The organism is Arthrobacter sp. W4I7, from assembly GCF_030816215.1.
GTDB lineage: Bacteria > Actinomycetota > Actinomycetes > Actinomycetales > Micrococcaceae > Arthrobacter > Arthrobacter siccitolerans_A.
In genome coordinates this window covers 631,061-743,735 of record NZ_JAUSXU010000001.1, presented here as the reverse complement: position 1 = coordinate 743,735, position 112,675 = coordinate 631,061, and the positions used below count along the sequence as shown (strand labels likewise).

Here is a 112,675-nt window from a genome sequence, read left to right as displayed (position 1 = left end):
GAACCGGGCGGTTTCCGGCAGCGAGTGGTAGGCGTGGAAGGCGTCCAGGTCGCTGCCTTCAAAGCGGCGCAGGATCAGCCGCTCGGTTCGAATGGGAAGGGTGATTTCCGGCATGGATGAGAGGCTACGCCATGCCGACGGCGGCAGTCGCCTCCGCGGTGGTGCGCTCGCCGTTGCTCTGGCAACCTCCCCGGAGTAGGGTTCGCGTACGGGCTGCTGGTGCCTGGTTTCTTGGCGTTTCCCGTTGTCCCTTCTCCTCAAGGTTGTGGCTATGTTGAAGCCAGCGACGCCCTGGGCCGCTTCCCTCGCCTTCAGCATGTTGCTGACCCTCGCGGCGTGCACTTACGAGGAGAGCACGGAGGGCCCTACTCAGGCCGTGACGACTGCGGTGGCCAACGCCAAAGTCCTTCGCATCGGCACGCAGGATGACGGGAATGTACCCACCCGCGGCCAGATCGAGGAATTTGCCCGGCAGGTCCAGGAACGCTCCGGCGGGAGCCTGGTTATCGAGCCGGTCTTCAGGGCCGGCGGCGAGCAGGTCAGGGGCTGGGACCAGCTCGTCGCGCAAAGAGTAATGACTGGAGACCTCGAAATGGCAGTCATCCCGGCGCGGACCTGGGACACCGAGGGAGTGCTGTCCTTCCGGGCGCTCTCCGCCCCCTTCCTGGTGACATCCAGCGCCGTCATCAAGGAAGCGGTGAAACCGGAGTACGCGCAGGGGATGCTGGCCGGCCTCAAGGACGTGGGCGTTACCGGTCTGGCCATGTTCCCGGACGGCCCGCGGGTCCTGTTCTCGTTCACCACGCCAATCCTCTCGCCGGACGACATCCGGGGAATGGCAGTCAGGGCACCCCTTTCCACCACTACCTACGCTGTCCTGGAATCCCTCGGCGCCCTGCCACAGGATCTCGCTGACCAGGAATTCGGTGAAGGAGTTGAGGGCGGAAAGGTGGGCGGCGCTGAATCCTCGCTCGGCTACGCTTCCAATTTGCCCGGAGCCCTGAATAAAACAGGGCATGCAATCGCTACCGGCAACCTGGTGGTCCACTCGAAGATCAACACGATCGTGATCAATGAAAAAGCAAGAGCTGCTCTCAATGCGGACGAGCAGCAGATTCTCCAGGACGCGGCGGACTACACCAGGGAATGGGCCTCGTCCCTGCTCGCAACCGTCTCGGCGGAGGCGCGGAAGTACTGCCAGGACGGCGGCAAAGTGGTGATGGCAACCGAAGAGCAGCTGGCCGGCTTCCGCAATGCCGCAGCCCCGGTATACACCACCCTCGATCAGGATGCCGGCACCCGTAACCTCATTGCAAAGCTCCGCGATCTCGCCGCGAACACTCCGGCCGACCCTGCCGTCGAACCCTGCGACTACGACACCTACTGATGCCTGTTGACCAATCCGTTGTTCCCCACAGGCCCCCCTGGCAGCGTAGGGCCCAGGATCGTTTGGAACGCCCGCAAGGACCGTTACGCAGCAGTCGAGGAGGAGACGACGGCGGCCGTCGCCTCCGCGATGGCCCGTTCCTCGTCCGTGGGAATGACCAGCACCGGAATGGCGGAGCCCAAGGTGGAAATGACGCGGGGTTCCCTGGACCGTTCAGCATTCAGGCCGCGGTGGAGCTCTACCCCCAGCGCTCCCAGCTTATCCACCACGAGCGCACGGAACTGGTGCGAATTTTCGCCGATGCCCGCGGTGAACACGATGGCTTTGGCCCCGCCCACGGCCACGTGGTAACCGCCGATGTACTTCGCGAGCCGGTAGGAGGTGACCGCGAGCGCGGTGGCCGCCTTCTCGTTCCCGGCCTCGGCCGCCTCCACGACCGAGCGCATGTCATTGTTGCCGGCCAGGCCCTTCAGCCCGGACTCGCGGTTCAGCATGGAGTCGATGTCCTCAGGGCTCCAGCCGGCCCTGGCGAGGAACACGAGGATGGACGGGTCCAGATCGCCCGAGCGCGTCCCCATCACCAGGCCTTCCAGCGGTGTGAAACCCATGGACGTGTCCACCGAGCGTCCGCCCTGGACAGCTGTGACCGAGGCACCGTTGCCCAGGTGGGCGATGACGCCGTCGAAGTCGCTGACCGGAAGGTCCAGCAGCGTGGCGGCGCGGCGGGTGACGTACTCGTGCGACGTCCCGTGGAACCCGTAGCGGCGGATGCCGTGGTTGGTGTACAGCTCGTCCGGGACGGCGTAGCGCCAGGCGTGTTCGGGAAGGGTGCGGTGGAACGCGGTATCGAACACGGCCACCTGCGGCATGTCCGGCCACTTCCGGGTGATGGCCCGGATACCCAGCACATTGGCGGGGTTGTGCAGGGGCGCCAGCGGGTTGAGCCGTTCGATGGCGCGGGTGATTTCGTTGTTGATCAGGACCGGCTCGGCGAACCGCTCGCCGCCGTGCACCACGCGATGCCCGACGGCTGCCAGCTCCAGGCCGCCCAGCTCCTGGTGGATGGCGGCGTCCACCTGCTCGAGCGCCTCTGCATGATCCCGCGGGCCCTCTATTTCGCCGTCCCCGTCGCCGCCGTTGCCCATACCGATCTTCTCGATCAGCCCCTCGGTGAGGACGCTCCCGGCAGCAACTTCGCGCACTTGGTATTTGAGCGAGGACGAGCCGGAATTGATGACGAGCACGAGCATGCGGGCCTCCTGAGCCTGGCTTCTGCAGTTCAAACCCCACTATAGGCTGGGCAGCCGCACGGTTTCCTTGCGGATGGGCGCGGGCTGTGCCTAGAGTCGGCAGACAGGCTGGACCACGCCCGAAAGGACATTCCATGACGAACGAGCCCGCTTCGATCGACGAGAACGATCCCACCAACACGGGATCCAGCAGCACGGCACCCCTCAATCCACAAGCAGACACCGACGCCGGCTCAGGCTCCGGCACCAAGGACCCCACCGGCGTCGAAGGATCCAACCCGGCCCTGGACGATACGGGCAACCTCAAGGCAGCCGAGACCGGCGACGCTCCGGAGGCGCCGGAAAACACCGGTGACCTCGACCTCACGCCGCAGGGCCTCTCAGACGAGCCGGCCAAGCAGGAGGACGACCAAAGCCTGGTAAAGCCGGACAACAGCTGACCTGCTTCGTCCGCGGCGAAGCGCGACGCGGCGGACCGGGCCAGACTCCCCACGCGGACCGCGCGGGCTGGTATTTCGGTGTCGGCGCTTAGGCGGCATGCCCCCGCAGGGACCCCGGCGATCCGGCGATCCGGCGCCTGGAGCCGGCGCGGGCAAGGCCAATAGCGGCCAGGACGGCTCCCGCACCTTCGGCGACGGCGCTGAGTGCCTTTTCGAAGAACCACAACGGGTTCGTACATCGCCGGCATGGGACCGATCGCCGGAATGTCGATGTAGCGGTACAGCATCACGGCTGCGAAAGCGCTCAATGCGACAGCCAGTGCCATGGCGTAGGAGAGCCTGCTGCCCCGGATCAGGACGTAGAAGCCCACCAGCACCGCCGCGGCCGATTCGAGCAGGAACAGGTTGCCCTGCCCGATCCCGCCGGGGTTGGCGGCCTGATAACCGGGGGCCAGATGGATGTGCACTCCGGCGTCGATGAACAGCGCCACTGCCGTCAGAATTCTCAGGGCCATGTTCATTTGACTGTCAGCGTGCCTTTCATGTTGGGGTGGTACGTGCAGAAGTACGGATACGAGCCCGGCTTTGAGGGGGCGGTGAACGTGGCCGTGGCCCCGCCTCCGCCGACTTCAACGTCAAATGCCTTGCCCTCCTGAGCCGTGACGGTATGGGGCGCGGAGTCCATGTTGGTGACCGCCACAACGGCGCCAGGCGCCACCGTTAACGGCTCGCCGTACTTGAAATCCTTGATGGTGATGCTTGCCGCCGCGTTCGACGCTCCGGCCGATGAACCGGCTCCCCCGGACGGCGCTGTTCCGGTTCCGGGACTTCCGCCGCCAGGGGCGCAGCCGCCCAGTAAGAGCGCTGCCATCAGCAGCAGTGCCGCCCTGCCTCGAACCTCTTTCATCCTGTACCGTCCTCGACGCCCGGAACCAGGGCCGGCCCCTGTTTGTCCCCTTATTGTGCGCCCGCCCGGCCGAATTGTCCCCTGTCTGGAGGAATCAAGCGGTGTTCCTGGCCGCGGCGCAACCCTGGCCCGCCGCAAAGCATCAGGCGGGGGCCGTCGTCGTCGGTGGTTAAGCCCATCGAGACCCCGCGCCTAGGAGGCCGGCGCCTGCGCCTGGATGGCCGTAATGGCCACGGTGTTCACGATGTCCTCCACCGTGCAGCCGCGGGAGAGGTCATTGACCGGCTTCCGCAAGCCCTGCAGGACAGGCCCGACGGCGACCGCTCCCGAGCTCTGCTGCACCGCCTTGTACGTGTTGTTGCCGGTGTTCAGGTCTGGAAAGATGAACACGCTCGCCTGCCCGGCCACTGAAGAGCCCGGCATCTTGGATTCGGCGATGGAGGCGTCAACGGCGGCGTCGTACTGGATGGGGCCTTCGACGGCGAGGTCCGGGCGGCGCTGGCGCACCAGTTCGGTGGCCTGCCGCACCTGTTCCACGGCCTCGCCCGAACCGGAACCGCCCGTGGAATAGGACAGCATGGCCACCCGCGGCTCCACGCCAAACTGGGCCGCGGTCTCGGCTGAAGCCAGCGCGATGTCCGCCAGCTGCTCCACGTTCGGATCCGGATTCACCGCGCAGTCGCCGTACACCAGCACCCGGTCCGGCATCAGCATCAGGAACACCGAGGACACGATCTTCACGCCCGGGCGGGTCTTCACGAACTCCAGCGCGGGCCGGATGGTGTGCGCCGTGGTGTGCGCAGCCCCGGACACCATTCCGTCCACAACGCCGAGCTGGACCATCATGGTGCCGAAGTAGCTGACGTCCTGCATGATCTCCAAGGCTTTGGGCAGGTCAACGCCCTTGTGCGCCCGCAGTTCCGAATACTTCTCCGCGAACTTCTGCCGCAGGTCCGACGTTGCGGGGTCCACGATGTTGATCCCGGACAGGTCGATGCCACGGGCGGCCGCCAGTTCACGGACATCCGATTCCGGGCCCAGCACGGTGAGGTCGCAGACGTCGCGCCGGTGCAGGATTTCCGCCGCCCGCAGGATCCTTACATCGGTCCCTTCGGGGAGGACCACGTGCCGGCGCTGGGCCCGGGCGCGTTCGATGAGGTCGTGCAGGAAGCGGAGCGGGGTCATGCGTTGGGCCCGTGGCAGGTGCAGCCTTTCCACCAGCTCCGCCTCATCCACGGTGCGGGACCAGAGCCCCAGGGCCGAGGCCACCTTCCGCCGGTGCCCGGACCAGATCTCGCTCCGGACCTCCGAAACGCGGCGGGCCGTGGTGTACGTGTCGTCCGTGGCTGCGAACACCGGGAACGGCGCCTGCGCCAGGAGCGGGTAGATGTTCGCGTCCGGCGCCAGGCCCCCTGTGAGGATCAGCGCCGACGCCACCGGAAACTCGGGCGAGAAGGACGACGCCAGGCACGCCACCATCACGTCCGCGCGGTCGCCGGGCACAATCACCAGGGCGCCCTCGTCCAGAACGTTCAGGAAGTTGCCCACGTTCATGGCCGCCACCTTGATGTCCCGGACGTCGCGTTCCATGTCCGCCCTGCCGGCAATCTGCCGCACACCCAGCGCGGCAGCCACCTCACCGGTGGTGGGGCGCGCAATCGCCTCCAGCTCGGGCAGCACATACACCGGCCGCTTGGAGGCCCCGGGCTTCACGGCGGCGGCGATCGCCTCGACGTCGTCCGGGTCCGCGCGGTTCACCATGATGGCCAGGAGTGCACACTTCTCCGCGGCCAGCTCCTTGCGCGCAACCTCGACGGCGGCCGCCGCCTCCGCCACGGTCCGCCCCTTCGCGCCCACTACCGCCACCACCGGTGCAGAGAGGTTGTTGGCCAGCCGGGCGTTGAGGTCGAATTCGACGGCGGCGTCCTGGCCGGTAAGGTCAGTCCCCTCGATGATCACCACGTCGCAGTGGCGGGACATTTCGGCGAAGATCTCCACGCAGCGGGAGTCGATGTCCGCCCGTTTTCCTTCGGCGAGCAGCGACCGGACCTCCTCGTGCGTGAGGCCGCCGCGGCACCGCTCATCCTCCAGCTCGAACCGGGACTTCATCAGCGCAACCATGGGATCGTCCGCCGGGTCCGGGCCGTGGACCACGGGTTTGAAGAAGCCGATCCTGTCCGCGTGGCGGTGCAGGGTGTCCGCCAGGCCCAGGGCCACGAGGGACTTGCCCGATCCGGGGGTGGTTGCGCTGACGTAGATGCTTGTGGCCATGGTCCGCCCTTTGCAGGTCTGTTGGTGCCGGTACTCCATCCTTGCACTTACCGTCCCGGGCCGCCTGCCATCCATTCCAGCCCAGCTTTGGGGTGATCCGCTGGCGGGCGCCCCGGAAGTTGCGCTGGGCAAGGCCAAAACCGGGCTGGTTTGGACGTGCCCGCCGCTCCCTCTCCCCTTGACACCGGCCCCCCTCATGGGATTACCTAATGAACATTCGGTAAATAAAGCTGGAGGCAATGACGCATGGCTGAAACAACAGTTTCCGGGGCTATCCACCCCATCCTGGAGAACGACTACGCCTCAATCTGGATGGGAATCGAGGTCCTCGCCATCAGCGACGGGCATGCCACCATCCGGATGACCCTCCGCCAGGAGATGCTTAACGGCTTCGGCATGGCCCACGGCGGAATGATCTTCGCCTTCGCGGACTCCGCCTTCGCCCTGGCCTGCAACCCGGCCACCCCGGCACCCGGCGAGGAGAACAACATCACTGTAGCCGCCGGCGTCGACATCAACTTCCTCAAGCCGGCCTACCGCGGCCAGGTGATCACCGCCGTCGCCGACCGCCGTTCCAGCGCGGGCCGCAGCGGGCTGTATGACATCCAGATTTTCGCTGCCGACGCCGATGCCCAACCCGATCCCGAAAAGCCAGGTGAACTCATCGCCGAGTTCCGCGGACGCAGCCGGACCATCCCCAAGAAGTAGGAAACCATGACCCTCCATGCCCCCGAAACCCCCGTGTCCCCGGCCGCGACCGATGCCGTGCTTGACCGCGAGGAAACCATCTCCCGCGACGAGCTCGAGGCCCTCCAGCTCGCCCGCCTGCAGCACACCGTGGCCTACGCCTATGATCGCGTGCCCCTGTACAAGCGCAAGTTCGACGACGCCGGAGTCCACCCTGCCGACCTGCGTGAACTCAGCGACCTGGGCAACTTTCCGTTCACCACCAAGGAGGACCTGCGTGCCGAATACCCGTTCGGGATGTTCGCGGTTCCGCAGAGCGAAGTAGCCCGCATCCACGCCAGCTCAGGCACCACGGGCCGGCCCACCGTCGTCGGCTACACCAAGCAGGACTTGGCGGACTGGGCCAAACTCGTGGCCCGCAGCTTCCGCGCCTCCGGCATCCGTCCCGGCATGAAGGTCCACAACGCCTACGGCTACGGCCTGTTCACCGGCGGCCTCGGCGCCCACGCCGGCGCCGAAGCACTGGGCTGCACCGTCATCCCGATGTCCGGCGGCCAGACCGAACGCCAGATCCAGCTGATCCAAGATTTCAAGCCGGACGCGATCCTGGCCACCCCCACCTACCTGCTGACCATCGCCGATGCCATGGCCCACATGGGCATCGACCCGGCCTCCACGTCGCTGAAGTTCGCAGTACTGGGCGCGGAGCCGTGGACGCAGGAGATGCGGCACGAGCTCGAAGTGATGATGAACATCAAGGCCTGCGACATTTACGGGCTCTCCGAGGTGATGGGGCCGGGCGTCGCCGGCGAGTCCGTGGAGACCCAGGACGGCAGCCACATCTGGGAGGACCACTTCCGCCCCGAAATCATCGACCCGTTCAACCCGCTGGCGGGCAAGGAAAACGTGCTGCGCGACGGCGAACACGGCGAACTCGTCTTCACGTCCCTCACCAAGGAAGCCCTGCCGATCATCCGCTACCGCACCAAGGACCTCACCCGGCTCCTGCCCGGCACCGCCCGCCCCGCGCACCGGCGCATGGGCCGCATCACCGGCCGCAGCGACGACATGATCATCCTGCGCGGCGTGAACCTCTTCCCGTCCCAGATTGAGGAAATCGCGCTCCGGATCCCCGAGCTCAGCCCGCACTTCCAGCTCGAACTCACCCGCCCCGAAGGCCAGCGGATGGACCAGCTGACGGTCCGCATTGAACGGCGGGACGCCGTCACCCCCGAGCAGAGCACGACGGCGGCACGCGCCTTGAAGGAGCAGATCAAGATCCACGTGGGTTCTTCGTGCCTGGTGGACGTGGTGGAGCCGGGCTCGCTGGAGCGGTCCAACGGCAAGCTGCGCCGGATCTACGACCTTCGGCCGAAGGGGTAGTCGGGCCTGCGCCGGACTGACTTGCGCCGACCGACTTGCGCCGACTGACCGACCGTTCATGAGAAACTAGCCACTATGCCCAGCACCACTGATACAGCCGGCACCGCCGGCACCAAGCGCGGCCGCCCCGGATACGACCAGCAATCGGTGCTGCGCATCGCCGTCGACGTCTTCAACCGGCACGGTTACGACGCGACGTCCATGGGCATCCTGGCGGACAACCTGGGCATTTCGAAGTCGGCGATCTACCACCACGTGCCGTCCAAGGGCGACCTGCTCAAGCTCGCCCTGGACCACGCTCTCGGCGGGCTCGAGGCGATCCTGAAGGAGCCGCAGGCCACGTCCGGTGCGGCAGATGCCCGGCTCGAGTTTGTGCTCCGGCAAACCGTGGCAGTCCTCGTGGAGCGGCTGCCGTTCGTCACGCTGCTCCTGCGGCTCCGCGGGAACACCGAGATTGAACGTGACGCCCTGGAGCGGCGCCGCAGCTTTGACCACAAGGTGGCCGGGCTGATCTCCGCCGCCCGGGACGAAGGATCGCTGCGCCAGGACATCGACCCCCGGACAGTCACCCGGCTGCTGTTCGGCATGATCAACTCGATCGTGGAATGGTACAAACCGGGCGGTTCCCTCTCGCCGAAACGGCTCGCCGACGACGTCATCACCATGGCCTTCGACGGGCTCCACTCCCAGCCTTAGCCCCCGGGGAGACCGGCCCGGAGATTCCAACCCCTAAAAATACTAAGTGTGCTTGGTATTTCTGTTGTTGCCCGGCTACGGTGGTAGGACCAGCCAGCATCCGCAGGAGGCAGTCCATGAGCATCAGCGCCCGCCGGGGATTACGCCGTCCCGCCCGCTTCGGCACATTGGCCGGAGCGGGAGTGTTGGCAGCTTCCCTGACCCTGACCGCCTGCACAGGATCCCAGGCTCCGCCGGCCCCGAGCGAAACGTCCGGCGCCGCTACGGCCGGCAGCAGCACCTCGCCGTCGGCCGGCACGTCCCCCGGCCCCAGCGGTTCAGCCAGCGCTTCCGCGGGCAACCCCGCGCCGGCACCCGATGTGGCCGGCGGCATCCCGGAGCTGGTGGAGAATCTGGCCCCGTCGGTGGTGACCATCTTCACCGAAGGCGGGCTCGGCAGCGGCGTGGTGTATTCCGCGGACGGCCTCATCCTCACCAACGAGCACGTGGTCAAGGGCAACACCAGCGTGGAGGTCGGTTTCGCTGACGGCCAGCGGGTGCAGGGAACGGTCAGGGCCAGCGACGCCGTCACGGACCTGGCCCTGGTCCAGGCGGACCGGAAGGCCCTGCCCAAGCCCACCTACCAGAGCACACTGCCGCGGGTGGGTGAAGGCGCCGTGGTGCTGGGGTCCCCGCTGGGCTTCGAGAACACGGCGACGGCCGGGATCATCTCCGGGCTGCACCGGTCCATTCCGGGCTCGGCCTCCAACAGCCTGTCCCTGGTGGACCTGATCCAGACGGACGCACCTATCAGCCCGGGCAACTCCGGCGGCGCCGTGATCAACATGCGGGGCGAAATCATTGGTATCAGCGAGGCCTACATCCCGCCGTCGGCCGGAGCGGTTTCCCTGGGCTTTGCCATCCCGGCGGCCACCGCCGTGCAGGTTGCGGAGGAACTGCTGGCCGACGGCACCGCCGAGCACGCCTACCTCGGCCTGACCCCGGGCGAACTGACGCCCCAGATCGCGGACCAGCTGGGCATCGAGGCGAATACCGGCGTCGTGGTGTTGTCCGTGGATGAGGACGGCCCCGCGGGACGGGCAGGAATCCGGCCGGGAGACGTGCTGGAGTCCATGGAGGGAGTGGAGCTGAAGGCACCCGAGAAGCTCTTGGCGGAACTGCGCAACCGCAATCCCGGCGATACCGTGAGTTTCAAGGTCAAGCGCGGCGACCAGAGCCTTGACCTCAAAGCGGACCTGATTGACCGGCCAACCCAGTAGTACAACCGAGAGGAAGGTTACACAATGAGCCCCAAGGAAGAACCGGACGCCGGATTCATCATTCCGGACCCGTCAAAAGTCCGCGAGGACATCCCGCAGGATTCCGCGGACGAAGCCAACGCAATCCGCTTCAGCGAAGAACAGGCGCTGATCGAGGAACAGTCCCACGGCATCCGCCCGGACACGTACAGCGTGCCCTCCGGCGGGCCCACTATGGACGAGGCCCGCGGCAACATGGACCTGTCGGACCAGACCGGGGCGGCGCCGTCGGACGACAGCAGCGACGACGGCCTGCACAGCGGCGCGGAATCCTGACACTTTCCGCGTCGTAAACGAGCGGCAGGCGCGTCCCGGTCTCCGGGGCGCGCCTGCCGCTTTCTGCGGGTCTTGAGTCAGAGCTCGTACTCGGCCTGCACGCCAAGCGATTCGTGGACGCACAGGATGTTCTGCTCGGTATCCATAAACCAGGCGCACTTCTCCGAGTTCGTGGTGCAGATATGGTCCTTGGTCCGAAGGTTCGGCAGGTCGTAGTCCTGGAACTGCACCCCACTGGCCTCCATGTCCCGGACCGTCCGCTCGATGTCCGCAACCTCGAAGCTCAGTGCGGTGTGATCGGAATGCCTGCCATCCGATACGGGCATCAGCTGCAGCATCGGGCCGCCGTTGGTGCCGAAGAGTTCGCTTCCGTCGTCCGTCATGCCACGGTGCGGGAGTCCGAGTTTTTCCGTATAGAACCGGCGGGCGCGCTGTGGATCATCGACTGGCAGGACGGTAGTGACTGTGTTCAATCTAAGGCTCATCTAGCCACCTCCTACGGGGAGAATCTTACGCTCGGCCAGCCCGAAAAGCCCTTGCCCGTTTCCCCCGATTCAGACCCTCTCTCACTTAATGCGGCCCAACCCGGAACCCTCTCTCACTTTCCTCAGGAGAGTGAGAGAGGGTCCGGGAAAAAGGCGCGTTAAGTGAGAGAGCGTCCGGGGGTGGGGCTATTTTTCGACCAGGGTGAGGACGTCGTAGGTGGCCACGATCTCGTCGTTCTGGTTGGTCAGCACTGCGTCCCAGGCCACCTCGCCGTACTCGTCGGTTTCGCGCGGGGTGATCTTCTTGGCGGTGAGGGTCACCCGGATGGAGTCGCCCGCGGCCACCGGCGTGATGAAGCGCAGGTTTTCCAGGCCGTAGTTGGCCAGGACCGGGCCCGGGGCGGGTTCCACGAACAGTCCGGCACCCCAGGCCAGCAGGAGGTAGCCGTGCGCAACGATGCCCGGGAAGAAGGGGTTGGCTTCCGCGGCTTCCTGGTTGGTGTGCGCGTAGAACGTGTCGCCGGTGGAGTTGGCGAAGGCGGTGATGTCCTCCAGGGTGACCTGGCGCAGGTCGGAGCGGACGGCGTCGCCAATCTGAAGCGTCTTCAGCGGCTTCCGGAAGGGGTGGGTTCCTTCGGTTTCAACCGTGAAGTTGCGGTCCGCCCCCGAGTGCCAAATGCCGGTGACGGCGGTGAGCATGTTGGGCGAGCCCTGGATGGCCGTGCGCTGCATGTGGTGCATCACCGAGCGGATGCCGCCCAGTTCCTCGCCGCCGCCGGCGCGGCCGGGACCGCCGTGGACCAGGTGCGGCACGGGTGAGCCATGGCCCGTTGACGAACGTGCATCCTCGCGGTTGAGCATCAGGACGCGGCCGTGGTGGGCCGCGATTCCGGTCACGAGTTCGCGGGCAACCGCGGGATCGTTGGTGCAGACCGAGGCGACCAGGGAGCCGTTGCCGCGGGCGGCGAGGCGGACGGCGTCGGGAATGTCCTTGTACCCGATCACCGACGAAACCGGACCGAACGCCTCCAGCGAGTGCACTTCCTCCGCCTCGGGGTCCTGCCAGGTCAGCAGGACGGGCGCCATAAACGCGCCGCCGTCAACCACGCCGGTGGACCCGTCGGCAGAGGTGACCGACGGCGAATCGAGGGTTCCGTACGCAAGCTCACCGCCGGCGTCGAGCATGGACTGCACTGCCGCGCGAACGTCCTCAAGCTGTTCCACGGAGGCGAGCGCGCCCATGGTGACGCCGTCTGCCCGCGGATCACCAAGGACAATGCGTTCGTTAATGCGCTTGCCGATGGCGGCGGAAACGGCCGGCACCAGCTCCTGAGGGACGATGGCACGGCGGATGGCGGTGCACTTCTGGCCGGCCTTGGCCGTCATTTCGGTGACCACAGACTTCACGAAGGCATCGAATTCCGGCGTGCCCTCCACCGCGTCCGGGCCGAGGATGGCGGCGTTGAGCGAATCGGTTTCGGACGTGAAGCGGACGCCGCCCTGCACCACATTGGGGTGGGACTTCAGGGACAGTGCGGTGGAGGCGGAACCGGTAAAGGCCACCAGGTCGCGGTAATCGAGCACATCCAGCAGCCCGCGGACCGAACCGGAAATCAGCTGCAGCGAGCCCTTGGGCAGGATGTTGGATTCGACAATCGCCTTGACCACGGCTGCCGCCACGTACCCGGTGGGGGTGGCGGGCTTGACGATGGTGGGGACGCCGGCGATGAAGGCGGGCGCGAACTTCTCCAGCATGCCCCAGACGGGGAAGTTGAACGCGTTGATCTGTACGGCCACGCCTGGGATGCGGGTGTAGATGTGTTCGCCGGCGAAGGAACCGTCCTTGGACAGCACCTCCATGGGCCCGTCCACCACCACCTGCGAGTTGGGCAGCTCCCGCCGGCCCTTGGAGCCGAAGGTGAAGAGGACGCCGATGCCGCCGTCGATGTCGATCATGGAATCGACTTTGGTGGCGCCGGTCTGGGCGGAGAAGGTGTAAAAGTGTTCGCGCCGGGTGTTCAGGTACTGCGCCAGTTCCTTGAGTTTGAGGGCGCGCTGGTGGAAGGTCAGCCGGCCGAGTTCGGCCTGTCCGGTGGTGCGGCCGTGCTCAACCACGGCGCCCAGGTCCAGCCCCTCGGTGCTCACTTTGGCCAGGATCTCCCCGGTGCTCGCGTCGCGGACGGGGACAGCGGAACCTGCGGAGCCGTCGTCGGGCGTCCACCACCGGTCCATGATGAAGCTGGGCACTGTCTCCACGGTGTCGACCGTGGCCTGGGGAGCTGTGGCGGTGGTGGTCATCGTTGACGGGTCCTTCCAACAAGGGGGCAGACAACGGCAGCCATGATTACTGACCGTCCGTTCGGTAATATATTCACCATACATGAAGTGCCGTGGTGCAGACTAGAAGGCCGGGACTGAAATGGCCAACCAGGAGGAGAAGATATGGGCGCCCCATCACAGAAGGATGCCTCTTCAGAGCACGAGCATGCCCACGAGCTGTGGAAGATCACCCTCGGCGAGCTGGACGAGAAGATGGGCGTGAAGATCCTGGAAGAGTCAGTGGAGCGGGTGGTGGCCACCATGCCCGTGGAGGGGAACCGGCAGTCCTTCGGGTTGCTGCACGGCGGCGCCTCCCTGGCCGTGGGCGAGGCCGTGGGGTCCTGGGCGGCGGTGATCCACGCGAGCACCATGGGCAAGACGGCGGTGGGCGTGGACGTTTCAGCCACCCACCACCGCTCGGGGCGCGAGGGCCAGGTGACCATCACCGCCACCCCCATTCATCTGGGCGGCACACTTACCACGCACGAGGTGGTCATCACCAACGAGGCCGGCCAGCGGCTCTGCACCCTGCGCATCACCAACCTGCTGATGAGGCGCCACAAATAACTGCGTCTTCCGGTGGTTGAGCCTGTCTGTTCCGGTGGTTGAGCCTGTCGAAACCTCATCCGCGGGCGCGGCGCCTCCGACGGCGGACCAGCATCATCAGCACGCCCCCGACCACGATCGCAGCCGCGGCAGCGCCTGCCGCCGGGACGAGTGCGGAGGCCCCGGTGTTGGCCAGATCAGCCGGGGTGCTCACGGCCGGGAGCACGACGACGGCGGGCGGGCTGTCCGCAGGACCCGGCGGTACGGACGGGGCCGGATCAGCCGGGGCCGGCGGCGGAGCAGGGTCCAAGACGAACGATGCGCTGGCCGTTGCCGAGACGAGTCCGTCCAGTGCCTGGGATACGGAAACAGTGTGGATTCCGGCGGCCAGTCCGTCAGGGAAGGGGACCCTCCAGGTTCCGCCAGCTACCAGCTCCAGCGGAACCAGGGCAGGTGCGGCCGATCGGGATCCGGCCGGGCCGCCCGACGTGGGGCTGGAAAGGGGCTTGCCATCGATCGACACCGTCACCTCGGCCCCCTCGGTGCCGCTGCCGGAAATTGATTGCGGCAGGTCGTCCTGGCGGAAGTGCTGCCCGTCATCAATGCTTGCGATGACAGGATCTGGAGGCGTTACCTGAACCGTTGCTGTGGCGGCAGGGCTGTTGGCAGTTCCCGGCGAGGACAGTACAGCTTTGACCATCACATTCCCGAAAGCTGCCGGGCCTGCCACGCGGGCCGTCCATTGCCCGTCCAGGCCTACTGTTCCGGAGCCTGCCACATCGCCTGACAGGGACACCGTTGCACCGGGAGCGCCCGTGCCGGAAAGGGCTGTCAACTCCGTCAAGGGCTGGCTGGCAGGCGCGGTGATGGTCGGGGCGGCCAGGGGTGCCGGCGCAACATCCGCCGTCAGCGACGCGGCCCCGGAGCGGCTGGAACCGTTCATCGTTTCAGCCTGGAAGGTCAACTGGCCAGCAGGCCACGGGGCTTTAAAGCTCCAGTAGCCCGCTTCGTCGACGGGCACGTCGAAGGTTTCATAGCCGGGCAGGGTGATGCGGACGGCGGTTCCTGCCGCGGAGGCCGGCTCCGCGGGCACCACCCCTGAGATGCTCTGGCCTGCCTGCACGCTTTCCCCAGGCGCAGGCGAGCTCAGCACCGGCTTATTCAGGAAGACTTCCAACTGATACCCGGGCAACACCTCGAGGGCATCCTGCAAGGTGGCTGCCAGGGCGAAGTTCTGAGCGCCTCCACTTTCCCCGGCGGAATGGATGCCCACTGCGAAGTTCCCGCTGATCCAGGGGCCGCCCGAGTCACCGCCGGCCGATTGGACATCCAGGGACACGAAGCCTCTGATAGCTCTGAGATCCGTGTCGTCTTTTGCGTAGTTAGTCCCCTCAATGAGGTAAATCCCAACCTCGCTGATGGTGCCGCACGACCACCCCGACCGCCAGCCGGAACGGCACACGTCCATGCCGATCACCGGGGCAGCCGCACCGATGATTTTGACGTCCTGGCCCGACACGGACTTGTCGCCCCAGGTGGTAGCGGCGGGCAGCGGGTCCAGATCCGCACGGAGGGCACCAATGACCGAGACGTCCGTTCCCACGTTCCCGGGGTCGGTGCCATTGTTGGGCCGCAGTACCGGGGAGTTGCCGGGTCCGCCGAATTGACTGAATTCGAAGTTTCCCAGAAACCCTGCCCGCGCTCCTTGAAGTAGCAGGTCAGCGGTCTTGGACGCGCCGTCCTCGCCACAGTGTCCGGCGGTCAGGACCGCTGGCAGGCCCGCCGGGGTGAACGCGGAGAACCCTGTCGAACAAATCCATCCACTGTCCGCTGCATAGCCCACTCCGCCCGGGACGTCTGCTTCCGGCTTCAGCGGGGTTCCCTGTGCCAGTTCAACGTTGGCGTATCTGGACACGAATTCCGACGGCGACATCTTCCCGGTGCCTGCTTCCGTCACCGATGAAACTGTGGCGGACTGCACCGCCGCGCCTGCTGCTTCCGGCATATTGACGCCACCGGTCTTGATGACAAACTTGGTACCAGTGCTGACCACCGCCTGCAGGCCCGTGATACCTACGTCGCGCACGTAGGCCTGGAAAAGCTGCTCGGTGCTGGCGGCAAGCTCGGACCCGGGTGCCGTGGATGTGGGCGCTGCTGATTCAGGCGCAGCTGCCGCTTCGAGCTCCAGTGGAAGGCCTGGAGCGCCGGCGACGAGCGCGTGCACGGCTGCCTGCAGTCCGGCTCCGAAACCCGCCACGATGATCCTGCTGCCTGCCACCCGGATTCCCGTGTAACCGGGGACGGCGCTGAGCTTGGCTGCGGCCGCCTCTGCCCGGACGCTTAGCTCCCCTGCCGCGTCGAACTGCTCCGGCGTCAGGCCGAGGTCGCGCTGGACCGCACCCGCGAGACCCGTCGAGGAAATGCCGCCGGAAGCTGCGGGCGCCGGGGTCTCCGCGGCAAGACTTACGGCCGGACCGGCAGCGGGACTCGTGGCTGGCATGGTTGCCGGAGCTGTGCTGTCGTCCCCCGTTGCCCAAGCCGGAACAGCGACGTAGGCGGACGCAGCCAGCATCCCCGTGGCAGCGCCCAGCGAGAGTGCCCGGCGCAGTTTTCCCCTGTTCACCGAACCACCCCAGCTCCACAGAGGGACAGCACTGCATTGATCTCGGCCTCGGCGAGCCCATTTGCCAGCAGGAACTTCCTGGTATCCAGGCCCCGCACAAACTCTACGACGGCGTCGCCGCGCTCCTCCAGCAGTGGCGCCAGCTCGTGCTCCTCAAGATAGCGCTCGCGGTCATGGGGAGGACCGAGGGTGCGGTAGCGTTCGTTGATTCCGCGGGCTGCCCGCCGGTATCCCTCGGCGATGTCCTGGTCGGAGTCCCCCGTCAGGTCCTGCAGCATGGCTGCAACCATGCCGCTACGGTCCCGGCCGGCGGCGCAGTGCAGCACCACATCGCCGTGGCGGGACGCTGTTGCGAGGGCCTTGAAGACGGCCGCCAGCTTTCCAGGGAAGAGCCGCGCGTTGTCTGCGTAGTAGGCGGGATCGTTGAGGTAGGGGCCGGCAAGTCCGGTGAAGCGCGGATCGCCCGGTTCTTCGGTGGGCGCGGAGACCAGTGAGATGCCGGACCATGCCGAGTCGGCCACCGACGGGTCGCTGTCCCGGCGCTGCACCTCGGCACCGTTGCGGAGATCGATCACCGTACGTATGCCGTCGTCGTACGCCTGCCGCCAGCCCGCCTCCGTCAGCCATTCGCGCCGCCCCATGCGGTAAACACCGCCGGAGACATGCCACGCGTTGACAGCACCATCCCAGTCCATGGGCCCGCCCGCACTCTTCATCCGGACAGCTAATCACAGGAGTCACAGGAGTCGCACGTCATCTGCAGGCGCATGTGAAGCAAAAACGAGTACTCAAGGTCAGTGACCGGCGCCGCAGGCAAGCGTACGGTGGCATGTACATGCCTTCTGCCGACAGTTTGTTCAAAGGAGAACGCCCATGGGAAAAGCATTAGTACGACGGCGGCACTCGGCTTTCGCAGCCGGTCTCGCCACACTTGCGATGGCACTCGGCTTCACGGCCATCCCAGCCGATGCGGCCCCGCGACCGGTACTCGACTACGTGGCCCTTGGAGACTCCTATGCCGCTGGTCAAGGCGCGACGCCTTACACCGATCGCAGCTGCTTCATAAGTCGCAAGGGGTATCCAGCGATAGCTGACAACCTTGGAAATGTGCGATTGGACGTGAACGCAGCGTGCTCGGGTCAGGTTGTGAGGGATGTGCTCCTCGACGTGCCCGAAGCGGTTGACGGGAACACGGACATAGTCACGGTTACGGTCGGCGGAAATGACCTCGGTACAACAAACGTCCTCCTCGCCTGTATTCCCGCTCCGCAATCTGCTGCATGTTTGGAGGCGGTGGGGACTGCGCGGGCGAAGCTAACAGACGGGACATTGGCTACAGAACTGGCCGCAGTGGTGGCAGCGATCCACTATGAATCGCCGTCCGCCAAGATCGTGTTGACGGGCTACCCATTGCTCTTCGATCCAACCCACCCCTTCGCCGGCATCGCGAACCCCACAACAGAGGTACTGAACGCGCTCATCGCAAATGTCGCCGTGGGGACGGGTGCACAGTACGTCGATGTAACAGCAGCCTTCGCGGACCACGGCGTAGGGTCAGCCGAGCCGTGGATCAACTTCAACCAAGCTGACCTCCTCGATCCAGCCAATTTCCACCCGACCGGAGAAGGTTACCGGCATGGGTACTTTGCTTCGCTGGTAAGCCAGAAGGCGTTTGATCGCAACTAAAAAGCAGCACGCGGAGCCCTATCCGCGCCGGGCGAGCCGGTATTCGAGCCCGGCGCGGACCATGGGCCATTCGTGTTCGAGGATGGAGAACACCACGGTGTCGCGGAGGATGCCGTCGCTGGTCCTGGAATGATTGCGGAGCACGCCGTCCTGCTTCGCTCCGAGCCGGGCAATGGCCTCACGCGACTGGTGGTTGAGCCAGTGCGTCCGGAACTCCACCGCCGGGCAGCCAAGCACCTCAAACGCATGGCGCAGGAGCAGAAGCTTCGAATCGGGATTCGTTCCTGTCCCCTGCACGGAAGCGGCATTCCAGGTGGAGCCGATCTCCACGCGGGGAGTGCCGGCGTCGACATTCATATAGGTGGTCATCCCGATGATCCTGCCCGGGCCGCCGGTAGCCGGGTCCATCAACCGGGTAGTGAAGGGCAGCATGGAGCCCTGCTCCTGCAGAGCGAGCCGCCGCTCAATCTCGGCTGCCATTCCCTCCGGCGAGGGCACCGAGGTGTACCAGAGCCGCCACAGCTCACCGTCCCTGGCCGCCTCGACCAGGCCGTCGTGGTGCTCCACGGACAGCGGCTCGAGGGTTACATACCGTCCGGTCAGGGTAAGGGGTTTAAGGAAAGCCACTGCACCAGCCTAGGTCCAACCTCCGCAGCCCGTTACGCTGGGGAACGACCCACGGACAGCAAACGAGGGAGATGACGTGTCAGGACACAATCCGGACCCGGAAGAGGACAAGCTGACTGGCCTGGAGCCTGGCGGCGGAGTGCCCCCGGGCGAAACGCCGCCGGGTGAAGCCTCCACCAACACCACCCAGGGCCATGACGAGCACGGCACGAAGAAGGGCACGCAGATCATCGTGATCGCTGCGATCGCGGTGGTGGTCCTGCTGGCGCTGCTCTACTTCGTCGGCTACATCGTGAGCATGCTCGACTGATATGTAGGTTCTGGTGTCAAGAGGGCATAGATGAGCGGCTCCTGGGTTTGTTCCGGGGGGCCGCTCATCGTGTGCCGGTCGGGTGTGGCGGGGGTAGTGCTGGCGAGTCGTTGTCGACGGCAGTGTCAGACTGATATGCGCGGGTTGGCTACCGCATGACGATGTTCGGCTGGAGCGTTGATCGGTGTCTAAGGTCGAGCGTCGACGGGGGTGATCCGTCTGCTCATAGTCGAGTCCCGGGTTAGCTCCGCGTGCTGCCACGTCACTTCCCACCACGTTCGAGGGGCACGTTCGGGGGTTAGGCCGCGGTCATGCTTTCTCCTCGCTGGAGCGGTGCGGCCAGTGACCAGCACCAGCCCGCGAGCTCGCGGGCGATCGCGGTGTTGGCTTTGACGGACGTTTTGTGGCGTTCATCGAAAACTTCCCATTTGTGGTGGAGGCGGTGGTTTCCTTCCAGGGCGCGGATCCGGGTTGCCGGCGCGACGAGATCGAGTTGGCGCAGCAGCCGTTCCCCGGGCCGGGAGTAGGGGCGCCGGTGTTGCCAAGCGGCCTCGATGAGGAGCTTGCGGGCGTAGGTGTTCCCGGCCTTCGTGATCGCGCCCAAGTGCCGGGACTGGCCCGAGGAGTTCTCGCTGGGCACGAGCCCGAGGTAAGAGCCGATGGACGAGCCGGTGAAGCGCGTCCAGTCCCCGATTTCCACGGCCAGCCCGAACGCGGTCGTGATCTGGATTCCGCGCATGCACATCAATGCGTCGATGACCGGGCCGTAGCGGCATGCCCTTGCGGTGGCTGCGACGTGTTTGTCGATCCGGGCAAGGTGCCCGGCGAGCAGTTCGGCCTGCTCCACATCTGCTTCGTAGGTGAACTGCAGTGCCGGTTGCTCAAAGCGTTGGCGATGCAGCCATAGGCTGTGTTCCTTCGTCCATCGGGTGTCGTTGGGGTAGCGGATGCCGTGACGCAGCAGGATGGCGTTGACGTGCTGACGGGCGTGCGCGAGGTCCTTAGCCGTGCCCGAGCGCAGCCGGGACAGATCCCGGAGCGCTTCTTCGTCCGGGTCCGGAATCCGCACCTCGGTAATGGAGCCGACCGCGAGCATCTCGGCCAACACCCTGGCGTCCCGCCGGTCGGTTTTGACCCGGTCGCCGGGAGCCCGCAACAGTTTCGAGGCCGCCGCGACTACACAGTTGATGCCTGCTGCGCGAAGGTACCGGGCAAGGACGAACCCGGTCGGGCCCGATTCGTAAACGACCTTGACGGGCGGCTCGAACCGGTGGACCCATTCCAAAACCATAGGCGGCTCAGAGGCCATGGTGTGGGTGCTGATTTCGCCGGTGGCCGGGCTCAGTGCATGGCCCACGATGTTTACCGCGTGAACATCCAGCCCGATGAAAGTATGCTCAAACATAGCCGGGACCTCCCAAGCTTCACATGTGGCACTACCATTGCACCCCCGATGAGCCGTCAGGCCCAAAGGGCGCCGTTAGTGGTAACCCACGGGACCTGTGACACAGAAGGCCCCGGCCCGTCCGGACAAAGGACATTCCGCCAGGGTTGCAGGCCCGGCAGCGCCGCCGCTCCACCAGAGGCAACTGATCCGGTCAAGCCGGCGCTGGCCGGACCGCCCCGGCGACAATGGCCGGGCCCGGACGGGCAGTCATCCAAGCAACGCGCCCCACTTCATATCGTCTAACCCGCTTTCCCGGCTGGGCCAGTCAATCTAGCTGGGCCAGTCAAAAAAGCCCTTCCCGGTTTTGCGCCCCAATTCGCCGCGGGCCACCTTGTCCTTGAGGATCTGCGGCGGCGCGAAGCGTTCACCCAGGGTGGAGTGGAGGTATTCGGCGATGCCCAGCCGGACGTCCAGCCCCACGATGTCAGTTGTTTTCAGCGGTCCCGTGGGGTGCTTGTAACCCAGGACCATGGCAGCGTCGATGTCCTCGGCGGACGCGACGCCCTCCTCCACCATGCGCATCGCCTCCAGGGCGATCGCTACGCCCAGCCTTGAGGACGCGAACCCGGGAGCGTCGTTTACGACGACGGCGGTCTTGCCGAGTGCCTCCACCCACCCTTTCGCGGCGGCAGCGAGGCCGGGAGACGTGCGCTTGCCGAGCACCACCTCGATGAGCGTTGACGCCGGCACCGGGTTGAAGAAATGCAGCCCCAGGAAATTTTCCGGCCGCTTCAGTTCACCGGCCAGGCCGTCCACGGACAGGGACGAGGTATTGGACGCCAGGTACGCATCGTAGGCCAGCCGTTCCTCGATCCCGCGCAGTGCCGTCACTTTTAAGTCCCAGTCCTCGGGCACTGCCTCGACCACCAGCTGCCGGTCTTTGAAAGTGTCGTAGTCCACGTCCACTGTCAGCCGGGATACGAGTTCGTCCAGGTTGGCGTCAACGGCGCCGCGCTCAATGCTCTTGGCCGCGGCCGATTCAACCCGCTCCCGGGCAGCCTCTGCGGACTGTTCGTCGCGCTCGATGACCAGTACGTCGGCTCCCTTAACCAGGAAGGCATGGGCGATGCCCGCACCCATGCGCCCGCCGCCCAGGACACCCACGCGCGAAGGCAGGCCAGGTGAAAGCTGCGATTTGCTCATGAATTCTTCTCTCCGGTTTCGGCGTCGGTTTTCACGCCGGTGTTCTTTTCGGCCTTCTTATCTGCGTTCCTGTCGAGGAACTTCTGCATCCGGTGGAACTTGGCCTCGGACTCAAAAAGGATGCCCTGGGCCAACTGGTCAATGAGCGGATGAGCTTCTGCGGGGGCGTGGAACACCGACTTGGTGATCCGCACCGCCAGCGGGTCCTGCCGGACGATCCGGTCCGCCAGTTCATGCGCCGCGTCCAGCAGCAGTTCCGGCTCGTGGATCCCGGTGATGAGGTTTACCGCCAAAGCTTCGTCGGCGCCAAGGACTTTGCCGGCCAAAAGGATCTGCTTGGCCACCGGTTCCCCCACCAGTTCCTTAAGCCGCCAGCTCGCACCTGCCGCGGCGAGGATGCCCAGCCCGGTTTCCGGGTTTCCGATGCGCACGTTCGGCGTACCGATCCGGAAGTCAGCCGAATAAGCCAGTTCCGCGCCGCCGCCCAGGCAGTACCCGTCCAGGGCCGCAATCACCGGCATGGGCAGCTTGGCGATCCGGACGAAAATCGTGGAATTGATGCCCTGCAGGGCATCGTCCCGGCGCCGCTCGCGCAGCTGGGCGATGTCCGCTCCCGAGGCAAACACACCGTCAACCCCTGCGATGATCAGCACCTTCGGGTTCTGCTCCAGGGCCGTGCAGACCACATGGAGTTCATCCACCATCTGCTGGTCGATGGCGTTCCGCACCTCGGGACGGTTGAGGAGCACCACCACACGGTCCGTGCGCTCCTCCACCATCAGCGCATGGAATTTCTCCGCCGCCAAGTCCACAGCCCCCGCCATCAGACCTTCTCCAGCAGCATCGCCGTACCCTGACCCACACCAATGCACATCGTCGCCAGCCCCACCTTGGCGTCCTCACGCTCCATCCGCCCCAGCAGCGTGATGGCGATCCTGGCCCCGCTGGAACCCAGCGGGTGGCCCAAAGCGATGGCGCCGCCGTCGTTATTCACGATGTCCGGTTCCAGGCCCAGCCGCCGGATGCACGCCAGGGACTGGGTGGCGAAGGCCTCGTTGAGTTCGACGGCGTCAAGGTCACCGACGCTGAGGCCGCTCCGCTTCAGGATTTTCTGCGTGGCCGGCACGGGACCGATGCCCATGATTTCCGGCTCGCAGCCGGCCGAGGCGCCATCGATGATCCGCGCCCGCGGCATCAGGCCCAGCCGCTCGATGGCCGCCTCCGAGGCGACGATGATGGCGGAAGCGCCGTCATTGAGGGACGAGGAGTTGCCGGCGGTGACCACGGTCCCGCCGTGCGTTACCGGCTTCAGCCCGGCAAGGACGTCCAGGGTGGTGCCCTCGCGGGGGCCTTCATCGGTGTCCACCACGTGCTCGGACTTGCGGGTCTTGACGGTGACGGGGACGATCTCGTCCTTGAAGCGGCCGGCAGCGATGGCGTCCAAGGCCCGCTGGTGGGAGCGGACGGCGAAGGCGTCGGCGTCCTCGCGGGAAATGCCGTCAACGCGGGCTACTTCCTCCGCGGTTTCCGGCATGGCGTAGGTCATCTTGCCGTCGCGGGCCAGTTCACCCTTGTGGAACCGGGGATTCGTGAAGCGCCAGCCAATGGATGTATCGAAGATCTGGCCCGGCTTGGCGAAAGCCGCGGTGGGCTTCTCCTGGACCCAGGGAGCCCGGCTCATGGATTCAACACCGCCGGCAATCACGATGTCCGCGGCGCCGGCCTTGATCATGTGGCTCGCCTGGATGATGGCGCTCAGACCGGAGGCGCAGAGCCTGTTGACGGTAATGCCCGGGATGTGGAGGGGCAGCCCGGCGAGCAGGGTGGCCATCCGCGCCACGTTCCGGTTTTCCTCCCCGGCCCCGTTGGCATTGCCCAGGATGACTTCGTCGATGCTGTCCGGATCCAGGCCCGCCCGGTGCACCGCTTCCCGGATCACCAGGGCTGCAAGGTCATCAGGGCGGATGGACGACAGCGCGCCGCCGTATTTGCCCACCGGCGTTCGGACCCCGCCAACAAGGAAAGCCTGCGGACCTGCGGTTGCAGCCATGGAAACACCCTTCACGCGATAAACAGCACTGTCATCTGCGGCCGGCAGCTCCCCCACTTACCGACCGTTCGTTCTGTAAATAGTACACGGAGGAGTCAGCTGTGAATACCAGGGTTTTAGAGGACCGTGACGCCCAGATGCGCTGCCAGCAGGGGCGCCAACAGGCCCAGCTGGAATTCATCGATCACCACGCCGGCCAGGCTGCCGAGTCCGCTGATACTGCGGAATTCGGTGCCGCGGAGGTCGAAGTCCTTGAGTCTCGCCCCACTAAGGTCCAGCGACCCGACGGTGCAGTTCTTCAACGCCACCCGGGTCCCTGCTGCTGAACCGAGGTCCAGTTCGTTGATGATGCAGTCAGTGATCAGCACATCCGTGAGCTTGGCGCCCCGCAGGTTGAGGAAATCCAGCTTGCCGCCGTCGATGCGCACGGACTGCCAGCCGCTCTCATACAGTTCGGCCGAGCCCAGCCGCGGGTTACGCAGCTCAACGTCCCGCCACGTGGTCCGGGCAGCCCGGAAAACGGGGGAATACAACTCGCCCAGGATGCAGTCGCGAAAGGAAGAGCCGCGGAGCTGGGTGTCGTTGAAGGAGATGCCCTGGAACTCACACTCGGCGAAGTCCGTGCCGGCCAGTTCCAGGCCGTCGGCCTCCACGCGGCTGTACCGGCCGCCGTCGTGCCTTTCCCCGCGCCGGAAACCCTGCGCGGGATCCTCGGCCAGGTCTTCCAGCACAACAGGCGAGACCCTGGGGGCAGCAACTTTAGATGCGGCGGCCTTGGCGGCGCCGCTCCGGCCAGTTGAAGCCGCCACTACGCGAGCGATTCCGCTTTGGCGGCGATCTCCGCGAGGTCCTTGGTGAGGGCCTTGCGGGTGGCGGCCATGCCCATCCGGCCGAACAGCAGCATCAGGATTTTGCTGGCAACAGTGGGCTTGATGACCTCGGCAGCGAACGTGAGGGTGAGGTCCGTGCCGGCGTCCCGCGGGGACAGGCTGAACCGGGTGGTGTAGTCCGCTCCGCCCTGCCCGGCCCTGACGGTGGTGCTGCGGTTCGGCTCAGTCTCGGCCACCCACATCTCCACGGTTTCAGCCCTGCCGAACATCTTCCGGGTCTCCTTCCAGCGCGTCCCCTCGCCATACGGGCCATCGGTGAGGAGTTGAACGGACTCCACTCCGGAAAGGGTGGCCGCCGAGCCGGGGATATCCGTAATGACGGACCAGACTTTTTCCGGTGGCGCCTGGATGTGCTGGGTGAGGCTGGTGCTGTGCTCCATGTTTCGAGCCTAGCCGCGGGCACCGACAATCAACAGGCGGCCCGTCCGCCCGAAACAGAGAAGGCCCGAAATAGTAAGCAAGCTTCGTGTTAGGGTGAAAATGCACTGTTTTTGATCAAAGGAAACGAAAGGAGGCCACCACCATGGGCCTCGGAGACAAGATCAGTAACGCAGCAGAAGATCTCGGCGGCAAGGCCAAGGAAGCAACGGGCAACGCGACCGATAACGACCGCCTGAAGGCCGAAGGCCAGGCCGACCAGGTCAAGGCTGACGCCAAGAAGGTGGGCGAAAGCGTCAAGGACGAGTTCAAGCGCGACTAGCCTCTCCTGCGGCAGCCAGGCTTCACCAGGCCGGCTGTAACAGAGCGAAACGGCGGCGGATCCCCACGATCCGCCGCCGTTCTGTTTGTCCAGGGAATCAGTTTCCGGGATCCATCACCATCCGCTGCGGGTTGGCGTATGCCCCTGCCGGGAGTCATCCGGCATCGTCATTTCGGCCCGCAAACCGAGGAGCCGGATGGGGCGCTCCGGCTCGATTTTCGCCACCAGGTCGAGGGTGCGGGCGAGTACTTCCGCGGGGTCCGATGTCTCGGGGATCTTCCTGGCGTACGTCTTGGTGATGAACGGGGCGTAGCGGACCTTGAGCGTCAGCCCCACCACCGGCCGCCCCTCGGCCGCGACATCCTCCAGGACGTGCGCCGCCAACTCCCTGACGGCGTCCTCAATCTGCCCGGATTCCGTCAGATCATGCTGGAAGGTGGTTTCGCGGCTGTGCCCGCGGGCCACCCAGGGCGTGTCATCCACCGTCCGCGAACCGTCGCCCCGCCCCAGCTGCGCATACCAGGGGCCCATCCTCGGCCCGAACTCGGGGACCAGGTCCTCCGGATTGGACCCCGCGAGCCCGGCGACCGTCTTGATGCCGAGCGTGGCAAGGCGGCGGGAAATCTTCGTTCCCACGCCCCACAGCTCGGTGGTGGGCCGGCTCCCCATGACCTCGAGCCAGTTCGCTTCTGTGAGCCGGAAGACGCCGGCGGGTTTGCCGAACGACGTCGCCACCTTTGCCCGGACCAGGGTGTCGCCGATGCCCACACTGCAGTGCAGCCGCGTCTCCTCAAGGACGGCACGCTGCACCTGCCGGGCGTACGCCTCGGGATTATCCGTCTGCACGCCGATAAACGCTTCATCCCAGCCGAGCACCTGGACTGTAGCGCCGGGTTGTGAACGCAGCACCGCCATGACTTTTTCGGACGCTTCCAGGTAGGCCTCGTGGTCCACGGGCAGGATCACAGCCTCGGGCACTTTCCGCGCGGCGATGCGCAGCGGCATGCCGGAGCCCACGCCGAACACCCTGGCTTCGTAGGACGCCGTCGAGACGACGGCCCGCTCGGTGGGATCGCCGCGGCCGCCAACGATCACCGCCTTGCCCGCGAGCTCGGGCCGGCGGAGCACCTCGACGGCGGCGATGAACTGGTCGAGGTCCACGTGCAGCACCCACGGTTCGCCTACAAGCCCCGGTTCACTCACAAGCCCCAGTTTGCCCCGGCGCGGCGCCCGGCACCACCGTTTCCACCGCTTTCCGTCAAATTCGCCGGAACGCTGCCTTGACGCTGAACCGTTTCGGCGAACCTGCACGGTTCCAGCGTCCATGGACATTTTCCACATAGCGACGACGGCGCCTGGCCCAAGGCGTTACCCACTCCTGAAGCTGGGTGCATGACAAAACGTTCCGCACCTTTGCCGCAATTGCCGGCCACGGGAAACCTCTGGCGAACCGACCAGCTTCATGCCAAGGGGCTCAACTCCCGGACCATCCGGCATCTGGTCAATCAGGGAAGCCTCGTCCGCTTGCGGTATGGCTGTTACATCCGCGGCTCGGTGTGGGAAAAGCAGTCTGCAAAAGTCCGCAGCCTGCAGTTGATCCATGCCCATGCCCATGGGACACTCACCACCTCAACGGGAAACCTTGTCTACAGCCATACTTCCGCGGCACGCCTTCACCGCCTCTTCCTCTGGGATGTGGATGACCTGATCCATATCCTGCTCCGGGTTCGGCCATCCGGCGAGCGCCTCGGGAAGGATGTCCGCGGCCATACCCGGCCCTATACGGATTCGGAAGTGACAATGATCGGAAACCTCAGGGTGACGACCCTTGAACGGACAGTTGTGGACTGCGGGATGATGCTTGAATACCGCCAGGCACTGATCCTCGTGGACCATGCGCTTAGGTTCGGTGCCAGCCCCGATCTTATGAATGCCATGGCCGGCAACCTGTCAGGCTGCGGTGGAATAAGAACCCTTCGCCCCGCACTGGCCAATGCGGATGCCCGCGCCGAATCGGCCGGAGAAACGCTGACCCGGGAGCTCCTCGCACGGCTAAACCTGCCCATGCCCGAAGCACAGGTGGAGGTCCGGAGCCGCTTGGGCTGGCACCGCTTCGACTTCGCGTGGCGGGAGAAGAAAGTCGCTCTTGAATTCGACGGGAGGATCAAATATTTCGACTACGCACCAACCGCTGAGGTCCTGTACCAGGAGCGGCGCCGGGAGAAAGCACTTACTGAAGAGGGGTGGCTCTTCGTCCGCGTCGAGTGGAAGGATCTGTTCCGCGAACACGAATTCAAGAACCGCATCCTCGCTGCCCTCTCTAACCGTGCCGGCGTCCAAATCGCCGGAACCGTTCCGGGACGCTGAAGCGTTTCAGCGACCAGGCACTGTTCCGGCGATTCAGGTCATCCGGCACGCTGGAACGGGCGGGAGGACGCCAAACGGCGGGCCGCCCCCGAAAGGGTGACCCGCCGTGGGTTTCGGCAGGCTCAACCACCCGCCTGCCGCAAGAGGTGCTAGCTGTACAGCTCGCTCTTGGGCTCGTTGTTCTTGACCTTCTGCCAGCCCAGCCACAGGACCACCGCGAAGAACGGGATGGTGGCCAGGGTCCAGAGGCCCAGGTAGAACACCTCGCCGCTCTTGCTGGTCATCGTGTCGAAGCCGATGAGCACCGTGATGGCCAGCAGGCCAATTAGGCCGGCCCAGCTGGTCCACGGCGAACCGGGCATCGGCAGGCTGGAGGTGACACCCTTGCGGTGGCGCAGCACAATCTGGCTGGCGAAGATGGCGCCCCAGCAGAAGATCACGCCGATGGAGGCCGAGTTCAGTGCCAGGTCGAACGCGTAGGAACCGCCCAGCCAGATGTTGAGGAGGATGCCCACCAGGTAGAACACCGCGATGGCGAGGATGGCCGCGTACGGGACGTGCCGCTTGGACATCTTGGTGAGCCACTGGGGTGCGTGGCCGTTGTTGGCCATGGTGCGGAACACGCGGCCGATGGAGTACAGGCCGGAGTTGCAGGAGGAAAGTGCGGCGGTGATGACGATCATGTTCATCACGTCACCCACCCAGGCCAGGCCCATCTGGCCGAAGACGGTGACGAACGGTGAGGTGCCCGCTACGTACTGGTCGGACGGCAGCAGCATGGCCAGCAGGGTCACGGAGCCAACGTAGAACACCACGATGCGCAGGACGACGGCGCGCACGGCCTTGGGCACTTCGCGTTCCGGGTCCTGCATCTCCCCGGCGGTGATGCCCACCAGTTCGATGCCGTTGTAGGCAAAGATCACGGCATTGAGGACCAGGACCATCACCACTGCGCCCTTGGGGAACATGCCGCCGTCACCGGCGAAGAGGTTGGCGACCGACGCATGGCCGTCGCCCACCTGGGCGTTGGTGACCACCATGAAGGTGCCCACTGCCAGGAAGATCAGGATGGCGCCCACCTTGAGGCAGGAGGCCCAGAATTCGAACTCGCCGAACGCCTTGACGCTTAGCAGGTTGACTGCCACCAGCAGCGCCAGTGCGGCGATGGCGGAGGCTTCCACCGGGACGTTGGGGAAGAAGAACTGGAAGTACAGTCCGATCGCGATCAATTCCGCGATGCCGGTCATGCCCCAGTTGATGAAATACATCCAGCCGGAGAGGTAGGCGCCCTTTTTGCCGAACATCTCGCCGGCGTAGCTGACGAATGAGCCGGAGGTCTGGCGGTACATGATGAGTTCGCCCAGCGCCCGCATCAGCAGGTAGGCGATGACGCCGGCAATGGCGTAGGAGAAAATCAGGGCCGGGCCAGTGGAGGCCAGCCGGCCGCCGGCACCCATGAACAGGCCGACGCCGATGGCGCCGCCCATGGCGATCATGGTGACGTGGCGCCGGCCCAGCGTCTTGCTGTAACCCTCGGCGCTGAGGGAGGGGTCGACGGCGGTGGATGGTGCCGTGGGGTTCTGGAGATCTGTGGGGGTACTTTGAGGCACAACGGTTCCTTGTGGGTTGGGGGTTGGCCGCATCCGGAACACGAATGATCCCGCTCACATAATTCGGGGAAATGCCTGTTGGGCAACCCAATGTGATGGGAATCTCTCGTGGCGCCGAAGCTTCGCGCGGCTCGTCTATCTTACAAGACGCAACGGGGTGCTACGTGACGCGCGCTACACCGGGAGCTGCAGGACCAGATTCTGCTGCGCGTCCGTTGACACGGTGTAAGGGCGGAGATTGTCCACGCCGGTGGTGGAGCAGCCCGTGGCCAGGTCAAACGCATGCTGGTGCAACGGACACACCACCACGTTGAGGTCAAGGGTGCCGTCGGCCAGCGGGCCTCCCCGGTGCGGACAAACCGCCGGGAGCGCCCGGAGCGAGCCGTCCCGAAGCCGGAAAACGGCCACCTGCCCGCCGTCCACGGCGAAGGCCCTGCCCTCGCCGAGCGGAATCTGCTCCACCGGCCCCAGGACGAACGCCTTTCCTTCCATCGGAATGTCGGTGGTGCTCATTGGACGGGTACCTGCGGGAGCACCGTCAGCGGCAGGGAGGTGCGGAACTGTCCGGGGGTCATTGCGTCCCCACGCTCTGTCCAGGGGTCCTCGTAGCTGTCGACGGAGGCCTGCATGGCGGTGTCCAACCGGGCCGCAAGGCCCTCCGAGTCGGCCACAATCACATTCCGCAGATGCTCGATGCCAACCCGGGGGACAAACGAGTACGTCCGTTCCAGCCAGTTGGCGCGTTCCCGGTAGTACTGCATGAACCTGCCGGCGAGGACCTTGACCTCTTCAGGATCATCTACGGTGGCGAGGAGATCGCCCTTGCGGATGTGGGCGCCGGCAGCACCACCCACATAGATCTCCCACCGGCCGCCTTCCACCGCCACAACTCCCACGTCCTTGACTAACGACTCCGCGCAGTTCCGGGGACATCCGGACACCGCCAGCTTCAGCTTGGCCGGCGCTTCGATCCCCTGGAAGCGGGATTCGAGCTCAATGCCAAGCCTGGTGGAATCCCCGGTCCCGTAGCGGCAGAAGTCCTTGCCCACACAGGTCTTCACTGTGCGGAAGCTCTTCCCGTACGCATAACCCGAGGGCATGTCCAGGTCCGCCCACACCTGCGGCAGGTCCTCCTTGCGGATCCCCAGCAGGTCGATCCGCTGCCCGCCGGTCAGCTTGATCAGCGGGACATTGTGCTTCTCGGCAACGTCGGCGATCCGGCGCAGCTGCTGGACCGACGTCACCCCGCCCTTCATCTGGGGCACCACCGAGAACGTGCCGTCCCGCTGGATGTTGGCGTGCACGCGGTCATTGATGAACCGGGCGTCGCGTTCGTCAATGTACTGGTCCGCCAGCATCATCTTCAGCAGCGAGGCAAGCCCCATCTTGGACCTGGCGTCTTCACCGCCCGGAGCCAGTGCCTGGAACACGGCCGAGACCGAACGCAGCCCGCGCTTCCGGATCTCCTCCATCAAAGCCGTCTTGTCCAGGGGAATGGCGGGGACGTAGTAACTGGCCGCGGGGTCCTCTTCCACGGCTCCATCCGCCGCCCATTCCACCACCTGCCGCACCAGCAGCTTGCACGAGCCGCACCCCTTGCCGGCGCGGGTAGCCTCCATGGCTCCGGCAACGGTGGCGCAACCGCCCTGCACCGCGTCCACCAAGGTCTTCTTGCTGACGCCATTGCAGTTGCACACCTGCGCGTCACCGCTGAGCTCGGCCACTCCAGTGTCCCCGTCCGGCGTGCCAAGGTCGAACATCAGCCCGATCCGCTCCTCGGGCAGGGGCAGTCCCCGGTCGTAGGCCTGGGTCAGGTAGGCCACCTTGCGGCTGTCGCCAAGGAGCGTGGCGCCCACCATCTTGTTGTCCCGGACCACGATGGATTTGAAGACGCCGCGGCTGGGCTCGGAGAAAACGATATGTTCATCCGTGTCGAGTTCGGGTCCGTGCAGGCCCATGGAGGCCACTTCGACGCCGGCCACCTTCAGCTTGGTGGCCGTGCGGGAGCCCAGGTATATGGCGGAGGTGTCCGCCCCTGTCACATGGTTGGCCAGCACCACGGCCTGCTCCCAGAGCGGTGCCACCAGGCCGTACACCTCACCGCGGTGCTGGACGCACTCCCCCACCGCGTAAATGTCGTCCTCGTCCTGGACCCGCAACCTGTCATCCACCACGATGGCCCGTTCCACGGGCAGGCCGCTGAGGACGGCGAGGTCCACGTTGGGGCGGATTCCTGCGGCCACCACCACCATGTCGCACGCGATGTCGGTGCCGTCGCGGAGGCTGACCCCGGTGACCCGGTCGCGTCCCAGCAGAGCCGTGGTGCGGCTGCCGGTAAGTACCCCGATGCCCAGGGCCTCCACGCTGCGGCGGAGCACCGCACCGCCGTCGGGCCCCATCTGCGCGCTCATCAGGTGACCAGCAGAATGGACCACGACCACCTCGATCCCGTTGCTGCGCAGGCCGTAGGCTGCCTCAAGCCCCAGTAGTCCCCCGCCGATCACCACAGCGCGGCGGTGGTGCTCGTCCTGCCCATACGCCACCATTTTGCGGGTGTCGTCGATGGTGCGGAACCCGAACACGCCCGGCTTCACGGACCCCGCGGGCGTGTAAAGGCCGTCCATCGGCGGCATGTGCGAGCGGCTGCCGGTGGCGATGACCAGGGTGTCGTAGGGTGTCACCCTGCCGTCGCTGGAGAAGACGTGCTTCGTGAAACGGTCGATCCGGTCCACCCTGACGCCGGCATGCAGCGTGATGCCGTTGTCCTGGTACCAGGAAAGGGAGTTCAGGAAAATATCGGCGTCGTTTTCCTCGCCGGAGAGGACGTGGCTGAGCATGATCCGGTTGTAGTTTCCATAGGGTTCATCGCCAAACATGGTGATGGTGAACTGTCCGGCACTGCCCCGGGCGAGGATTTCCTCCACCGCCCGGGCGCCAGCCATGCCGTTGCCGATCACCACCAGCCGGCGGCGCGGGCCCGGCGCGGAGGGACCTTGCCCAGATGGCCGGGTCCGCGGAGCGTCCAGGACGCTGGTCATCAGTGTTCCACCATGCCCAGGTCGATCACCACGGACCCGCTGACGCCCTCCGGGGCGGCCAGGTACAGCTCGATGGCCGACCCGCCCTCGATGTCCTCCACCACCCGCAGCGGAACATGGACGTCGCTTTTGGCACCGATGGGAAAGTACCGCATGGGCACCCCGTTACGCAGGAGGGCCACCGTGATCAGTTCCGGGCTCGAATTGCCGCCGCGGAAGTAGAGCGTCTGATTAATGACCCCGTCCGGGACGTAATGCGAGAGCTCGCTGTGAATGGGCACCGGTTTTTCCATGCCCGCGCCCTGGAAGGGGAAGATGCCCTGGAGGAAAAGGTTCTTGGTCAGCATGGGCGTGCCCTTTCGGCCGGCAACAACTGTTACAGCCCATCCTGCGACGCCCATGTTTCGGGCTGCCGGTTCCCCGGTAACGATCCCTTAACGCAAAACTCACTGTTTTTCGGGAGCACTCAACCGCCGGCCTCTAGCCGCCCGACCTAACTACCTGACGTCCCTCAGGCGGAGCCAGCGGTTGTTGAGTCAAGCGCCCATCCAGGCCGCATTGAACGTCCCCATTCACGCTGTCGGTGCGTTATCTGCCAGCCAGTTCGGTGGGGATAGGCTGGCAACATGGCCATCGCACACCGCCGACCACCCGCACCGCAGCCGCAGCTCTACCGCTTTTCGCCCCTCGACTTCACAGCGGTGGGCCTGTACGTGGCTATTGCCGGATTGTTCGCGGTGGCCAGGGAATTGGTGGCGCCCTTCCTCCGGCAGGTCGCTCCCACGCCGGCCGCGGCCTCCTACGCCATGAACCTGCTCTTTTATGCCTCGGTGGGAATCCTGGCGCTCCTGGCCGCCCGCCAGGTGGTGGGCCGTGACCTGCGGGTGCTGGCAACCCGGCCGTGGTTCACCCTGATGATGGTTCCGGCCGCCGTGATTGTGATGATGATCCTCACGGCCGTGGTGGTGGCGGCCAGCGGTAATGTGGCAACCTCCGAGAACCAGGCTGGACTCCAGGCACTGATGCAGCAGGTCCCGGCGTGGCTGATGGTCCCGCTGCTGGTGGTGGTGGGCCCGTTCGTGGAGGAATACATCTTCCGCCACCTGCTGATCGGCAAGCTGAGCCGGCGTATCAACCTCTGGGTGTGCTGCGGGTTGTCTGTCCTTCTGTTCGCCGCCCTGCACATCGTGGGCCGGGAGGCGCTGACGCTCACCGTCCTGCTGCCGTACCTGGCCATGGGGGCAACGCTGGTGTTCGTCTATGTCTGGACCGGCAGGAACTTGATGTTCTCCTACTTTGTCCATGCCGCCAAGAACCTGCTGGCAGTGGTGTTCATCTACGCCATCCCGCCGGAGGTCTACGAACAGCTCCAGCAGGTCCCGGCCTAGCCAGGCGGGCTGCGGCTACGCCGAATGGCTGGACCCTTGGACCGTGAACACCGGAAGATGCCCGTGCCGGCCCTGTCGCACCGGCCCTGGCCCACGTAGCTTGGTGGCATGGGACTGAATATCCAGATTGTCATTGACTGCCGTGATCCGCACCATCTGGCCGAGTGGTGGGCGGAGTCCCTGGACTGGGCCGTGGAGCCCCAGGACGAAGGTTTCATCCGGTCCATGATCGAGCAGGGGTACGCCAGCGATGATCAGACAACCATCCACAACGGGGTGCTCGTGTGGCGTGATGCGTGCGCCATCCGGCCGCCCGAGGAACTCGAGGTGAAGGCACCCACGCGGCGCCTCCTGTTCCAGACGGCGCCGGAGGACAAAAGAGTCAAGAACCGCGTGCACTGGGACATCAACCTGGCGGGCCGGGACAAGGACGAGGTGCGCCGGGAACTTGAGGCCCGGGGTGCCACGTTCCTTTGGACAGCCAATGAGGGACCGCATTCATGGCACACGATGGCGGACCCTGAGGGCAACGAGTTCTGCATCAACTGACCCCGATTACTAGACTTGGACGGTGAGCAACCAAATCCCCGCCTCGGTGTCCGACGTCTTCGATCCCACCCGCTGGCGTGTTGTGTCCGGCTTTGACGACTTCCAGGACATGACCTACCACCGGCAGGTGGAAAGGGATTCCGACGGCGGGTGGGTGCGTGACCTGCCCACGGTCCGGATCGCTTTCAACCGGCCCGAGGTCCGCAACGCATTCCGCCCCGGCACGGTGGATGAGCTGTACCGGGCGATGGACCACGCACGGATGTCACCGGACGTCGCCACCGTCCTGCTCACCGGCAACGGCCCCTCCCCGAGGGACGGCGGCCACTCCTTCTGCTCCGGCGGAGACCAGCGGATCAGGGGCAGGGACGGGTATCGGTATGCAGACGGCGAGACCCAGGAGAGCATCGACCCCGCCCGGGCCGGCAGGCTGCACATCCTGGAAGTCCAGCGGCTGATGCGGACCATGCCCAAGGTGGTCATCGCCGTCGTCAATGGCTGGGCTGCCGGCGGCGGGCACTCCCTGCATGTGGTGGCCGACCTCACCATCGCCTCCCGGCAGCACGGCAAGTTCAAGCAGACGGACGCCACGGTGGGAAGCTTCGACGCCGGCTACGGCTCGGCCCTGCTGGCGCGCCAGATCGGGCAGAAGGCCGCCCGGGAAATTTTCTTCCTGGCCCGCGAATATTCCGCGGAGGACATGGTCCGGATGGGCGCCGTGAATGAGGCCGTGGACCACGGGCGCCTCGAAGAGGTTGCCCTGGAATATGCGGCGGACATTGCGCGGCAGTCGCCGCAGGCCATCCGCATGCTCAAGTTCGCCTTCAACCTTGCCGACGACGGACTCGCGGGCCAGCAGGTTTTCGCCGGCGAAGCCACGCGGCTGGCCTACATGACGGACGAGGCGGTGGAGGGCAAGGAGGCCTTCCTGCAAAAACGCGATCCGGACTGGTCCAACTTCCCGCACTACTTCTAAGGCAGGACCCGGCAAATGAGCAGCGAACCAACAGGCTCCACCAGCAGCAACACACAAATCACCGGCGCCCCCAACATCGAACCGGCCCTGAAGGCCCTGGCCGCCGCACTCCACGGCGAGGGCCCCGCCGTCGAACTTTCCGTCGATGGGGACGGACACCTGGTGGTAGGCCATGTGGACACGCCTGGCTGCGACGACGCCGTGGCCGTGGTCCGCACCTCCGGTTCCACCGGGACCCCCAAGGCCACCGTCCTGACGGTCGAATCCCTGGCCGCATCCTCGATGTCCACGGCCCTGGCGCTCAAGGGTGAAGGTCAGTGGCTCCTCGCGCTGCCCGTCCAGTACGTGGCGGGCATCCAGGTCCTGGTGCGTTCGCTGTTCGCCGGCACCCGCCCCTGGGTGATGGACATGTCCGGCGGGTTCACCCCCGAAGCCTTCACGGCTGCGGCCCTGGAACTGACCGACAAAATCCGGTTCACGTCGCTGGTCCCCACCCAGTTGCAGCGGCTCCTGGATGCGCCCTCCCCGGACACCCTGGCAGTACTCCGCCGGTTCAACGCCATCCTGCTGGGCGGCGCCCCCGCCCCCGCGCCGCTGCTGGCCGCCGCCGCGGAGGCCGGCGTCCGCGTCGTCACCACCTACGGCTCTGCCGAGTCCTGCGGCGGCTGCGTCTATAACGGCTTCCCGCTGGAAGGGGTGTCCGTCCGGGTTGAGCCTGACGGCCGGATCCTGCTGGGCGGCGACACCATCGCGGCGGGCTACCTCGAAGCGCCGGATGAGGCCAACGCCACCTTCTTCGAGGAGGACGGCGTCCGCTGGTACCGCACCAGTGATCTGGGCAGCATCGACCACGACGGCCGGCTCACCGTCCTGGGCCGGGCCGATGATGTCATCATCACCGGCGGCATCAAAGTTTCGGCGGCGCATGTGCAGAAAGAGCTGGAAAAGTCCGACGCCGTCGCCGCAGCCTTTGTGACCGGTGTCCCGTCCGCGGAGTGGGGCCAGGCGGTGGCCGCCTACGTGGCACTGGCCGAAAAAGGCTCAGGGACAGGGGCCGGGACCGCCGCCGAAGCCGTCGGCTTCGCGTCAGGCCGGGACCACGCCGTCGTCCTTGAACAGGAATGGCACCGGACGCTGGGCATCCTGGCGCCCAAAACAGTACTCGCCGCCAAGGCACTGCTGATGCTGCCGAACGGTAAGCCCGACCGGCTGGCAATGGCCGCCGAACTCAACGCCCTGCACCAGGGAAAGTAAAGTAGACCTGCACCACCGGGCAGGACCCCACCCTGCCGCCTTCCCAAACCAACGCGAGGTACTGACCGTGGCCACAGCCGCACAATGGATCCAAGGCGCCCGACTCCGGACGCTGCCCGCTGCGATTGCGCCGGTGCTGATCGGCTCCGCCGCCGCCTATGAGATGGATTCGTTCCTCCTGTTCAACGCCATCCTTGCGGCGCTCGTGGCACTTCTGCTCCAAGTGGGTGTGAACTTCGCCAATGACTACTCAGACGGTATCCGCGGCACCGACGACGACCGGGTGGGTCCGCTCCGCCTGGTAGGTTCAGGCGCCGCCAAGCCCGCGCACGTCAAATATGCTGCGTTCGGTACGTTTGGTGCCGCCATGATTTTCGGGCTGGTCCTGGTGATCATCACGCAGAGCTGGTGGCTGATCCTGGTGGGGCTGGGGTGCGTCATGGCGGCCTGGGGCTATACCGGCGGCAAAAACCCCTATGGCTACATGGGCCTGGGCGACGTGTTTGTGTTTGTTTTCTTCGGGCTGGTGGCCACACTGGGCACCACGTATACGCAGGCGGGACAGATCAACCTGCCGGCCATCATCGGCGCGATCGGCACCGGGCTGATTGCCACGGCGCTGCTGATGGCCAACAACGTCCGCGACATCCCCACCGATATCCAGGCGGGAAAGAAAACCCTCGCCGTACGGTTGGGTGACAAGCATGCCCGCGAGAGCTACGTCCTGATGCTCGCCGTGGCCATCATGCTGGTGGTGATCCTGGCCCCCGGACGGCCGTGGATGCTGATCGTTCTGCTGCTTATTCCGGCGTGCCTGATGCCTGCCTGGCTGATGATCAACGGGCGCAAGCGCAAGAGCCTCATCCCGGTCCTGAAGCAGACCGGGCTGATCAATCTCGGGTACAGCCTGCTGTTCTCACTGGGCCTGGTGCTCAGCCACGGCTTCTAGGACCGGATCTTCCAGGCCTGGGCTAAGGCGCTGCTAGGACTGTTTGGGATGCTTGGCGTCGTTTCTGATGGCGATATCCGGGTTGGCATCCAGGAGGGCGTCCTCGGCGTTGGCGTCCTGGACTTCATTGGCGGAGCGGAGCGGCTTGGCCTGGCCGGAAAAACGCTGGTGCAGGGCCGCTGCCGCCTCATCCCGCTGCTTCTGGAAGAACAGGTAGCTCACGGCGAAGGCGATCAGTGCCGCGCAGATGACGGACATCAGCACGCCCAGCTGCAGGAACATAAAAACTACGAACAGGGGCGCAAAGAGAGCCAGGCGGATCAGGGAATATTTCAAAAAGGCCACATTCAAGTTTAGCCGCCTCCGGCCGAAGGCCCCCGCGCCTCCTGACGATAGACTTAATGGCATGCTCCTCCGTGTGGCTTTGGCCGTGGCAGTCCTCGTCATCTTTGTGTATGGCCTCGTGGACGTGATCCGCACTGATGGGCGACTCACCCGGGGGATCTCCAAACCGGCCTGGATCGTGGTCATGATTGTTTTGCCCGTCATCGGCGCTATTCTCTGGCTCCTGATCGGCCGGCCGCGAGGAGCCTCTCCCCAACAGAGCCAGCGCCATCCCACCGCTCCGGACGATGATCCGGACTTCCTCCGCAACCTTGAAGCCCGCCGGCGCAACCAGGCGGAAGCCGAGCGCCTGAAGAGGCTGAAGGCTGAACTGGATGCCAAGGCGAAGAACCGAGGCGATGGCACGGCCGGCGGCAAGGACAAACACGAATCCGACGAACACGATACCGACGGGCTGAAGTAGGGGCTACGCCTGGCTGAAATCCGGCCGTTGAAATCGGCCCCTTGATCCAGCGGCTAAGCGGGCTGGCCCGCCGCCTGGGTACAGATGGCCACAATGCCCTCACAGCTGCGGATGACCACCCTGCACACCTCGACAGCGGATCGGTCGGTCAACGGGTTTTCAGCTACGGCCCGCCAGCGTTCCAATCGGCTGCGTGCCTCGGCAGCGAGCTGGTCCGGGCCGGCGCCGGCCTCCAGTCCGAGCCGCACGTGCGAGGCGGCACCCCAGCCACCAATGAGGCCCTCGGCTTCGTTGGCGAGCCCAGCGGGCAGCGTAACCCCGGTGGTCCGGAGGGCTGCCAGGAGCCGCAGTTCACGGAACTCGTGGGCGTTGACCTGCAGCCGTTCCAGTGCCACTGCCAGCTTGCCGGTCCCCTCGCGGGGTGAAGTCCGCAGCAGGGTTTCCACCCCCACCAGGGCGGTCCTGGCCTTAAGCGCCTCGGCCCGGGCCTGGAACTGGCGCGCCAGCAGTTCAAGAAGGGGATGCAGCCCGCTGCGCCGGGCGAGTTCGGTCGCCAGGGGCGTCGGTTCGGCAAACCCGTTGCGGATGAGGACGGCTGAAAGGCGGATGCCGAACACACCGTACCTTTCCAGCAGCGCGGCGCGGGCCGCCGTCGTCAATCCTTCCGGGCCTGCAGCACGCAGGAAGCGGTCCGCGGACAAGAGGAGCTTTTCCCGGTCTGCCCGTTCCATCCCGGCCAGCAACTGCAGGGCCTCGAAATCGGACTGGCGCATGGTGCGGGCGCTCTGGGCCAGAAGTCCCGCCACCGGGACCACCCCCAACGCCAGCTTCCGCAGGTTGTGGTCCCGCCGGTATCTTTCGGCGATTTCCCCGGCGGCAAGGAGGGAATCGATCCTTCCTCCACCCACCTCATCGGCCCGGGAGAGGACAGCAAGGGCGTTGACCGTACCGGACTTCCCTGCTTCGGTGTCCTTGAACGCTTCCAGGAACCGCAGGTCCGATGCATGCATGTGGCGCATCAGGTAAATGACGGCGTCCGCTTCCGACGGCGTGTCCTCCGGTGTGAGGAACCTGGTGGACCGTGCCGCCACGTCTTCCGAGAGGGAAGCGATACCCGGGGTGTCGATCAGGGTCATGTCCCGCAGGGCCGGTGACGGCCACTCGACGTCAAGGCGGCCGACGTCGTCCGCCTTGACGTTGCCAAGGACAAACACCAATCGGCCATTCACGCGCTTGACGGGAAGGCGGCGTGGTGGGCCCTCAACCGGGTACAGCGTGATCCGCGGCGTGTAGCCGTAGCGGTACCAGGTGACGATCCGGGTGCACTCCGCAGTGTCCGTGGGGGCTATCTCCTCACCGAGGATGGCGTTCAGGAGCGTGGACTTCCCTGCCTTCACCATGCCGGCAAGGGCAATCCGCAGCGGTTCTTCCAGCCTCCTGGCATAACCCTGGAGTACTGCCACGGCTGCCGGATCATCCCGGTAGGCGTGCAGCGCCTCCCGGACGAGGTCCGCTGCTCCCGCAATCGTTGACGCGGTCATACCACCCCCGCCGCAGCCGGCGGCGCTCCCACCACAGGGGCCGGACCGGCCGTCGGTTCCGGATTCTGCGCGGCGGACTTGCGGGCCCGGGGTGCGCCGGCTGCCACTTCGGCCGCCACCGCCTCGGCAGCACGTGTCAACGCCTCAACCTTTTTGAGCTCAACCTTGATTTCGCGGATCCGTGCCACCTTTTCCAGGGCGTAAGTGGCTGCTGCCTTCTGGGCTGCGGCCACGGAATCAGCCAGGGAACGGTGATGCTGGTCTGCGATCTCCGTGAAATGGTCCCGGGTGGAGCGCTGGACAAGCCGCAGCCGGTCCTTCAACTGCTTGCCCACCTGGAAGGTGACGTCGTCCAGTTGGCGCCGTACCAGGGCCTTGGCCTCGGCCTGGCGCCGCTTCAGCCTTGCTTCCCTGTCTTCCCGGTATGCCTTGCGGCCAAGCAGGAGCCCGGCACCCACGGAGAGGGGGTTGATGAGGGCCATGCCGAAGATCCCGGTCAGCAGGCCGAACATCAGCACACCGCCGTAGGACCCGCGCATACCGATCAGCACCTTTTGGATCGGGTTGATGCGGCCGCTGTCCAGCACGGGCATGTCATCCACGGGGTCCAGGACGTCTCCGGTATCTGAAACGTGAAGGACGGGCAGGGCAACCTCGTCCTCGGCGAAATGCTCCGCCACCTGAGCGGCGAGCCACTGCGCCCGCTCGCTGGTCCAGACGAACGTGTCCGAGATCGCCGCAGCGACGCAATCCTCGAGCCAGGTGGAGAATTGGGGCCAGATAGGCCCGGGATCACCGGCGTCGATGGCGCCCTCGGCTTCCCGCTGGATCCGGCGCAGCCGGTCCCTGAGGTCATATTCCATGTCCGCCATGAGGTCGCTGATGCCGTCATTGAGGGTGGTCTGCCAGCGGGCGGACCGCCTGCGCAGCTCGTCGGCTTCCGCCCTGGCTGCTTCCAGGCCGGCAATCATCTGCGGCGTTTTTTCCGGGTTTTCGAATGCTTCCAGTTCCGACTGCAGGGACAGCCGAAGATTCTCGGCGACCGACAGCAGGTCCTGGCTGACGGAACGCCGCTGGAGGCGCTGGGCCTTCCCCACGATCTCGTTCCGGATGTAGGTGATCAGGCCCGGGAAACCTGACTCTGCGTTCAGTTCGGTGTCCTCCAGGCGCGCGGCTTCCAGGCGGAGGTCGGAGGAGACGCTGAACAGCGGGATGTCCTGCGCCACCCGGGCAAGGTGTCCGCGGTCGATCTCCTCAACACGCCGCCAGTCCGGATAGAGGTCCGTCTTGGACAGGACGCCCACAACGCTGGGAGTGAGCCGCATGGCCTGGCGGAGGAAACGAAGTTCCGGTTCCGTGTACTCCTGCGAAGCATCAGATACCAGCACCATGGCATCAGCGGTGGGAAGCGCGGTGAGGGTGGTAAGGGTGTGGGACGAATTAAGCCCGCCCACGCCAGGGGTGTCGATGACCGTGAGGCCGCCCGTGAGCAGCTTTCGCGGCAGGTACACCTCGGCCGCCACAAGTTTTTTACTGTTTCCGGGGTTGCCCCGCTCGGAAACATAGGACGGCAGGTCAGCGATCGGGACGGGCTGGCGTTCAACGTCGGTGTCGTCGTCGGCGTCTGCCGCGGGAACCAGGATGGCGGCGGAGGCGGTGTCGCCATAGCGGACTACGGTGGGGACGGAGGTGGCGATGTCGTCATCGACAGGGCACACCGGAGCGTTCACGAGGGCGTTGATGAGCTTGCTTTTGCCTTGCTTGAATTCGCCCACAACGATGACGCGGATGCTGGGGTCCTGCAACCTTCTTAGCGCCTGGTCGAGGCGTTTCCGGAGATCCAGGCGGTCTCCGGTGCCCACCAGTTCCAGGCCCTGCTCCACCAGGCTAACGAGTTGGACCTGGGTCAGGGGTGTTGATGGTCTTGCCGGCCCTGCATCTGCCACAGCGCCTCCTTTACTTATGAGTCATCGATAGCGGCGTCATCCCCGGCTGCGGCGAAGTTATTGTCCTCAAGGTCCCCACCAATGAGCGGCGCATCATGGGAGTTCCCGTTGCCAAAGTCCTCCAGTTCAGTGTCCTCGTGGCCAACGTTATCGAGAATGGTGGTTTCATTCCCCACATCGTCCAAGGTGACGTCGGAATAGTCCGGGTTGCCGGCATTGGTCAGCTCAGCATCGATATCCGTCTCATTGAACGCGTCGTCGATGGAATTGTCATTACCGGAGGCCAGGACGTCGATATTCGTCGGGTTGTCCTCAGTGTTGCCCACGGCGTCCAGATCGGCATCAATGTCAACGTCGGTGTTGAAGGAGTCATCGATGACTGTCTCCCCGGTGCCGATGTTGACGTCGCTGCCGGCGTGGATGGAGTTGTCGGTTGAGTCGTCCTGGTTGTAGGAGTCCTCAACGTCGATGGAATGATCAGCGTCAACGTCAATGTCGATGTCAACGTCGTCGCCGGCGGCGATGGCATGCTCGCCGGAAGCCACTACGGAATCGTTGTCGAACCATTGCTCGATGTCGCCATCCGCCCAGATGTTCTGGTTGACGGAATGGTCGGTGATGGTATCCCGGTCGTCCACGGTTGAAGTATAGGAGTAGTTGTTTACAATGCGTTGGAGCTGCTGGATGGCGTGTGCATTGTCCTCGTGCTCGGGGTCTCCGCCCCCGTCCCCGCCGCCCGCTGGAGGCGGGGTGTAGGCGATTCCGCCGCTGCCGCCGGGCCCCGTGGCTGCGCCGTTGCCGCCGGTGTTGTAGTCCCGGTCCAACCGGGAAGCATTGACCGTAACGGGCGCATAGTCCAGGACAACCGGCATGGCTGCGTCAACGTCGGCCGAGCAGACAGCACCCAGGCCATGGTCCTCGAGGACGCGCTCCGGATTTGCCAGGAATTCCTGTGTGGCCTCGCGGTCGCCCAAGAGTTGCATCAGGAACCGGACCAGATCGCTTGCGACTGTCATTGGTGGTCCTCAATCTCTCTGGGGTGCGGATCGCCCTGCACACCCGGCTTGAGTCAAACCTACGGTTCCCCTTCCGGTGCGGGCATCGGGCCATTTCCCCCTGCCGGCCGCCACCGCCCCTGGGGAACTGAAGCCCCTCCCGCTACGGGTCTTAGGGGTTTTCGGTTCAATCCTGTTCATGGTTTTCCGAAGCCAGGACCAGCCGCAGCCTTGCCAGCAGGTCGGAGCGGTTTTCGGCACCGAGGCGGCGGCGCATGCGGGCAATATGGTGTTCGGCAGTCCTCGGCGAGATGTAGATTGCCTCCCCGATCTCCCGGTACGTCTTGCCCTCAAGTACCAGCTTGGCAACTTCCTTTTCCCGTTCGCTCAGGCCCGAGCCCTCCGGATGCATGCCGTTGGCACCTTCGGCAGAAGTATCGCGGGACTCATGACCCCTGGAGGTTCCGTTCCCTCCCGGGCCTGACTGCGGGTGAAGGTCCCTCGCACACGAGAGCAGGCGCACCATATCCTTGCGTTCGTCGGCCCGCGCAGCGGCATGGCCGGCCAGCCTGGCGCCTTCCCAGGACATTCCGACCCTGGCCAGTCCCCGAGCCGCGGACTCAACGTCCACAGGGCGGAACTTTCCTGCCAGAACCGAAACCCAGGCCTTACCAGCGCCGGCAAACACTGCAGCAAGGTGGCTGTGGTTCGCGGCCCGGGCCAGGGCGGCGGCATGGGGAGCCAGGTCAGCCGGGCTGTCGCCCAGCAGGGCTGCCTGGACGGCTGCCCAGTGGAACGGCACCGCCCACAGGGGCGGATCACCGAGGCGGCCCAGCAATTGATTCGCCGCCTCCAGATAATGTGCCACCCGGCGGGTCTCCCGCAGCCGCGCGGCCGCGATCATCAGCTCGGCCCACGGCAGCAGGCTGTAAAGGTCCACCGAGGTGTGGAGCATGGCTTCATGGGCCCGCTCCCACGCCGTCAGAAGTTCCGGGATCTCGCCGTTGCGCCGGGCGAGCCCCACTTCCAGCGCCGCACACAGGAATTCATCCCGCGGGACCAACGGCCAATGGTTCACCTTTGAGGCCTCATTGATGGCAAGCCGGGCGTCGTCAAGCCTGTCCTGCTGCATGGCCGACCACGCTTGAAGCAGGAAGAGCCGTGGCTTGGCGGCGTTTCCGCCCTGGCCCGCTGCCGCAGCGGACCGGCAGACGGTTTCTGCCAAATGGGGCTCCCCCGTGTGCAGGGCAAGAAGCGCTGCCAGGGCCGCAGGGGTGTCCGGGAGGGGAAGTGCAGTACCGGTGGCGTTAAGCATGTCCGAGGCGTGGATCAGCACCGGGAGCGCCCGGTGGGGATCCATTGCCAGCGACTCCAGGATGCCCCTGCCGGTCTCCGTGAGCGAGGCCGACAGCAAGGTGGGAGCTGCCGGCGGCGCATCTGCCTGGAACAATGCTGTGGCGCCGGGAAGGTTGCCACATCCGATCATGGCGACCGCGGCGAGGGGTGCCGAAGGCCCCACCCTTGAGGCACCCAGCCAGCTGTAAGTGTCCCCGCCCTGTGCCAGCATGCCCCGCTGCGCCCACACCGCCGCAGCCACGTCCACCCCGCGGCGCACGTCGGGCGGATCAGCACGCACCAGGAGGGTGTCGAGGATTTGGGTGGCCCTGTCCAGGCCCCCATCAGCGGCTGCAGCCTGGGCACGGCGTGCCGCGGTTGCTATTTCGTCGGCTCCAGCCAGCAGGGCTTCATCGTAGAGCTGGGAGGCCAGCCCCGGATTATGTTCCAGCGCCTTGTCACCTGCGCGTTCCAGCTCGGAGGCAACACGGGAATCCGCCAGGCCGCCGCGTGCCATTTCGCGGGCAAGGTCCCCGAGCGGCTGGCCCACCGACGCGTGCGCGGACACGAGCTCGCGCTGGAGCGCGTGCACCCTGGTGGTCGGCGCCACCGCCAGCAGGGCGTGCTGGGCTGGTCCCACCACAGTTCCGTCAGGAGTCAGCAGGCCGGCGGCTTCTGCGCGCCCCACCAGGGCGTCCAGGCTTTCCACCTGGCCCAGGTCAATCTTCCGCTGCAGGTCCGCGGACAACGGGCCGGGCAGCACAAAACCGACGGACAGCGCCAGCAGGAGTTCACGGACCGCCGCGTTCTCGCCGTTGAGCTGCCGGGCCATCTGCTCGGCAGCGTGGGCCGATCGGCTGGGGTTCAGCTCCGGCGTCAGGAAACCATACTCTTCGACGCGTGTGTCCTGGCCAGCCATCCTAGGCCACCATTCCTATGACGATGGGGGCAGCCGGGTCCGTCACGGCAGGATCGGTGGCGGGTGGCGGCGCTACCGCCGGTCCAGGCGACGGCGGCGCTACCGCCGGTCCAGGCGACGGCGACGTTACCGTCGGTTCGGGCGACGGTGACGTTACCGTCGGTTCCGACGACGGCGCCGGCGTTACCGTCGGTTCCGACGACGGGGCCGGCGTTACCGTCGGTTCCGACGACGGCTCCGGCGCGCCCGTCGGCTCGGACGACGGCTCCGGCGTTACCGCAGGTTCGGACGACGGCTCCGGCGTTACCGCAGGTTCGGACGACGGCTCCGGGGTTACCGCCGGTTCGGACGACGGTACAGGCGTGGGGGTGCCGGAATCAGTGGGCGGCACCGGCTCGCCCGTCACAGGATCAACCGGCACCGGCTCACCCGTCACAGGATCAACCGCAACCACGGGTGTGCCGGCGGGATCAGTGGTCCCGGCACCACTACCGGCGTCAGCGATGACGGCGCCTCCCCCGGCTGCAACTCCTGGACCGCCAAGTGCCAGGGCTCCCCCAGCAGCCAACCAATTCCCGGCTGCCGCGCTCCATGCCGGCTGGCTGGCGGGTGAGGCGTCCACAGTAAGGCCCGGCCCGCCAGTTGCTGGGGAAACATCGTTCACCCGGGCCTCAATGGTGGCCAATGGCGTGCCGGCCGCCGCAGCTACCGCCCCGCTTCCACCCCCGGAACCCCCTGAATCGCCAAGACCACCCGGAGCCGCAACCTCCTCAGGAGCCGCCCCCGCCTCCGGCACAAAAACGGATGCCAGGTTACTGAAGCCCGCCGGGCCCTGCGCGGCCGTGGCGGTGAGGACACTCACCAAGGCCGCAGCGGCTGCGATGGCGGTCAGCCTGACCGTGGGCTTCGGGGCGTGCGCGCCGCCGTGGATGCCGCCGTGGCCGTGGACCGAGGCGGCGGCTCCTGGCGGCGCGCCGGCCGCCGTCGTACTCTTGCGTGACCAACTGGCAAGGCGGGCAACGTGCGCGCCCCCGTCCGGAGCCAGTCCGATAGCGGCGGCGGCCTCCGCAAGCAGCTCCGCGGCCGCTGCCCGGGCCTCGGCCTCCGCGCGTGCCAGCACGGCGGACAACGCGGCGCCCAGGCAGATGGATGATTTGGGGTCGGCATCGACGGCGATGGGCCGGTCGAGCTGTTCCGAGATCAGCTGCGCCACGAGCGGGATCCGCGATGATCCGCCAATCAGCAGCACCGCGGAAAGGTCCGCAGGTTCCAGCTCCAATTGGGCAAGCGACTGTTCCAGCGCTTCGACAGTATCGCGGACGGAATCCTCGATCAGCGCTTCAAATTCCGAACGCACCAGGCGGATCTGCTGCTGGAAGCCGGGAAGGAGCACCGAAATGTTGGCCTCGCTGTCCGAGGAGAGCGCTTCCTTGGCTTCCACGCATTCACGCCTCAGCCTGCCCAGGGCGGCGCGCACCCCGGCGTCTGCAGGGTTGAGCGTGGACAGGACGTCACCGGTGTGCCCGGCGACGTAGCGGAAGACCTCCGCGTCAAAGTCGGCACCGCCCAGGTTCTCGATGCCCTCCGGGCGCCCCACCAGCTGGAACCGGTTGCTGGCGGCCTTCCGGAGGACAGCGGTATCAAAGGTTCCGCCGCCGAGGTCGTAGACGCCGATGGTGCTGCCCACCTCCACCCGGACCTGCGAGGCGTAGTAGAGCGCCGCCGCTTCCGGTTCGGGGACGAGCGTGACGTTGTCCAGGCTTTTGGCGGCCAGTGCCGCCAGGATCAGGGAGGTGCGGTGGCTGCCCCAGGCAGCGGGGTGGGTGAGGATGACTTCCGACGGCGGGGCCCCCTCGCGCTCGGTTGCCCGGTCCACCACCCAGCGCGTCATCGTGGCAAAGACATCCTCTGGGTCCACGGACAGCCCGCCCACGGAGATAGGAACGGCGTCGCCCACCCGGCGCTTGAATTCCCGCACTGCGCGGCCAGGGTAATCGAGGCTGCGGCGTTCTGCGGCCTCCCCCACCAGCAGGGGACCCTCCTCGGGGTAATACACCACTGAGGGCACGGCTGTGCCCCGGAGTCCCAGCGGGAGGCACTCCGGGGCAGGGGAACCCTGGCCAAAACGGGCCACGGCGGCCGCGGTGAAACTGGTCCCGACATCTATGCCAAGTACATAGTCCATGGGTACCTCGGGAAAAACTGGTGTTTCGCCTGCAAACTTCATCACAGGCGAACGTCACCAAGGTAGCATCACGGCAGGACGGGGAACACCCCTATTGCTACACCGATTGGTTTTTACCCCGCATTTCCCTCAGGGCGGGGACGAAACCTGTGTTCAGAGCCCGGAGTACGAGTGAAGCCCGTTGAAGAATTGGTTCACGATGGTGAAGTTGAAGATCACGCACAAGTAGCCCACGATCGAGAGCCAGGCGGCGCGTGTTCCGGTCCAGCCACGGGTTGCGCGCGCGTGGAGGTAGCCGGCGTACACCACCCAGATCACGAAGGTCCAGACTTCCTTGGTGTCCCAGCCCCAGAACCTGCCCCACGCCTTTTCGGCCCAAATGGCACCGAACATCAGGGTGAAGGTCCAGCCGATGAAGGCGATGGCGTTGATCCGGTAGGACAGGTTTTCCAGGCTCAGCGCGGACGGCACCAGGCGCATGAAGCCGAGCTTGTCCGCACCGCCCGCTGCCACGGTTTTTTGCCGGTGGGACTGGACCAGCTGGAGCGCAGACATGGCGAACGTCAGGGTGAACAGTGCGGAGGAGAGCACCGCGATGGAGACGTGGATGATCAACCAGTAGCTCTGCAGGGCGGGGACCAGGTGCCCCACCGGGGTCCAGTACGCCACGGAGGCCGCCACCAGCATAATGATGCCCAGGCCCACCACGAACGTTCCCAGGAACCGCAGGTCGCGCCGGATCAGCACCAGCAGGAACACGGCGATGGCCACGAAGGCGCCGGTGGTGAGGAATTCATACATGTTGCCCCACGGCACGCGGCCGGCCCCGAGGGCGCGGGTCAGCACGCCGGCGCCGTGGATCACTGCGCCCAGGACGGTCAGGGCCACGGCAACCCGGGCGGGAGCACGCCGTTCGGCGGCGTACCGCATGTCGCCGTCGGCGGTGATGATTCCCCCGCCTCCTGCGCCGGCCGGCCGGGCAGTGGACGACGACGGCCGCTCCGCCCTGCCCGCAGGCCCGGCAAGGTGGGACTCACTGCGGGCCCCCGCAGCCGCGCCAACCGGCACCCGGACCGGGTCTTCAGCCTGCGCAGCTTTGAGGTCGATGGCGCGCAGGGCTTTGCTGCTTTTGGCCAGGTCCCACGCGAACGCGATGAAGGCCACCGTGTACGTGCCGGCCGCCAGCAGCATAAAAAGCTCGCTGTACTGGCCCATGGTTTCGTTGATTCCAAACAGCATTACTGGTCCTTTTCGGGCCCTGAGGGGCCGGCAGTGGTGATGTAGCCTGCGCCATTATCGCTTGGGCTGCTGGGAGCTTGCTGGGACTCATTGGGGTCCGCCCCGGCGGGATCGGCGGCAAGCTGCCATTCCTCGGACAGCAGCTTCCGTACGGCCTGGGCTTCCGCCGCGAGCCGGTGGTCTTCGCCACGGGCCAACAGCCCGTATTCCACCATGGTGCGGCCGTCCTCGTGGGTGCCGGTGCGGATCCAGACGCGGCGGCGGTTGATGTACAAGGAGAGGATCAGGCCGGCCACGGCCAGGAGCGCGAAAACCAGGGCGTAGAGCTGGCCGGGGTTGTGGTGGATGTCAACGCCGATGTAGCGTTTTACGCCGTCGAAGCTGATGGTGCCTTTACCGTCCGGGAGCGTGTAACTGTTTCCCGGGACCAGGGTGATTCCGCCGGCGTCGAGGTTCCGGGCGTTCAGCGGCGTCAATTTCTTGACGTCCAGTTCGAAGACGTTTTGCGGTGCGCCGTTACCCAGGCCCAGGTCACCGTAAAACGAGTTCAGTGACAGCTGCGGGTTGAACAGCTCGGGGTCCCCGCTGAAGGAAACCCCCTCGTTTGAAACGAACGCGGTGGGCAGGAAGAAGCCGGCGAAGCCCAGCTGCTCCGGCTTGGCGTCCGGGACCTTGATCACCACGGAGGAGTAGTAGTTGTCGCCCTGCAGCTTGGCCACCACGGGACCCTGCATGGCCACGTTTCCTTCACCGTCCCGGATGGTCACCACGGGGGCGTAGCCGTTGCCGGTGAGGTAGATGCTGGTGCCGCCCAGGGTGATGGGATCGTTGACCTTCAGGATTTCCTTCTGCGCCGGCGCGTCCGGGTTTTCCTTGGTGGTCACGGCGGCGGAGAAGTCGATGGGCTGGCCGAACTTGCCCTCGGATTCGCGGTCGAACGTGATGTCGAACTTGTCCAGCTGGAGCGAGTACGGCTGGAGCTGGCTCGACTGGAAGTTGGTGCCCGGCGTGAACTGGTCGTAGCCCACCAGGGTGTTGACGAACGTGTCGCCCTCCACCAGGATGCGCTGGCCGCTGTAGCCGAACAGGCCGCCGATGGCCACGGACACCAGCACGCCGATCAGGGACGTGTGGAACACCAGGTTCCCCACTTCTTTGGCGAAGCCCCGCTCGGCACCCAGGGACGGCCGTTCGCCGGCGGCATCGCGGACCTCCACGCGGTAGCCGCGCTTCTTCAGCAGCCCGGCGGCACTGTTGATGGCATCCGACGCCGGGATCCCGGCGTCGGCCGGTATCACCAGGGTGCCGTACTCGGGAAGGCGGGAAAGACGCTTGGGGGTCCGCGGCGGCTGGGAGCGCATCGCCTTGTAGTGGGCGATGGCCCGGGGCACCACGCAGCCGATCAGGGAGATGAACAGCAGCAGGTAGATGGCCGAGAACCAGGCCGAGGAGTAAACGTCGTACAGCTGCAGGGTGTCCAGCAGTTTGCCGTAGTCCGGGTTGTCCTTGATGTACTGGGTGACCACCGACGGGTTGGCCGGGCGCTGCGGGAACAGCGAGCCCGGAACTGCCGCGACGGCGAGGAGCAGCAGCAGGAACAGGGCGGTGCGCATGCTGGTCAGCTGGGTCCAGGCCCAGCGGAGCATGCCCGCCGGCCCCAACGCCGGCAGCGCGGCGTCGGCCTTGGCCTCCGACACCTTGGCGCCGGTCACCGGGGCCGAAGATTTCTTCTTTACGTTCACACGCTCGCTCATCAGATCGGCAACTTCACATCGGTTTGGAACCAGTACTGCAGCCCGGTGACCCAGGTGCCCCAGACGCCGCTGGCCATCAGCAGCCCAAGGACCACCAAAATGCCGCCGCCGATGCGCTGGATGGCCAGGCGGTGCTTGCGGAAGAAGGCCATCACTCCCATCCCCCGGCGCAGCGCCAGGGCGATCAGCAGGAACGGGATCCCCAGCCCCAGGCTGTAGACGAACGCCAGGAAGGCACCCTTCGCCGCGGACGAACCGCCGGAGAGGCTCAGGAGCTGGACCGCAGAGTAGGTGGGGCCGATGCACGGCGCCCAGCCCAGTCCGAACGTCAGGCCCAGCAACGGTGCGCCCCACAGCCCTGCCGGCGGCTTGGCATGGATCTTGGCGTCCCGCTGAAGCCAGCTGAATCCGCCCATAAACACGATGCCCATCACAATCACCAGGACGCCCAGGAGCTGGGTGATCCAGGCGTTCTGCGATCCGGTGATCAGGCTGCCCAGCTGGCCAAAAGCGCCGCCCAAAAGGACGAAGATCACGGAGAAACCCAGCACGAACAGGCCAATCCCCGCCAGCATCCGGCCGCGCTTCTGCTTCTGCAGGTCCACCCCGGACAACCCCGTGACGTAGCCCAGGTAGCCCGGCACCAGGGGCAGGACGCAGGGGGAAAGGAAGGAGACCAGTCCGGCCAGCAGTGCCACCGGAATGGCAAGGAGGAGCGAACCGTTAAGGATGGCTTCGGCGAAGGGGCTGTTCACGGCTACTCAGCCACGGCGGCAGCGATGAGGGCCTTCAGCGTGCCCCGCTCGATTTCGCCCAGCACGCGGGAGGCCACCCGCCCCTGCTTGTCCAGCACCAGGGTGGTGGGGACTGCCCCGGGGGGAACCAGCCCGGAGACCGCCAGGAGGACGCCGCCGTCCTTGTCATCAAAACTGGGGTAGGTCAGGTTGAAGGACTTATCGAAAGCCTCGGCAGTTGCCTTCTCATCGCGCAGGTTGACGCCGAAGAACTGCGCGCCCTGGGGCTTGAACTCCTGGTGGAGCTCTTCGAGGACAGGCGCTTCGACGCGGCATGGGGCGCAGGCGGCGAACCAGAAGTTCAGGACCGTCACCTTCCCCTGGAAGTCTGCCGGCGCAACAACAGTGCCGTCGAACAGCGTCCCGTTGATCTGGACGGCTGACTTGCGGTCCGCCGGGGCGAATTCCGTGACGGAGCCATCGCCGGCAACGTAGTTCTTGTTGTCCCCCGCCCGGGCCTGCTCGGCGAGGGCATCCTGCTGGGCGCAGGCCGAGAGGCCGAGGGTGAGGGCGGCCAGGGCGACGCCGCCGGCAGCAAGGACGCTGCGGCGGGAGGCCGAAGGCCCCGCCTGATTAATACTGTCGGTCACTACTAGGCTCCAGGGGTGCTGGCTGCACCGGGAAGAAGGGACGCCGCGGGTTCGCTGTACATGACGCGCACAAGTGCGCCGTCGTCGTCGAACACCAGCGACGTAATGGAGGTCAGGGTGCACTCACGCTTGCGCGGATCGTGCCACAGGGGCTTGCCTTCGGCGCTGAGCCGGGTTGCCCAGATGGGGAGCTGGTGGCTGACCATGATCGCCTCGGGCCCGTCGGTTCCGAAGTCGCCGCCGGCCAGCTCGATGGCGCGGAGGCGCGCCTCCTGCACCGCAGCCATGACCCTTGCGGCCTGCTGCTTGTAAGGCTCGCCCCACGATGGCCGCAGGGGATTAACCAGCCGGGGCCAGTGCCGGGGCCGGCGGAGTTCGGCCTTGGTGACCTTCATCCCCTCGAAGTAGTTTTCTGCTTCGATGATCCGCTCGTCCGTGTGGATCTGCAGGTGCAGGGCTTCCGATGTCGGCCGGGCAGTTTCCTGCGCGCGGTCCAGTGGTGAGGCGGCCAGGTAGGTGATGCGGGCACCGCTGGCGGCACGCTGCCGGAAGTGCTCTGCCAGCAGGCGCGCCATCTCCTGCCCCAGCCCGGAGAGGTGGAATTCGGGCAGCCTTCCGTACAAAACGCCGTCAGGGTTGTGGACCTCGCCGTGGCGGAGCAGATGGACAGTGGCTTGGGGCATGTTTACCAGTTTCTCAAAGATGGCCTGTGATCCGAAATCTTCTACATCCAGTAGAACTGAAGTTTTTGAAGAAATGTTCCGAAGGCGGGAACAAAACATGCAAATGCATGTTTATACTGGATGCAGCAGTTAGTTGAGGCTTCAACAGATGTAGCTTCAACACCCAGATCAGTCAACAGGCACCACCCTCTAAGGAGCAACATCATGGCACTTCCCGCAGACGTCACCACCGGCACCTGGACCTTGGACAACTCGCACAGCGAGATCGGCTTCACCGTCCGCCACGCAGGCATCAGCAAGGTCCGCGGCCAGTTCAAGGAAGCAGAAGCAACCCTGGAACTCGGCCAGGATGTGGCCGAGTCCAGGATCAACGCCACCATCAACACGGCCAGCTTCGATTCCGGCGACGCCAACCGCGACGGCCACGTCAAGGGTGAGGACTTCTTTGACGTGGAGAAGTTCCCCGAGATCTCCTTCGTCTCCAACGGGCTGGTGGCCAACGGCAACAGCTACGAACTGACCGGCGACCTCACCATCAAGGGCGTCACCCGCCCCGTCACCCTCGAAACCGAGTTCAACGGCGTGGCCGTGGACCCGTTCGGCAACACCCGCGCCGGCGTTTCCGCCGAGACCACCATCAGCCGCAAGGACTTCGGCCTGACCTGGAACGCAGTCCTCGAGGCCGGCGGCGTCCTGGTCAGCGACAAGGTTGCCATCAACCTCGAACTGGCCTTCATCGCTCCCGCAGCCTAGTCAACGATCCCGCCGGGACCCCGGCACCGGTTTCTCCAGCCGGTGCCGGGGTTTCCGTCTTTAAGCCGTATCGCCCGCCTTCATATCGCCCTGCCTTCGTACCGCCCTGCGCAGTGAAGCCCGGGTTCGTTGCGCAGGGGCAGTCCCTGCGCAACGAAGCCCGCCGTCAACGCCAATCGCGGACCTGCCGCAAGGGTGGAGGAACCGGCGCCCGACTACAGTGAGGCCCATGAGCAACTTTGAGGACGCCAGGGCCCGCACCGGTTTCTCCGGGATATTCTCAGTGGCCGGCCTTCCCGCCGAACTCAAGGTCTCGTTCTGGATCTGGTTCCTCGGCGGCATCCTCGGCCTGCTCGGCGGACTGCTCGGGATGCTCGCCTCACTGACCCTCTTCGCCGCAGCGCCCGGCCCGGCCCTTGGGGTCCTGTTGCTGATGCTGTTGGCCGCCACCGTAGGCACCGCGCAGATCATCTTTGCGTTGAGGATGAAGGAGGGCAAGCAGTGGGCGCGGCTGGCCCTCACGGTCCTGACCGCCGTCACCCTGGTCCTTGCCATGGTGAACCTGGCGATGCGCGTTGGGCAGGGCGGGAATTGGGCAGGCTTCCTCATCAGCCTTGCGGCAACAGTCCTGCTGTGGCTTCCCCGGTCACAGGCCTGGTTCGCGGGTGCGCGCGCCGGGAGAGGTAACGGTACGGGCACCAGCTAATCCATGGGACGGGCAAGCCTCTGCAGCAGGCACACCCGCGGAACGGCGGGCGGAATACCTCCTTGGAATGACCCCCAAGCGGCCGGTCCGGGGGTACGGTGGACTTAAGCCATGCTGGGGGTAGGGCGCAGGACCGAAACCCGGCAGCCCACCTGGATCCCGACATGAAGAAGGACAGCTCATGAGTAATCCTCCCGTCCCGCCTCCCGTGCCCAACGACCCCGAGCAGGGCAACCAGCAGCCGCGCTACGGCGAGAACGCTCCCCAATACGGCCAGCAGTCCGGACAGAACGCGCCCCAGTTCGGGCAGAACCCGCCCCAGTACGGCCAGTCCGGCGCACCGCAGTACGGGCAGAACGCTCCCCAGTATGGCCAGAACCCGCCGCAGGCGCCGGCCTATGGACAGCAGCCGTACGGTCAGCAGCCCTACGGCCAGTCCCCGTACGCCCAGTACCCGTCGGAGCAGCCGCAGGCCGCAGGCAGCACGGGCGTGCCGCAGTTGGTCAACATTTCGTTCTGGCTTCTGATCGCCTCCGCCGCGATTTTCGTCATCTCGATGCTCACCGGCCTCACCCAGCTGGATGATCCGGTGTTCCGCCAGACTTTTGAGCAGCAAGTGGAGGGCACGGGAGCCGGCGTGACGTACGAGGACATCAAGGGGGTCATCGCCGGAACGCTGGTGGTGTTCGCCATCATCGGCGTCGGGCTCTACCTGCTGGTGGCATTCTTCGTCCGGAAGGGCAAGAACTGGGCGCGCATCCTGGGCACCGTGTTCGCCGCGCTGTCCGTTTTCGGCCTGTTCGGCATTCCTTCGCTCGCCGCCGTCGGCACCCTCCTGGGGATTGCCGCCATCGTCCTGCTGTACCTGCCGGCGTCTGCTCCGTACTTCCGCAAGCAGCAGCCCTTTGCCAACCCGTACGGCGGCGGCCTGGGCAACCCTTACGGCCGGTAGCCACGCACTTCCCACACCTGCGGGCGTGGGTCCCGGAACTGCCGGAGCAATCAGGCAGTCTGTTCCGGGGCCTGCGCCCGTTGTGCGTGGTAGGCAAGAATCTGAAGTTCCGTAGCCATGTCCACCTTGCGGAGGTTAACCCCCTCCGGTACCTGGAGCATCACCGGGGCGAAGCTCAGGATGCTGTGCACACCAGCGGCCACAACCCGGTCGCAGACGCCCTGGGCCACCGCGGCAGGCAGCGCCAGCACCACCATGTTGGCCCCTGTCCGGTGCAGGACGGTTTCCAGGTCCGCAACGTCGCTCACCCGCAGCCAGCCCACTTCGTTGCCCACCACCATCTGGTCGGCATCAAAAATAGCCACGACGTCGAAGCCTCGGGATTCGAACCCGCCGTACCGCGCCAGGGCCTTGCCGAGGTTGCCGGCGCCGACGATTGCTACCTTCCAGTCATGGGTCAGGCCCAGGGCGGCCGCGATGTGCCGGCTCAGGTACTGGACTTCGTAGCCCACGCCGCGGGTCCCGTAGGAGCCCACATGGGACAGGTCCTTGCGCAGGGTGGCAGAGCTGACGCCGGAGGCTTCGGCGAGGGATTCGGAGGAGACGCGCTCCACTCCTTCGGCCAGCAGGGTGTTCAGGGCGCGCAGGTAGAGCGTCAGCCGGGCCACCGCAGCGGGCGGAATCTGTTTGGCCGGCGTGCCCGTGGTGTCCGGAAGATCCGGGACAGCCTGGGGGGTTGAATCCAGCGAAGCCACCAGCCCCTCCCTCGCATCGCGTTGTGACTCCACTCTAGAGCCCTCCCGCGGAAGCCAACAAAGCAGGGGGAAACAAAGCAGGGAGCACCAGGGCACGCGCCATCACCGGTACTGCTCCCCTACTGTGTCATGGCCCGCTGAAGCACGCGTTCCAGCCGGACCTCGTCGATTTTCCAGAAGTCGCGCTGCACTCCGTCCACCAGCACCACGGGGATCTCCTCGGCGTAGCGCTCCCGCAGGTCCGGCTGGTTGTCCACTGACTCTTCGGTCCACTCAAGGCCCAATGCGGCAGTGACCCGCCCTACGGCGTCGCGCGCTTCCCCGCAAAGGTAGCAGTCAGCTTTGGTGATCAGGACGACGCGGGGTGTGGCCATGGATTAACCGTAGTCCCGTTCCCCAGCGCGCGGCGACGCCGACGCCGTCCAGCCAGTGGATTGACTAGACTCGACTCCATGCCCGAGGAGAAGTACGTCGCCGTAGTCACCAAACCGGTTGCTGCGCCGCAGCCCGGCGAGGCGGCCTTCTTCGACGTGGACAACACCCTCATGCGCGGCGCAAGCCTCTTCCACGTGGCCCGGAAGATGCACCAGCGCGGGGCCTTCACCCTTACCCAGGCGGCCGGCTTCGCCTGGAAGCAGTTCAAGTTCGTGGCCCGCGGCGAAAACATGGACGACGTCCATGCGGTCCGCGACTCCGCCCTCACCCTGGCCGCCGGTATCACCGTGGATGATGTCAAGGCCTTGGGCGAGGAGGTCTACGACGAAATGATCGCGTCCAGGATCTGGCCCGGCGCCAAGGCCCTCGCCGAGCAGCACCTGCGCGTGGGCCGGCGCGTGTGGCTGGTAACGGCCACCCCCATCGAGGTGGCCACCGTCATTTCCACACGGCTGGGACTCACCGGAGCGCTCGGTACCGTGGGGGAAGTCTCGGAGGGCATGTACACCGGACGGCTGGTGGGCGACATCCTGCATGGCTCGGCCAAGGCCGTGGCAGTGCAGGAGATTGCCGATGCTGAGGAACTGGACCTCAAACGGTGCTGGGCCTACAGCGACTCCTACAACGACATCCCTTTGCTCACCCTCGTTGGACACCCGGTGGCCATCAATCCGGACGCCCGCCTCCGGCGCCACGCCCGCGACCATAACTGGCCCGTCTACGACTTCCGCGCAGGCCGCCGCGCAGCCACCCTCGGCCTCAAGGCAGCCACAGTCTGCGGCGCCGTTTACGGGCTCTGGAAAGGCTTCGCCCGGATCCGTGGCCCGCGCATCTAGGCAGCCCGACACAGAAATGCCCGCCACCTCGGAAGGGGGCGGGCATTTCCACGCTGTTCGAAGTATCTCTACTTCTTGTTGCGGCGCTGGTGACGGGTCTTGCGAAGCAACTTGCGGTGCTTCTTCTTGGCCATACGCTTGCGACGCTTCTTAATAACTGAACCCACGAAAGTTCCTTACAAACTAGATGCAGTACCTGTCTGATGGAAAATGTTCGTGGACAGAGCTACGAACTGAACAACTGACAGATTCTTACAATGACGTAAAACGTTCCTTAACAGGGTACCGCCTATCCGGGGCGGCTTCTGACCGGAGGGGCTCCGACCGGCGGAAATAGGGATTTGCGACGTAACCGGGTCAGGCGGTTTCGGTGTGGCCGTCCACCACAGCGCCCTTAAGGTACTGCTCCACGGCGTTCTCGGGAACCCGGTACGAACGGCCAAACCGCACCGCGGGCATCTCGCCGGCGTGGACCAGCCGGTAGACAGTCATTTTGGAGACGCGCATGACCTGGGCTACTTCAGCCACGGTCAGGAACTTCGCGTTGGAGAAGTTCTGTTCTGCCGACATTTCCCTATTTCCTTTGCTGACGGATGGACAACAGTGACCCCAGGTACGTGCCAATGCGGTGTTCCGATGCTGAGCCATCCACCAACCACCTAACTAGATACTCTAGATGTTCCTGTGGCAGATGTGAAAGTAGTGCGCTCCCCTATTTCGCCCCTGCTTCACCCCCGGCGCTTCCGTGCCGAAGCCGCCAGCTGGTTTAGCACCGAGACGGACACGTCCCATTCCATGCAGGCATCGGTAACGCTCTGTCCGTAGACCAGCCCGTCCCGGCCGGCCGCATGCTCGGCAACATCGAGGTTCTGGGCTCCGCCCACGAGGAAGCTTTCGAGCATAACGCCGGCGATGGCCTGCGCCGACGCGCCGCCGTCCTCGAGCTGGGCGCCGATTTCCAGCGCCACTTCGGCCTGGCGGTGGTGGCTCTTGCCGCTGTTGGCGTGGCTGGCGTCCACGATCAGGCGGGGGTTCAGCTGCTTGCCGGCGAGCCTGGTGGAGGCAGCTTCGACGTCGGCCGCGGAGTAGTTGGGTCCCTTGCGGCCGCCACGGAGTATGACGTGGGTGTCAGGGTTTCCGGCCGTGGCCACCAGCGCGGCCCGGCCCTCGCCATCAATGCCAAGGAAGGCCTGGGCTGCCGCCGCGGCACCGCAGGCATCAATGGCCACCTGAAGGTCGCCGTCGGTCCCGTTCTTGAAGCCGATGGGCATGGACAGGCCCGAGACGAGCTGCCGGTGGATCTGGCTTTCGGTGGTGCGGGCTCCGATGGCGCCCCAGGAAATCAGGTCCGCCATGTACTGCGGGCTGATGGGCTCAAGGAATTCAGTGGCAGTGGGCAGCCCCAGCGCGGTGACCTGCTGCAGGAAGTGCCGCGCAGTGCGGAGGCCGGTGACCATGTCGTGGCTGCCGTCCAGCCGGGGATCGTTGATCAGGCCCTTCCAGCCCACCGTGGTGCGGGGCTTTTCGAAGTACGTCCGCATCACGATCAGCAGGTCTTCCTTGTGCTTCTCGGCCTGGCTGACCAGCCGGCGGGCGTACTCCAGCCCCGCCTTGGGATCGTGGATGGAGCAGGGTCCCACAATCACCAGCAGGCGGTCGTCCACTCCGTCCATGATCGCGCGGACTTCATCGCGTCCGCGTTCGACGACGTCTGCCGCCTCGGCTGCCAGCGGCAGTTCCGCGATCAGTTCCTGCGGGGTGGGCAGCGCGGTGAATTCGCTGACGCGCAGGTTGGACGTGGACTTTGCCGTACGGGGGTTACCGCTGGCGGTGGTTGCGGGGGCTGTTGCGGTGCTCATGGTGGGTCCTGTTCCAGATGGGAAGCGGGCCCAGTCAGAACCCGCCGGAGAAACGGCGAAAGGCAGAGAATAATCTCTGCCCTGTTGGCTCTGAAGGAAAGTTGGATGCGTGTCAGTTAGACGCGGGCCCCTCCAGAGCCAACGAAAAATACGCATACCAACGGTTAGTCATGCCATGACCATAACCGCCAATCCGCCGCCGCTGCAAAAGTGTTACGCCGGGTCATGCGAGAGGCTGGCCACCAGTTCCGCATGCTTCTGGTCAGTCAGGCGATACCAGTACATGATGCCGACGGCGGCCAGCACCAAGGCCCCGGGCAGCAGCCCCGCCGCGGCCCGGATGGCGAGGGTGGCTGCATCGGACTGTTCGGCCGTGCCCGAAACATAGCCGCCCCAGGCCAGGGAGAAGGCCACCACCCCGCCGCCGAATCCCATGCCCAGCTTCCGCGTAGCTGCCAGAAGCGCGTAGTTGATGCCCTGGACCCGGACACCGGTTTTCCACTCCCCGTATTCCACGGTGTCGGCAATCAGCGCCCAGGTAAGGATGCTGACTGACGCCGAGGCCAGGAGCCCCAGCACGAGGCCCGCCAGGCCAAGCAGTGGCGCGGTCGCGGGCGCCAGGAAAACCAGCAAGCCGCCCAGCACCCCCAGGCCCCCGCCGGCGCTGTAGACGGCACGTTTGCCCCACCGCGCCACCGGCCGCGGCAGCAGCACGGCCAGGGTGAGGGTGATGACCACCTGGGCGCCGGCCATCACGGGAAACAGGTCCACCCGGGACAGCACGTCACGGAGATAGAAGAACTGGGCGGCACCCGTGGCCGACGTGCCGGTGACGAAAAGTATCGAACTGAGGCACAGGACCACCAGCGGCGAATTAGCCTTCAACGCTGCGATGCTTTGGCTGAGGGTGATCCTGGGGACGGCGCCGGCGACCCGCTCAACGCACACCGTCCCGGTGAAGACATACAGCGCAGAACCAACAACGGCGAACGCCAGGGTCAGCCAGGTGAAAATTTGCTGCATATCCTGGCCGGCACCGAGGAGCGGTGCGATGAAGAAGCCCAGGGTGGCGCCCACTGACAGGCCGCCGATGGTTCTGGCCCCGCCGAGCCGTGCGCGGTCCTTGGCGTCCTGGGTCATGGCTCCCACCAGGCAGCCGTAGGGCACGTTGACCATGCTGTACGTGAGGCAGACCAACCCGTAGGTGCAGTAGGCGTAGAGCAGTTTCAGTGACGGGTCCACGTCCGGAACATGGAACACCGCCACGCTCAGCAGCAGCGGAATGAAGCCGAACATCAGGAACGGCCGGAACTTTCCCCAGCGCCTGGTGTGGACGCGGTCCACAATCCGGCCGGCGGCGATGTCCGTGAAGGCATTGAAGATCCGCGCCACCAGCAACAACGTGCCGGCGGCTGCTGCCCCGATTCCGGCAACGTCCGTGTAGTAGACAAGCAGGAACATGTTCCCGGTACTGATGATCATGCTGTTGGCGGCATCGCCGGCGCCGTAGCCGAAAACGCTGAGCCTGCTGAGTTTCTTCATTGATTCCTTGGTCGCGCCGGCCGGGAAACCGTTTTCTCACAGCCGCAGAAAGGAACTTACCCCAAAATCTTGCGAAGAAACAGCAGCTGCCTGATCCAGTGGTGCTCCTGGCCGCCTTCGTGGTTGTTGAACCGGTAAACCTCGATTTCCTTGGCAGCTCCGGTTCCCGATGATTCACCGCTGCCGGAGCCGTAGGCATTGAAGCTGGCGAAGACCGTGGACGGCGGGCAGATGTCATCCATCTGGGCGGCCGAGTACAGTGCAGGCACGGTTGCCCAGCGGGCCAGGTTGACGCCGTCGAAGTAGCGCAGGACTTCCAGGATGGGTTCGTAGCGGTCCCGGTGCCGGGCCAGGAAGGCCGCAATTTCCGGGTACGGCCCGCGCGGAGTGATGTCGATCGCGCGGGGGAAGTCCTGCAGGAAGGGGACGTCCGGCAACGCGGCGATGACGCCGTCGAGCCTTCCTGCCGCCAGCCCGGCAACGGCCACCACGATGCCGCCGCCCTGGCTGACGCCGGCCAGCACCACCCGGGACGCATCCACCTCCGGGTGGGACTGCGCGGCTTCCACGGCACGGAATGCATCCACGTACACGCGCCGATAGTAATAGTCCTCGCGGCTGCCCGCTCCCCTGGTCATCAGGCCGGCATGCGCCACGTCCCCGGCGGAGGGATGCGGATCGGCCGTCTCACCCAGGGTGCCGCCGTAGCCCTGCCCGCGGGTGTCCATAATGAAATGCGCGTAGCCGGCCTGCGCCCACCGCGTCTCCTGGTTGACCAGCCCGCGGCCGCCGGAATACCCCACGTACTGGACCACCGCGGGCAGCGGTGTGCCGGCCTCCCGGTTGGCGGGAAGGTGCAGCCAGCCCTTGATTGGGGCGCCGCCGAAGCCGGAAAACGTCACGTCGAAGGTATCGATCACGGAGAGGTAGTTCTCCACCGGCTCGAAGGAGGCGTCCAACGGGAACGCCTGTGCCTCCCTGATGGAGGTGTCCCAGAATTCGCCGAAGTCCTCCGGCGGGGTCACCGTGGAGGTATAGCCGCGGAGCTGATCAAGCGGGAGGTCGAAAAGGGGCATCGTTGTCCGTCCTTTTGGTCATTGGCGGGTCTCTGGATAGCCCCGCTTGTTCTGGTTTAGCCCACGATGATGACGTCCAGGCGGCGGGGCCCGTGCACTCCCTCGACGCGTTCGAGTTCAATGTCCGAGGTTGCGCTGGGCCCGCTGATCATGGTGAGGGGACGGGTCCCGTCCAGGCGGCGGAGGGCTTCGGGCAGGATGGCGGTGACGTCGCGCAGGTGGACCACGCAGACGTGGTGGTCGGGAATCAGCGAGATCGCGCGGCGGCCCTGGTCCGGGCTGCCGTCAAGGATGATGGTTCCGGATTCGGCGACCGTCACGGCGCTGGAGGTGACGACGGCGTCAATTGCGTCGAGTTCCGCCACTGACCGAACGCCGTGCGCGCCGCCGTCGTACTTGATGCGCGTGGGATCCGTCTCCCAGGCGAGCCAGCCCGGCTCCAGTCCCGCCGGGACAACATACGTTGCGGCACCGGCCAGCAGCCCTTGGATGGTGGCCGGCACGTCCGCCGCCGCCACCACGGTGACGCCGGCTTTATAGTCCTCGAGCCGGTCCACCAGGATGTGCGTCAGCTCGTCGAAGCCCAGCTCGACGGCGGAACGGTAGCCGCGCGGAACCTCCGGCACCGCCGGGGAATCTTTCAGCGCTGTCCGGACGGCGTCCAGGATGTGCGCGCGGGCGCTCATGCGTTCTCCTCGGGTGCGTTAGGTGCCTTGCGTGCGGGTGCCCCGGTTGCCTGGTGTTCCTTGGCCCACCAGTCCCGGAAGGACTGCGACGGCGGTGCCGGGATGTCGCGGCTCTGGGTCCAGCCTGCGGCGATGCCGGGCAGTTTCTTGATCTTCTTGTCCCGGCCGGCGGCGAGGCGGCCAAGTGGGAGGAGCTTCTCGACGGCGCCGAGCCGGCGTCCGTCGGAGAGCGCCCAGGACGCTGCCTTCAGTCCGAGGTCCATCTGCGTGGGCAGGCCGCCGCGGTGGGCGTCCACGTCCTTGCCGCGCAGGTGCACCAGGATGTCCGGGATGTTGATTTTGACCGGGCAGGCGTCGTAGCAGGCCCCGCACAACGAGGATGCGTAGGGCAGTGAGCCGTTTTCCTCGGCCTGGATTCCCGTCATGAGCGGCGAAAGGATAGCGCCGATGGGCCCGGGGTAGGTGGAACCATAGGCGTGGCCGCCGGTGCGTTCATAGACCGGGCAGACGTTGATGCAGGCGCTGCAGCGGATGCAATGCAGGGCCGAGCGCCCCATCTCGTCGGCGAGGGCGTTGGTGCGTCCGTTGTCCAGCAGGATGACGTGGAACTTCGAAGGCCCATCGCCTTCGGTGACGCCCGTCCACAGTGAGGTATAGGGGTTCATCCGCTCGCCGGTGGAGGAGCGCGGCAGCAGCTGCAGGAAGACTTCGAGGTCGGAGAACGTGGGCAGGAGCTTCTCGATACCCATCACGGTGATCAAGGTCTCCGGCAGGGTCAGGCACATGCGGCCGTTACCTTCCGATTCCACCACCGCGAGCGTTCCCGAATCGGCGATACCGAAGTTCGCCCCCGAAATCGCGACCTTCGCGGAGAGGAATTTGGCGCGCAGGTGGGAGCGGGCTGCCATGGCGAGCTTGCGCGGCTCGTCGGTCAGCTCCGGGTCGACGCCGGGCATCTCCTTGAGGAAGATGTCCCGGACTTCCGTGCGGTTCTTATGGATGGCCGGGACCAGGATATGGCTGGGCTTGTCATGGCCGAGCTGGACGATGAGCTCGGCCAAATCGGTCTCGAAAGCGGCAATGCCGTGCTCTTCCAGGTATTCGTTCATGCCGATTTCCTGGGTGGCCATAGATTTGACCTTGACCACCTCGTCCACGCCTTCGGCTTTGACGAGGTCGTGGATGATGCGGTTGGCCTCGTCAGCGTCGCGTGCCCAGTGCACCACACCCCCGCGGGCGGTGACGTTGGCTTCGAACGATTCCAGGAGTTCGGGAAGGCGGGCCATGACGGCGGTCTTCAGGGCACTGCCGGCGTCGCGCAGTTCCTCCCAGTCCGGCAGCTCGCCGGTCACGTTGAGCCGCTTGCCACGGATGGTGGAGGTGGCATGCTTCAGGTTCTTCCGCAGCTGCGCGTTGCCGAGCTCGCGGCGGGCAGCGGAGGGAAACTTCTCTTCGGCGAACAGGTTGCCGGAGCCGGGCCGCAGCCCCGGCATTCCAAGCTGGGTGCGGGACATTACTTGACCACCACTTTCACCGTTTGTCCGGCCGGTCCCTGGACGCGGGCCGGTTCCTGTGCCGTGCTGGCCAGAATCTCCGCAAGGTGCAGGGTGGCTACGCCGTCTCCCTGGCGCGACAGGCCGCCGCCGATGTGCATCAGGCAGGAGTAGTCCCCGCCGGCGCACACGGAGGCACCCGTGCTGCGGATGTTCGCCGTCTTGTCCGCCAGCATCGCCGAGGAAACGTCGGCGTTCTTGACGGAGAACGTGCCGCCGAAGCCGCAGCACTGGTCGGCCTCCGGCAGGTCCACCAGCTCCAGGCCCTTCACGCCGCGCAGCAGGCCGGCCTGCCGGTCACCCAGCTTGAGCAGGCGCATGCCGTGGCATGAGGGGTGGTAGGTCACGGTGTGCGGGAAGTAGGAGCCGAGCTGCTCCGCGGGGTTGGTGACGCCCAAAACGTCCACCAGGAGTTCGGACAGCTCGTACGTTTTCTTCCCAACGGCCACCGCCCGCTCTTCGAGGCCGGCGTCCCCCGCATGCCGGGCCACCATGGGGTGCTGGTGCTTCACCGACGCCACGCAGGAGCCCGAAGGCGCCACGGCGACGTCGTAGTCCTCGGATTCGAAGGCGCGCACGTGGTTAGCCACCACCGGCACGGCTTCCTTCAAGTAGCCGCTGTTCACGTGCATCTGCCCACAGCAGGCCTGCCCGCTGGGGAAGACCACCTCGTGGCCAAGCCGTTCCAGGACCTCCACCGTGGCCTGGGCCGCGCGGGGGTACATGCCATCCACGATGCAGGTGGCAAAAAGTGCGATTTTCATTAGTTCAGTTTCTGACGGCGTGAATGGTGTTGGCGGCCTGGTCCAAGGGCTCGAACCGGCGCAGGCTCGCTCCCGCGCCGATGATCCGGCGGAGGTCCGGCAAACCGCCGGCTACAGCCCCCGCCGCCCGTGCCTGGATGAGGACGTTGCCAAGGGCCGTTGCTTCGACCGGACCGGCGATGACCGGACGGCGGGTGGCATCGGCGGTGAGCTGGCAGAGCAGGGTGTTCTGGGAGCCCCCGCCCACCACATGCACCACGTCCACTGCGAGGTCGGCGAGCCGCTCGGCGTCGCGGATGGTCCGCGCGTAACCGGCCGCGAGGCTGTCCATGATGCAGCGCGTGATGGCTGCCGGATCGTTGGGCAGCACGTCCCCGGTGCGCCGCACGGCTGCCCGGATGCGTTCGGGCATGTTGTCGGGTGCGATGAAGTAGGGGTCGTCCGCGTTGACCTGCGGCCCGCCCGGCGGCAACGCGGCCGCCGCGCCCAGCAGTGCTGTGATATCCGGCCGGAACCCTTCCTGCGCCCAGGTCCGCTGGCATTCGCTGAGGAGCCAGAGCCCGCCGATGTTGCGGAGGTAGCGGATGGTGCCGTCCACGCCGCGTTCGTTGGTGAAGTTCGCCTCGCGGCTGGCCTCAGTGAGCACGGGGTGCTTCAGTTCCAGCCCCACCAGGGACCAGGTGCCCGACGATATATAGGCGAAGTTCTCCTCCTGCGCCGGAACTGCTGCAACGGCGGACGCTGTATCGTGCGAGCCGACAGCCACCACCTTCGTTTCCTGCGGCAGCCCCACGGCCGCGGCAATCTCCGGCAGGAGGGTGCCAACGGTTTCGCCCGGCTGGATCAGCGGCGGGAACAGGTCCTTCCGCAGGCCCAGGGCGGTGAAGAACTCGGTGGCCCACTCCCCCGCGACGGCGTCGAACAGGCCGGTGGTGGAGGCGTTCGTGGCCTCCGTGCGGCGCTGTCCGGTGAGCAGGAACGCGATCAGGTCCGGGATCAGGAGTGCCTGGAGCCCGTCCAGGTTCTTCTCGGTGGCGAGCTGGTAGACGGTGTTGAACTGCAGGAACTGCAGCCCCGTGGTCCCGTACAGGCGTGCAGCGTCCAGTTTCCGGTGCACAGGCTCGACGGCGGCACGGCTGCGGTCGTCGCGGTAACTGAACGGCTGGGCGGCCAGCTCTCCTGCGCTGTTGACCAGGCCGTAGTCCACAGCCCAGGTGTCGATCCCGATGCTGGCCACATGCTCGCCCTGCACGGCGGCAACAGTGGCAGCCGCCGAGAGCCCCTTGAGCACCTCGGCGAAGAGGGCATTGAAGTCCCAGCGGAGGCCGCCGTCGATCTCCACAACCCCGTTGGGGAAGCGGTGGACCACTTCCAGCTCCACGGCGGGCTCCCCGGCGGTTCCCGCGGCGCGGACCCGGCCCAGGATGACCCGGCCCGAGGAAGCGCCAATATCGACAGCGGCGAAGACAGTGCCGGCAAACACGTTGGCGGGGCCCGCTGCGGAAACTGCCCCGGCCTGGGCCGGGGCAGTTTCGGTGGTGCGTTCGCGGCTCATCGCAGGAAGGCTGCGGCCACTCCGGCGTCCACGGGGATGTGCAGGCCGGTGGTGTGGGACAGTTCGTTGCTGGTGAGGACGGCGGCGGCGTTGGCCACGTGCTCGGGCAGGACTTCGCGCTTGAGCAGGGTCCGCTGGGCGTAGTACTCGCCCAGTTTCTCTTCGTCCACGCCGTACACGGCGGCGCGCTTGGCGCCCCACCCGCCGGCGAAGATACCGGAGCCGCGGACCACGCCGTCGGGGTTGATGCCGTTGACGCGGATGCCGTACTCGCCCAGTTCCGCGGCGAGCAGGCGCACCTGGTGGGCCTGGTCTGCCTTTGTGGCGGAGTAGGCGATGTTGTTCGGGCCGGCGAACACAGAGTTCTTGGAGGAGATGTAGATGATGTCTCCGCCCAGGCCCTGCGCGATCATGACCTTCGCCGCGGCCTTGGCCACCAGGAAGGAGCCCTTGGCCATGACGTTGTGCTGCAGGTCCCAGTCCTTCTCGGTGGTTTCCAGCAGCGGCTTGGAGATGGAGAGACCGGCGTTGTTGACCACCAGGTCCACGCCGCCGAATGCCAGGACGGCGGCGTCGATGGCGGCCGCGACCTGTGCCTCGTCCGTCACGTCAGCCTGGACGCCGATGGCAACGTCCGGTCCGCCGAGTTCTTCGGCGACCTTCTCGGCGTTCTCAAGGTTCAGGTCCGCGATGACCACGCAGGCGCCTTCCGCTGCGAGGCGGGTGGCGATGGCCTTGCCGATGCCGGAAGCTGCGCCAGTCACCAGCGCGATGCGGGTGGCGTGCGACTTCGGCTTGGGCATGCGCGCCAGCTTGGCTTCCTCCAGCGCCCAGTACTCGATCCGGAACTTCTCGGATTCCTCGATGGGGCCGTACGTGGAGATGGCCTCGGCGCCGCGCATCACGTTGATGGCGTTGATGTAGAACTCACCGGCAACCCGGGCGGTCTGCTTGTTCGCACCGAAGGAGAACATGCCCACGCCGGGGACCAGCACGATGGCCGGGTCCGCGCCGCGCAGGGCCGGGCTGTCCTGGTCCGCGTGGCGGTCGTAGTAGGCCTGGTAGTCCTCGCGGTAGTCAGCGTGCAGCTCGTGCAACCGGGCGATGGAGTCCTCGACCGAGGCGTCGGCCGGCAGGTCCAGGATCAGCGGCTTGACCTTGGTGCGCAGGAAGTGGTCCGGGCAGGAAGTGCCCAGGGCGCCCAGGCGCGGGTGCTCGGCAGCTTCGAGGAAGTCCAGTACGACGGCGTCATCACTGAAGTGCCCCAGCTGCGGCTTGTCCGTGGAGGCCAGGCCGCGGATCACGGGTGCCAGGGCTGCGGCCTTGGCGCGGCGCTCGGCCTCCGGCAGGGCGGCGTAGCCCGGCAGCTTGGAACCGAAGGGTTCGGCTTTGCCGTTGTCCGCGATGTACTTCTCGGCCTGCTCAATAATCCACAGCGAATTCTGCTCGGCTTCTTCGCTGGTGGCGCCCCAGGCGGTGATGCCGTGTCCGCCCAGGATGGTGCCGATGGCCTGCGGGTTGGCTTCCTTAATCGCGGCGATGTCCAGGCCAAGCTGGAAGCCGGGGCGGCGCCAGGGAACCCAGACCACCTTGTTGCCGAAGATCTTCGTGGTCAGCGCTTCGCCGTCCACAGCGGTGGCAATGGCGATGCCGGAGTCCGGGTGAAGGTGGTCCACGTGCGCGGCGTCCACGAGGCCGTGCATGGCCGTGTCGATGGACGGCGCTGCGCCGCCCTTGCCGTGCAGGCAGTAATCGAACGCGGCCACCATCTCGTCTTCACGCTCAACGCCGGGGTAGACGTTCTTCAGCGCGTTCAGCCGGTCCAGGCGCAGCACGGCAAGGTTCTCCGCCTTCAGGGTGCCCAGGTCTCCGCCGGAGCCCTTGACCCAAAGCAGCTGGACGTCCTCGCCCGTGACGGGGTCCTTCCCGGTGCCCTTGGCGGAGGTGTTGCCGCCGGCGAAGTTGGTGTTCCGCTTGTCCGCACCCAGGCGGTTGGAACGGGAAATCAGGTCTTCAACAGTCTTGTTACCTGTGCTTTGCATAGCGATGTTCACGCGCCCCATCCGGCTTGCTGGCCGCCTGCGCGGTCCTCGTTGATCTTCTTCTGGTAACCGCTGGCCTTGTAGGCGGCCAGCGGGTCCGCAGGCAGGCCGCGGGATTCACGCCACTCGGCCAGGACGGGCCGGACGTCTGTGTAGAAAGCGTCGTTGAAAATGCCGTTAGCCGCCAGGACATCGCCGGCACGCTGCGCCTCGGCGAGGGCCGCGGTGTCCACCAGCAGTGCGCGGGCGGTCATCTCCTGGACGTTCAGGACGGACCGGATCTGGCCCGGGATCTTCTCTTCGAGGTTGTGGCACTGGTCCAGCATGAGGGCCACACCGGAATCCTTGCCGAAGCCGCCGCCACGGATGACCTCGTGCATGATGCGGAAGAGCTGGAAGGGATCAGCGGCACCCACGATGAGGTCGTCGTCGGCGTAGAAGCGGGAGTTGAAGTCGAAGGAACCCAGCTTGCCCAGGCGCAGCAGCTGCATCACGATGAACTCGATATTCGTGCCCGGGGCGTGGTGGCCGGTGTCCAGGCAGACGAAGGCCTTCTCCCCCAAGGCCAGGGTCTGGGCGTAGGAGGTGCCCCAGTCCGGAACATCGGTGTGGTAGAAAGCCGGCTCGAAGAACTTGTACTCCAGCACCAGGCGCTGCTCATCGCCCAGGGCGGCGTAGATCTCCTGCAATGACTCGGCCAGGCGGTCCTGGCGGCCTCGGATGTCATCCTGGCCCGGGTAGTTGGTGCCGTCCGCCAGCCAGATTTTCAGGTCATTGGAACCGGTGGCGTGCATGATGTCGATGCAGTCCAGGTGGTGGTCGATGGCCCGGCGCCGAACGCCCTCGTTGGAAGAGGTCAGGGAACCGAACTTGTACTCGTCATCCTGGAAGGTGTTGGAGTTGATGGTGCCCAGGCCCACGCCCAGGCCGGCCGCGTATTCCTTCAGGGCGGCGTAGTCATCAACCTTGTCCCACGGGATGTGCAGCGCAACGGTGGGGGCCAGTCCGGTCAACTCGTGGACCTTGGCGGCATCCGCCAGCTTCTCCTGCACGGTACGCGGGGTGCCGGGAGTGCCGAACACCTTGAACCGGGTACCGGAATTTCCATAAGCCCACGAAGGGACCTCGATGGCAAGCTCCTCGAGCCTGCCCAGCGCCGTTGCTACGTCATTCATGATGGTGGTTCTTTCCGGTGTCTTGGTGTGCGGTGTCTTGGTCTGCAGTGTCTTGGTGTGGTCTGTCGTCTGGTTGGTGTTGCTGTGATGCCGCGGCCCCGCTCCTGGAGCCTCGGGCTGTCCGTCAACCGGTGGAGGATCCTGCCGCCGCCAGCTGGCTGTCAAGGTTGAAGACTTCTTCAAGGACCTGGAACCCCTCATCGGGTGCCTGGTCCGTGTTCTCGAAGAGTTTTGCCATTTCCGCCTGCCAGCGTGCGTTCACGTCAGCGAGGGCCATGCGCGCCCTGGCTGCGTCGAAGTCGTCGCACTCCAGGTAGCCGATCAGGAGCCCGTCTTCGGCCAGGAAGAGGGAGTAGTTGTTCCAGCCGGCGTCCTTTAAGGCCCGGAGCATTTCGGGCCACACGGCGGCGTGCCGGCGGCGGTATTCGTCCATCAGCGCCGGTTGGACCGACGAACGGAAGCACACCCTCATTTGGAACTCTCCTGAACCCGCGCATCTTTGAATCGTTTCATTGTTACGATTCAAAGTACTCTTGAACCTGAGTAGGTGTCAAGCATTCCTGACCCTCTTCTTCAGCAACACCGGGACGCACCGGCACCCGGTCCATCAGCACGGAGAATCATGAACCGCACAGCCAGCATCAAGGACGTAGCCAACCATGCCAGCGTGGCGGTGGGCACTGTTTCGAATGTGCTGAACTACCCGGACAGGGTCTCGCAACGGACCAAGGAACGGGTACTGCGTGCCATCGACGAACTGGGCTTTGTCCGCAATGACGCTGCCCGCCAGCTGCGCGCCGGCCACAGCCGCACCATCGGGCTCATCGTGCTGGACGTCGGCAACCCCTTCTTCACCTCCGTGGTGCGGGCCGCCGAGGATGCGGCCGCTCTCCAAGGCAGCGCCGTACTGCTGGGCGACAGCGGGCACGACGCCGGCCGCGAGGCCAATTACATTGACCTGTTCCAGGAGCAGCGCGTCCAGGGCCTGCTCATCTCGCCAGTGGGCGACGTGACCGAGCGCCTGGACCTCCTCCGCGAGCGCGGCGTGCCCACGGTCCTGGTGGACCGGCTGGCGGACGAGGAAAAGTTCAGTTCAGTGGCAGTTGACGACGACGCCGGCGGGTACCTGGCTGCCCGGCACCTGCTGGACACCGGCCGCCGTCGGCTCGCCTTCGTGGGCGGCTCCACCTCCATCCGCCAGGTGGCAGACCGCCTGCAGGGCGCCCGGCGGGCCGTAAAGGAAGAACCGGACGCAACACTGGAGGTGCTGTTCTCCGATGGCATGACTGTTTTGGCCGGACGCAGCGTGGGCGACACGTTGGTGGAGCGGGACCGCGCGGACCTGCCGGACGGGATCTTCTGCGCGAACGATCTCCTGGCGCTGGGGATCATGCAGTCGCTCACCATGACGCACACATTCCGGATTCCGGAGGATATTGCCTTGATCGGCTATGACGATATCGACTTCGCCGTCTCCGCAGTGGTGCCGCTGTCCTCCATCCGGCAGCCCACCGAAGCCCTGGGCCGGACAGCTATCGAGCTCCTGGCCGAAGAGGTTGAGGCCCAATATCCCCGGCACCGCGCAGTCATCTTCACCCCGGAACTGGTGGTCCGGCAGAGTACCGGGGCGCCGTCCGCGGACTGATACGCGCCGAACCGGCTACTCGTTCTCCTGCTGCAGCCACTTCATCGACTCGATCCTGGACGTGAAGAAGCGGGTGGGGCAGGGCGGGATGTGGACGCCCAGGAAGAAGTTCGCCAGGATCCGGTCCACGGGGCTGGCCCCCAGGAGGGCGATCCGGTGTGCGGCGCAGGGGATGGAAAATACGGAACGTGCCGCCCTGGTGACTGATTCCGTGGTGGCCATGTCCACCAGCATGGGGTGGGTCTTATCCCCCGCTATCGCGTTGACGGCCGCCATGGCCGCCTTGGCATCCTGTTGTTCTATCCGGACCTTGGGTTCCCAGATGAGGTGGATCACGCCGTCGGAACGCAACACCACGGTGCCCTTGCCGCCATCAACCGTTACAGGCTCCATGCCCTGCTCCCCTCCCTGTGCAGACTTCCCCATTCTGCTCCTCCTTTGAGTTCCCGGATCCAACTTAGACCAGCAGCGGATTCCCTGCGCACTCACAGCCTCTCCCCAGACTTCCCGAACCGAAGCCACAAGGGCGGCCGGTATGAAGGAGACATGACACTTCGCGGAAAGCCGGTACCGGCACTTATTGTCCTGCTGGGGATCGATGGTGCCGGCAAGTCCACGGCTGCCCGGGAAGTGGAAGAGCTGCTTCCGGGCACACCAGTGCTGGTCCTGGGCAACTACTCGGGGCGGAAAACCATTTCGGCACTGGCGCAGCGCTTCGGGGTGTCTTTGCCAGTCCATGTTGCGGATGTCCTTGAAACCACAGTCCGGGTCTTCAATGTCCTGCTCAACCACCTGCGGGCGGCACGGTTCGACGGCGTGGTCATCATGGACCGGCACCTGTACTGCCAGCTGGCGCTGCGGAAAGCCCGCGGGATCCGCAGGAGCCGGGCGCTGTCAGCGCTGTTGCGGTTGCTGCCGCCCGCCCAGGCGGTGGTCTACTTCGACGTCACCGCTGAACAGGCGCACGGCCGGATCATGCTGCGGGGCGAAGACCAGGAGGACCTTGAGGACCTTCAGAAGTTCCGCTTGGGGTACAGCGCGCTGGCCTGGTATCCGGGTTTCACCAGGATTGATGCGGGCGGCACCACGGCGGACAGCACCCTGCAGTTGAAGCAGATCATCGCCGGCATGACGGCGTCCGCTGTGCCCCTTGCCCGGGGCCGATAGTCTCCGTTTCGAATCATTTGCGGCAATCCGTGTCACTGCTCTTGTGGGCCGGGGGGAGCAGAAGCAAGGATTGGTTATGGAAGACCTGCGGCACACCGCCAGAGCCCTGCTGCAGCGGAAGGATCTTGGGCTGATTGATCTCTGGGTTCTCTACTGGAACCATGGCGGGCACTGCCACCCTTTTGATTTTGATGCGTTTATCCACGACGTGATGCCCGCTGCCTGGTTCGACATGGCGGCCCTCCAGGTTGCCGTGGAGGAACTGTCCTTCGAGGCCATTGCCTAAGCAGCCCGGCACCGCCGCAGCCCCTAGCGATTTCACCGCCGGTGGGTGGACGCAGGTTAGGGCCTCCGCTTTGCTGGGTACCTATCCGGGATCAACGATTCCAGGTACGCCCGAAGCGGATTGGAGCAGCAGCACATGCATGATGAGACGAGGGGACGGCGGCTGCTGGCGGCTGCAGGAAAGGGCGCGGTGTGCGGCCTCGCCGGAGTCGCAGTGATGACTGCCGGCGAGAAAGCCGAGCAGATCTTTACGAGGCGGCCCAATTCCTATGTACCCGCAAGGACTCTACTAACGCTGTTGGGCAAGAGGCCGATGCAGGCGGAGAAACCTTTTATGTGGAACCACCTGATGCACTGGGGCACGGGAGCGGTGCTGGGATCCCTCCGTGGGATGTGGGCCGCCACCGGCATCCGCGGTCCCTTGGCCAACACCAAGCACACAGCCGTGCGGCTTGCCTTTGACCAGACCCTTGAGAATGCCACTGGGACAGGTGCACCTCCTACAACCTGGACGTCCCGGGAACAGGTGGTTGATGTCCTGCACAAAGCCGTCTACTCCATCGCAACAGGCGTTGCCGCCGACCGCTGGATTCCGCCCCTGCTCGAATCGCGAAAAGGGACCACCAGCCACTAAGGGCAGATGTGACGGGAAGATGGCTAGTCGACGCAGCTTCGTGGTTGGTGCGGGAGCGCTGGCAATGGCTGCAGCGCTCTCAGGCTGTTCTGGAGAAGAAATGGACCGTCCCAAAGAAACGACGCTGAATTTCGCTGCCCTGAGTGCCAGGCCCGGAAACGAGCCCGGGCAGGCACCTGCTCCCGGGCAGCAGGGCCTGGGCTTGGAGCCTGTACGGGACACGCTGCTCTACGTCCCGTCCGGGCTGCAGCCCGGCCAACCGGCCCCGCTTATCTTCCTGCTGCACGGCGCCGGGGGTGAAGCGGCCGGAGGTTTATCGCTGCTGTCCGCCTTCGCCGAAACGCACAAAATCGTCCTGGCGGCACCATCTTCCCGGGGCTCAACCTGGGATGGTGTCCGGGGAGCCTTCGGCCCCGACGTGCAGACGATCAACCGGGCCCTGGAACGGATCTTCACACTGGTTTTCATAGACCCCGGCCGTATCGCCGTAGGTGGCTTTTCGGACGGGGCTTCCTACGCGCTGGCCCTTGGCTTGGCCAATGGTGACCTCTTTTCGCGGGTCATTGCTTTCTCTCCGGGATTTGTCCCGCCCGTTCCGCGCAGCGGCCAGCCCCGGATCTTCGTTTCCCACGGAGACAGCGACAGCGTCCTGCCAATTGACCGCACCAGCCGCCGGCTGGTGCCAGTGCTCGAGGCAGGCGGCTACGACGTCACCTACCGCGAGTTCTCCGGACCGCACACGGTACCGGCAGGCATCGCCCAGGAAGCGGTCGACTGGCTGGGCTGGCAAAGTTAGCGGAACCGGGACCTAGACTTCTTCGACAAGAAGGTTCCGGTAGGCCCCGCGGAGCGGAGCCATCTGCCGGAATCCCAGGTAGCCTCCGCCGAGCACCTTGGCCGACGGGTCCTGCCAGTCGAACAGTGGGAGACCGTTGATGGAAAACGCTACCCGCGGTCCGTCCTTCACCACTTCCAGCCGGTAGAAGTCCATGGCGTCCTCGGCCGGCGGCAGCGGATCCGCGCCCTGGGCCACCAGCTCAAAGCCGGTGCTCTTGCGGAGGTTGCAGGTGCGGAAAGCCCGCTCGGACTCGTACTTGTGCCGGAAGAAGGACACGTGCAGGGCGTCGATGTCGCCGGAGTGGTACTGCGGGTAGTAGCCCGTCCGGCCGGCGAGCGCCGGGGAGAACAGGTCCTGTCCGCCGTGGCCGTTGGCTGCGAAGAACAGCATGGCCAGCCCGGGTTCCTCAAGCGGCAGGAACTCCCAGCTGATCCTCACCCTGTCCGGAAACTCCACCGGACACCAGAAGGTCCAGTGCGCGTGCTCCCCGAATTCCTCGTCGTCCAGGGACCCGGACAGCTCGAGAGCCCCGCAGTGGCTGCCCAGCCTCAGCGGCCCTTCGGCCACCCAGTTTGCAACGTCGTCCGGACCGGTGAGGGCATTGCGGTAAAGCACCTTCGTTCCGACGCCCGCGGCCCCCACCTAGCCGCGTCCCGCCGTCGTACCTGACATCTCCGCCAACTCCCCCGGCACCAGCCCGAGCGCCTGAAGCTGCCCGGCGACGTGCCCCGCCACCAGCGCGGCGCCCTGCTGTGAGAAGTGCGTGTTGTCAGTGAGGCCGTCGGGCCAGAAGGCGTGCGTCCCGGCGGCAAAATGGCAGAAGAGGGCTTTCGAACCGTCCCGCCCCAGCCGCAGGTACAGGCCGCGGGTCCAGGCGTTCAGGTCGATCACCGGCACCCCCAGCTCCAGCCCGATCTCCCGGACAACTTCCGGATAATCCTCCAGGCTCTCCTCCAGGACAACGCCCGACGACGACGCGTCCAGGAAGTGCCGCCGCTCCACCGACGTGCACAGTACAGGCAGCCCGCCCAGGGCCTGGACCTCCGCCACCATGGTGCGCAGGTTGGCGGCGTAGCCGGTCCGGGCCGCCAGGTGCGGCTTCTTCTGGTCGTTGTGGCCGAACTGGATCAGTACCAGGTCGCCGCTGCCCGTCTCCGCCAGCAGCCCTTCCCACAGCCCCTCGTCCCGGAACGATTCGGTGCTTGCACCGCCCTTGGCGAAGTTGTGCACGGCGGCCCGGGTGTAGACGTGCGGGGCCAACTGGGCTCCCCAGCCGCTCATGGGGTATTCGTGCGTGGGACAGTTGGCCACCGTGGAGTCTCCGGCGAGCAGGATTTTCATGCTGTGCTTTCTGTGGGGGTGGGTCAGCCCTTGACGGAGCCGATGAGCATGCCCTTGGCAAAGTGCTTTTGCAGGAACGGGTAGAAGATCAGGATGGGCAGGGTGGCCACCACAATGACGGCGAACTTGATGCCCTGTTCCGGCGGGACATAGGCGGGGTCCACGTTCCCGGTGCCCAAGAGGTCCGATGCTGCCGTGACCTGCCGCAGGTACATCTGGAGCGTCCACTTGGAGTTGTCGCTGAGGTAGAGCAGCGGTGACATGAAGTCGTTCCAGATGCCCACGGCGTAGAACAGGGCAAAGGTGGCGAGGACGGGTTTGGACAGCGGGAGCAGGATCCGCCAGAGGATCCCGATCTCGGTGGCGCCATCCATCTTGGCCGATTCCTCCAGCTCGGCGGGCAGTTCCTGGAAGAAGTTCTTGATGATGATCAGGCTGAACGGGTTGATGGCCGCCGGCAGGATCAGCGCCCAGTAGGAGTTGAGCAGGCCCAGGTCCTTGACCAGCAGGAACGTGGGGATCATCCCGCCGGAGAACACCATGGCGAAGACCACCAGGGACATAATGACGTTCCGTCCCCGGAGCGTTTTCTTGGCCAGCGGGTAGGCCATGGTCACGGTGAAGGCGAGCTGGATCAGGGTGCCCACGGCAGTGACCAGGATGGTGGTGACCAGCGCCCGGATGAAGGCAGGGGTGGAGAAGATGTATTCGTAGGAGCCCAAGGTGAACTGCTCGGGCCAGACGAAGAACGCGCGCCGGGTGATTTCCGCTTCATTGGCGAAGGACCCGGCGATCACGTAGATGAACGGCAGCAGGGTGATAATGCCGATCAGGGACAGGAAGACGTAATTGGCGGCGTCGAAGACCCGCCCGCCGGTGGTGTTGTGGATCTTCATTAGAACAGTCCGCTCTGGTTGAAGCGTTTGGCCAGGGCGTTGGTGCCGAAGATCAGCACGATCCCCACGAGGGATTTGAAGAGCCCGACGGCGGTGGAGTAGCTGTAGGCGCCCTGGGTGATGCCCACGAAGTACACATAGGTATCGAAGACGTCAGCCACTGACCTGTTCAGGGCGTTGGTCATCAGGTAGATCTGCTCGAAGCCTGTGTTCAGCATCTGCCCGATGGCCAGGATCAGCATCACGATGATGGTGGAACGGATCCCCGGCAGGGTGATGTGCCAGACCCGGCGGAACCGGCCGGCGCCGTCAATGATCGCCGCCTCGTACTGGTCCTGGTCCACGGTGGCCAGCGCGGCAAGGAAGATGATGGTGCCCCAGCCGGTGTTTTTCCAGATTTCCTGCAGCACGATCAGCGGCCGGAACCAGTTCGGATCGGACAGGAAATCGATGTTGGTCCCCATCACCGAGTTCAGGAACAGGAACAGCGGGCCGAAGTCCAGGGCGAACAGCAGGAAGCTCAGGGACGCCACGATGGTCCAGGACAGGAAGTGCGGGATGTAGACCAGCGTCTGGACGGTGCGTTTGAGGATCGACAGCCGGACCTCGTTCAGCAGCAGCGCCAGGACGATGGTCAGCGGAAACGCGATGCCCAGGTTCAGGAACGCCAGGATCAGGGTATTGCCCAGCAGCCGGGGGAAGTCCGGGTTGGAAAAGAAGTCCTGGAAATGCTCGACCCCCACCCACTTGCTGCCGTTCACACCCAGGAACGGCACATAGTCCTTGAAGGCGATGGACACCCCGTACATGGGTCCGTACCGGAAGACGGCGAAGTACACCACACCGGGCAACAGCAGCAGGTACAGCCACTTGTAATGCGCAAAGTGGACGGAGAACTTGCCCCGCTTCCGGGGAGCGGACGCGGTCTGCTCCCGCTCCCCGGCCTGGGTGTCAATGACAGGGGCTGCCATTTACTTGTTTTCCTGCCAGAGCTTGTTGATCTCTTCCTTGACCTTGTCGCCTCCGCTGGTGTTCCAGAGCTTGATGGCGTCCTTCAGGCCCTGCTCGTCGATCTGGCCGGCCAAGTACTTGATCCGGGCGTCGGCGACGATGTTGTCCAGCTGCGCGCCCTTGGCCACATAGGTGGCGGAAACGTAAGGCGCCGCGGGGTTGTAGACGGCGTCCTTAAGGTTTTCGGCCATCACGTCGGTGCGCTTGTCGAAGACCTGCTGTTCGTAGTCGCTGGGCTGCTTGACGGGGTAGAACTCGTTGCCGGCCACGTTCATGCCGAGCTGTGCATAGCTCTTGATGTCCGTGTTGACTGCCTTGCCTTCCGCGGTCTCGGGCTTGATGGTGGCGGCCTTGCCGTCCTCCACAGTGAAGTTCACGCCTTCGATGCCGTTGTTCATCAGCACCGCAACGTCCTTGCCGTTCATGGTGTTCAGGAACTCGAGCACCGTCTTCAGTTCGGCTTCGGTGCGGACGCTGGACTTGGGGATGGCAAGGAAGCCCGAGTAGCCCTCGGTGGGGTGTGCGCGGAGCTCTCCGTCCGGGCCTTCGAGGTTGCCCACAAAGCCCACTTTGTTCTGGAAGTTGTTCGGGTCAGCCTGCTTGAACAGGTTGATCAGGACGCTCACCCGGGAGTCGACGTCCACAATCATGCCGCCCTTGCCGTTAATGAAGGGTTCGTTCCACTTGGTGGGATCAAACGTGGCGAAATCGGGGTTGATGAGCTTTTCGTCCACCATCTTCTTGATAAACCGGTCAGCCTCAAGGAATTCCTCGGTTTCGAAGCTCGGGATCAGTTTCCCGTCCTTCTCAGTCCAGCGGTTTCCGGCGCCATACCAGGTCTCGATGAAGTCATAGGGGCTGTAGGTGCCCAGTGCGCCCCATTTGGGGATGGTGATGCCCCACGTGTCGTTCTGGCCGTTGCCGTCCGGATCCTGCTCCGTGAAGGCCTTGGCCACCTTGTAGAGGTCCTCGGTGGTCTTCGGCGGCTGAAGGCCCAGCTTGTCCAGCCAGTCCTGGCGGAACATCACAGCGGTACGCATCGGGGCCCGGCCGCGGTAGACCCCGTAAACCTTGCCGTTGATGCTCGCGTTTTTCTGGATGTCCGGGTAGGTGGTTTTCAGGTTCGGGTACTGATCCAGCTTGTCCGTCAGGTCCCAGAAGGCGCCCGCTTCGGCATTCTTCACGAAGCCTGGCGTCTTGCCCTGGATGACCATGACGTGCGGGATCTCAGAGGAGGCGAGGGTGATGTTGGTCTTGTCCTCGTAGGAGGCGTTGGGAGCCCACATGATGTTGATGTCCTTGCCCGTCAGCTCCTCGAGCTTCTTCTGCACGGCACCGTCTGCCGACGGCGGCTGGGCTTCAAGGAAGGGCGCCATCACGTTCACGGTGGAAATGTCAGCGGACTGCGTTTCGCCTCCGCCGCACGCCGTCAGGGTGAGCGTTGCGGCAGTAACGACGGCGGCAGCCAGGGAGAGTTTTCTGCGGATCATTTTGTTCCTTTTCCACTTCTTCGGGGTTGGTTTTGCTTTTGCGGGCAGCATTCAGCCGCAGCAAAAAGATCAATGTTGGATCAAGCTGAGCGGGCGTTGGGCGAAGGTGACCGGTTGGAGCGCCTTCTGAACGCAGCTTGGGTGGCGGACGGGTGCCGGGGCCGGGATTATCCCTTTGCGGTTTCGAGTGCGCCGTACAGTGGTCTGGCCGGAATGGCAGAGGCGGTCTCCTGGAGGCCGGCAGCCTGATGTTGTTCGCCAAGGGCGGCCATGGACTCATCATTGGCCGTGAAGAAGCGGTCGCACAGCCATCCTGTAAGGAACAGCCAGGCTCCCACGCTGAAAAACGGGATCAGGCCGGGGACTGCGCCACTGGCGTAGACCACGGCGGCGGATACGAAGAGCAGGATGACTGTCCCTGCCAGGTGCCGCACGGCGAACCGCGATGACATCAGGAAGTACTGCGCCACGGGCAGCTCGTACCGTGCGTACATCGGGAACAGGTAGCAGACAACGCCCGCCAGGAAGATGGCCCCGACGAACGTGGCTGCCGCGCCCAGCTGGGACGCAAGGTCACCGCCGCCGGAGAAGCGGTTCCAGTTCATGGTGAGGGCTACAGCTACGCCCATCACCGGTAACGCCAGCGCGTTGCCGCGGATGAAGTTACGCGCATATTCCCGGGCAAAACCGGGCAGGAGCCGGGCCGCCCCGCCGGTGGCCCTTTTCCGGACCAGGATCTGCGCCGCAGCCGTGGCAGGGCCTGCTCCGAGGACGCCAAGGCCCAGGACAGTAAAGGCAATCCACAGCAGGTTCAGGCAGGCAATCCAGAGGAGCGTGTCAAAGAACGAGTAGGCACGGGCGCTCCACGAAGACGTAGGCATGGCACGGCTCCCTTCGGTTCTCCATCGTTGCAGAAACGGGGACATCAGTGGTCCGCGTCACGTAGTAATCGGTTTCTCGAAAATCTAAACCCCGCCTCCGGGGTAGGTCAAGCCAGTTTTTGAATCGTTACATAGCTGGACGGAAAGCAAGGTGGTGCTACACACTGGGTAGTGGAAAGCGCTTGCCCTCGTGGCGGTGCCGAGGAATACCGTGCCCTGTCGGGGCAGAATGGAGCATCATGGGAACGCCAACCGGCACCGACGCCGGGATTCAGTCCCGCGACCTGAGCACCCCGGAACCCGGCCCTTATCCTGCGACGGCGGGCGCGGCCGCGCTGGACGTGGCCGAAGGCCCCGCCGCCAAGGTGGCGCTGGTAGGCGTCCACGGCTTCGGCAGCCACCACCTGCGGAACCTGGAACGCCTTCAGGCGGCCGGCGTCGTCGACCTCGTTGCCGTGGCCGATCCCAGTCCCCCTGCACCCGGCTCGGTTCCCGAAACAGCACACGTCTTTCCGGGCCTTGCCGAACTGCTGGCGGAGACCAGCGGCCTCGACCTCATCATTGTTGCCACCCCCATCCAGACCCACGCACCGCTGGGCCTGGCAGCCCTGGCCACCGCCGCGGACCTCTACCTGGAAAAGCCGCCCGTCGCCTCGCTGGCGGACTTCAACCGGCTCTGCGACGCTGCCGCCGTCTCAGGCCGGAACGTACAGATCGGGTTTCAGAGCCTAGGCTCGCACGCCCTCCAGGCCATCGAAAAGCTGCTCGCGGACGGCACTATCGGGACGCTTCAGGGCATCTCGGCGACCGGCCGCTGGGTCCGGGACCGGGCCTACTACAAGAGGTCCCGCTGGGCCGGGAAACGCACCATCGACGGTGTGGACGTGGTGGACGGCGTGGCTACCAATCCCTTGGCACACGCGGTGGCGACAGCGCTGCGGATTGCCGGGGCACGCATCACCGCAGACATCGCCTCCCTGGAAACGGAGCTTTACCGGGCCAACCAGATTGAGTCCGATGACACCTCGGTGATCCGGATCCGCACCAGCTCAGGCCTGCCCATCACGTGTGCCCTGACGCTGTGCGCCACCGAATCGGTGGAACCGTACGTAACCCTCCGGGGCTCCGCTGGCACCGCCGTCTTCCACTACACCGAGGACCGGCTGACCGTTGAGACGGCGGCCGGACGTACGGAAGAGGTCCTGGGCCGGGACGACCTGACGGAGAACCTGCTCGCCCACCGCAGCAGCGGTGTCCCGCTTCTCAGCCCGCTCCTGGACAGCGGCGCCTTTATGCTCGTGCTGGAAGCAATCCGCACGGCGCCGCTGCCCGCCCCTATCGACGGGAAGTACGTCCGGTGGGAGGGCGAGGCAGAGGCAGCGCATGCAGTGGTGGTCGACATCGAAGATGCACTGGAACGCGCCGCCGGCCAGCACGCCACCTTCAGCGAGCTGGGACTCCCCTGGGCCACGTCCGCTCCGCACGTCTTCAACCTGCCGGCCTCCTGAATGCCGCGCCCACCCGTGGCTGAGCAGCTGACGTCCGTGCTCGTTTCGGGCCAGCTCCACGCCACGCATTTCACCACAGACGGGCTTTCCCCCTGCCTGACGGCGCGGCCACGGCCGTCCTTCAGCTGGGAGCTCGGCCAGCCCGAAGGCGCCGATCCATCGCGGGCCCGGCAGACCGGCTACGAACTGGTGGTCGAGGACAGCGCGGACTCGCCGTTATGGAGTTCGGGGCAGGTAGCCGCAGCCCGATCTTCGGCCGCGTATGAGGGGCCGGCGCTCGACGACGATACGGACTACGCCTGGCGGGTGCGGGTGTGGGACGCCGCAGGGATGCCCGGCGACTGGTCACAGCCGCAGCAGTTCAGTACCGGCCTCACGGACGCCGGCTGGGGCGCCCACTGGGTCCACCGCGCTCCAGGCGGCCGCCCGCCCCTGGAAGTTTTGGACGGCGCACTGCGCGTGGCCGGTTCACCGTTCCTGCCCGTCCCTTCGCCTCCCCTTAACCACTTCCGGCTGGACGCCCGCCTCCGCCCGGCGATGGGCATGGCTGGTCTGCTTCTCCGGACCACAGGCCCCGGAACGGGTTTGTTGCTGGAGCTCAGTGCCGCCGGCAGCCTGGTACTTCGCCACGCCGCCGAGTGGGAGATCCCGGCCGCCTCGGCCCCCGCCACGGAGATCCTGGCCAGTGCAGACCTGCCCGGCACGGACTCCACTGGCGCAATTACGGAGTGGCGCGAGCTCAGCGTCACCGATGATGGAGAGACCATCACCGCAGCCGTGGACGGCCACCAGCTCCTGGTTTTCAACGAGCCGTCGGTGCCCGGCACGCAGGGACGGGTTGCCCTCCACCAGGCGCCGCGGAACCAGGCGGAATACGCGTCCCTCCGCATCGTGGACACCTCCGGCGGACATCCCGGAGTGCCCGCCCTGGACCATCAGTTCGACGGCGGCGCGGACCTTGCCCACGCCTATCACGCGCACTGGGCCGGCACCACGGCCCACCGCCAGCCGGATGAGTGGACACTGTTCGGCACCACCATCACGCTCACGGGAACAGTGGCCCGGGCGCGCCTTTTTATGGCGGCGCACCACCACGCCCAGCTCTCCCTGGGCGGGACCCGATGCCTCAGCACCACGTCCTTTGGCTACCCGGGGGAAGGGTATTACGACGCCGCCGACGTCACCGCACTGCTCGCCGGGCTCGCGCCGCTGCCAACAGCCAAGCGGGACGCGGCAGCCACGGCGGATACCACTGAAGTGCCCCTTACGGCGCTGCTCCACTGGTACGGCCCGGGCCAGGGCAGGGCTGCCGGGCTTCCCGGCCTGCTGGTCCGCCTCAGCGTTGATTACGCAGACGGGCGCCGGGAGGTCTTCGCGTCCGGTCCGCACTGGTCGGCCACCGAAGCGCCTTACCGGCAGTCGGGCTACCGCAATGACGAGGGCGATCCCGTGGAGCACCTGGACGGGCTGGCCGCCGCAGCCCTGCCCGCCGTCGAACAGATGCCCCCGGCACTGAGCTACGGCAGCCACCCCTGCCCCGAGTTCCCCGCCTTGCACGCGCGCCGGACAGTGCTGATGGAAGAGTTTGTGGCGCCACAGTCGTTCCTGACGGCCGACGACGGAACGTTGGTGGCGGACTTCGGCCAGGTCATTCCAGGCCGGCCGGAAGTGGACTTCCTGGACGGCATTCCCGGCCGCGCCGTGATGATCCGCGCGGGATACGTCCTGCGGACGGACGGCAGGGTGGACGCCGGGAAGACGGCCAGCCAGAACACGGACATGTCCTTTCCCTATACCCAGACGGTGGGGCCGCAGCAGTACCGGGCCACAGTGCACCTGGGCTTCCGGTACCTGGAACTGCCCGGTGTGGAGGCCGCTGACCTGACCCGGGTCGGCGCCGTGGTGGTGCATGGCCGGCATCCGGGCGAGGGCAGTTTCACCAGCTCCGATGAGACCCTCAACGCCGTGTTCCGGCTGCTGCGGGACTCCGCGCTCTACGGCGTGCAGGAACAGTTCGTGGACACACCCACCCGGGAGAAAGGCCAGTTCCTGGCCGACGCCGTCAATATCTCCTATGCCACCATGTCCCTCTTCGGCGAGCATGCCTACACCGCACAGGCGCTCCGGGAGTTCGGCTGGTCCGCGGCGCGTTACTGGAACAGCGGCGAAGACAAAGGCCGCTACAACGCCGTCTACCCCAACGGGGACGGCAAACGCGACATCCCCGACTTCTCCCTGATGATTCCCGAATGGGCCGAGGAGTACTACCACCGGACCGGGGACCTGGCGCTGGTCACCGAGCTGCTGCCGCACCTCTACGAGACCGCGGACTACGCCTTGCGGTACATCCCGGCGGACGGTCCGACGGCGGGGCTGGTCACCAGGCTGGGCGGCGGCTCTGGCCCCTACCTCCACGGCATTGTTGACTGGCCGGCCCCTGGCCGCTTTGGTTATGACATGGACTGCGCGGCCAAAACCACCGTCAACGCCCAGGCCTACTCCGCGCTAATGTCCACGGCCCACCTCTGTGCCGCCGCCGGACGGGACGATGCCGCAGTCACCTATGCGCGGCGGGCCCGTGAACTTGCCGCGGCCATCCGCACCCGCCTGCGCGTTGACGGCGTCATGGTCGACGGCTTGCAGGCCGACGGGACACCCAGCACCCACGCGTCCCAGCACGCCACGTCCTTCCCGCTCTCCTTCGGGATCACCGAACCGGAACATGCCCAGGCCGACGGCCGGCGGATCGCCGCCATGGGAATGCGGCAGGGACCCTTGACCGTGCACCGCCTGGTGCGTGCGCTGCTCTTGCAAGGCCTGACCGATGCCGTCCTCGACCTCCTGACCAGCAAGGACCAGCCCGGGTGGGCGCAGCTCCTGGAGCGTGGCGCCACCTTCACCTGGGAGGCCTGGGACCTGGTGGAGGGGACAGACTACAGCCAGTCCCACGCCTGGTCAGCCTCGGTGGTCAAGGAGATCCTCGAACACCTGCTCGGCGTCCGGTACAGCTCGGCGGGCGGCTCCGACCTCGTCATCGAACCGCCGCTGTGCCGACTGGAACATGCCCGCGGCACGGCGCCCGTGGGCAACGGCAGCGTGGAGGTCAGCTGGAACCGGACCGGCGGCCAGGTGCAGCTGGAGTGCACAGTACCCGCCGGAGTCACCGCGGTAGTCAGGCTGCCGGCCGGCACTTACCGGATCCAGGGCCCGACGGCGGAGGCCGCCGTCGACCGTTCAACTGCGGAAAGTGCCGCGAAGGTCAGCATGCATTCCGACGGCGGGCCGGCTGGCACCGCAGCCAAAGTGAACTTCCGCATCCATTCGGGCACCTGGACCTTCACGCCCTACGGGCGGTCTTGACCCCTCCGGCGCCCAAGTGAGTAGCCGTAAGTGTCGTTATAGCCGTCAAAACGACACTTACGGCTACTTAGTTGGGGAGGGATCAGGCGAGTGGGCTCCTCCGGGCGTTCCGCCACAGCAGCAAACCGATCACTAGTGCCGACAGCATGCCCAGCGCGCCGGTAACCACAAGACCCAGCCGCACCCCGAACTGTTCCGTCAGCCAGCCCGCCAACAACCCGCCCATGGCGTGTCCGCCCAGCAGCAGCGGCAGGTAAAGCGCCATCACCCTGCCACGGATTTCGGGCCCGGCCTCCAGCTGGACAGCGGTCGCCGCGCTGGTCAGGAACAGCAGGGTCATCAGGCCCACCACCACCAGCATCACCGTAAAGAGGATGAGGTTGGGCATCAGGGCCGCCACCAGCTGGGACAGCCCGAAAAGGCCGGCCGCCAGAACGATTCCCTTCCGGCCCAGGGTCCGCAGGCGGGCGGCCAGCAGGGCACCTGCCAGGGCACCAACGGCGCTGACAGTATTGAACAGGCCGAACCCTTCAACACCGTTGCGCCAGACGCGTTGGGCGAAGGCCGCCAGCACCACGGGCCCGTTCATTCCGAACATCCCCAGCAGCCCGGCCAGCGCGATAATCAGCAGCAGCGAGGGCCGGTCCCTGACGTACCGGAACCCCGCGAGAAGCTGGCCCCGCCCCCGGGCCGCAGGGGTGCCGGGGTGCAGCTCGGCGGGCCGGATGGCGGCGATCATGCACAGGACCAGCACGCACAGCAGCGAGTTCGCGGCGAACGCTGCGGCTGATCCGGCCTGGGCGATGACCGCTCCGGCCAGTGCCGGCCCTGCCATGGCGCCCAGTTGGCCGATCGCGTTGTTGAGGCCGATGGCTGGCCGGAGGGCGGCGTCGCCCACCACTTCGTTGACGAATACCTGGCTGGCGGGCTGGTTGATGGCTGACGTTACCCCCAGTGCAATGCAGCTGGCGTAGACGGCCCAGACGGTAATGGTCCCGCTCGCGGCCCAGGCCGCGAGACCCATGGCGAGGAGGGCGATAACGCCCTGGCACACCAGCATGATGCGGCGCTTGGGAAAGAGGTCCACCAGCAGGCCGCTGAGCGGGCCCACCACCAGCATCGGCAGGAATTGCAGGGCAACGGCCACACCCACGGCCGCGGGACTGCCGGTCAGCTGCAGCACCAGCCAGTCCTGGGCCAGGCGCTGCATCCACACGCCCACACTGCCTGTGAACACCAGCGCCAGGAAGAGCCTGTAGTTGCGCTGGGTCAGGGGCTGGTACCACGCCGGCTGGTTCTGTGAAGGACGGAGGGACTGCTCGGAACGCTGGCGGTCGGAAGACACGTCGGACTCAACTCAATAGTGACGGACAGAACCAGGCCGTGCTTGGTGCGGCGCTGGGTAGCTCAGGCGCGGTTGGAACGCAGTCTGACGGCGGCCGAGGCCAGGATCAGGATGCCGGGGACCACCACAAACAGTGCCGCGAGCATCCAGACGAACACCACTGCCCCGAAGAGTGCGGCAACCAGCAGGAGCGACCCCGTCCAGTCCCGCATGGACACGGCCTGGCCGGTTTCGAGTGCGGAGCGCCAGGCGCTGCGGGCATCGGCCCCTGGGCCAGTGCCGGAGCCGGAGCCGCCGTGACCAGCGAAGTCGGACCAGGCTGCGGTGGTGCGCAGGAGCAGGACAGCGGCCCCGGCAGCGAGGATCAGGGTGGCCGGCAGCACGACTTCCCGGCCGGGCAGCTGCCCCACCCACCCGAGCAAAAGGTTAAGGACAATCACGACGGCGGCTGCCGCCGTCGCGATTCCCAGCTTCCAGCTGCCTGGCAGGGCAGCCTTGAACGTGTTCCAGAGGCCGCGGACGGAATCGTCGCGGCCGGACAGGTGCCGTTCCAGATGGGCGATCCCCGCCGCGTACGCAGCGGGGATCGTCACCAACGGAATGGACAGCACCAGCACCAGCACGCCGGCCAGGAGGGTCTCGGAGAACAGTGCGAAGCGGTTGACCGGGACGGGTTCGTGGTGGTTCGGTGCGGGTGTGGTGCTGTCCATGACGCTCATTTTCAGTATCGGTCTTCCGTTAGCCCTTGAGGCCCTGGGTGGAGACGCCTTCAACAATGTAGCGCTGGAACACCAGGAAGAAAATCAGTACCGGCAGCAGGGCCAGGACGGACATGGCGATCATGGCGCCGTAGTCCGAGCTCTGGGTCTGGTCCACGAAGAGGCGCAGGGCCAGGGGCAGCGGGTACTTTTCGGGGGTGTTCAGGTAGAGCAGCGGGCCCAGGAAGTCGTTCCAGCTCCAGATGAAGGAGAAGATCGACGTGGAGATCAGGGCCGGCTTCATCAGCGGCAGCATGATGGAGGTGAAGATCCGGACGTGGCCGGCGCCGTCGATCCGTGCAGCCTCGTCCAGCTCACCGGGGAGGTTGCGCATGAACTGGACCATCAGGAAGACGAAGAAAGCGTCGGCGGCGAGGAACTTGCCGATCAGCAGCGGCACGTAGGTGTCCACGAGGCCGAGCTGCTGGAACACGATGTACTGCGGGATGATCACCACGTGGAAGGGCAGGAGCAGGGTGGCGATCATCATGCCGAAGAAGATGCTGCGGCCGGGGAACTTGATCCGGGCGAAGGCGTAGGCCGAGACGGACGCCGAGAGGATGGTACCCACCACGGCACCGATGGCCAGGATCAGCGAGTTCGTGAAGAACTGCAGGGTGGAGACCCCGCCGATGCCGTCCATGGCCGTGACGAAGTTGTCGAAGCTGAAGTTGTTGGACCACAGGGAGGTGTTGGTGCCGCCGATTTCTGCGTTCGGCTTGAAGGATGAGGCGATCATCCACAGCCCCGGGTACAGGACCACTCCGGTCAGGGCGATGGCCACCACGTGGAAGAGGGTGCTCTTGGCCCGCTTGGCCGTAGTCGACTCAGACTTGGGGTTGTAGTTGGGCACCTGGGCGTCCGAGGCGGACTGGGTGGGGGTTGCCATGGTTGTCATTTTGCATCACCGCTGTAGTGGACCCAGGACTTGGACGTGCGGAAGATGATCAGGGTCAGGATGCCCACGACGATCAGGAGAAGCCAGGCCATCGCGGAGGCGTAGCCCATCCGGAAGTCGCTGAAACCGCGCAGGTACAGGTAGAGGGTGTAGAAGAGGGTGGAGCCGGCCGGGCCGCCTTCGCCGTTGGAGATGATGTAGGCCGAGCTGAAGATCTGGAACGCGTGGATGGTTTCCATCAGGAGGTTGAAGAAGACCACCGGGGAGAGCATGGGCCAGGTGATGTTGAAGAACTTCCGCACCGGGCCGGCACCGTCCATGGACGCAGCCTCGTAGAGGTCCGCCGGGATCTGCTTCAGGCCGGCGAGGAAGATCACCATCGGGGCGCCGAACTGCCAGACGGTCAGCAGGATAAACATCGGCATGGTCATGGAGGGGTTGCCCACCCAGCCGCCGAGGTTGATGCCGAAGAAGGACAGGCCCTGGTCAACCGGACCGGAATCACCGAACATCGCCTTCCAGACGATCGCAATGGATACGGAAGCGCCGATCAGGGACGGGGCATAGAACGCGGACCGGTAAAAGCCCTGGCCCTTGCGCGCGCTGTTCAACAGCATTGCCACTGCCAGTGCGGCTGCGAGCTTGAGCGGGGTACCGAAGACAACATAGCCCACGGTCACGCCCACCGACTGCAGGAACCGTTCGTCCTGGAACATGGTGGTGTAGTTGTCCAGCCCGATCCATTTGGGCGGATCGAACAGGTTGTAGTTCGTGAAGGACAGGTACAGCGAGGAAATCATGGGCCCCAAGGTGAGGACGATGAATCCCAGCAGCCAGGGCAGCAGGAAGGTGTAGCCGGCGCGGGCGTCCGCCCCACGCTGCCGCGACTTGCGCGGCAGCGTGGAATCGGAGTGCGCCGAACGCCTGCTCAATGTTGGGCTTTGAGTCACGAGTTCAATCCGTCAGTTGTGAACACTGGATCCGGCGGTCTGCCTGATCAGGCGTTCTGCTTGATGAGGTCTTCGGCTTCCTTGAACCATGCGTCGGCTGCGCTGTCGATGGTCAGCTTTCCGTAGTTCAGGTCCGAGCTGACACGCTTGAAGGAAGCCTCAAGGGTGCCGAAGCCAACGATCGGCGGTTCGGGAGCGTCCTTGAGGTACTTTTCAATGGACTTCTCGTAGTCCACCACGAGCTTGTCGGTACCTTCGAAGGTGGTGCCGTCACGCTGGGTCTTGGAGGCCGGAACACCGCGGGAGGTCTTGAAGATTTGTCCTACCTCGGGATCGTTGATCATGAAGTCGATGAAGCGGGCGGCGGCGTCCTTGTACTTGGTCTTGGCGCTGGCCACCATCAGCATGGACGGCTTCAGGAACAGGCCCAGGTTGTCCTGATCGTCGGACGGGACCGGAACCAGCTTGAGCTCCTTGGCGCCGCTGTCCCCGAGGTAGCCGGCCATGAAGTTGTCCCAGGTGACCTCGGTGGCCGTGACGTTGGAACCGAACGGCGACTTGGGGGCGAGCTGCGTGACGCGCTCCTCCGAGACGATGGCAGGGGTGCCGCGCAGTCCGGCGGTGGTGTTCCACCACTTCTTCATATCGTCCTTGGTAAAGCCGAGCTTGCCGTCTGCGGTGAAGGCCTCGATGTTGTTCTGGCGCAGCCAGATGTTGAACATCCACCACACCCCGGTGTAGTCGGTGGAGCCAAAGAGTGCGCTGTTGCTCTTGGTGCCCACCTGGGCCAGGAAGTCGTTGAATTCCTTGTAGGTCCACTTGCCCGTCGGCTCGGCGATGCCCAGGGACGCCAGCTTGGCCGGGTCGTAGTAGACGGCGAAGGCGTTGGTGCTGGTGGGGATGCCGTATTGCTTGCCCTTGATCTGGCCGGAGGGCAGGAGGGACTTCTCGAAGGCATCCGTGTTGATCTTGACGGTGCCCAGGTCCAGGAGCTGGTTCCGCTGGCCGTAATCGCGCAGGTAGGAGAGGTCCCACTGCATCACGTCCGGCAGGCCGCCGCCGGCTGCCTCGGTGGCACGCTTCTGCCAGTAGCCGGCGAAGTCGGTGAAGTTGCCGTTGACCTTGATGTCCGGGTTCTTCGATTCAAACAAGGCAATGGCCTTGCGGGTACGCTCAGCGCGGTCGTCGTTGCCCCACCAGGTGTAGTTGATGGTGACGGGCTTCTCCGCGGAGCCGGTCTCTCCGGAAGAGCTGGAGCCAGTTCCGCAGGCCGCCAGTGCCGCGGCAGATGCGGTACCGACGGCTACGGTGGTGAGGAAATGCCTTCTGTTGATCATGGGAGCCTCCTTGCTCGATGTGTGCAGTCCCTTTGCTCAAAGCTATAACGTGAGTAGTGAGCTGGCTTACACGGCTTCTGAATCGATACAATATCCGCATTCCCGGTAATGGGCAAGCGTTTTCCAGTATTCTGGGCAAGCGTTTTCCAAAGATCTGGTTTTCACGCCGCTTCCATCTTCGCAGCAGACAAAGGAGTCCCATGACTTTGCAGGAAACTTCCAGCCCGGCCAGTGTCTGGAACAACATCGAAGGCATCGCCTACGGCGGTGACTACAACCCGGAACAGTGGCCCGTCAGCGTCCGGCTCGAGGACCTGGAGCTGATGAAGGAAGCAGGCGTGAGCTTCCTTAGCGTGGGAATCTTCTCCTGGGCACTGCTGGAGCCGTCCGAGGGCACGTACGACTTTGGCTGGCTGGACGAGGTGATGGACAACCTTGCTGGAATTGGCGTCAAGGTTGCCCTCGCCACTGCCACGGCTGCTCCCCCGGCGTGGCTGGTGCGGAAGCATCCGGAGATCCTCCCGGTCACGGCTGACGGCACCGTGCTGGGACCGGGGTCGCGGCGGCACTACTCGCCGTCGTCGGCCATTTACCGCCGTTACGCCACGGGAATCACCCGTGTGCTGGCGGAGCGCTACAAGGACCACCCGGCCCTGGCACTCTGGCACGTGGACAACGAACTGGGCTGCCACGTCTCCGAGTTCTACGGCGAAGAGGATGCCGCCGCATTCCGGGCCTGGCTGGAGCGGCGCTACGGAAGCATCGACGCTCTGAACGCATCCTGGGGTACGGCTTTCTGGTCCCAGAATTACGACTCGTTCGAGGAGATCCTGCCGCCCGCCGTTGCCCCGTCCACGCTGAACCCGGGCCAGCAGCTGGACTTCCAGCGCTTCAACTCCTGGGTACTGATGGACTACTACCGGGAACTCGTGGCCGTCCTGCGGGAAGTGACCCCCGGCGTTCCCTGCACCACCAACCTGATGGCCTCCAGCGCCACAAAATCCATGGACTACTTTGACTGGGCCAAGGACCTGGACGTCATCGCCAACGACCACTACCTGGTGGCCGCCGACCCCGAACGGCAGATCGAACTCGCGTTCTCCGCGGACCTCACCCGGGGCATCGCGGGAGGCGACCCGTGGATCCTGATGGAACATTCGACGTCGGCCGTCAACTGGCAGCCGCGCAACCAGCCCAAGATGCCCGGCGAAATGCTGCGCAACTCGCTGGCGCACGTGGCCCGCGGCGCCGATGCAGTGATGTTTTTCCAGTGGCGGCAGAGCTTCGCCGGCTCGGAGAAGTTCCACTCGGCCATGGTGCCGCACGGCGGGCGGGAAACCCGCGTCTGGCGCGAAGTAGTTGACCTGGGAGCCGCACTGAAGCGGCTGGCCCCGGTGCGTGGTTCCCGCGTGGAATCACGTGTTGCCATCGTGTTCGATTACGAGGCCTGGTGGGCCAGCGAAATCGACTCCAAGCCGAGCATCGACGTGAAGTACCTGGAGCTCCTGCGCGCCTTCCACCGTTCCCTGTTCCTGAGGGGCGTGTCCGTGGATATGGTGCACCCGTCGGCGTCGCTGGAGGGCTACGACCTTGTCCTGGTCTGCACGTTGTACTCCGTCACTGACGAGGCCGCCGCCAACATTGCGGCGGCTGCCTCCGCCGGTTCCACCGTTTTGGTGAGCTACTTCAGCGGGATTGCGGACGAAAAGGACCACGTGCGGCTGGGTGGCTACCCGGGTGCGTTCCGGGAACTGCTGGGCGTGCGGGTGGAGGAATTCCACCCGCTGCTGGCGGGCAGGCAGCTGAAGCTGAGCGACGGTGCGGTCTCCTCGATCTGGAGCGAGCACGTACACCTTGCCGGCGCGGAAGCCGTGCAGACCTTTACGGAGTATCCGCTCGAGGGCGTTCCGTCACTGACCCGACGGGCCGCCGGCGACGGTGCGGCCTGGTACCTCGCCACGTTCCCGGACCGGGACGGGATCGAGTCGATTGTGGACCGGCTGCTGGACGAGTCGGGTGTTGCGCCCGCTGCCGGCGCCGACCCTGGCGTGGAGCTCACACGGCGCCGTTCCGGCGACGGCCGCAGCTTCCTTTTCGCCATCAACCACTTGCGTTCATCCGGGACGGTCCAGGCTTCCGGAGTTGACCTGCTTTCCGGAGAGCGGTTTGACGGCACGGTTCCTGCCGGCGGCGTTGTGGTGATTGCAGAGGACTGAAGCCCTTACTTATCCACATAGCCGCCTTCGCGCCGGGTTTTGTCGGGGGTCTTTGGCAGAGTTGCCTTATGGAAGCCATTGGGGATCAGCTTGCGGAGTTCGGCGGTTACGCTGCCGCGCCCGCGCTGGTTCTTGATGGCTCCCAAAGCGCGGATTCTGGAGCTGAGCCAGGGGCATCTTCGGGTGGTTCTTCTTGTGGTTCTTCCATGGGTGGGACGGGTGGCGGCAGAATTGTCAGACCCCGGTACAAGAATGGGTCCATGGAAGCCATTGGGGAACGGCCTGCGGAATACGGCGGTAACGTCGTGGTGCTTGGGCGGGCTGGTGTTGCAGCCCGGCCGCCGGCGGAGGGCTTCAGTGATTCGGGCTTCACTGATTCGGGATCCGGCATCCCGGGCTCGCCTGCCGCCTCCGAGGCCGACGACGGCACCCGGCTTAGTCCCGGGTGGCCCCTTCGCGCCGTACCAGCCGGGGCGGTGCCGGCTGAGTCGGCACCAGCAGCGTTCGAACCAGCAGTGTTCAGGCCAGCAGAATCCGGACTAGTAGATTCCGCACAAATAGAATCCGGGCCAGCAGACGCTGCACCACCAAGATCCGGACTAGAAGATTCCGTGCCGGAAGGGTCCGTGCCGGTCCAAGCATCGGCGCCCGATGAAGCTCCGGCGGCAGTTGCTGGGCCCTTTGATTCTGCATCGCGCCCGGCGGGTATGGTCGCGCACACGCGCCGGGAGCCGTTGAGCCTGGCGGAGATCGGCAGGCTTCTGGCCGAGGCCGCTGCTGCCGCACCCGGGATCCTTGCGGGAGCCGATTATGTTGAAGCCGCCAACTATGCCGGCGAGGTGGAGGATCTCTCCCGCGGGGTGGAGTACCTGCAGGTCCTCTCCGCCGGGACCGTGGACCGCACCCGGACCCAAGCCATTACCGCCGCGGACGCCGCCCGGGCCAGCCGCTCCCGTACCGGCAAGACCTGGGTCACGGGCTGGGACAACGGGGTCGAAACCCTGAACGAAACCGACACCAACTGGCCCGGCGAACCGACAGCCTGTGACACCGGGACGGGGCCCGGCACCGGGAACGAGACCGGCACCGGGACGGGCGGCCAGGGCCGGGTCATCACCTCACCGGCCGATGACGGCTGCGCCAACACCGCCGAGTTCCTCCGGCTCCGGCTCCGGATCGGCAAAAGCGAAGCCAACCGCCGTCTGGCCCTCGCAGCAGACATCCTGCCCACTACTACTCTCACCGGCGAGGCCATCCCCGCGCCCCGCGAACACCTCGCCGCCGCCCTCACCCCCACACCCGCCAGCACGGGCACAGACGCTACAAACACCGAAGACACCACCGGCACCGACACAGAAGACACCACGGGCACCGAAGCCAGCCCCGGCTCCAAGGACCGTGCGGAGAACCCGCCCGCCAATATCCCCGCGGTTTCGTCCCGGGCCGGGACCATCATCAGCCTGACCCTGAACCGGCTCCAGCACCTCACCACCCCCGGGAAGCTCGCCCTCATCGAGGAAAACCTCACCACCACCGCAGCGACCGCTGATCCCGACTTCCTCGCCCGCGTCGCCCGCCGCTGGGCCGACACCATCGACGCCGACGGCACCGAACCCAGCGAAGAAGCCCTCCGCCACACCCAAGGCGCGTTCATCCGCAAACCCCGCCACGGCCTGCACCACCTCGAAATCTTCGCCACCACCGACCAATACGAACACCTCCTCACGGTCATGAACACCGCCACCAACCCCCGCACCACCGGCCCCACCCCTGAAGGCACTACCGCAGGAGCCACGAGTACCAACGGCAGCACCAACGAAGGCGGCACCGGAGAAAACGAAGGCGGCACCGGAGAAGAGGACCGCACCACCCAGGACGGGGTCTGGAACGAGAACAACACTGACCCGGACCTGGACCGGCGCACCCGGCCACAAAAACAACTCGACGGCCTCGTTGGCGCCGCCAAAGTAGCCCTGGCCACCAACGCCCTGCCTGCCACCGGTGGCAACCGCCCCCAAATCATCGCCACCATCAACTACCAAGACCTCTTCCCCCACCACCACAGCGCCACCACCGGGGCAGACACAGGGGCCTGGAACGACCCAGACCCCGGCCGCAGCCGCAGCGGCACCGGCAGCACCCCCACGCCGCCAGGTCCGGTCGCGAGCCATGACCCCGCCACGACGGCCACCGAATCCGGCACGGGCACAGGCGTGGGCACGGGCATGGGCGCAAGCACGGGCACGGGGAACTTCGTCTTCACCGGACCCGTCGCCGCCGCTACCCTGCGCAAAATCGCCTGCGACGCCGACATCATCCCCGCACTCCTCGGCACCCACGGCGAAATCCTCGACCTCGGCCGCAAAACCAGGCTCTTCACCCCAGCCCAACGCAGCGCCCTCACCGCCCGCGACCAAGGCTGCGCCTTCCCCAACTGCACCATCCCCGCACCCTGGTGCGAAGCCCACCACATCACCTACTGGTCACACGGCGGACAAACCAACACCAACAACGGCGTCCTCCTCTGCAGCGGCCACCACCACCTCATCCACAAAGAACAATGGACCATCACCACCACCAACAACACCCCCTCGTTCACACCCCCAAAACACCTCGACCCCCACCAAAAACCCCAACAAAACACCTACTTCAAACCACCCCCACCACCAACATCCGGCGAATAAGCGCGCGAACGAAAACACGGAACCTCAGGCTGCTCTCAGCACCAGGGTGGCAGGCGCAAATCATGGAAACTGACGTCTGCGACCGGGAAAACGTTCGAGGACCTCATGCAACGAGGTCGCCGGTCAGAAAAGCAGATTCTCCGTCGGGCTCGACGCATCACGGTTCCGACCCGCCACGGGAAGCCTGGTTCCTGGAACTGGCAACAAAGGGGACGCCGAAAAGCACTGCCCTTCTGTCACTACAGGAGGCGCAGGAGCCGAGGACTGCCTCGTCAGACGACCAGACGAAACCGCGGCACTAGTCAGCCGTCGGGCAGGATTCCCCTCGAGTCGAGCGGCATTTTCGTTAAACAGCTCCGTCCCGGGAGGAACCAAAGGTTCCCGCCGGGACGGAGCTGCCACCCGCCGTCGGACGTTAGGGCGGAGGACGCATCCACCCAAGTTGTCCAAAGCCGTGTTGGCGGTGTGAGGAGCAGCTGGTGTCTGGAGTGTGGAGACTAGCTGCTGATCGCGGACTTCATCTCGTCATGCGCCTTCTTGCCTGCTTCCTCAGTGGACAGCCGCTCGAAGAGAACCTCGGAGGTGTAGCGCTTGATGATCTCCTGGATCGCGCCTGCGCCCTTCGGCGGCGGGGCCGGAGCCTCACCGAGTTCGTCCTTGATCTGGTCGATGAACTTGACCACCTTCACGTCGGATGGAGTCAGCTTGGCTTCGATGGCTGCGCGGACTTCTGAGTTGGGGTAGACACCGCGGTCGGCCAGGAGAGCCTCGCCGGCCTTGACGTTATTGGCCAGGAAGTTGATGAACTTGGCGGTTTCCTCGGGGTGCTTGGTGCGCGAAGAAGCCGACCAGAACTGCGATGCCTTGTACCAAAGCCCGGCGTCTTCGGACGAGCCGGTCTTGGTGGGGAACCGCAGGATCTTCAGGTCGCCGCCGGATGCCTTTTCCAAAGCCGGAGCCTGGTTGGACCACCAGAAAGCCATGCCGTTCTTGCCGGTGGCGAGGCCGCTCTGGTCCAGCGGTGCGGCCTCAGCTTCCACCACCTCGGAGGCGGACGGAACAGCCTTCTTCTCGCTGAGCTCCTTCAGGAACGACCACCATTCGGCGATGTCGCCCGGTTCGAATCCCAACTTGCCGTCAGAGGTGTACAGGGACTTGCCGTTCTGGCGGAGCCAAACGCCGAGCGACGCCTCATCGGTTCCATAGGCGGCCGCACCGTAGGTGCCCTTCGGGGACTTGGCTGTGATGTCAGCGGCGATTCGTTCGAAGTCCTCCCAGGTCCACTTTGAATCGTCGGGCAGCGGAACTCCGGCGGCTTCGAAGACCTTGGGGTTGGCCAGGATGGTGGCGGCGTTAATGCCGGCTGCGATGCCCGTCAGGCCGTCCTCGCCCTTGCCGGCATTGAGGGCCGCTTCGTCGAGCTTGGAGGTGTCGATGTCGTGCTTGGAGAGGTCAAGGAGGGCCCCCCGGCTGGAGTACTCGGTGATGTACTTTTCGTCCATCTGGATGATGTCCGGGGCATCGTTGGCGGCGACCTGGGTGGCCAGTTTGTCCCAGTATCCGCTCCAGTCGCCGAATTCCGGCTTGATCTTGATATTCGGGTTCTCGGATTCGAACTGCTTGATGGCTTCCTGGGTCAGCTGCGCACGCTTGTCGCCGCCCCACCAGGAGAACCGCAGCTCAACGGGTCCGTCGGCGCTTTGCTGGCCGGCTCCCCCGCCGCAGGCACTCAGGCTCAGAGCCATAACGACGGCGGCGGCAGCGGCTGCAACGCCAGTCTTACGTGAGGGGCGGCGTGCGCCCGTGGAGGATGTTGCTGCCGGCTGCGTGGTTGCAGCGGAGGCAGAGCGGGAAAAAAGCGGCACTGGTACTCCGATCTTCTTTGATCATGATGCTGGATGCGATGGAGGAATGAAGTTGGAACTAAGACGGGGAAAAAACGGGAAACCGCTTTCTGGACCTAATGCTACAAGTTGTCAACTTGTATCACAAGGGTGTTGTGCAAACTCTTTTGCACGGCGGAAACGGCCCGTCGCCGGACGGGCCGTTCCCAGCCAGGGGCGTCCCTACCGCCCAGGAAGGCGGTAGCGAAAAGCCGCAGCGGTTTACTTGATGCCTGTGGTGGCGATGCCCTTGATGAGGAACCGCTGCCCGAAGAGGAAGACCAGGAACACGGGCAGGAGGGACACGATGGACATGGCGAACAGCGATCCCCAGCTCGTGGCGGACTGCGAGTCGACAAAGGCCCGCAGGGCTACAGGAACGGTGAACATGTCCGGGTCCGTGAGGTAGATCAGGGCTCCGAAGAAGTCATTCCAGGTCCAGATGAAGGTGAAGATGGTGGTGGTGGCCAGGGCCGGGACCATCAGAGGGAGGATGACCCGCAGGAAGATGCGCGGGTGGCCGGCTCCATCGATACGGGCGGCCTCGTCAAGGTCCTTCGGGATGCCGCGGATGAACTGGACCATCAGGAACACGAAGAACGCATCCGTGGCCAGCAGCTTGGGCACCAGCAGCGGCCAGAAGGTGTTCACCCAGCCGATCTGCGAGAACAGGATGTACTGGGGAACGATGACCACGTGGAACGGCAGCATGATGGTCAGCAGCATGATGCCGAAGAACAGCTTCTTGCCGGTGAACTGCAGCCGGGCGAAGGCGTAGGCGGCCATCGAGCAGGAGATCAGGTTGCCCAGGATGGAACCGATCACCACGATGGCCGAGTTGAGCATGTAGTGGCCGAAGGGGTGGGTCAGCGCGGACCAGCCGGAGGTGTAGTTGCTCATCTCGAGGCTGTTCAGCCACAGGCCAGGCTCGCGGAAGATCAGGTCGTTGGGCCGCAGCGAGGAAACCACCATCCACAGCAGCGGGTAGATCATCAGCCCGCCGGCAAGGATCAGGATCGCGTGCTTGATGAGGGCTTTTGTCCGCTGGGAGCGGCTGAACGCAAGGGTACCCCGGGACTCCCGGACTCTGGGCCTGCGGTTCGTAGGCTTGCCGGCGCCGGCTGACTTCTTGTCCGGGGCGGGCAGCGTCTCAAGCTTAGTCGTCATAGAAAACCCAATACTTAGAAGCGATGAAGTTGATGGCGGTGAAGACGCCGATGATCAGCAGCAGGACCCACGCCATGGCGGACGCGTAGCCCATATCGAACTGGCCGAATCCCTTTTGGTACAGGTACAGGGTGAAGAACATCGTGGAGTCGGAGGGCCCGCCGTTGCCGCCGGAGACGATGAACGCCTGGGTGAACGACTGGAATGAACCGATAATCTGGAGCACCAGGTTGAAGAAGATGATGGGGCTCAGCATCGGCAGGGTGATTTTCCAGAACTGTTGCAGCGTAGTGGCGCCATCAACCCTGGCCGCCTCGTAGTACATGTTCGGGATCTGGCGCAGGCCGGCCAGGAAGATGATCATGGGGGCACCGAACGTCCAGACGTGCAGAAGGATGATCGAACCAAGCGCGGTGCTGGGATCCGAGATCCAGCCCGGGCCCTGGATGCCGAACATCGCCAGGACCTGGTTGACCAGGCCGGTGGTGCCGAAGATCTGCTTCCACAGGATGGCCACGGCCACCGAACCACCCAACAGGGAGGGCAGGTAGAACACCGACCGGTAGAACGGCAGCCCGCGCAACCCCTTGTCCAGGACGAGGGCGATCAGCAACGCCACGGCGAGCTGGAGCGGAACACCGATGAACACGTAGGTGAAGGTCACCCGCAGCGAGTTATGCAGCCGGGCATCGGTGAGCATCCGGGTAAAGTTCTCCAGCCCCGTCCATTCGGGCGGCTGGAGCAGGTTGTAGTCCGTGAAGGACAGGTAGAGGGACATCAGCATGGGGCCGATGGTGATGGCCACCAGGCCAACCAGCCATGGCAGCAGGAAGATGTAGGCGGCCTTGTTGTCCCGGCCGTTCGCCTTCTTCTCCTCGGCGGTGGCTTTACCCTTCCGCCGGGAAATCGAGCTGAGTTCGCTGATGGCGCTCACTGTGGCAACCCCGCTCCGAACAGCTGCCCCGCTGCAGCCGGCATTCCTGCCGGGCGCGGTGCCCTGGGTATGTGTTTTGCGGCCATGTGGTCTCCTTTGGTCATCGTGGCCTCCACGTTTGGTAATCGCCGGAGCGATCTTAGACGAGCACCTTCCGGAGTGCTTCCGTTAAGGTGGCACCGGGTTGGCGATGGTCCATGCACCACCTGCGGGTGGTGCGGATGAAAAAGCGGCTCGGTACCAAAGTAAACGGTTTCTTGACTCTTGTATAGCCCTTTGTTAGTTTTTGAGAAAGCGTTTTCTGTAGCGGGCGTCACATCGTCTGGATCTACTAACTGACGGGCAGGACAATGCGGTTTGGTCTCAAGAAGTCGTCGATGGCAGCAGCCGGCACATCAGCAGTATTGGCGCTGGTTCTCACCGGCTGCGGCAGTAACCCGGAAGCTGGAAAGGTAGGGACCGTAGAAGATCCTGTCACCGTCCGCTTCGCTTGGTGGGGCAACGACTCCCGGGCCAAGACTACACTCGAAGTCATTAAGGACTTCGAGGCCGCGAACCCCACCATCAAAGTGCAGGGCGAGAACACGGAATTCAGTTCCTACTGGGACAAAATGGCCACCCAGATCGCCGGCGGTACCACTCCCGACGTCTTTGCCATGAGCGGCGCTTACCCGAGTGAATATGCAACCCGCGGTGTCCTCCTGGACCTGGATAAGGTCAAGGACCAGATCGATATCTCGAAATTTGCCGAAGGGACCGTGGACCTCGGCAAAATCGACAGCAAGCAGTACACCCTCACCGCAGGCGTGAATGCCATGTCCATGGTCATCGATCCGAAAGTCTTCGAAGCTGCCGGAGTGGAACTGCCGGACGATGAAACCTGGACCTGGGACGATTACGCGGACATCGCGGCCGAGATCACCAAAAAGTCCCCCGCCGGAACCTTCGGTACAACCCCGATGGCAAACGACTCCTTCCTGGCCGTCTGGGCCCGGCAGAACGGTGATTACCTGTATACCAACGACGGTAAGAAGCTGGGCATCAGTGAGGACACTGCCGCCAAATGGTTCGAGCTAAACAAAAAGCTGATGGAATCCGGCGGTGCCCCTTCCGCGTCGCAGACGGTTGAGGACGGCTCGGCCCAGCCCGAAATGACCCTCATGGGCCAGGGCAAGCAGGGCATGAAGATTTCCTGGAGCAACCAGATGAACTCCTACTCGGGTTCCCCGCTGGTCATGATGAAGCTGCCGAACGAGAGCAAGCAGGCCGGATCCTGGCTGCGGTCCTCCATGGAATACGCCATCTCCTCCAAGTCCGCACACCCCAAGGAAGCAGCCCTTTTCATCAACTACCTGGTGAACAATGTTGACGCTGCCACCAAGATCAAGAGCGACCGGGGCATGCCGGCCAACACCGAACTCAAGGCCGCCATCACTCCGCTCCTGAAGGAATCCCAGCAGAAGGAAGCGGTGTACCTGGACCGCCTTGCCGAGATGAAGATCGAGCCGCCGCTGCCGTTCCCCGCCGGATCGTCCGCAACAATGGAGGTCCTCAACCGGTTCAACACGGATGTATTGTTCGGGAAGATCTCCCCGCGGGACGCCGCCAAGGGCTTCATCCAAGAGGTTAACTCGAACCTTGGTTAGCCCCCGGCGAAAGTCATCAATACAACCACCCGAACAGGAGGCAAGCCAGTGAGCGGTAATGCCGGAGTGACCAAAGATCCCCGCCCGGCACGGCCCAGCGCGATCGCCGGCTACGAGGACTGGCCTGCCTACGTTCAGCGAAACCCCCGCTACCAGGCGGCCAGCGCGGCGGCCCAGGAACTCGCAGACGCCCTCGGCGTACCCGGCGCGCTGCCGCCACCTGACGTGACGGTCCTCTGGGAGGAGACGCACGACGGCGTCACCACCTCCCAGCTCAGCTGGCAGTTGGGCTTCGGTCCCCGCACCACGGGCTGGCTGATCCGCCCGACCGGCGTTTCCGGTCCCCTGCCCGGGGTCCTGGCCTTGCACTGCCACGGCGGCAACAAGTTCGGCGGCGCGGACCGGTTGGTGGAGCTCCCCCAGTCCCATCCTTCGGCGGAGAGTGCCCGTGCCGGCCACTATGACGGCCACGCCCTTGCCACTGACATTGCGCGCCGCGGCTTCGCCGTCCTCGCCCACGACACCTTCGCCTGGGGCAGCCGCCGTTTCAGCCTTGACCTCCCGCCCTGGCGAACGGCCGCGGCCCTGGCGGCAAGGCAGGCGCAATGGCGGGAGGACGGCGTGGTGCCTTCCGAAGCCGAGGTGTACAACGCCGCAGCCGGGTTCCACGAGGAAACCGTCGCCAAAACCGCAGGCCTGCTGGGCACCAGCTTGGCCGGAATGGTGGCGCACGACGACGTTGCCGCCCTGGAAATCCTCGCCGCTTTGCCGGATGTGGACCAGGACAGGCTGGGCTGCATCGGTTTCTCCGGCGGCGGCGGCCGATCCCTGGCCCTGGCCGCGCTGAGCCCCCGGATCCGCAGCTACGTGGTGACCTGCATGATGACCACATTCCAGTCGCTGCTGCCCGCCCACCTGGACGCCCATTCCTGGCTGCTGCAGACTCCCGGCCTGTGGCGCGTCGGCGACTGGCCGGAGCTCACTGCAAGGTCGGCGGCCAGCCGGCTGCTGGTGCAGTACGCCCTGGCTGACGAACTCTTTCCGGAAGGCGGCATGCGCGAGGCCCACGCCATCCTGGAGTCGCTGCACCCACATGGAACCTATACCGGAAGCTTTTGGCCCGGCGGCCACGTGTTCACGTCCCGGATGCAGGAGGAAGCATTGGCCTTCCTCGCCGCCACCCTTCACTGCCCGCCCAATCTCAGTTCCCAATCCACCTTCAGCTCCCAATCCACCTTCAGCTCCCAATCCACCCTCAGCTCCCAATCCACCTTCAGTTCACAAGGATCACCCTCATGACTCAACACTCCGCCATCACGGAAAGCAGCACGCACCCGGGCGGCGACAACCCGCCCGCCGCTGCCCCCGCGGCTGTCCCACGCATAGCCCTGGTAGGCGTCCACGGCTTCGGCGAACGGCACCTGGCCAACCTGGCGCGGCTCGAGGAAGCCGGCGGCGTCGAACTCGTCGCCGTGGCGGACCCCAACCCGCCGGCGCAGGGACAGCTGGCAGAATCGGTAGCCGTTTTCGATGACCTGGCGCAGCTGCTGGCAGCGGATCCGGGCGTCGACGTCGTCATTCTTGCCACCCCCATCCAGACCCATGCTCCCTTGGCCCTCGCCGCTCTGTCAGCCGGCAAGGACGTCTATGTGGAAAAGCCGCCGGTGGCGTCCCTCGCCCAGTTCGAGGAAGTGCTGGCAGCAGCCGAAAGCGCAGGGCGGCTGGTCCAGGTGGGCTTCCAGAGCCTCGGCTCACGCGCGCTGCCTGCCATCCGCGCCGTGGTGGAATCCGGCGGCATTGGTGACGTCCTCGGGCTGAGCGCCACAGGGCAGTGGGTGCGGAGCAAGGCCTACTTCAAGCGGTCACGCTGGGCCGGGAAGCGCAGCCTGGACGGCATCGACGTCGTGGACGGCGTGGCAACCAACGCCCTGGCACATGCGGTGGCCACGGCGCTCCACGTGGCCGGGGCGCACACCCTCGCGGATGTTAAGTCGGTGGAGACCGACCTTTACCGGGCCCACGATACCGAGAGTGATGACACCTCCATCCTCCGCGTACGCACCGCCGCCGGCACCACGCTGCTCTGCGGCCTGACGCTGTGTGCACCCGAGCAGCAGAACCCGTCCGTGACGGTCCACGGCACGCTCGGCGAGATCACGCTGTTCTACACAGAAGATGAGGTGGTTATCACCACGGCCGACGGCGAGCGCCGCGAGACCTTCGGCCGGACAGACCTGCTGGAGAACCTGCTGGACGCGCGGTCCACCGGCGCCCCGCTGCTGTGTTCCCTGCCGGACACCGGCGCCTTCACAACGGTGCTGGAAGCCATCCGCACCGCGCCTGCGCCGCAGCAAATCAGCCCGGAGCACATCACGTGGGAGGGGGAAGGCGACGACGCCCACCCCGTGGTTCACGGCATCGGGCCTTCCCTGGAACGTGCCGCCAAAGCGCAGGCCACGTTTGCCGAGCTCGGAGTGCCGTGGGCCCGGAAGCTACCACCGGTCCGCCCGCTGACAATCGACGGCCAGGAGATCGCGGAGTACCAGGACGGCAGCGGGATCCGCGCAGTGTCTTCGCCGCGGCCCTACCTGCACCCGGTCCGGACCCTTGCAGGAACCGTGGTTACGGACCATCAGCCCCTGGACCACGTATGGCACCTCGGCGTCGGAGTGGCCCTGCAGGATGTGGACGGCACCAATTTCTGGGGCGGCCGCACTTATACCCGCGAAGCCGGACAGTACATCTGGCGTCCTGACCACGGCAGAATCACCGTTACCGCAACCTCCATCGATGAGACCGCTGCCGTGACAGGAGGCCCGGAAGGCTGCCTGCAGGAGACATTGAGCTGGAACGGGCCCGACGACGCCCCGGTCCTGGTCGAGGAGCGCACCTGGACGTGGTCCGGCGTCAGCTCCGCCACCTGGCGGCTCTCCCTCGACTTTGCCCTCTCCCCCGCCGGCGACCAGCCGGTCAGCCTGGGCAGCCCCGGTTCCAACGGCCGCCATGAAGGCGGCTACGGCGGGTTCTTCTGGCGGCTGCCCGAATGCGGCGGCGCTACCGTATGGACGCCGGCCGGCGCGGGCGAATCCGAGGTCCACGGTTCCGTGACGCCCTGGCTCGCCTGGGCTGGAGAGTTCGGGGCCGGGACGTTGGAAGACAGAACGTCCGACGGCGGCACGTCAGGTGGCAGCGCAACGCTCGTTTTTGTGCCGGCAGAGGGTTCCACGGACCCCTGGTTCGTCCGGGCGGATGGTTACCCGGGCGTGGGCCAGTCGCTGGCGTGGGACAGGCCGGTCATTGCTGAACCGGGCAATCCTGTACAGCGCGGCATCACCGTTTTTGTGGCCGACGGCATCCTGGGCACAGCAGACATCGAATCGTTGATCAACCGTCGGGGGAACCGTTCATGAGCCAGACAACAGCTGAAACCACATCGCTTGCGGGCAGGGTAGCCCCGGCGTCCGCCGAAGACCGCGCCGTCAAACGCCGGCGGATCCTGGACATCCTCGATGCCAAGGGGAAGGACTCCCTGCTGCTGACTACCAACACCGCCCTGACCTGGTACCTGGACGGCAGCCGCGTGCACATCAGCCTGGCCGGCGATCCAATCGCTGCCCTCCTGGTGGACCACGGCGGCGACCACCTCGTCACCTTCAACAATGAAGCCGGCCGGATCGCTGCCGAGGAACTGCCGGCCGGCGTCGCCCTGCACACCGTGCCCTGGTACGGCAACCTGCACGAGGCGGCCGCCGCCGTCGGCACCGCTGGAGCTGGTGCAGCGCCGCTGGCGGAAGCAGACATCACGGGCGAGCTGCGGGCCGCCCGCCAGCAGCTCCTCCCGGCAGAAAGCGCCCGCTACGCCCGCCTCAGCGCCGAGATGGCAGTGGTGATGACGGACGTCCTCTCAACGGCGCGGCCGGGGACCACCGAGTTTGAGCTGGTCTCCGCCCTCGCAGCCCGGGTTGTCGCGGCCGGTGCGGAGCCGTTGGTCCTGCTGTGCAACGGCAGCAACCGCAGCGCGTTCCGGCACCCGCTGGCCACGCACTCTCCCCTCGGCCGCCGGGCCATGGCGGTTGTGTGTGCCCGCAGGGACGGCATGGTCGCCAACATCACCCGCTGGGTAAGGTTCGACGGCGGCACAGTGGAAGAGCGCGACGCCGAGGCACGCATCGCCGCAGTGGAAGCGGACATCTTCGACGCCACCGTCCCCGGCGCCAGGCTCGACAGGATCTTCGCCGAAATCAAGGCAGCCTACACCCGGCACGGCTTCGGCCCGGACCAGTGGGAGCAGCACCATCAGGGCGGGCCCGCCGGCTACGCGGGCCGTGATCCCCGCGTTACCGCTGCAGCGACGGACACCGTGGTCCTGAACCAGGCGTTCACCTGGAACCCGTCCGGGCCCGGCGTAAAGATCGAGGACACTGTCCAGCTCACCGCGTCAGGCCTCCAGGTCCTAACCGTCGATCCCCGCTGGCCCGCGACGGCGGTCAACGGCATCCAGCGGCCGGCCACGCTCCAGCTCTAAGCAAACGCTCTCTCAGATAATGCACCGAAATGCGAAACGCTCTCTCAGTTGTAGCCGCCGTACCGGCAAGCCAACTGAGAGAGCGTTTCGATTAAGGCGACGCTATCTGCGCTAGCGTTTCGTCTAAACCCACATCAACTGAGAGAGGGTTGTTAGGGGAGGACGAGTTCCCCGTCCACCCGGCGCGGGATGCCCAGCGGGTTGCTTTCGCGCAGCGCCGGGTGCAGGACGGACTCCGGAGCGTCCTGGTAGGCGACCGGACGCTGGAACCGGCGGACCGCCGTCGCCCCCACCGAGGTGAAAAGCGAGGTGGTGGCCGGGTAGGGGCCACCGTGCTGCTGGGCCCAGTTGACGGCGACGCCGGTGGGCCAGCCGTCGAAGAGGACGCGGCCCGCGAGTTCGGACAACTGCTCCACGAGCCCGGAGAGGTCCTCCCCCGGCTGCGCGTGGACGGTGGCAGTCAGGCTGCCCGGTACTTTGGCCAGGACGGCGGACAGTTCCTCCCGGTCCGTGTATTCGATCAGCATGGTGGTGGGCCCGAAGCACTCCTCCAGCAGTTGCTCAGGGTTTTCCAGTACGTTCGCAGCGGTGGTGGAGAAGACCACCGGGGCTGCGCCGTTTGACACCGCATCCTGGTCCACGCTGCCGCTGACAACGTCCACGCCCTGTACGGAAGCGAAGCTGCGCAGGCCGTCCGGGTAGGCCTCGGCGATCCGGCTGGTCAGCATGCCCAGGGCCGGCTTGTCCTTGCTGGCCTCCGCCACCTGGGCGGCGAAATCCGTTCCGGCCGGGATAAACACCAGCCCGGGCTTGGTGCAGAACTGCCCGGCGCCGAGGGTGAAGGATCCGGCGAGGCCCTCGGCCAGCTGGCCCGGGCGTTTGGCCAGCGCTGCCTCGGTGACCACCACCGGGTTCAGGCTGCCCAGTTCGCCGTAGAACGGGACGGGTTCCGGTCGGGACGTTACGAGGTCGAAGAGGGCCCGGCCACCCGGGATGGAACCGGTGAAACCCACCGCTTTGATGGCCGGATCCTGGACCAGGGCTGTTCCCACCTCGCGGCCGCTCACCAGGGCAAACAGACCCTCCGGCGCGGCGGCGTCACGGAGGGCAGCAGCGACGATCTCAGCAGTCCGTTCCGAGAGGCGCAGGTGGCCGGAGTGGGCTTTGACGATCACGGAGCAGCCCACGGCCAGCGCGGAAGCGGTATCGCCCCCGGCCACCGAGAAGGCGAACGGGAAGTTCGACGCCGAGAAAACCGCCACCGGCCCAATGGGCCGCAGGATGCGGCGCAGGTCGGGCGTGGGCGGGGTGGCGTCCGGGTTCGCGTGGTCAATCACTGCCTCGAGGTACGAGCCCTCGGTGATGACGCGCGCGAACAGCCGCAGCTGGCCGGTGGTACGGGCCACTTCCCCGGTGAGGCGGGTGGCGCCCAGGCTGGTCTCGGAATCGGCGATCTCCACCAGCTCGGCGGCGTTGGCGTCCAAAGCGTCGGCCACGGCGGTGAGCCAGGCGGCGCGCTGTGCATCGGAGGCCGCCGCCGAGATTTTGGCAGCCTCAGTGGCAGCGGCCGTGAGCTCAGACAAGGAGAGGGTTGCAGTTGTCACGTCAGGTACCTGTTCTGTGGATGTGCGTTCTTCGTTACGATTCGTCCCGGAAGCGGAAGCCGAGCCCCGGCTGGTCCGTGAGTGTCACCCGGCTGTTGCTGAACCGGACCGGCGACGGGCCCGCCAGTATGCCCAGCTGCTCAAAGGACGCCTCCTCCACGTCCTCCACCAGGGTAGGCTCCGCGAGCGTCAGCGCCAGCTGGCCGGACAGCTCCGGGAGCAGGTGCGGCATCACCTTGATGCTGTTGGTCCGGGCAAGTTCAACGATCCGCCGGAACGGGGTGATGCCTCCCACCCGGATGATGTTCGGCTGGATGATGTCCACCGCTTCCGCCTCAATAAAATCGCGGAAGCGGTAGATGGTGTGCAGGTTTTCACCGAGGGCGATCGGCACCGGCGAGTGCTTGCGGAGCCTCCGGTAGGCCCAGAGATCGTCCGCCCGGATGGGTTCCTCGAGCCATTCCAGGCCAAAACCGGCCAAGACATCGAGGGCGCGGAGCGTGGTGGGCAGGTCCCAGCGCTGGTTGGCGTCGATCATCAGTTTCCGGTCCGGCCCCAGGACGGAACGGACGGCGGCCACGCGTTCGGCGTCCTCGCGGATGTCCGGCTTGCCCACCTTGATCTTCACAGCCTGGTGCCCCGCCGCGATCCACCGTTCCGTCTGGGCGACCAGCTCTTCAAGGCTGTAGTGCAGGTTCACGCCGGAACCGTAAACCTCCGCGGACTCCTGCCGCTGGCCCACAAATCCGGTGACGGAGGTGCCGGCGCGTGAAGCCTGCAGGTCCCACAGCGCCAGATCCACCCCGGCCATCGCAATGGTCGTGAGGCCCCCGCCGCCTGCCTCATGCAGCCGCTTCCACAGCGCGTCCCACACCACCTCCGGATTGGCGGGCATCCCGGAGATGAACGGCGCAATGTCATAGTCCAGCAGCGCCTTAACCGCCTGGGGGCCAATGGTGGGCGTCCAGGAAAAACCGTGCCCCGCACCGCCGTCGTCCGTGTGGATCTCCGTGACGATCACATGGTTCTCCGGCGCCTCAACGCCCCAGCTGCGGCGCAGCGGAACGGTGATGAGCCGGGTGGAGAGGCCCGTGATGCGCGGCACTGTCCGGACCGCTTCGGCGGCAAGGGCGCCCATCAGCGGCCGGCCAGCTCGTAGCCCTTGGCGAGGATGGCCTTAAGCTGGACCAGCTGCTCCTCGCTAGGGTCTACCAGCGGCGGGCGCACGGAGCCAACGGGCAGGCCGCCCAGGCGCAGGCCAGCCTTGATCAGCGAAACGCCGAAACCGGGGGTCTGGTCACGGAGCCGGACCAGTGGTGCGTAGAACCCTTCCAGCAGGGCGTTGCGGCGCTCCTCATCACCGGCCATGTAGGCGTCGTAGTACGCCTTCGCAATTTCCGGGGCCATGGCGAATGCAGCCGAGGAGTACAGCGGGATGCCGAGGCCGCGGTACGCGCCCTGGGTCAGTTCGGCGGTAAGCAATCCGTTGAAGAAGGCAAAGTCCTCACGTCCGGTGGCACGGACGGCGGAGACGATTTCCTGGGCCAGGCCAACGTCGCCCAGCCCGTCCTTGAACCCAACCACCTTGGGGTTGGCAGCAAGCCGCGCGATCGAAGCAGCGGTGAACTTTGCGTTGCCGCGGTGGTAGACGATCACAGGCAGGCTGCTGGCGCCGGCCACCGCCTCGATGTAGGCCACCAGCCCTTCGGTGGGCCCGGTGACCAGGTACGGCGGGAGCACCAGGAGGGCGTCGGCACCAGCTTCTTCGGCCGCGCGGGCGGCGGCGAGGGCGTGGCCCAGGGGGCCGCCGGCACCGGCAACGACCGGCACCTTGCCGGCGACAACCTCGACGGCGGCCGTCACCACGGTGCGCACCTCCTCGATGCTGAGGGCATGGAATTCGCCGGTGCCGCAGGCGGGGAAAACGCCGCCCGGCCCGAAGGGGAGCCGGGAGCTGATGTGCTCCTTGAGCAGCTCGACGTCAACGGCACCTTCGGCCGTGAACGGGGTGACGGGGAAGAACAGTACGCCGTCGAATTTCATGGTGTCTCCTGGGTTCCGCTGCCGGCAGCAACCAGCGCGGGGTTCTCGTCGTTGAGGGTGGGATGGGATTTCAGTTCAGTGCGCCAGCTGCGCGTGGGGTGCCAGCCCAGGAGTTCCTGGGCCTTGGCGATAGAGAAGGCCGGGCTGGTGCCGGTAAGGCCTGCGCTGAGGGTTTCGCTTCCGGCCAGGAATTTCGGCATCAGTTCAGCCAGGGGTGACGTGGCGAGGGCGTCAGCGGCGCCGACGAAGAAGGTTTCCCCATTGGGGATGGACGGCATCTTCTCCAGGAGCAGGTCCAGGAAGTCTGCCACGTCCCGGGCATCCACATAGTTGAACAGTGCGGGTGCGGACAGTGCGGGATCGGCCAGCCGTTCAGCGAGGGTGTGGCCCTGCTGGGTGGGCGCGCCTTCCCACTCCTCGGGGGAGATCACATAGCAGGGGCGGAAGGCCGCGTACCGGATCTTCTCCCCTTGCGCGGCAGCGAACGCCTGCACGGTCTGCTCCGCGATGAGTTTGGACAGCGCGTAGGCGTTCCACGGCTTTGGCGGCGTCCGCTCGTCCAGCGGGAACGACGGCGGCAGCCAGCCCGCGGGTGACCCGTAACCCAGAACCGTGGGGCTGCTGGCCGTCACGATATTTTGCACCCCCACTTCGGTCGCGGCGCTGACCACGGCGAAGGCGAGCCCAGTGTTCGTGGCGAAGATGACGTCCTCGGGCGCGCTGAACGGTACGGCGATCGCCGCAAGGTGGATGACGGCGTCGGGCGTGGTTTCCCGGAGGAGGCGCAGCGCCTCGCCGGGGGCCAGGAGGTCGGCGGTTTCCTGCACAACGCCCGCGGGCAGCTGGTCCGCCGGAACGGCCTCACGGTCCACAGAAATCACGTGGTGGCCCTTTTCGGCGAGCCCGGCCACAACACTGCGCCCCAGGCGGCCGGAGCCGCCGGTGACAAAAATCCTGCTCATGTTATTCCTTCGGGTCCGGCGCTGCGGTCAGTTGCCGCGGCGGAGGTCGACGCCGAGGTCCAGGTCCTCAATGCGTACGGGCAGGGCAGTCTCCAGGGAGCGGTTGCCGGCGATGCCCACGGAGACCGAGCGCAGCCCGTCAAGGTAGCCGGAGGGGCGGCCCAGCGGGTCCTCGCCCGGTCCGTTGAAGAGGTCCGAGAGCAGGAGCTCGTCACCGCCGCCGTGGCCGCCTTCACCGTTGATGATGGGTACTTCGTAGGCTGCTTCCCAGTGGCGCTGGACCACCAGGCGTTCGCCGTTGCGGCGGATGGCGTCTTCTTCTTCGATGGGCGTTGCACTGGGGTCCACCACGGTCTTTTTGTCCGTGCTGCTGACCACAGCGGCGCGTTCCACCACCTCAAGCTCGGCGCGGCCTTCCGTGCCGTTGACGGCCACGCGGTAGCCCTCCCAAGGGCTGTGGGCGTTCAGGGAGTAGCTCAGGCGCGGGCCGCCCTGGTACTCCACTACCAGCGCGAGGTTGTCCTCGATGGTGATGCCGCCGGTGAAGACGTCCTGGTCGCGGCGGTAGCCGTCGTAGTGCTCGTTGTCGAGGAAGAGGGCCTTGAGCCGCTCGTCTTCGCGCAGGTCCAGGGTGAACGGATCCTTCTCACCGGTGACCGGTGCATCGGCGTCGGGGGTACCGCGTTCCGGGCGGGGGCCCAGGCCGCGCTCGGCGGCGTTCTTGTCGCCGTAGAACTTGAGGCCGCCGGAGGCGAAGACGCGCTCGGGGACGTCGTCGATCCACCAATTGACCAGGTCGAAGTGGTGCGAAGCCTTGTGGATCAGCAGGCCGCCGGAGTTCTTCTTCTCGCGGTGCCAGCGGCGGAAGTAGTCCGCGCCGTGCACGGTGTCCAGGACCCAGCTGAAGTCGATGGACGTGACCTTGCCGATCACGCCGCTCTGGATGATTTCCTTGAGTGCACTGTTGCGCGGGGAGTAGCGGTAGTTGAAGGTGACCACCACGTTGCGGCCGGTCTCGTGCACGGCCTGGGTGATGCGGCGGCAGCCTTCAGCGTCGATGGTGAGGGGTTTTTCGACGACGACGTCCGCGCCCGCGCGGAGTCCCTCCACGATGTAATCGGCGTGGGTGTAGTCAGGCGTGGTGACGATGACGCGGTCAATGTTATTGGCCTGGATGAAGGCGGTGAGGTCTGCCGGATCGAATGAAGCGACCGGTCCGGGTGCGCCCAGTTCCTGGATGAGCTGCTGGTAGAACTCCACGCGCCCCGGGTTCACGTCCGAGAAAGCCACGAGTTCGGCGGTATCGGCGTGCTTGCCGAAGATGGCGCGGATGTACATTTCAGAGCGTCCGCCGGTGCCGATAAGGGCGATGCGGGCTTTGCCACCGTGTCCGGCTGCAGTACCAAGGGCTGTGGAGGTGTCCGCGGCAGCTGTTGCCGTCCCTGCAGTACTCGACTCGGCTGTGTTAACCATGAAGGGTCCCTTTCGAAAGGTATTACCTGGCCGCCCTGGCGGCCCCTGACGTATCGACATGCGGCGCTCCGATGCACCGCCCAAGAAAGCGTTTTCTCACTTCGTTATTAGATTTGTATCAACCCGAACGGCCATCCGTCAACCATTATCAGCACTGCGAGAAACCGTTTTCTAATCGGGTACCCGCCGCGGCCCGCCTGGAACGGCCAAAACTTGTGGGAAAACTTGGGAAAACGTTAGAAATCGCTTTCCCGCAGCGTTATATGCTGAGAATCAACACGCTGTCAGGAATAGGCGGCACGAACCTGCCTTCGGCAGCAGAACGTCCAGGGCAGCAGCACGCGCAGGGCCGACGGCCCGCAGCGCAAAGGAAAGGGACCACCATGGCCAGGAGATCGGCAACCGGCAGGATTGGCATCGCGGATGTTGCCGTAAAGGCAGGGGTTTCCCATGCCACCGTATCCCGGGTCATGAACGGGAATTTCACCGTGGACCCGGATATCGCCGCCCGCGTCCGGGCGGCAGCGGCAGAACTGAAGTACCAGCCCAACCCCGTGGGCCGCAGCCTGGCCCTGGGCAAGACCGATACCATCGGCATCGTGGTGCCGGATCTCGCGAACCCCACGTTCCAGGCCATCCTCCGCGGCCTGAGCCGGGCTGCCGCCCAGGACGGCTACCGTGTCCTCATCGCTGATTCCTTCGAGGTGTCCAGCGAAGAAACCATCCTGGCCGGCGAGGCCCGCAGGCGCTGCGACGGCCTGGTTCTGTGCGCGCCCCGCATGACCGACGCCGAACTGGAGGAGATCGCGCCGTCACTGAGCCCGCTGGTGCTCATCAACCGGACCACGGCGGCAGCGGACGTTCCCAGCCTGGTGGTGGATTACGGGCAGGGCGTGCAGGACCTCGCCGAGCACCTTGTGGACCTGGGCCACACCCGCCTGGCATTCCTTGCCGGCCCGCCCCGCAGCGCCTCCAACGGCATGCGCCTCAAGGGCCTGGAAGCGTTCAAGGCTGCCCACCCGGAGGTGGACGTGCGGATGCTCGAAGGCGGTTCGGACTTCGATACCGGGCATGAGGCCGTGGACGCAGTGCTGGAAAGCGGCGCCACCGGCATCCTTGCCTTCAACGACCTGGTGGCCATGGGCCTGATGAGCGGGCTGCACGAGCGCGGGCTGGATGTTCCCGGCGACATCTCCGTCACCGGCTTCGATGACATCCCGTTCGCCAAGTACACTACCCCTGCCCTCACCACGGCTGCGGTGCCCATTACCGAACTGGGCGAGCAGGCCTGGCACCAGCTCCGCGCGCTGATCCGCAAGGAGGACAACGATGCTCCGGGCAGCCGCTACCAGCCGCGCCTCGAGGTCCGGGCCAGCAGCGGCCCTGCCAAGGCTCCACGCTCAACAGTGCACGGCTAAAACCCTTCACTACATCTAAGGCCCGGCCGGCGGCTTCAGGAGCACGTCTATGACCTGGGTGAGCCCCTTCGCCACGTCCACCTCCTTGTTGTAGAGCCACTGCAACTGCAGCCCGTCGGAAACAGCAACCACCAGCCGTGCAAGATCCGCCGCCGGCAGGTCGGCGCGCGCCTCTCCAGCCTTCTGCCGGCGTGCTATGTCGGTGGCCAGAACGTCAACCACCTCGGCAAACCGCTCTTCAAAATACCGGTGTGAATCATGTCCGGGGTCATTCGCCGTAGCTGACGCCACTGCATACAAGGTGGTGAGGCCCGGTTCATGACGGTTGCGTTCGGCGGACCGGACCATCAGGGGAAGGCCCGCTTCTTCCGCGTTTGTCGATGCAAGGCTCCGGCGGTCCCTTTCAGCGAGAACGGCCGTCAACAGTTCCTGCTTGCCGCGGAAGTAGTGGAACAGGGTGGCTTCCTTCACCCCCACCAGTTCAGCCACTCGCTTCAGTGCGGTGCCCTCAAAGCCTTCTGTGGCGAAAACGTCGGTTGCCGTCTGGATGATCTGTTCGCGGCGTTCCGCTCCTTTTGCGTACTGGCCGCGCGGCTTTGATGAAGACATCAGGCCAGTGTATTTCACGGCTTTACGGCAAAATTTCGCGCTGTGCTCAAAATCTAGTCAGACTCGGTTTTTGCATGTAGCATCTTTTGCAGGACCCAACGGAGGGTCACTTTTTGTCAGGAGGCACCGTGGCCGTC

Annotated in this window: 105 protein-coding genes (2 of these 105 cut by a window edge); 37 read left to right on the top strand and 68 right to left on the bottom strand. The window is 65.6% G+C overall.

The features are described 5' to 3' along the window. Positions 1-114 carry the beginning of a GNAT family N-acetyltransferase gene (locus QF047_RS03425; RefSeq protein ID WP_307273970.1) on the bottom strand. The gene continues 474 nt to the left of window position 1, outside the view, so the window shows 114 of its 588 coding nt (coding positions 1-114); it begins with the start codon at positions 112-114; its stop codon lies beyond the left edge, outside the window. A 157-nt stretch (positions 115-271) separates the two neighbouring features. Here QF047_RS03425 and QF047_RS03420 point away from each other — a divergent pair, with 157 nt between their 5' ends. After that, positions 272-1,387: a TRAP transporter substrate-binding protein gene (locus QF047_RS03420; protein ID WP_307273967.1), complete on the top strand. Its 1,116-nt coding sequence runs from the start codon at positions 272-274 to the stop codon at positions 1,385-1,387. A gap of 83 nt (positions 1,388-1,470) precedes the next feature. On the opposite strand, the gene QF047_RS03415 is transcribed toward QF047_RS03420, so the two are convergent. After that, positions 1,471-2,637: an acetate kinase gene (locus QF047_RS03415; RefSeq protein WP_307273964.1), complete on the bottom strand. Its 1,167-nt coding sequence runs from the start codon at positions 2,635-2,637 to the stop codon at positions 1,471-1,473. Between the two features lie 134 nt (positions 2,638-2,771). Between QF047_RS03415 and QF047_RS03410 the strand changes: the two genes are divergently transcribed. Next, entirely contained in the window at positions 2,772-3,077 is a 306-nt protein-coding gene (locus QF047_RS03410; protein WP_306635448.1) for a hypothetical protein, read from the top strand. An 88-nt stretch (positions 3,078-3,165) separates the two neighbouring features. Here the strand turns inward: QF047_RS03410 and QF047_RS03405 are convergent, their stop codons facing one another. The 3 genes from QF047_RS03405 to pta all read right to left on the bottom strand — a co-directional run bounded on the left by QF047_RS03405 (position 3,166) and on the right by pta (position 6,255). Then, on the bottom strand, positions 3,166-3,303 hold the full coding sequence (locus QF047_RS03405) for a hypothetical protein (RefSeq protein WP_307273959.1): 138 nt from the start codon (positions 3,301-3,303) through the stop codon (positions 3,166-3,168). A gap of 291 nt (positions 3,304-3,594) precedes the next feature. Further along, the gene (locus tag QF047_RS03400; protein WP_307273957.1) at positions 3,595-3,984 is read right to left on the bottom strand and encodes a cupredoxin domain-containing protein; all 390 of its coding nucleotides are present in this window, start codon (positions 3,982-3,984) and stop codon (positions 3,595-3,597) included. Positions 3,985-4,176: 192 nt separating this feature from the next. Beyond that, complete coding sequence (gene pta, locus QF047_RS03395) at positions 4,177-6,255, bottom strand: phosphate acetyltransferase (protein WP_307273954.1); 2,079 nt, start codon at positions 6,253-6,255, stop codon at positions 4,177-4,179. Between the two features lie 246 nt (positions 6,256-6,501). Here pta and QF047_RS03390 point away from each other — a divergent pair, with 246 nt between their 5' ends. The 5 genes from QF047_RS03390 (at position 6,502) to QF047_RS03370 (ending at position 10,595) form a co-directional block, all read left to right on the top strand. Continuing rightward, positions 6,502-6,963, top strand: coding sequence for a hotdog fold thioesterase (locus QF047_RS03390; protein WP_306635454.1), 462 nt, complete (start codon positions 6,502-6,504; stop codon positions 6,961-6,963). Between the two features lie 6 nt (positions 6,964-6,969). Next, positions 6,970-8,325, top strand: a complete 1,356-nt coding sequence (paaK, locus tag QF047_RS03385; protein ID WP_307273949.1) for a phenylacetate--CoA ligase PaaK — start codon at positions 6,970-6,972, stop codon at positions 8,323-8,325. A 75-nt stretch (positions 8,326-8,400) separates the two neighbouring features. Continuing rightward, complete coding sequence (locus QF047_RS03380; RefSeq protein WP_307273948.1) at positions 8,401-9,021, top strand: TetR/AcrR family transcriptional regulator; 621 nt, start codon at positions 8,401-8,403, stop codon at positions 9,019-9,021. 116 nt (positions 9,022-9,137) lie between these two features. Then, a complete protein-coding gene (locus tag QF047_RS03375) occupies positions 9,138-10,280 on the top strand; it encodes a trypsin-like peptidase domain-containing protein (RefSeq protein WP_307273946.1) in 1,143 nt (380 codons plus the stop codon). A gap of 24 nt (positions 10,281-10,304) precedes the next feature. After that, positions 10,305-10,595, top strand: a complete 291-nt coding sequence (locus QF047_RS03370; RefSeq protein WP_306635462.1) for a hypothetical protein — start codon at positions 10,305-10,307, stop codon at positions 10,593-10,595. Positions 10,596-10,672: 77 nt separating this feature from the next. Here QF047_RS03370 and QF047_RS03365 read toward each other — a convergent pair whose 3' ends face one another. Both QF047_RS03365 and paaZ read right to left on the bottom strand, forming a co-directional pair. Next, the gene (locus tag QF047_RS03365) at positions 10,673-11,080 is read right to left on the bottom strand and encodes a VOC family protein (RefSeq protein WP_307273941.1); all 408 of its coding nucleotides are present in this window, start codon (positions 11,078-11,080) and stop codon (positions 10,673-10,675) included. A gap of 186 nt (positions 11,081-11,266) precedes the next feature. After that, the gene (gene paaZ, locus QF047_RS03360) at positions 11,267-13,378 is read right to left on the bottom strand and encodes a phenylacetic acid degradation bifunctional protein PaaZ (protein WP_307273936.1); all 2,112 of its coding nucleotides are present in this window, start codon (positions 13,376-13,378) and stop codon (positions 11,267-11,269) included. Between the two features lie 144 nt (positions 13,379-13,522). On the opposite strand from paaZ, the gene QF047_RS03355 reads away from it, so the two are divergent. After that, complete coding sequence (locus QF047_RS03355) at positions 13,523-13,966, top strand: PaaI family thioesterase (protein WP_307273933.1); 444 nt, start codon at positions 13,523-13,525, stop codon at positions 13,964-13,966. 55 nt (positions 13,967-14,021) lie between these two features. Here QF047_RS03355 and QF047_RS03350 read toward each other — a convergent pair whose 3' ends face one another. Then, entirely contained in the window at positions 14,022-16,568 is a 2,547-nt protein-coding gene (locus QF047_RS03350; protein ID WP_307273929.1) for a trypsin-like serine protease, read from the bottom strand. Then, positions 16,565-17,284, bottom strand: a complete 720-nt coding sequence (locus QF047_RS03345; protein WP_307273927.1) for a tyrosine-protein phosphatase — start codon at positions 17,282-17,284, stop codon at positions 16,565-16,567. The genes QF047_RS03350 and QF047_RS03345 overlap by 4 nt, the downstream gene beginning before the upstream one ends. A 157-nt stretch (positions 17,285-17,441) precedes the next feature. Here QF047_RS03345 and QF047_RS03340 point away from each other — a divergent pair, with 157 nt between their 5' ends. Then, on the top strand, positions 17,442-18,254 hold the full coding sequence (locus QF047_RS03340) for an SGNH/GDSL hydrolase family protein (RefSeq protein WP_307273924.1): 813 nt from the start codon (positions 17,442-17,444) through the stop codon (positions 18,252-18,254). 18 nt (positions 18,255-18,272) lie between these two features. On the opposite strand, the gene QF047_RS03335 is transcribed toward QF047_RS03340, so the two are convergent. Then, positions 18,273-18,881: a GNAT family N-acetyltransferase gene (locus tag QF047_RS03335; RefSeq protein ID WP_307273921.1), complete on the bottom strand. Its 609-nt coding sequence runs from the start codon at positions 18,879-18,881 to the stop codon at positions 18,273-18,275. 76 nt (positions 18,882-18,957) lie between these two features. On the opposite strand from QF047_RS03335, the gene QF047_RS03330 reads away from it, so the two are divergent. Next, on the top strand, positions 18,958-19,191 hold the full coding sequence (locus QF047_RS03330; RefSeq protein ID WP_307273918.1) for a DUF6480 family protein: 234 nt from the start codon (positions 18,958-18,960) through the stop codon (positions 19,189-19,191). Positions 19,192-19,489: 298 nt separating this feature from the next. Here QF047_RS03330 and QF047_RS03325 read toward each other — a convergent pair whose 3' ends face one another. The 6 genes from QF047_RS03325 to QF047_RS03300 form a co-directional block, all read right to left on the bottom strand. Then, positions 19,490-20,596 carry an IS110 family transposase gene (locus QF047_RS03325; RefSeq protein WP_307273914.1) on the bottom strand — a complete coding sequence of 369 codons (1,107 nt, stop codon included), beginning with the start codon at positions 20,594-20,596 and terminating at the stop codon, positions 19,490-19,492. 312 nt (positions 20,597-20,908) lie between these two features. Then, positions 20,909-21,781, bottom strand: coding sequence for a 3-hydroxyacyl-CoA dehydrogenase family protein (locus QF047_RS03320; RefSeq protein ID WP_307273912.1), 873 nt, complete (start codon positions 21,779-21,781; stop codon positions 20,909-20,911). Next, the gene (locus QF047_RS03315; protein WP_307273909.1) at positions 21,778-22,605 is read right to left on the bottom strand and encodes an enoyl-CoA hydratase/isomerase family protein; all 828 of its coding nucleotides are present in this window, start codon (positions 22,603-22,605) and stop codon (positions 21,778-21,780) included. The genes QF047_RS03320 and QF047_RS03315 overlap by 4 nt, the downstream gene beginning before the upstream one ends. Further along, positions 22,605-23,831, bottom strand: a complete 1,227-nt coding sequence (locus QF047_RS03310; RefSeq protein WP_307273906.1) for a thiolase family protein — start codon at positions 23,829-23,831, stop codon at positions 22,605-22,607. The genes QF047_RS03315 and QF047_RS03310 overlap by 1 nt, the downstream gene beginning before the upstream one ends. A 116-nt stretch (positions 23,832-23,947) precedes the next feature. Beyond that, positions 23,948-24,640, bottom strand: a complete 693-nt coding sequence (locus QF047_RS03305) for a pentapeptide repeat-containing protein (protein ID WP_307273904.1) — start codon at positions 24,638-24,640, stop codon at positions 23,948-23,950. Continuing rightward, entirely contained in the window at positions 24,640-25,101 is a 462-nt protein-coding gene (locus tag QF047_RS03300) for an SRPBCC family protein (RefSeq protein WP_307273902.1), read from the bottom strand. The genes QF047_RS03305 and QF047_RS03300 overlap by 1 nt, the downstream gene beginning before the upstream one ends. 143 nt (positions 25,102-25,244) lie before the next feature. Between QF047_RS03300 and QF047_RS03295 the strand changes: the two genes are divergently transcribed. Beyond that, on the top strand, positions 25,245-25,421 hold the full coding sequence (locus QF047_RS03295; protein ID WP_221386135.1) for a CsbD family protein: 177 nt from the start codon (positions 25,245-25,247) through the stop codon (positions 25,419-25,421). 114 nt (positions 25,422-25,535) lie between these two features. On the opposite strand, the gene QF047_RS03290 is transcribed toward QF047_RS03295, so the two are convergent. Continuing rightward, the gene (locus QF047_RS03290; RefSeq protein ID WP_307281734.1) at positions 25,536-26,591 is read right to left on the bottom strand and encodes a DNA polymerase IV; all 1,056 of its coding nucleotides are present in this window, start codon (positions 26,589-26,591) and stop codon (positions 25,536-25,538) included. A 222-nt stretch (positions 26,592-26,813) separates the two neighbouring features. Here QF047_RS03290 and QF047_RS03285 point away from each other — a divergent pair, with 222 nt between their 5' ends. Beyond that, the gene (locus QF047_RS03285; RefSeq protein WP_307273897.1) at positions 26,814-27,788 is read left to right on the top strand and encodes a hypothetical protein; all 975 of its coding nucleotides are present in this window, start codon (positions 26,814-26,816) and stop codon (positions 27,786-27,788) included. A 149-nt stretch (positions 27,789-27,937) separates the two neighbouring features. On the opposite strand, the gene QF047_RS03280 is transcribed toward QF047_RS03285, so the two are convergent. The 4 genes from QF047_RS03280 to QF047_RS03265 form a co-directional block, all read right to left on the bottom strand. After that, entirely contained in the window at positions 27,938-29,398 is a 1,461-nt protein-coding gene (locus QF047_RS03280; protein ID WP_307273895.1) for an amino acid permease, read from the bottom strand. 174 nt (positions 29,399-29,572) lie between these two features. Then, positions 29,573-29,911, bottom strand: a complete 339-nt coding sequence (locus tag QF047_RS03275; protein ID WP_307273892.1) for a Rieske 2Fe-2S domain-containing protein — start codon at positions 29,909-29,911, stop codon at positions 29,573-29,575. After that, entirely contained in the window at positions 29,908-32,436 is a 2,529-nt protein-coding gene (gene nirB, locus QF047_RS03270; protein ID WP_307273889.1) for a nitrite reductase large subunit NirB, read from the bottom strand. Before nirB ends, QF047_RS03275 begins: the two co-directional genes overlap by 4 nt. Continuing rightward, positions 32,436-32,783 carry a molybdopterin oxidoreductase gene (locus QF047_RS03265; protein ID WP_307273887.1) on the bottom strand — a complete coding sequence of 116 codons (348 nt, stop codon included), beginning with the start codon at positions 32,781-32,783 and terminating at the stop codon, positions 32,436-32,438. The genes nirB and QF047_RS03265 overlap by 1 nt, the downstream gene beginning before the upstream one ends. 279 nt (positions 32,784-33,062) lie before the next feature. Here QF047_RS03265 and QF047_RS03260 point away from each other — a divergent pair, with 279 nt between their 5' ends. The 5 genes from QF047_RS03260 to QF047_RS03240 all read left to right on the top strand — a co-directional run bounded on the left by QF047_RS03260 (position 33,063) and on the right by QF047_RS03240 (position 37,552). Continuing rightward, the gene (locus QF047_RS03260; protein WP_307273885.1) at positions 33,063-33,824 is read left to right on the top strand and encodes a CPBP family intramembrane glutamic endopeptidase; all 762 of its coding nucleotides are present in this window, start codon (positions 33,063-33,065) and stop codon (positions 33,822-33,824) included. 108 nt (positions 33,825-33,932) lie between these two features. Beyond that, positions 33,933-34,373 (top strand): VOC family protein, encoded by a 441-nt coding sequence (locus QF047_RS03255; protein WP_306635493.1) that lies wholly within the window; start codon positions 33,933-33,935, stop codon positions 34,371-34,373. Positions 34,374-34,395: 22 nt separating this feature from the next. Further along, positions 34,396-35,349, top strand: a complete 954-nt coding sequence (locus QF047_RS03250) for a 1,4-dihydroxy-2-naphthoyl-CoA synthase (RefSeq protein WP_306635495.1) — start codon at positions 34,396-34,398, stop codon at positions 35,347-35,349. 15 nt (positions 35,350-35,364) lie between these two features. Beyond that, positions 35,365-36,603, top strand: coding sequence for an AMP-binding protein (locus QF047_RS03245; RefSeq protein WP_307273881.1), 1,239 nt, complete (start codon positions 35,365-35,367; stop codon positions 36,601-36,603). 67 nt (positions 36,604-36,670) lie between these two features. After that, the gene (locus QF047_RS03240) at positions 36,671-37,552 is read left to right on the top strand and encodes a 1,4-dihydroxy-2-naphthoate polyprenyltransferase (protein ID WP_307273879.1); all 882 of its coding nucleotides are present in this window, start codon (positions 36,671-36,673) and stop codon (positions 37,550-37,552) included. A 33-nt stretch (positions 37,553-37,585) separates the two neighbouring features. Here QF047_RS03240 and QF047_RS03235 read toward each other — a convergent pair whose 3' ends face one another. Further along, positions 37,586-37,897: a DUF4229 domain-containing protein gene (locus QF047_RS03235; protein ID WP_306635499.1), complete on the bottom strand. Its 312-nt coding sequence runs from the start codon at positions 37,895-37,897 to the stop codon at positions 37,586-37,588. Between the two features lie 61 nt (positions 37,898-37,958). On the opposite strand from QF047_RS03235, the gene QF047_RS03230 reads away from it, so the two are divergent. Beyond that, positions 37,959-38,360 carry a PLD nuclease N-terminal domain-containing protein gene (locus tag QF047_RS03230; RefSeq protein ID WP_306635501.1) on the top strand — a complete coding sequence of 134 codons (402 nt, stop codon included), beginning with the start codon at positions 37,959-37,961 and terminating at the stop codon, positions 38,358-38,360. Positions 38,361-38,413: 53 nt separating this feature from the next. On the opposite strand, the gene QF047_RS03225 is transcribed toward QF047_RS03230, so the two are convergent. The 10 genes from QF047_RS03225 to QF047_RS03180 all read right to left on the bottom strand — a co-directional run bounded on the left by QF047_RS03225 (position 38,414) and on the right by QF047_RS03180 (position 52,341). Further along, positions 38,414-39,901: a dynamin family protein gene (locus tag QF047_RS03225; protein WP_307273872.1), complete on the bottom strand. Its 1,488-nt coding sequence runs from the start codon at positions 39,899-39,901 to the stop codon at positions 38,414-38,416. Further along, positions 39,898-41,847: a dynamin family protein gene (locus QF047_RS03220; protein WP_307273869.1), complete on the bottom strand. Its 1,950-nt coding sequence runs from the start codon at positions 41,845-41,847 to the stop codon at positions 39,898-39,900. The genes QF047_RS03225 and QF047_RS03220 overlap by 4 nt, the downstream gene beginning before the upstream one ends. A gap of 14 nt (positions 41,848-41,861) precedes the next feature. After that, positions 41,862-42,863, bottom strand: a complete 1,002-nt coding sequence (locus QF047_RS03215) for an IniB N-terminal domain-containing protein (protein WP_307273866.1) — start codon at positions 42,861-42,863, stop codon at positions 41,862-41,864. Between the two features lie 166 nt (positions 42,864-43,029). After that, positions 43,030-45,096, bottom strand: coding sequence for a LuxR C-terminal-related transcriptional regulator (locus tag QF047_RS03210; protein ID WP_307273863.1), 2,067 nt, complete (start codon positions 45,094-45,096; stop codon positions 43,030-43,032). A 1-nt stretch (position 45,097) separates the two neighbouring features. Then, positions 45,098-47,281: an Hsp70 family protein gene (locus tag QF047_RS03205; RefSeq protein ID WP_307273860.1), complete on the bottom strand. Its 2,184-nt coding sequence runs from the start codon at positions 47,279-47,281 to the stop codon at positions 45,098-45,100. 153 nt (positions 47,282-47,434) lie between these two features. Beyond that, positions 47,435-48,520 carry a c-type cytochrome biogenesis protein CcsB gene (gene ccsB / locus QF047_RS03200; RefSeq protein ID WP_307273857.1) on the bottom strand — a complete coding sequence of 362 codons (1,086 nt, stop codon included), beginning with the start codon at positions 48,518-48,520 and terminating at the stop codon, positions 47,435-47,437. Continuing rightward, on the bottom strand, positions 48,520-50,274 hold the full coding sequence (locus QF047_RS03195; protein ID WP_307273854.1) for a cytochrome c biogenesis protein ResB: 1,755 nt from the start codon (positions 50,272-50,274) through the stop codon (positions 48,520-48,522). The genes ccsB and QF047_RS03195 overlap by 1 nt, the downstream gene beginning before the upstream one ends. Beyond that, positions 50,274-51,029 carry a cytochrome c biogenesis CcdA family protein gene (locus QF047_RS03190; protein ID WP_307273851.1) on the bottom strand — a complete coding sequence of 252 codons (756 nt, stop codon included), beginning with the start codon at positions 51,027-51,029 and terminating at the stop codon, positions 50,274-50,276. The genes QF047_RS03195 and QF047_RS03190 overlap by 1 nt, the downstream gene beginning before the upstream one ends. A 2-nt stretch (positions 51,030-51,031) precedes the next feature. Further along, on the bottom strand, positions 51,032-51,658 hold the full coding sequence (locus QF047_RS03185) for a TlpA disulfide reductase family protein (protein WP_307273848.1): 627 nt from the start codon (positions 51,656-51,658) through the stop codon (positions 51,032-51,034). A gap of 2 nt (positions 51,659-51,660) precedes the next feature. Next, positions 51,661-52,341 (bottom strand): histidine phosphatase family protein, encoded by a 681-nt coding sequence (locus QF047_RS03180; RefSeq protein WP_307273846.1) that lies wholly within the window; start codon positions 52,339-52,341, stop codon positions 51,661-51,663. 204 nt (positions 52,342-52,545) lie between these two features. Between QF047_RS03180 and QF047_RS03175 the strand changes: the two genes are divergently transcribed. The 3 genes from QF047_RS03175 (at position 52,546) to QF047_RS03165 (ending at position 54,752) form a co-directional block, all read left to right on the top strand. Next, the gene (locus tag QF047_RS03175; protein WP_306635514.1) at positions 52,546-53,094 is read left to right on the top strand and encodes a YceI family protein; all 549 of its coding nucleotides are present in this window, start codon (positions 52,546-52,548) and stop codon (positions 53,092-53,094) included. Between the two features lie 229 nt (positions 53,095-53,323). Then, entirely contained in the window at positions 53,324-53,800 is a 477-nt protein-coding gene (locus QF047_RS03170; RefSeq protein ID WP_307273842.1) for a hypothetical protein, read from the top strand. Between the two features lie 181 nt (positions 53,801-53,981). Then, positions 53,982-54,752, top strand: a complete 771-nt coding sequence (locus QF047_RS03165) for a hypothetical protein (protein WP_307273835.1) — start codon at positions 53,982-53,984, stop codon at positions 54,750-54,752. A gap of 50 nt (positions 54,753-54,802) precedes the next feature. Here the strand turns inward: QF047_RS03165 and QF047_RS03160 are convergent, their stop codons facing one another. After that, positions 54,803-55,507, bottom strand: a complete 705-nt coding sequence (locus QF047_RS03160; RefSeq protein WP_306635521.1) for a redox-sensing transcriptional repressor Rex — start codon at positions 55,505-55,507, stop codon at positions 54,803-54,805. A 119-nt stretch (positions 55,508-55,626) separates the two neighbouring features. Further along, a complete protein-coding gene (locus QF047_RS03155; protein WP_307273830.1) occupies positions 55,627-55,881 on the bottom strand; it encodes a glutaredoxin family protein in 255 nt (84 codons plus the stop codon). Positions 55,882-55,959: 78 nt separating this feature from the next. On the opposite strand from QF047_RS03155, the gene QF047_RS03150 reads away from it, so the two are divergent. After that, complete coding sequence (locus QF047_RS03150; RefSeq protein WP_306635525.1) at positions 55,960-56,778, top strand: HAD family phosphatase; 819 nt, start codon at positions 55,960-55,962, stop codon at positions 56,776-56,778. A 68-nt stretch (positions 56,779-56,846) separates the two neighbouring features. Here QF047_RS03150 and QF047_RS03145 read toward each other — a convergent pair whose 3' ends face one another. The 12 genes from QF047_RS03145 to QF047_RS03090 all read right to left on the bottom strand — a co-directional run bounded on the left by QF047_RS03145 (position 56,847) and on the right by QF047_RS03090 (position 69,502). Continuing rightward, a complete protein-coding gene (locus tag QF047_RS03145) occupies positions 56,847-56,945 on the bottom strand; it encodes a 30S ribosomal protein bS22 (RefSeq protein WP_003792170.1) in 99 nt (32 codons plus the stop codon). Between the two features lie 190 nt (positions 56,946-57,135). Continuing rightward, positions 57,136-57,348 carry a helix-turn-helix domain-containing protein gene (locus QF047_RS03140; RefSeq protein ID WP_050053879.1) on the bottom strand — a complete coding sequence of 71 codons (213 nt, stop codon included), beginning with the start codon at positions 57,346-57,348 and terminating at the stop codon, positions 57,136-57,138. A gap of 158 nt (positions 57,349-57,506) precedes the next feature. Then, on the bottom strand, positions 57,507-58,637 hold the full coding sequence (locus QF047_RS03135; RefSeq protein ID WP_307273825.1) for a 3-deoxy-7-phosphoheptulonate synthase: 1,131 nt from the start codon (positions 58,635-58,637) through the stop codon (positions 57,507-57,509). Between the two features lie 213 nt (positions 58,638-58,850). After that, the gene (locus QF047_RS03130; RefSeq protein ID WP_306635528.1) at positions 58,851-60,179 is read right to left on the bottom strand and encodes a glycoside-pentoside-hexuronide (GPH):cation symporter; all 1,329 of its coding nucleotides are present in this window, start codon (positions 60,177-60,179) and stop codon (positions 58,851-58,853) included. 56 nt (positions 60,180-60,235) lie between these two features. Next, positions 60,236-61,255 (bottom strand): acetylxylan esterase, encoded by a 1,020-nt coding sequence (locus QF047_RS03125; protein ID WP_307273820.1) that lies wholly within the window; start codon positions 61,253-61,255, stop codon positions 60,236-60,238. Between the two features lie 56 nt (positions 61,256-61,311). After that, positions 61,312-61,941, bottom strand: coding sequence for an LUD domain-containing protein (locus QF047_RS03120; protein WP_307273818.1), 630 nt, complete (start codon positions 61,939-61,941; stop codon positions 61,312-61,314). Beyond that, entirely contained in the window at positions 61,938-63,455 is a 1,518-nt protein-coding gene (locus tag QF047_RS03115) for a LutB/LldF family L-lactate oxidation iron-sulfur protein (protein WP_307273815.1), read from the bottom strand. Before QF047_RS03115 ends, QF047_RS03120 begins: the two co-directional genes overlap by 4 nt. Next, positions 63,455-64,258 (bottom strand): (Fe-S)-binding protein, encoded by an 804-nt coding sequence (locus tag QF047_RS03110; RefSeq protein ID WP_307273812.1) that lies wholly within the window; start codon positions 64,256-64,258, stop codon positions 63,455-63,457. The genes QF047_RS03115 and QF047_RS03110 overlap by 1 nt, the downstream gene beginning before the upstream one ends. A 4-nt stretch (positions 64,259-64,262) precedes the next feature. After that, entirely contained in the window at positions 64,263-65,813 is a 1,551-nt protein-coding gene (locus QF047_RS03105; RefSeq protein WP_307273809.1) for a rhamnulokinase family protein, read from the bottom strand. Then, positions 65,810-67,855 (bottom strand): bifunctional aldolase/short-chain dehydrogenase, encoded by a 2,046-nt coding sequence (locus QF047_RS03100; RefSeq protein ID WP_373427792.1) that lies wholly within the window; start codon positions 67,853-67,855, stop codon positions 65,810-65,812. Before QF047_RS03100 ends, QF047_RS03105 begins: the two co-directional genes overlap by 4 nt. Before the next feature lie 8 nt (positions 67,856-67,863). Then, positions 67,864-69,030, bottom strand: coding sequence for an L-rhamnose isomerase (rhaI, locus tag QF047_RS03095; protein WP_307273803.1), 1,167 nt, complete (start codon positions 69,028-69,030; stop codon positions 67,864-67,866). Between the two features lie 124 nt (positions 69,031-69,154). Continuing rightward, the gene (locus QF047_RS03090; RefSeq protein WP_307273800.1) at positions 69,155-69,502 is read right to left on the bottom strand and encodes an L-rhamnose mutarotase; all 348 of its coding nucleotides are present in this window, start codon (positions 69,500-69,502) and stop codon (positions 69,155-69,157) included. Between the two features lie 150 nt (positions 69,503-69,652). Here QF047_RS03090 and QF047_RS03085 point away from each other — a divergent pair, with 150 nt between their 5' ends. Next, positions 69,653-70,675: a LacI family DNA-binding transcriptional regulator gene (locus tag QF047_RS03085; RefSeq protein ID WP_306635538.1), complete on the top strand. Its 1,023-nt coding sequence runs from the start codon at positions 69,653-69,655 to the stop codon at positions 70,673-70,675. A gap of 15 nt (positions 70,676-70,690) precedes the next feature. On the opposite strand, the gene QF047_RS03080 is transcribed toward QF047_RS03085, so the two are convergent. After that, the gene (locus QF047_RS03080; RefSeq protein ID WP_307281732.1) at positions 70,691-71,068 is read right to left on the bottom strand and encodes an STAS/SEC14 domain-containing protein; all 378 of its coding nucleotides are present in this window, start codon (positions 71,066-71,068) and stop codon (positions 70,691-70,693) included. Positions 71,069-71,221: 153 nt separating this feature from the next. Between QF047_RS03080 and QF047_RS03075 the strand changes: the two genes are divergently transcribed. The 4 genes from QF047_RS03075 (at position 71,222) to QF047_RS03060 (ending at position 73,557) form a co-directional block, all read left to right on the top strand. After that, complete coding sequence (locus QF047_RS03075) at positions 71,222-71,842, top strand: AAA family ATPase (protein ID WP_307273797.1); 621 nt, start codon at positions 71,222-71,224, stop codon at positions 71,840-71,842. A 76-nt stretch (positions 71,843-71,918) separates the two neighbouring features. After that, positions 71,919-72,128 (top strand): hypothetical protein, encoded by a 210-nt coding sequence (locus QF047_RS03070; protein WP_306635540.1) that lies wholly within the window; start codon positions 71,919-71,921, stop codon positions 72,126-72,128. A gap of 135 nt (positions 72,129-72,263) precedes the next feature. Beyond that, positions 72,264-72,761: a hypothetical protein gene (locus tag QF047_RS03065; RefSeq protein WP_307273793.1), complete on the top strand. Its 498-nt coding sequence runs from the start codon at positions 72,264-72,266 to the stop codon at positions 72,759-72,761. A gap of 100 nt (positions 72,762-72,861) precedes the next feature. After that, entirely contained in the window at positions 72,862-73,557 is a 696-nt protein-coding gene (locus tag QF047_RS03060; protein ID WP_307273790.1) for an alpha/beta hydrolase, read from the top strand. 12 nt (positions 73,558-73,569) lie between these two features. Here the strand turns inward: QF047_RS03060 and QF047_RS03055 are convergent, their stop codons facing one another. The 6 genes from QF047_RS03055 to QF047_RS03030 form a co-directional block, all read right to left on the bottom strand. After that, positions 73,570-74,214, bottom strand: a complete 645-nt coding sequence (locus QF047_RS03055; protein ID WP_307273787.1) for a DUF1961 family protein — start codon at positions 74,212-74,214, stop codon at positions 73,570-73,572. A 27-nt stretch (positions 74,215-74,241) separates the two neighbouring features. Then, positions 74,242-74,940 (bottom strand): rhamnogalacturonan acetylesterase, encoded by a 699-nt coding sequence (locus QF047_RS03050; protein WP_307273784.1) that lies wholly within the window; start codon positions 74,938-74,940, stop codon positions 74,242-74,244. A gap of 23 nt (positions 74,941-74,963) precedes the next feature. Then, the gene (locus tag QF047_RS03045) at positions 74,964-75,836 is read right to left on the bottom strand and encodes a carbohydrate ABC transporter permease (protein WP_306635547.1); all 873 of its coding nucleotides are present in this window, start codon (positions 75,834-75,836) and stop codon (positions 74,964-74,966) included. Then, entirely contained in the window at positions 75,836-76,807 is a 972-nt protein-coding gene (locus QF047_RS03040; RefSeq protein WP_306635549.1) for a sugar ABC transporter permease, read from the bottom strand. The genes QF047_RS03045 and QF047_RS03040 overlap by 1 nt, the downstream gene beginning before the upstream one ends. Then, a complete protein-coding gene (locus tag QF047_RS03035; protein ID WP_307273778.1) occupies positions 76,808-78,337 on the bottom strand; it encodes an extracellular solute-binding protein in 1,530 nt (509 codons plus the stop codon). Positions 78,338-78,504: 167 nt separating this feature from the next. Further along, positions 78,505-79,218: a YesL family protein gene (locus tag QF047_RS03030; protein WP_307273775.1), complete on the bottom strand. Its 714-nt coding sequence runs from the start codon at positions 79,216-79,218 to the stop codon at positions 78,505-78,507. Positions 79,219-79,457: 239 nt separating this feature from the next. On the opposite strand from QF047_RS03030, the gene QF047_RS03025 reads away from it, so the two are divergent. Together QF047_RS03025 and QF047_RS03020 are read left to right on the top strand one after the other, a co-directional pair. Continuing rightward, complete coding sequence (locus tag QF047_RS03025) at positions 79,458-80,726, top strand: Gfo/Idh/MocA family protein (protein WP_307273772.1); 1,269 nt, start codon at positions 79,458-79,460, stop codon at positions 80,724-80,726. A gap of 15 nt (positions 80,727-80,741) precedes the next feature. Then, the gene (locus tag QF047_RS03020; protein ID WP_307273770.1) at positions 80,742-84,086 is read left to right on the top strand and encodes a family 78 glycoside hydrolase catalytic domain; all 3,345 of its coding nucleotides are present in this window, start codon (positions 80,742-80,744) and stop codon (positions 84,084-84,086) included. A gap of 82 nt (positions 84,087-84,168) precedes the next feature. Here the strand turns inward: QF047_RS03020 and QF047_RS03015 are convergent, their stop codons facing one another. The 5 genes from QF047_RS03015 to QF047_RS02995 all read right to left on the bottom strand — a co-directional run bounded on the left by QF047_RS03015 (position 84,169) and on the right by QF047_RS02995 (position 89,374). After that, the gene (locus QF047_RS03015) at positions 84,169-85,431 is read right to left on the bottom strand and encodes an MFS transporter (RefSeq protein ID WP_307273769.1); all 1,263 of its coding nucleotides are present in this window, start codon (positions 85,429-85,431) and stop codon (positions 84,169-84,171) included. Positions 85,432-85,493: 62 nt separating this feature from the next. Continuing rightward, entirely contained in the window at positions 85,494-86,150 is a 657-nt protein-coding gene (locus QF047_RS03010) for a Poxvirus protein I5 (protein ID WP_307273766.1), read from the bottom strand. 19 nt (positions 86,151-86,169) lie between these two features. Beyond that, the gene (locus tag QF047_RS03005; RefSeq protein ID WP_306635561.1) at positions 86,170-87,087 is read right to left on the bottom strand and encodes a carbohydrate ABC transporter permease; all 918 of its coding nucleotides are present in this window, start codon (positions 87,085-87,087) and stop codon (positions 86,170-86,172) included. After that, a complete protein-coding gene (locus QF047_RS03000; protein WP_306635563.1) occupies positions 87,084-88,037 on the bottom strand; it encodes a carbohydrate ABC transporter permease in 954 nt (317 codons plus the stop codon). The genes QF047_RS03005 and QF047_RS03000 overlap by 4 nt, the downstream gene beginning before the upstream one ends. Positions 88,038-88,084: 47 nt before the next feature. Continuing rightward, positions 88,085-89,374: an ABC transporter substrate-binding protein gene (locus QF047_RS02995; protein ID WP_306635564.1), complete on the bottom strand. Its 1,290-nt coding sequence runs from the start codon at positions 89,372-89,374 to the stop codon at positions 88,085-88,087. A gap of 200 nt (positions 89,375-89,574) precedes the next feature. On the opposite strand from QF047_RS02995, the gene QF047_RS02990 reads away from it, so the two are divergent. Then, positions 89,575-91,590, top strand: coding sequence for a beta-galactosidase (locus QF047_RS02990; RefSeq protein WP_307273761.1), 2,016 nt, complete (start codon positions 89,575-89,577; stop codon positions 91,588-91,590). Positions 91,591-91,595: 5 nt separating this feature from the next. On the opposite strand, the gene QF047_RS02985 is transcribed toward QF047_RS02990, so the two are convergent. Next, on the bottom strand, positions 91,596-91,736 hold the full coding sequence (locus tag QF047_RS02985; RefSeq protein WP_307273758.1) for a hypothetical protein: 141 nt from the start codon (positions 91,734-91,736) through the stop codon (positions 91,596-91,598). Between the two features lie 561 nt (positions 91,737-92,297). Between QF047_RS02985 and QF047_RS02980 the strand changes: the two genes are divergently transcribed. After that, the gene (locus QF047_RS02980; protein WP_307273755.1) at positions 92,298-94,274 is read left to right on the top strand and encodes an HNH endonuclease signature motif containing protein; all 1,977 of its coding nucleotides are present in this window, start codon (positions 92,298-92,300) and stop codon (positions 94,272-94,274) included. A 497-nt stretch (positions 94,275-94,771) separates the two neighbouring features. Here QF047_RS02980 and QF047_RS02975 read toward each other — a convergent pair whose 3' ends face one another. The 3 genes from QF047_RS02975 to QF047_RS02965 all read right to left on the bottom strand — a co-directional run bounded on the left by QF047_RS02975 (position 94,772) and on the right by QF047_RS02965 (position 98,258). Next, positions 94,772-96,139: an ABC transporter substrate-binding protein gene (locus QF047_RS02975; RefSeq protein WP_307273753.1), complete on the bottom strand. Its 1,368-nt coding sequence runs from the start codon at positions 96,137-96,139 to the stop codon at positions 94,772-94,774. 240 nt (positions 96,140-96,379) lie between these two features. Further along, positions 96,380-97,324 carry a carbohydrate ABC transporter permease gene (locus tag QF047_RS02970; protein ID WP_306635568.1) on the bottom strand — a complete coding sequence of 315 codons (945 nt, stop codon included), beginning with the start codon at positions 97,322-97,324 and terminating at the stop codon, positions 96,380-96,382. Further along, positions 97,314-98,258, bottom strand: a complete 945-nt coding sequence (locus QF047_RS02965; protein ID WP_307273751.1) for a carbohydrate ABC transporter permease — start codon at positions 98,256-98,258, stop codon at positions 97,314-97,316. The genes QF047_RS02970 and QF047_RS02965 overlap by 11 nt, the downstream gene beginning before the upstream one ends. Before the next feature lie 377 nt (positions 98,259-98,635). Between QF047_RS02965 and QF047_RS02960 the strand changes: the two genes are divergently transcribed. Genes QF047_RS02960 through QF047_RS02945 form a run of 4 tightly spaced genes read left to right on the top strand, consistent with a single transcriptional unit; the run spans position 98,636 to position 104,429 of the window. Beyond that, positions 98,636-99,904, top strand: a complete 1,269-nt coding sequence (locus tag QF047_RS02960) for an ABC transporter substrate-binding protein (RefSeq protein WP_307273749.1) — start codon at positions 98,636-98,638, stop codon at positions 99,902-99,904. 48 nt (positions 99,905-99,952) lie between these two features. Continuing rightward, positions 99,953-101,203, top strand: a complete 1,251-nt coding sequence (locus QF047_RS02955; RefSeq protein ID WP_307273746.1) for an acetylxylan esterase — start codon at positions 99,953-99,955, stop codon at positions 101,201-101,203. Next, the gene (locus QF047_RS02950; protein WP_307273744.1) at positions 101,200-103,314 is read left to right on the top strand and encodes a DUF6807 family protein; all 2,115 of its coding nucleotides are present in this window, start codon (positions 101,200-101,202) and stop codon (positions 103,312-103,314) included. The genes QF047_RS02955 and QF047_RS02950 overlap by 4 nt, the downstream gene beginning before the upstream one ends. Beyond that, the gene (locus QF047_RS02945) at positions 103,311-104,429 is read left to right on the top strand and encodes a Xaa-Pro peptidase family protein (RefSeq protein ID WP_307273743.1); all 1,119 of its coding nucleotides are present in this window, start codon (positions 103,311-103,313) and stop codon (positions 104,427-104,429) included. The genes QF047_RS02950 and QF047_RS02945 overlap by 4 nt, the downstream gene beginning before the upstream one ends. Before the next feature lie 152 nt (positions 104,430-104,581). Here the strand turns inward: QF047_RS02945 and QF047_RS02940 are convergent, their stop codons facing one another. Genes QF047_RS02940 through QF047_RS02920 form a run of 5 tightly spaced genes read right to left on the bottom strand, consistent with a single transcriptional unit; the run spans position 104,582 to position 110,511 of the window. Further along, positions 104,582-106,033 carry an aldehyde dehydrogenase (NADP(+)) gene (locus QF047_RS02940; RefSeq protein ID WP_307273741.1) on the bottom strand — a complete coding sequence of 484 codons (1,452 nt, stop codon included), beginning with the start codon at positions 106,031-106,033 and terminating at the stop codon, positions 104,582-104,584. Between the two features lie 34 nt (positions 106,034-106,067). Continuing rightward, positions 106,068-107,171 (bottom strand): mandelate racemase/muconate lactonizing enzyme family protein, encoded by a 1,104-nt coding sequence (locus QF047_RS02935; RefSeq protein WP_307273738.1) that lies wholly within the window; start codon positions 107,169-107,171, stop codon positions 106,068-106,070. Further along, positions 107,171-108,076, bottom strand: a complete 906-nt coding sequence (locus tag QF047_RS02930) for a 5-dehydro-4-deoxyglucarate dehydratase (protein WP_307273736.1) — start codon at positions 108,074-108,076, stop codon at positions 107,171-107,173. The genes QF047_RS02935 and QF047_RS02930 overlap by 1 nt, the downstream gene beginning before the upstream one ends. Beyond that, a complete protein-coding gene (locus QF047_RS02925) occupies positions 108,073-109,038 on the bottom strand; it encodes an NAD(P)-dependent oxidoreductase (RefSeq protein WP_307273733.1) in 966 nt (321 codons plus the stop codon). Before QF047_RS02925 ends, QF047_RS02930 begins: the two co-directional genes overlap by 4 nt. A 27-nt stretch (positions 109,039-109,065) precedes the next feature. Further along, the gene (locus QF047_RS02920) at positions 109,066-110,511 is read right to left on the bottom strand and encodes a Gfo/Idh/MocA family oxidoreductase (RefSeq protein WP_307273732.1); all 1,446 of its coding nucleotides are present in this window, start codon (positions 110,509-110,511) and stop codon (positions 109,066-109,068) included. A 383-nt stretch (positions 110,512-110,894) separates the two neighbouring features. Here QF047_RS02920 and QF047_RS02915 point away from each other — a divergent pair, with 383 nt between their 5' ends. Then, on the top strand, positions 110,895-111,929 hold the full coding sequence (locus tag QF047_RS02915; protein WP_307273729.1) for a LacI family DNA-binding transcriptional regulator: 1,035 nt from the start codon (positions 110,895-110,897) through the stop codon (positions 111,927-111,929). 15 nt (positions 111,930-111,944) lie between these two features. Here the strand turns inward: QF047_RS02915 and QF047_RS02910 are convergent, their stop codons facing one another. Continuing rightward, complete coding sequence (locus tag QF047_RS02910; RefSeq protein WP_306635591.1) at positions 111,945-112,538, bottom strand: TetR/AcrR family transcriptional regulator; 594 nt, start codon at positions 112,536-112,538, stop codon at positions 111,945-111,947. Between the two features lie 128 nt (positions 112,539-112,666). Between QF047_RS02910 and QF047_RS02905 the strand changes: the two genes are divergently transcribed. Next, a protein-coding gene (locus QF047_RS02905) for an MFS transporter (RefSeq protein ID WP_307273726.1) crosses the window boundary here: on the top strand, positions 112,667-112,675 show its start. Its footprint extends 1,299 nt past the window's final position; only the first 9 of its 1,308 coding nucleotides appear in the window; its start codon is at positions 112,667-112,669; its stop codon lies off the right edge, out of view.

Excerpts from the sequence above, each read along its gene's own strand:
- QF047_RS03420 (WP_307273967.1), top strand. The coding sequence starts at position 272 with ATGTTGAAGCCAGCGACGCCCTGGGCCGCTTCCCTCGCCTTCAGCATG.
- QF047_RS03415 (WP_307273964.1), bottom strand. The coding sequence starts at position 2,637 with ATGCTCGTGCTCGTCATCAATTCCGGCTCGTCCTCGCTCAAATACCAA.
- QF047_RS03410 (WP_306635448.1), top strand. The coding sequence starts at position 2,772 with ATGACGAACGAGCCCGCTTCGATCGACGAGAACGATCCCACCAACACG.
- QF047_RS03400 (WP_307273957.1), bottom strand. The coding sequence starts at position 3,984 with ATGAAAGAGGTTCGAGGCAGGGCGGCACTGCTGCTGATGGCAGCGCTC.
- pta (WP_307273954.1), bottom strand. The coding sequence starts at position 6,255 with ATGGCCACAAGCATCTACGTCAGCGCAACCACCCCCGGATCGGGCAAG.
- QF047_RS03390 (WP_306635454.1), top strand. The coding sequence starts at position 6,502 with ATGGCTGAAACAACAGTTTCCGGGGCTATCCACCCCATCCTGGAGAAC.
- paaK (WP_307273949.1), top strand. The coding sequence starts at position 6,970 with ATGACCCTCCATGCCCCCGAAACCCCCGTGTCCCCGGCCGCGACCGAT.
- QF047_RS03380 (WP_307273948.1), top strand. The coding sequence starts at position 8,401 with ATGCCCAGCACCACTGATACAGCCGGCACCGCCGGCACCAAGCGCGGC.
- QF047_RS03375 (WP_307273946.1), top strand. The coding sequence starts at position 9,138 with ATGAGCATCAGCGCCCGCCGGGGATTACGCCGTCCCGCCCGCTTCGGC.
- QF047_RS03370 (WP_306635462.1), top strand. The coding sequence starts at position 10,305 with ATGAGCCCCAAGGAAGAACCGGACGCCGGATTCATCATTCCGGACCCG.
- QF047_RS03365 (WP_307273941.1), bottom strand. The coding sequence starts at position 11,080 with ATGAGCCTTAGATTGAACACAGTCACTACCGTCCTGCCAGTCGATGAT.
- paaZ (WP_307273936.1), bottom strand. The coding sequence starts at position 13,378 with ATGACCACCACCGCCACAGCTCCCCAGGCCACGGTCGACACCGTGGAG.
- QF047_RS03355 (WP_307273933.1), top strand. The coding sequence starts at position 13,523 with ATGGGCGCCCCATCACAGAAGGATGCCTCTTCAGAGCACGAGCATGCC.
- QF047_RS03345 (WP_307273927.1), bottom strand. The coding sequence starts at position 17,284 with ATGAAGAGTGCGGGCGGGCCCATGGACTGGGATGGTGCTGTCAACGCG.
- QF047_RS03340 (WP_307273924.1), top strand. The coding sequence starts at position 17,442 with ATGGGAAAAGCATTAGTACGACGGCGGCACTCGGCTTTCGCAGCCGGT.
- QF047_RS03325 (WP_307273914.1), bottom strand. The coding sequence starts at position 20,596 with ATGTTTGAGCATACTTTCATCGGGCTGGATGTTCACGCGGTAAACATC.
- QF047_RS03320 (WP_307273912.1), bottom strand. The coding sequence starts at position 21,781 with ATGAGCAAATCGCAGCTTTCACCTGGCCTGCCTTCGCGCGTGGGTGTC.
- QF047_RS03315 (WP_307273909.1), bottom strand. The coding sequence starts at position 22,605 with ATGGCGGGGGCTGTGGACTTGGCGGCGGAGAAATTCCATGCGCTGATG.
- QF047_RS03310 (WP_307273906.1), bottom strand. The coding sequence starts at position 23,831 with ATGGCTGCAACCGCAGGTCCGCAGGCTTTCCTTGTTGGCGGGGTCCGA.
- QF047_RS03300 (WP_307273902.1), bottom strand. The coding sequence starts at position 25,101 with ATGGAGCACAGCACCAGCCTCACCCAGCACATCCAGGCGCCACCGGAA.
- QF047_RS03295 (WP_221386135.1), top strand. The coding sequence starts at position 25,245 with ATGGGCCTCGGAGACAAGATCAGTAACGCAGCAGAAGATCTCGGCGGC.
- QF047_RS03285 (WP_307273897.1), top strand. The coding sequence starts at position 26,814 with ATGACAAAACGTTCCGCACCTTTGCCGCAATTGCCGGCCACGGGAAAC.
- QF047_RS03275 (WP_307273892.1), bottom strand. The coding sequence starts at position 29,911 with ATGAGCACCACCGACATTCCGATGGAAGGAAAGGCGTTCGTCCTGGGG.
- nirB (WP_307273889.1), bottom strand. The coding sequence starts at position 32,436 with ATGACCAGCGTCCTGGACGCTCCGCGGACCCGGCCATCTGGGCAAGGT.
- QF047_RS03265 (WP_307273887.1), bottom strand. The coding sequence starts at position 32,783 with ATGCTGACCAAGAACCTTTTCCTCCAGGGCATCTTCCCCTTCCAGGGC.
- QF047_RS03260 (WP_307273885.1), top strand. The coding sequence starts at position 33,063 with ATGGCCATCGCACACCGCCGACCACCCGCACCGCAGCCGCAGCTCTAC.
- QF047_RS03255 (WP_306635493.1), top strand. The coding sequence starts at position 33,933 with ATGGGACTGAATATCCAGATTGTCATTGACTGCCGTGATCCGCACCAT.
- QF047_RS03245 (WP_307273881.1), top strand. The coding sequence starts at position 35,365 with ATGAGCAGCGAACCAACAGGCTCCACCAGCAGCAACACACAAATCACC.
- QF047_RS03230 (WP_306635501.1), top strand. The coding sequence starts at position 37,959 with ATGCTCCTCCGTGTGGCTTTGGCCGTGGCAGTCCTCGTCATCTTTGTG.
- QF047_RS03225 (WP_307273872.1), bottom strand. The coding sequence starts at position 39,901 with ATGACCGCGTCAACGATTGCGGGAGCAGCGGACCTCGTCCGGGAGGCG.
- QF047_RS03215 (WP_307273866.1), bottom strand. The coding sequence starts at position 42,863 with ATGACAGTCGCAAGCGATCTGGTCCGGTTCCTGATGCAACTCTTGGGC.
- QF047_RS03210 (WP_307273863.1), bottom strand. The coding sequence starts at position 45,096 with ATGGCTGGCCAGGACACACGCGTCGAAGAGTATGGTTTCCTGACGCCG.
- QF047_RS03205 (WP_307273860.1), bottom strand. The coding sequence starts at position 47,281 with ATGGACTATGTACTTGGCATAGATGTCGGGACCAGTTTCACCGCGGCC.
- ccsB (WP_307273857.1), bottom strand. The coding sequence starts at position 48,520 with ATGCTGTTTGGAATCAACGAAACCATGGGCCAGTACAGCGAGCTTTTT.
- QF047_RS03195 (WP_307273854.1), bottom strand. The coding sequence starts at position 50,274 with ATGAGCGAGCGTGTGAACGTAAAGAAGAAATCTTCGGCCCCGGTGACC.
- QF047_RS03180 (WP_307273846.1), bottom strand. The coding sequence starts at position 52,341 with ATGCCCCAAGCCACTGTCCATCTGCTCCGCCACGGCGAGGTCCACAAC.
- QF047_RS03175 (WP_306635514.1), top strand. The coding sequence starts at position 52,546 with ATGGCACTTCCCGCAGACGTCACCACCGGCACCTGGACCTTGGACAAC.
- QF047_RS03170 (WP_307273842.1), top strand. The coding sequence starts at position 53,324 with ATGAGCAACTTTGAGGACGCCAGGGCCCGCACCGGTTTCTCCGGGATA.
- QF047_RS03165 (WP_307273835.1), top strand. The coding sequence starts at position 53,982 with ATGAGTAATCCTCCCGTCCCGCCTCCCGTGCCCAACGACCCCGAGCAG.
- QF047_RS03155 (WP_307273830.1), bottom strand. The coding sequence starts at position 55,881 with ATGGCCACACCCCGCGTCGTCCTGATCACCAAAGCTGACTGCTACCTT.
- QF047_RS03150 (WP_306635525.1), top strand. The coding sequence starts at position 55,960 with ATGCCCGAGGAGAAGTACGTCGCCGTAGTCACCAAACCGGTTGCTGCG.
- QF047_RS03140 (WP_050053879.1), bottom strand. The coding sequence starts at position 57,348 with ATGTCGGCAGAACAGAACTTCTCCAACGCGAAGTTCCTGACCGTGGCT.
- QF047_RS03135 (WP_307273825.1), bottom strand. The coding sequence starts at position 58,637 with ATGAGCACCGCAACAGCCCCCGCAACCACCGCCAGCGGTAACCCCCGT.
- QF047_RS03130 (WP_306635528.1), bottom strand. The coding sequence starts at position 60,179 with ATGAAGAAACTCAGCAGGCTCAGCGTTTTCGGCTACGGCGCCGGCGAT.
- QF047_RS03125 (WP_307273820.1), bottom strand. The coding sequence starts at position 61,255 with ATGCCCCTTTTCGACCTCCCGCTTGATCAGCTCCGCGGCTATACCTCC.
- QF047_RS03120 (WP_307273818.1), bottom strand. The coding sequence starts at position 61,941 with ATGAGCGCCCGCGCGCACATCCTGGACGCCGTCCGGACAGCGCTGAAA.
- QF047_RS03115 (WP_307273815.1), bottom strand. The coding sequence starts at position 63,455 with ATGTCCCGCACCCAGCTTGGAATGCCGGGGCTGCGGCCCGGCTCCGGC.
- QF047_RS03110 (WP_307273812.1), bottom strand. The coding sequence starts at position 64,258 with ATGAAAATCGCACTTTTTGCCACCTGCATCGTGGATGGCATGTACCCC.
- QF047_RS03105 (WP_307273809.1), bottom strand. The coding sequence starts at position 65,813 with ATGAGCCGCGAACGCACCACCGAAACTGCCCCGGCCCAGGCCGGGGCA.
- QF047_RS03100 (WP_373427792.1), bottom strand. The coding sequence starts at position 67,855 with ATGCAAAGCACAGGTAACAAGACTGTTGAAGACCTGATTTCCCGTTCC.
- rhaI (WP_307273803.1), bottom strand. The coding sequence starts at position 69,030 with ATGAATGACGTAGCAACGGCGCTGGGCAGGCTCGAGGAGCTTGCCATC.
- QF047_RS03090 (WP_307273800.1), bottom strand. The coding sequence starts at position 69,502 with ATGAGGGTGTGCTTCCGTTCGTCGGTCCAACCGGCGCTGATGGACGAA.
- QF047_RS03085 (WP_306635538.1), top strand. The coding sequence starts at position 69,653 with ATGAACCGCACAGCCAGCATCAAGGACGTAGCCAACCATGCCAGCGTG.
- QF047_RS03080 (WP_307281732.1), bottom strand. The coding sequence starts at position 71,068 with ATGGAGCCTGTAACGGTTGATGGCGGCAAGGGCACCGTGGTGTTGCGT.
- QF047_RS03075 (WP_307273797.1), top strand. The coding sequence starts at position 71,222 with ATGACACTTCGCGGAAAGCCGGTACCGGCACTTATTGTCCTGCTGGGG.
- QF047_RS03070 (WP_306635540.1), top strand. The coding sequence starts at position 71,919 with ATGGAAGACCTGCGGCACACCGCCAGAGCCCTGCTGCAGCGGAAGGAT.
- QF047_RS03065 (WP_307273793.1), top strand. The coding sequence starts at position 72,264 with ATGCATGATGAGACGAGGGGACGGCGGCTGCTGGCGGCTGCAGGAAAG.
- QF047_RS03060 (WP_307273790.1), top strand. The coding sequence starts at position 72,862 with ATGGACCGTCCCAAAGAAACGACGCTGAATTTCGCTGCCCTGAGTGCC.
- QF047_RS03050 (WP_307273784.1), bottom strand. The coding sequence starts at position 74,940 with ATGAAAATCCTGCTCGCCGGAGACTCCACGGTGGCCAACTGTCCCACG.
- QF047_RS03045 (WP_306635547.1), bottom strand. The coding sequence starts at position 75,836 with ATGAAGATCCACAACACCACCGGCGGGCGGGTCTTCGACGCCGCCAAT.
- QF047_RS03040 (WP_306635549.1), bottom strand. The coding sequence starts at position 76,807 with ATGGCAGCCCCTGTCATTGACACCCAGGCCGGGGAGCGGGAGCAGACC.
- QF047_RS03035 (WP_307273778.1), bottom strand. The coding sequence starts at position 78,337 with ATGATCCGCAGAAAACTCTCCCTGGCTGCCGCCGTCGTTACTGCCGCA.
- QF047_RS03030 (WP_307273775.1), bottom strand. The coding sequence starts at position 79,218 with ATGCCTACGTCTTCGTGGAGCGCCCGTGCCTACTCGTTCTTTGACACG.
- QF047_RS03025 (WP_307273772.1), top strand. The coding sequence starts at position 79,458 with ATGGGAACGCCAACCGGCACCGACGCCGGGATTCAGTCCCGCGACCTG.
- QF047_RS03010 (WP_307273766.1), bottom strand. The coding sequence starts at position 86,150 with ATGAGCGTCATGGACAGCACCACACCCGCACCGAACCACCACGAACCC.
- QF047_RS03005 (WP_306635561.1), bottom strand. The coding sequence starts at position 87,087 with ATGACAACCATGGCAACCCCCACCCAGTCCGCCTCGGACGCCCAGGTG.
- QF047_RS02995 (WP_306635564.1), bottom strand. The coding sequence starts at position 89,374 with ATGATCAACAGAAGGCATTTCCTCACCACCGTAGCCGTCGGTACCGCA.
- QF047_RS02990 (WP_307273761.1), top strand. The coding sequence starts at position 89,575 with ATGACTTTGCAGGAAACTTCCAGCCCGGCCAGTGTCTGGAACAACATC.
- QF047_RS02980 (WP_307273755.1), top strand. The coding sequence starts at position 92,298 with ATGGTCGCGCACACGCGCCGGGAGCCGTTGAGCCTGGCGGAGATCGGC.
- QF047_RS02970 (WP_306635568.1), bottom strand. The coding sequence starts at position 97,324 with ATGACGACTAAGCTTGAGACGCTGCCCGCCCCGGACAAGAAGTCAGCC.
- QF047_RS02960 (WP_307273749.1), top strand. The coding sequence starts at position 98,636 with ATGGCAGCAGCCGGCACATCAGCAGTATTGGCGCTGGTTCTCACCGGC.
- QF047_RS02950 (WP_307273744.1), top strand. The coding sequence starts at position 101,200 with ATGACTCAACACTCCGCCATCACGGAAAGCAGCACGCACCCGGGCGGC.
- QF047_RS02945 (WP_307273743.1), top strand. The coding sequence starts at position 103,311 with ATGAGCCAGACAACAGCTGAAACCACATCGCTTGCGGGCAGGGTAGCC.
- QF047_RS02935 (WP_307273738.1), bottom strand. The coding sequence starts at position 107,171 with ATGGGCGCCCTTGCCGCCGAAGCGGTCCGGACAGTGCCGCGCATCACG.
- QF047_RS02930 (WP_307273736.1), bottom strand. The coding sequence starts at position 108,076 with ATGAAATTCGACGGCGTACTGTTCTTCCCCGTCACCCCGTTCACGGCC.
- QF047_RS02925 (WP_307273733.1), bottom strand. The coding sequence starts at position 109,038 with ATGAGCAGGATTTTTGTCACCGGCGGCTCCGGCCGCCTGGGGCGCAGT.
- QF047_RS02920 (WP_307273732.1), bottom strand. The coding sequence starts at position 110,511 with ATGGTTAACACAGCCGAGTCGAGTACTGCAGGGACGGCAACAGCTGCC.
- QF047_RS02915 (WP_307273729.1), top strand. The coding sequence starts at position 110,895 with ATGGCCAGGAGATCGGCAACCGGCAGGATTGGCATCGCGGATGTTGCC.
- QF047_RS02910 (WP_306635591.1), bottom strand. The coding sequence starts at position 112,538 with ATGTCTTCATCAAAGCCGCGCGGCCAGTACGCAAAAGGAGCGGAACGC.